Genomic DNA, 115,343 nt, shown 5'->3' with positions numbered 1-115,343 from the left:
GTCGTCCCCAAGGACCTGGAACCCACCCCGTACCACCGGATGGCGATCGAGGAGTCGGCGCTGGTGTGCTCGGGAGCTGAAGAGTTCGCCGGTCGCCGCGGCTGAGCGGTCGGCAGTTAGAGGAGGCATTCGTGGTGGACGTTGCAGAGGCCGCCGGACCGGTCGACCGGCTGCACGGCCTCTTGCTGGCCATGACCGGGCGCGTCGATGACGACGGCATCGACGGCGCCCGCGAGCTGCTGGGCATCGGGCAGCCCGACGCCGGAGCCGAATACCTCGCGGGGTGCCTGCTGGCCGGGCGGATCGAGGTGACCGCCGCCGAGCAGTACCACCTGCGCCGGGTGCTGGAGGAGACGCGCTCCCAGCCCCAGCTGGCGGACCGGCTGGCCGTGGTCGATTCGCTGCTGCCGGAGCACCACAAGTTCAACGCCCCCGACTCCGACGACTCGGACCTGGAGCTGGCGCTCAAGCAGGTCGGCGGGCGTCTGACGGGGCTGCGCGGCCTGTGGGTCACCAACCGCACGACGCCCGCGGGCACCAGCTACGGCGCGGTGCCGCAGGGCGTGCTGCTGGCCGAGGTCGGCCCGGACGGGTCCGGTCCGGCGGTCGCCTACCAGCTGATCTCGGCGTTGCGCCGGGCCGGGCTGCGCTACGCGGTGGACGTCTTCGCCACCGGCGCCGACCTGCCCGAGTACCACCGCGACGCGCTGTCGACGGCCCGGCGGGTGCGGTTGGACATCGCGCCCGCGGAGAGGACGGCTCCCCCTGTAGTGCCACGGCCGGAGCAGGTCGTGGAGCCGAGACAGGTGGCCGAGCCCCGGCAGGAGACCCGACAGGAAGCGCGGCAGGAAGCCCGGCAGGTCGCCGAGCACCGCCAGCCCGAGGAGCCCCCGTCCCCGCCGCCGGCACCGCCGGCCCCGGTGGAGGAGTCCCGGCCGGAGGGGGTGTCGCACGCTGTGGCCGAGCCGCAGCACGAGTTTCCCGGTGAATCACCCGAGGACGCACAACCCGAGACAGCGGCCGAGCAGACGGGTGTGATGATGCGCGTCCCGGCCGCGGTCGACGCGAAGCTGACCGACCGGGAGCGCAACCTGCTGCGCAAGCTGCACGAGGAGCTCGCGCACCGCGAGCAGGACGGTCCGGGCAAGCGCCAGGGAGAGGACGGCCGGACCTCGACGATGCCGGGCGGCACCGGGGGTTTCCCGCCCATAGCGGCCAACCAGCAGCAGGCCTACGCCCCGCAGCAGCAGCGCTGATCGTTTCCGGGCGGTGTTCCCCGGCCGGTCGCCGACATAGGGTGGCGGGCATGGATCGTTCGCTGCCAACGGGATTCGTGCCCGAGGACCGGCCGGAGGAGCCTGCGCGCCCGAAGGACGCGGCCACGGTGATGCTGCTGCGCGACGGTCCTGCGGGGCCAGAGGTGTTCCTGCAGCGCAGGGTGAAGGGCATGGCCTTCGCCGGGGGCATGACGGTGTTCCCGGGTGGCGGCGTCGACCCGCGGGACGCGGACGCCTCGGTCGCCTGGAGCGGCCCGGGTCCCGAGTGGTGGGCGCAGCGCTTCGGCTGCACCCCGGAGGTGGCTCGCGCGCTGGTGTGCGCGGCGGTCCGGGAGACCTTCGAGGAGTCCGGCGTGCTGCTGGCCGGGCCCGATGCGGCGACGGTCGTGGCGGACACCGGCGGCTACTCGCAGGCCCGGCACGCCTTGGTGACCAGGGACGTCTCGCTCGCGGGCTTCCTCGCGGAGGAGGGCCTGGTGCTGCGCGCCGACCTGCTGCGCCCGTGGGCGAACTGGCTGACCCCGGAGCAGGAGCCGCGCCGCTACGACACCCGCTTCTTCCTGGCCGCGATGCCGGCCGGGCAGCGCGCCGACGCGGTCACGACGGAGGCCGCCGAGGCCTACTGGGCGACGCCCGAGCAGGCGCTGACCGATTTCCGCGAGGGCCGCTGCCACCTGCTGCCGCCGACCGAGGTGACGCTGACCGAGCTCGGCGGTTTCGACGCGCTGGACGCGGCGCTGACGGCGGAGCGGACGCTCACCAAGATCATGCCGAAGTTGATCGAGCGCGACGGCCGCTGGCACGCGGTGCTGCCGGGCGAGCCGGGATTCGAGGAGGCCTGATGCAGCACCCCGCCTACGGCGAGCTCCGCCCGGTCACCTCGTACGCGTCGGTGCTGCTGGCCCGCAACCCGAACCCGATGACGCTCGACGGCACCAACACGTGGGTGCTGCGCGAGCCGGGTTCCCGCGAGTGCGTGGTCGTCGACCCGGGTCCGGACGACGTCGAGCACCTCGGTCTGGTCGCCGAGCACGGCCCGGTCGGGCTGGTGCTGCTCACCCACCACCACGAGGACCACACGGCGGGCGTGGCGGAGTTCGTGCAGCGCACCGGGGCCCCGGTGCGCGCGCTGGACCCGAAGCTGTGCCGCGACGCGGAACCGCTCGCCGACGGCGAACCGATCACCGCGGCGGGCGTGGAGCTGCGGGTGATGACCACGGCGGGCCACACGGCCGACTCGGTCTGCTTCGTCGCCGAGCACGACGAACCGGCGGTGTTCACCGGCGACAGCATCCTGGGCCGGGGCACGACGGTCGTCGCCCACCCGGACGGCCACCTGGGCTCCTACCTGGACTCGCTGCGCAAGATCGCCGCCCTGCCCCCGGGAGTCCGGGCTCTGCCCGGCCACGGCCCGGAACTCGACGACGCCCGCGCCGTCGCCGAGCACTACCTCGACCACCGGCAGCAACGCCTCGCCCAAGTCCGCCAAGCCCTCACGGATCTGGGCCCCAATCCCACTCCCCGCCAGGTCGTAGAACTCGTCTACGCGGACGTCGACCCCGCGGTCTGGCCGGCAGCGGACCTCACGGTCCAAGCCCAACTCACCTACCTCGAAGAACAGCGCACGCTGTGAGCGTTCCTCGCGCGGGGACGGTTTTCGCCAGAATTGCCCGGGGTTGGTGTCCCTTTTGCCCGGACAGTTTGGGCTAAAACTGTCCCCTGCTGCGCTCCGCGGTCGGAACTCGGAGGCCTCAGGTTCCGGCGAGGGAGAGGTTCGTGCGGTGGGGGAGGAGGGTGTTCCGGCGGAGGTAGAGGAGGGCGGCGAGGGCGGCGCCGGTGGCGCCGGCGACGAGGAAGGCCGTGGGCGGGCCCGCCAGTTCGACGAGCTGGCCGCTGGTGGACTGGCCGATCGCCGAGCCCAGGGTCACCGAGGTGACCACCCAGCCGAACGCCTCCGCTGCGGTGCCGGGCGGGGCGGCGAACTCGACCGCGACCGAGTGGGCCGTGGACTGCGGGGTGATCAGGCAGCCCGCCAGCAGCAGCATCAGAGCCAGGCCCAGCAGCGTCGTCGGCAGCGCGAGCAGGGCGACCAGGCCCGCGAAGCCGAGCAGCAGGGCCGGTAGCCGCAGGTACATCGGGCGCGGCCACGGGTGCACGCCGTAGACCACGCCGACCGCGACCGAGCTGACCGAGGCCAGGCTCATCAGCAGGCCGCCCATCGTCGGCTGCCCCGCCTCCACCGCGGCCGCCGGGACCGCGACCTCGATGAAGCCGATCACCACGCCGAAGCCCAGCGCCGCCAGCGCCACCGTGCGCATGCCCGGGGCCGCGATCGCACCCAGCAGCGCTCCCGCGTGCTCCGACGGCTCCGGGCGCTGCGTGCGGGCGGCGCGCGTCGCGGCGAAGCCGACGCTGCCCAGCACCATGCAGACCGCGCCGACCACGACACCGGTTCCCGCCCACGGAGTCGCCACCAGCAGGCCCGCCAGTCCCGGCCCGAGGATGAAGAAGACCTCCAGGCTGATCGCCTCGTAGGAGAACGCCGCCTCGCGCACCCGTCCCGGCGGCAGCAGGTGTCCCCACAGCGCGCGCGAGGCCGAACCGATGTTCGGCTGCAGCAGTCCCATCGCGAACGCGCCGAGCACCACCAGCGGCGTCGGGGCGCCCAGCTCGATCGCCAGCAGCGTCGCCACCACCGAGCCCGTGAACAGGGCGGACGTGATGTACAGCGGCTTCGACGGGCCGGTGCGGTCCACGATCCTGCCCTGCACGACCGACCCCATCGCCACGCCGATCAGCTCGGCGGCCGACACCGTGCCCGCGATCGCGAACGACGAGCTCTCCCGCTGCACGTACAGCAGCAGCGCCATGCCGATCATCGCGATGGGCAGCCTGCCCAGCAGCGAGGTGACGACGGGGGCGCGGGCGCCGGGAGTGGTCAGAGCCGTGCGGTAGTCGTTCAGCGACATGGATTGGGACACGCGTTCCAGTATGCCGAAAATGGTACGGCGGTACCAACGAGTTTCCGGTTCGAGCGGAACGACCGGAGTGAGGTTGCTTACTCAGAACGGGTGATGTGTGCAACCGAGCCCTCGGCGCGCACGTCTTGGTTGGTGAAAGGGGGTTGCTGGAGAGCAGGCACTTCCAGCATCTTCGTGGAGAGGCAACTGCACACAGCGAGGCGAGTGCACGCAGCCGCCTCCGGTGCCGAGGAATTCGGGGCCGAAGCACCGGAGGGCCGGGGGAGCGTGGTTAGTCGTCGGGGACGAACCACGCGAAAGTGAAGGGACTGGAGCGCCACGTCGGGGGTGGCGCCCAGTCCCTTCGCAATTCCGCTGTCGCCCGGCGACCGCGCTGATCAGCAGCCCCCGCCGCCTCCGCCGTCGCCGCCCCCGCAGCCGCCGCCGTCGCTCCCGCCGAAGCCGCCGTCGCTGAAACCGCCGCCATCGCTGAAACCGCTGTCGCTGCTGCCCGCCGTACCCACGAAGGCGCCGCTCGACGCCCTCCGCCGACGGCCGTCGATGCGGTTCGAGCTCGCCATCGCCGTGCGCACCGTCGTCACGAACAGCAGTACCAGGGCGATCGCCACCACGGCGATCACGATGTTGGAATCCATCCGGAGACCCCTTTCGTCTGCGTCTCGTGATGTGACGCGGACGACTCGGCCTCGGTTGCGTGTTCGAACCGGAAGAGTTTTCCCGGAATCCGCAGAGGTGGCGCAGACGCGAAGAGACGCGCGTCGGCTGAAGAACCCGGGAAGGAGCCCCGGACTCTTCGGCCGACGCGCGTCACGTTCGCGTTGTGTGCGCTGCGTCGTCGCTCAGCGAGCGCGGCGGGCCAAGCGCTCCGGATCCAGGATCAGGACGCTCTTGCCCTCGAGACGCAGCCAGCCGCGGTGCGCGAAGTCCGCGAGCGCCTTGTTCACGGTCTCCCGCGAGGCGCCGACGTACTGCGCGATCTCTTCCTGCGTGAGGTCGTGGGTGACCCGCAGCAGGCCCGCTTCCTGGCTGCCGAAGCGCTGCGCGAGCTGCAGCAACGCCTTGGCGACGCGCCCCGGAACGTCGGTGAAGATCAGGTCCGCGAGCATGCCGTTGGTGCGGCGCAGGCGGCGGGCCACCACGCGCAGCAGCTGTTCGGCGATCTCCGGACGCGTGGCGATCCACTGCCGCAGAGCGCCTCGGTCCATGCTCAGCGCGCGCACCTCGGTGACCGTCGTCGCGGTCGAGGTCCGCGGTCCCGGGTCGAAGATGGACAGCTCGCCGAACATGTCCGACGGCCCCATGATCGCCAGCAGGTTCTCCCTGCCGTCCGGGGATTTGCGTCCGAGCTTCACCTTGCCGGACTGAATGATGTAGAGCCGGTCACCCGGCTCGCCCTCGGCGAAGATCACGTGTCCGCGCGGGAACTCGATCGGTTCCAGCGATTGGGCCAGTGCCTCCGCCGCAGCCGGCTCAACGCCTTGGAAGATGCCGGCCCGGGCCAGGGTCTCGTCCACCTCGTCCCTCCATGTTGAGACGCGGCGGCTGTCTGTGGTGCCGGACCCGCGTCAGCGCGTCTGGCGGTGTGCCGCCGATCACTACCAGCGATTCTAAGACTGGTCGCGCGAACGGCGGGTACGTAGCCTACCGGCGCGTCCCACCCTGCGTAGCTGGAACAGCTCCAGCGCACGTCCAATACCTTGCCGGAACAGCGCCCGCACCTCGTCCGGGCGAGCGTTCTCCAGCAACTCCTCCACCTCGTTCTCCTGCACCGCCACATGCCGCAGGCGGGCCTCCACGCGCTCCATGAAGAGCGTGAAGAACATGATCACGAGCGGTACTACGATGACGAACCAGGCAGCCATCATGGTGTGAATCCTCGCTCATACCTTCGACGCCGGTTCAACCGGGGGTCGGTTCTCAGGGCTCGGTGACGGTGCCGCCACCGTCCGTGTCAGGGCTCCTCCGTAGTCTGGTGGGGTGTCGGAGCCTGCTCGAAACACCCGCGCCAAGTCCGCTGGAACCCCTCCTGACCAGGGGAAGACCCGATCTCGGAAGGGCGAGGAGACCCGACTGGGACTCGTCCGGCGAGCGAGGCGGATGCTGCGCGCCTTGAACGAAGCCTATCCGGACGCGCACTGCGAGCTGGACTTCACCACGCCCCTGGAGCTCGCGGTCGCGACGATCTTGTCCGCGCAGTGCACCGACAAGCGGGTCAACGAGGTCACGCCCGCGCTGTTCCGCCGCTACCCGACCGCCGCGGACTACGCGGGAGCCGACCGGACCGAGCTGGAGGAGATGATCCGGTCCACCGGTTTCTACCGGAACAAGGCCTCCTCGCTGATGGGGTTGGGCGCCGCGCTCGTCGACAGGCACGGCGGCGACGTGCCCGCGAAGCTCGATGAGCTGGTGAAGCTCCCCGGCATCGGGCGCAAGACGGCCAACGTGATCCTCGGCAACGCCTTCGACGTCCCGGGCATCACCGTGGACACCCACTTCGGACGGTTGGTCCGCCGGTGGGGCTGGACCGAGCTGGAGGACCCGGTGAAGGTCGAGCACGCCATCGGGGAGCTGATTCCCCGGAAGGAGTGGACGATGCTCTCCCACCGGGTGATCTTCCACGGACGGCGCGTCTGCCACTCCCGCAAACCGGCCTGCGGCGCCTGCCTGCTGGCCAAGGACTGCCCGGCCTACGGCGCCGGGCCCACCGACCACGTCGAGGCCGCGAAGCTGGTCAGGGGGCCGGAGACGCCCCGGCTGCTGGAGCTCGCGGGCATCGTCGACGAGGTGCCGGACAAGACGGTGGAGAAGCAGGCGGCCAAGGAGCCGGTGGCGTGAACCTGCGTGCCTACCGGTCCGAGATCCAGTGGACCGTCGTCGTCGTGGTGCTCGCCGTCCTGGCCGCCGTCGCGCTCTGGCCGCGCGACCACGAGCAGCAGCAGGGCGGACCGGCCGCCGCCCCGCCACCCGCGGAGCGGATCGATCCGCAGCAGCGCGCGGCCGCCGCGCTGCAGCCCTGCCCGACCGGAACGGGCGGTCCCGCCGGGCTCGCGGGGGTCAGCGCGCAGTGCCTGGCCGACGGCAAGCCCGTTGACCTGGCCGGAGCCGTCTCCGGCGAGCCCACGTTGATCAACCTCTGGGCCACCTGGTGCGTGCCGTGCCGGACCGAGCTGCCCGCGCTGCAGGCCTACAGCACCGAACCCGGTGCGATCCGGGTGCTGGGCGTGCAGGTCGACAGCGGTGCGGGCGAAGGTCTTGACCTACTGCGCGAGCTGGGCGTTCACTTCCCCACCGTGCATGACGGCGACAACCGGGCCCGGGCCGCGCTGCGGGCCCCCAACGTGCTGCCGGTCAGCTTCGTGGTGACCGGCTCCGGCGAGGTCCGGCGCATCGACCCGCCGGTCGCGTTCGAATCTCCCGCCGAGGTTCGGGCCGCCGTCGAACGGACCCTGGGGGGCCAGTGAGCGAGAACGGACCGCTGGTCGATCCCGACGACCTGCCCGAGTGGATGCGGACGCTGGTCAAGCGCACCGCTGACCTCGACCCCGGGCACTTCGGCTGGCCGAACCACCCGCCACCCGCCTCCGCCCGCCCGGCAGCCGTGCTGATCCTGCTCGGCGAGGGCGAGCACGGCCCGGAGGTGCTGCTGCTGCGCCGCGCCGACGGCCTCAACTCGCACCCCGGTCAGGTCGCCTTCCCCGGCGGCGCGCTCGACGATGTCGATCGCGGTCCGGTGGACGCCGCGCTGCGCGAGGCCGTCGAGGAGGTGGGGGTGCGCACGGACGGCATCCGCCCGGTCGCCACCCTGCCGGAACTGCACGTTCCGCACAGCGGCTTCCGGGTCACCCCGGTGCTGGCGCACTGGACGGAGCCCTCGCACGTCGCTCCGGTGGACCCGGGCGAGACCGCCGCGGTGGCGAGCGTGCCGATCTCCTGGCTCACCGACCCGGAGAACCGGGTGCGGGTGCGGCTGAGCAGCGGCGTGGCCGGGCCGGCTTTCCTCGTTCCGGGGATGCTCGTGTGGGGCTTCACCGGCGGGCTGCTGGCCGGACTGCTGGAGCTGGCGGGCTGGTCGCGCAGCTGGAACCGCGCTGACGTGCGAGAACTCGACGAGGCGTGGCGAGCTGCGGAGGAAGCCGACGACCTCGGCTTCGGACGTTCCTGAGGGCGTTCCGGGAGGTGGCGAACGCCTCCCCGGCGGACCGGCGTAGCCGTTCCGTTGTCCGACCATGAGACGGTGGTGCGACTGATCGTCCAGTGCGAGGGGTGAGTGGGTGAACTGGGTCGACCTGCTGGTGGTGCTGCTGGCACTGCTCGCCGCGGTCTCCGGGGCTCGGAGCGGTCTGGTCACCGCACTGCTGTCCTTCGTGGGCGTGTTCGTCGGAGCGGTGGTGGGCCTCAAGGTCGCACCGCTGCTGCTGGACACCCTGGACAGCCCGGTCGCCCGGCTGGCCTTCGGCGTGGGCATCGTGGTCCTGCTGGTCGCCTTCGGCGAGACCTTCGGGATGTGGGCGGGCCGCGAGCTGCGGGACCGGATCACCTCACCGCGCCTCGCCGGGGTCGACAACGCGCTCGGCTCGGTGCTGCAGTTCCTCGCGGTGCTGGTGGTGGCCTGGCTGGTGGCGCTGCCGTTCACCTCGGCCACGGCGCTGCCCGGGCTGGCGGCGGCGCTGAGCCGGTCGCAGGTGCTCAGCACGGTCAACTCGGTGATGCCCCCGCAGGCCAGGGCGCTGCCCGACGACCTGCGCCGGATGCTCGGCATGTCCGGTTTCCCCGAGGCGCTGGAGCCGTTCTCGGAGACCCCGGTCGCCGAGATCGCACCGCCCGACCCGGCGCTGGCCGGGAGCGAGGTGGTGCGCAACGCGCAGACCAGCGTGGTCAAGATCCGCGGCCGCGCGACCTCGTGCGCCCGCGCGCTGGAGGGCACCGGCTTCGTGATCGCCCCGCACCGGGTCATGACCAACGCGCACGTGGTGGCGGGTACTGACCGGGTGGCCATCGAGATCGGCCGCGGTGACTTCGATGCCGAGGTCGTGATGTACAAGCCGGACGTGGACCTGGCGATCCTGTCGGTCCCGGACCTGGACGCCGAGGCGATGACGTTCGCGTCGAGCTCGGCGCACCCGGGGGACGACGCGATCGCGCTCGGCTACCCGCTGGACGGCCCGTACACGGCCTCCGCCGGGCGGGTCCGGGAGCGCATCCGGCTGCGCGGGCCGGACATCTACGACGCGGCGACCGTGGTGCGCGACGTCTACACGGTGCGCGGCCGGGTGCAGAGCGGGAACTCGGGCGGTCCGCTGATCAGCCCGGACGGGAAGGTCGTGGGCGTGGTCTTCGGCGCCGCGGTCGACGATCCGGAGACGGGTTTCGCGCTCACCGCGGACGAGGTCGCCGACGAGGTGGAGGAAGCCCCGCACCTCACCACCCCGGTCCCCACGGGCAACTGCACGAACTGACGAACCGGACCGCTTCCGGGAGGCCGCGAAGCTGCGAGGCCGGGTGCGGCCTGGGTGCGCGGTCCGGGAGCGGGACAGTTTTAGCCAGAATCACCCATGATCGATGTCCGTTTTGTCGGGACAATTATGGCTAAAACTGTCCACTGGTGACGTTCCCGCCGAACAGGACCCCGCACCGAGATGCGAGAACCGCGGCGGACTTGGTCCGCCGCGGTTCTCGCTGGGTGTGAGCGCCCCTGGCCGAGTGGCCGGTGGGTCAGGTGGCCGGGGTTTCCTCCGGCTTGTGGCGCTTGGTGATGTTCTTGGTCTCCTTGAGGGTCGCCATCGTGCGCTTCGGGGCGCGGATCTTGCGGACCTTCAGGTAGCCGAGCAGCGCGAACAGGCCGGCGACCAGCAGCATCGCCAGGAAGACGATGCCGAAGGCGGCCCAGCGCCACAGGCCGAGCGCGTGCAGCCCCTCGGCGGCGGTGAAGAACAGGAAGAACAGGCTGAAGCCCAGCACGCACAGCGCCAGGATGAAGTAGACGCTGCCGCGCAGCCCCTTCTTGACCTCACCGGCGATCTCGGACTTGGCGAGCTCCACTTCGGAGCGGACCAGGGTGGACAGGTGCGTGGTGGCGTCTTTGACCAACGCGCCGATGGACTGCCCGTCGGGAGCAGTGCCCTCCTCGGACAACGGGATGGAGTTCACCGCACTCCACTCCGCACCTTCACGGCTGCCGTTGGTGCTCTTCTGGGCGCTGTTCACGGCCACCATCGTGCCACGGGAGATCAGCCACGCGCCCATCGACTCGCGATGCGTTACCCGCGAGTGACATTCCCGCCCTGCTCACCAGGCCCGTTGTCACCGGCCCCGTCGGTCCCGTCGGCCTTGTTGGCTCCGTCGGCCTCGTTGGTGCCGTCGACCTCGTTGGTCCCGTCGCCGTTGTCGGCCCCGTTGCCGTTGAACTTGCGGCCGCGCCGCACGAGCGCCGCCGCGGCGAGCAGCGAGGCGACGGCGGAGGCGATGAGGACCGCGGCCTTGGCGCGTTCGGCCGCCGCGCCCTCCAGGGCGAGTTCGGTGATGAGCAGGCTGACGGTGAAGCCGACGCCGCCGAGCATCGCCAGCGCCCCCATGTCCAGCCAGGACACCGAGGACGGCTTGTTGCCGATGCGCAGCTTCACCGCGATGAACGAGGTCGCGAAGATGCCGACGAACTTGCCGACCACCAGGCCGACGATCACGCCGATCGCCACCCGGTCCTCGAACATCGAGGTCAGGGCCTCGCCGTCGACCGGCACACCGGCGGCGAAGAACGCGAACACCGGCACGACTAGACCGGCCGACCAGGGTTGCAGCCGGTGCTCCAGCCGCATCGCCGGCGAGGTCTCCTCGTCGGCGTCGGTGCGGACGCGGGTGAGCAGACCCAGCGCGACACCGGCGATGGTGGCGTGGATGCCGCAGCTGTGCACCGCGATCCAGGTGGCGACCGCCAACGGCACGTAGATCCACGGCGAGCGGATGCGCTTGTGCTGCAGGAACCAGTACAGCGCGCAGAGCGCGACGGCGGCCAGCAGCCACAGCAGGTCGAGGCCGGAGGTGAACACGACGGCGATCACGATGATGCCGCCGAGGTCGTCGACGACGGCGAGGCTGAGCAGGAACACCCGGGCCGCGGTCGGCATCCACGAGCCGGTCAGCGCGAGCACGCCGAGCGCGAACGCGATGTCGGTGGCCACCGGGATCGCCCACGCGGTCTCGTGCCCGGGGGCGCCGACGCTGATCCCGAAGGCCAGCGCCGCGGGCACGATCATCCCGCCGGCGGCGGCGATGACCGGCAGCAGCGCGCTGCGGATGTTGGACAGCTCGCCGATCACGAGCTCGCGCTTGAGCTCCAGGCCGGCGACGAAGAAGAAGATCGCGAGCAGGCCGTCCTTGGCCCACTCGCCGATGCTGAGGTCGAGGTGCAGCAGGTGCGGACCGACCTGGAAGTCGCGGACGGCGGTGTAGAAGGCGCTCGCGGGGGAGTTGGCGAGCAGCAGCGCGACGGCGGCCGCGGCGAGCAGCACCATGCCGCCTACGGTCTCGGTGCGCAGGTAGGCGCCGAAGTCGAACGTGCGGGCGCGGTTGCGGTCGAACAAGGTGGCTCCGTTCGTGGGCAGCACGATTCGTTCGCCGACCAGACTTCCCGGCACACCTGTAGTCGAGCCTAACATCCGTCTGGCGGATCAGTTGCCGCTTCAAACACCTCTCAGGGGGTGTTTGACCAGTTCAGAAGGGTTGTGCGAAAAAAATGGGAGGGCGCCCTCGAACCGAGGGCGCCCTCCCGAGAACAGCTGGGACGATCAGTCGTCGCCGGACTTCAGCCCCTTGGAGATGAGGTCCATGACCGAGGAGTCGGCCAGCGTGGTGACGTCGCCGACTTCGCGGTTCTCGGCGACGTCGCGGAGCAGGCGGCGCATGATCTTGCCGGAGCGGGTCTTGGGCAGCTCGGGGACGACCATGATCTGGCGCGGTTTGGCGATCGGACCGATCTCCTTGGACACGTGGTCGCGGAGCTCGGCCAGCGCGGCCTCACCGCTGGCGCCGTCGGCGGCCCCGCCGCGCAGGATCACGAACGCCACGATGCCCTGACCGGTGGTCGGGTCGCTGGCGCCGACCACCGCGGCCTCGGCCACGTTGGGGTGCGAGACCAGGGCGGACTCGACCTCGGTGGTGGAGATGCGGTGTCCGGAGACGTTCATGACGTCGTCGACGCGGCCCAGCAGCCAGAGGTCGCCGTCCTCGTCGTACTTCGCGCCGTCACCGGCGAAGTAGAAGCCGAGGTCGGCGAACTTCGACCAGTAGGTGTCCTTGTAGCGCTCGTCGTCGCCCCAGATGCCGCGCAGCATGGAAGGCCAGGGCTTGTCCAGCACGAGCAGGCCGCCGCCACCGGGGCCGACGTCGGTGCCGGACTCGTCGACGACCTTGGCGGAGATGCCGGGCAGCGGTGTCTGCGCCGAACCCGGCTTGGTGGCGGTGACGCCGGGCAGGGGGGAGATCATGATCGCCCCGGTCTCGGTCTGCCACCAGGTGTCGACGATGGGCGTCCGGTCGGAGCCGATGTGCTTGCGGTACCAGATCCAGGCTTCGGGGTTGATGGGTTCACCGACCGAGCCGAGCACTCGCAGGGAGGACAGGTCGTACTGGGCGGGGATGTCGGCGCCCCACTTCATGAAGGTGCGGATCGTGGTGGGGGCGGTGTAGTAGATCGTGACGCCGTACTTCTGCACGATCTCCCAGTGCCGGCCTTCGTGGGGGGCGTTGGGGGTGCCTTCGTAGATGACCTGGGTGGCGCCGTTGGCCAGGGGGCCGTAGACGATGTAGGTGTGGCCGGTGACCCAGCCGATGTCGGCGGTGCACCAGTAGACGTCGGTGTCGGGTTTGAGATCGAAGACGTGGTGGTGGGTGTAGGCGGCTTGGGTGAGGTAGCCGCCGGAGGTGTGCAGGATGCCCTTGGGTTTTCCGGTGGTGCCGGAGGTGTAGAGGATGAACAGCGGGTGTTCGCTGTCGAAGGCCTCCGGCGTGTGGGTGTCGGGCTGGCGGTCGACGACGTCGTGCCACCACTTGTCGTGGCGGTCGTTCCAGGCGACGTCGGTGCCGGTGCGCTGCACGACCAGGACGTGCTCGATGCTGGGGGCCTCGGCGACGGCCTCGTCGACGTTGGCCTTGAGCGGCATGGCCTTGCCGCGGCGGTATTGGCCGTCGGCGGTGATGACGACCTTGGCTTGGGCGTCGTTGATGCGGGAGCGCAGGGCTTCGGCGGAGAAGCCGCCGAAGACCACCGAGTGCAGGGCGCCGAGGCGGGCGCAGGCCAGCATGGAGAACACGGCCTCGGGCAGCATCGGCAGGTAGATCGCGACCCGGTCGCCCTTGCCGACACCCAACTCGGCCAGGGCGTTGGCGGTGCGGGAGACCTCGCGTTGGAGTTCGGCGTAGGTGATGGTGCGGGAGTCGCCGGGTTCGCCTTCCCAGTGGATCGCGACGCGGTCGCCGTGGCCTGCTTCGACGTGGCGGTCGGCGCAGTTGTAGGCGACGTTGAGGGTGCCGCCGACGAACCACTTGGCGAAGGGCGCGTCGGACCAGTCCAGGACCTGGTTCCAGCGGGTGTCCCAGGCCAGGCGGTCGGCCTGGTCGGCCCAGAACGCCTCGCGGTCGGCATCAGCGGCCTGGTACAGCGCCGACGTGGCGTTGGCCTGCGCCGCGAACTCCTCAGACGGCGGGAATGTCCTGCTTTCCGTCAGCAGGTTGTCGAGCGTGTTGCTCTGCCCGTCGGGCTGGCTCATTGCCCAGAACCTCCCTGGAGATGTGAATGCACTGATAGACGCACCGTAGTGCGATCTCGCTCACCGCAACAGAGGTTTCGCTTTATTGGTTCAGACCAATCGGTCGCATCGGACCGAACACGCGCCGTCACCGTCCGATCCGGACCTGGTTCCGCTGCGTTGCCCAGCGGTAACGCAGCGTCCACGAGGTGCAACGCGCTCGCAACTGTGGCACAACTCGCACGCGGGCCGCGCGCCGGGGTTTCGGGTACCGGCCGGTAGCGTCTGGACCCGTGAACGACAAGCCATCGCTGGCACCGCTGCTCGAACTCGACGGGGTCACCGACGCGGTCGCCTCCGCCCGCGCCGCGATCGACGAGGTGCACCGGCACCCGGCCAACCGGCGCGGCTGGCCCGCCACCGCCGCCGAGGCCTCGGTGCGCGCGGCCCGCGCCTCGGCCGCCGTCGCAGGCGGTGCCACCGAGATCCCGGATTCCGGCGAGGTCAGCGATCCGCTGCTCGCCGGGTCGCTGCGCGTCGCCGAGGCGATGGGCACGCTGCTGCCCACCTGGCAGCGCGCTCCCCGGCAGGCCCTGGCGCGGATGCACCTGCTCGCCGCCAGCGACCTCGTCGACGACCCCGAGCAGCTCGGCCGACCGCAGGCCGACCCGGTGATCTCCGAACGGCTGGACCTGCTAAGCGAGATCATCACCGACCCCGAGGCGCACGGGGCCGGACCGGTGCTGGCCGCCGTCGTGCACGGTGAGCTGCTCGCGCTGTCCCCGTTCGGCCACGCCGACGGCGTCATAGCCCGCGCCGCCGCCCGGCTCGCGGTCATCGGCAGCGGACTGGACCCCAAGGGCCTGGTCGTGCCGGAGGTCGCCTACTTCCGCAGGCAGGAGGACTACGCCGAGCGCGCGCTGGGCTTCGCCACCGGCGACCCGGACGCGGTCGCGGCGTGGATCGTGCACTGCTGCACCGCGCTGGAGTCCGGTGCTCGCGAGGCGGCGTCGATCGCCGACGCGGTCCAGGAGGGATGACGGTGAAGAAGGTCCTGATCGACTGCGACCCGGGCATCGACGACGCACTGGCCATCGCGCTCGCGCACGGCGACCCGACGCTGGACGTCGTGGGCATCACCGCGGTCGGCGGCAACGTGCCGCTGGAGTTCACCACCGAGAACTCGCTGCGGCTGCGCGACTACTACGGCATGACCGCGCCGGTGGCGCGCGGCGCCGGGCGGCCGCTGGTGCGCGAGGGCATCAACGCGGGCAACGTCCACGGCGTGATGGGCCTCGGCGAGGTCGTGCTGCCGGAGACCGCGAGCGAGCTGGACCCGCGGCACGCGGTGGACCTGATCATCGAGACGCTGGCCGCCGCTCCCGGCGAGATCAGCCTGGTCGCGACGGGTCCGCTGACCAACATCGCGCTGGCGGTGCGCAAGGAGCCGCGGATCGTCGAGTGGGCGGCCGAGTTCGTGATCATGGGCGGCGCCTACACGCGCGGCAACCGGACCCCGGCCGCCGAGTTCAACATCATGGCCGACCCGGAGGCCGCCGCCGTCGTCTTCGAGGCGGGCTGGACGACCGTGATGATCGGCCTCGACCTCACCCACCAGGCCCGCGCGAACGCCCAGGTCCGCGCGCGCTTCGAGGGCCTCGGCAGGCTGGAGTCCGAGCTGCTCACGCCGTGCCTGGACTTCTACGGCCGGTTCCCCGACTACCAGGAGCTCGGCCCGGCGATCCACGACGCGTGCGCGATCGCCTACCTGATCGACCCGACGCTGATGGACGCCGTGCCCGCCCGCGTCGACGTCGAGACCCAGGGGCGGTTCACCTCGGGCATGACGGTCACCGACTTCAAGGCCGAGACCCGCAACGCCCTGGTCCCGACGGTGCTGGACCAGGCGCGATTCTGGGACCTGATGACAGAGGCGTTCCAGGTGGTCGCCAAGGCGATGGGCTGACCCGCTCTCAGCCCCGCAGGCTGCGGAGGGCGTCTCGGACGTGGCCGTCGGCGACGGCCAGTGCTGCTGCGGAGCGTTCGACGTCGGCGCCGGAGAGCAGGTGGACCAGGGCCGTCTTGAGGTCCTCGCCCGCTGCGGTCAGCGCATCCGAGCACTCGTCCTCCGAGGCGCCGGTGGCCTCCTGGAGGATGGTGATCGTGCGGCCGCGCAGCTTCGCGTTGGTCGCGAGCATGCTGACCATGAAGTTCGAGTAGACCCGCCCCAGCTTGATCATCACCGCCGTGGAGAACGAGGTGAGCACCAGCTTCTGCGCGGTCCCGGCCTTCATCCGGGTCGAGCCGCTGATCGGCTCCGGGCCGGTGTCGGCGGCGATGACCACGTCGGCGGGCACCGGGCCGGGGTTCGGGTTCGAGGTCAGCAGCGCGGTGCTGGCGCCGATCTCCTTGGCCGCCGTCAGCGCCGAGATCACGTACGGGGTGCGGCCGGACGCGGCCAGCCCGAGCACGAAGTCCTTGTCCGAGCCCTGCGCGCGGATCTCGCGGGCGCCCGCGTCCTCGTCGTCCTCGGCGTTCTCCACCGCCCGCTGGTAGGCGTCCGGCCCGCCCGCCTGGTGCGCGACGAACCAGTCCGGCGGGGCGTTGAACGTCGGGATCAGCTCGGCGGCGTCGAGCACGGCCAGCCTGCCCGAGGTCCCCGCACCCACGTAGTGCACCCGGCCGCCGGAGCGCAGCGCCGCGACGGCGAGGTCGACGGCCTCGGCCAGCTCGGGCAGCACGCGCCCGACGGCCTCCGGGACGGTGCGGTCCTCGCGGTTGAACAGCTGCAGGACGTCCAGCGTCGGCAGCAGGTCGATGTCGCGGGTGTGCGGGTTGGTCTGCTCGGTCGGCGAAGCGACGCGAATCGCGTGATCCCGGCTCAAATTCATGCCTCCTGATTCGGTTGTGCGAGGCCGCTCGCGATGAGCCGTCAGGCCTCTCGGTGCCGGCGCTTGTCGGGACGACTGTCGAGGCGATGTCCGGACACCGCATCGCGAGTCGCTTCCAGCGCCGTTCTGGTCTGCTCCAGGTGCCGCTGAGCGACGCCGATGAACAGGCAGTCGATCACCGTCAGCTGCCCGATCCGACTGGCCATGGCGCCGGACCGGTAGGTCGTTTCGCGCACGGCCGTGGTCAGCACGTGGTCGGCGATCTCGGTGATCGGGGAGCGCGCGAAGTTGGTGATCGCGCTGGTGGTGGCGCCGTGCCGCTTGGCCTCGCGCAGCGCCTCGACGGTCTCGGTGGTGGCTCCGGTGTGCGAGATGCCGATCGCGACGTCGCCGGGTTCGAGCACGGCGGCCGAGGTCAGCGCGTTGTGGGTGTCCGACCAGGCGAAGCTGACCAGGCCGATGCGGTGCAGCTTCTGCTGCAGGTCGAGGGCGACGAAGGCGCTGGCGCCGACGCCGTAGACGTCGACGCGGCGCGCCGTGGCCACGGCGTCGACCAGCGCGTTCAGCGACGTGGCGTCGAGCTGGCCCGCGGTCTCCTCGACGGCCTTGGCGTCGGCGTAGCCGACCTTGGAGATGATCTGCCCGATGCCGTCGTCGGGTCCGATGTCGCCGCCCAGCTCGCGGTCGCGCGTCGAGGTGCGCGCGGTGTCGGCGGCCAGGGCGATGCGCAGGTCCGGGTACCCGCCGACGCCGATCGCCTTGCAGAACCGGGTGACGGTTGTTTCGCTGGTGCCCGCGGCCTCGGCGACCTCGGTGATGCTGCGGCGCGAGATCGAGGCCGGGTCGGCGAGCACGATGTTGGCCACGCGCTGCTCGGCCCGAGCGAGTCCGGGCAGCAGCGAGCGAATCTTGACGAGGGGGCTGCCCTCGCTCGATTCGGTGGAGATCTCTGAAGTGGCCATGTGGGAAACTTACTAACCGATTCTCGTGCAGGTCAATGCATCTCGTCAGGGTATCCGTGGGGTAGACGGGCCCCGCCTGGGTTCAGGTTGCACCACGGGACCGGAGTTCGGGCGGGCCCAACGGCCCGACTCCGCGGTCGACATCTACACCTCCTCCGCCCGCGCGCGTCGCGGCGTTCTTGTCATCTGACAGAAACGCGAGCCGTCGGCTCCGGAAACATCCGGCGCGGACACTTCCGGCCGCACGCGCGTTCGACCGGAGGAGGGACTGGATGGTCGTCGAATCACCGCGCAAGGACCCGTCGCAGGACCAGGCGGTGCGGGAAACGCTGGAGGACTACACGCTCCGCTTCGCCCCGCGCAGCTATCGGCGCTGGAAGCCCGGGGTGGTGGCCACGACGGCGCTGGGCGGCATCGCCTACCTCGCCGACTTCTCGATCGGCGCCGGGATCGGCCTGAGCTACGGCACCCTCAACGCGCTGGTGGCGATCCTGGTCGCCGCGCTGATCATCTTCGTGACCGGTGTGCCGCTGGCCTACTACGGCGCCCGCTACAACATCGACCTCGACCTGATCACCCGCGGCTCCGGGTTCGGCTACTACGGATCCGTGCTGACCAGCGTGATCTTCGGCAGCTTCACCTTCATCTTCTTCGCCACCGAGGGCGCGATCATGGCCCAGGGCCTGCACGCCGGGCTCGGGGTGCCGCTGTGGCTGGGGTACCTGATCACCACGCTGGTCGTGGTGCCGCTGGTCGTCTACGGCATGAAGGCGCTCAGCACCCTGCAGGTGTGGACGACGCCGCTGTGGCTGCTGCTCATGGTCGGCCCGATCGGCTACCTGGTGATCGTCGACCCGGACTCGGTGAGCCGCTGGCTCGCCTTCGCCGGCGAGTCCGGCGGCGGGCTCAGCGCCGCTTCGGTGATGCTCGGCGCGGGCGTGGCGCTGTCGCTGATGGCGCAGATCGGCGAGCAGATCGACTACCTGCGCTTCATGCCGCCGCGCACCGAGGCGAACAAGCGGTCCTGGTGGCTGTCGACGCTGGTCGCGGGGCCGGGCTGGGTGGTGTTCGGCGCGGTCAAGCAGGCCACGGGCGCGTTCCTGGCGTTCTTCATCATGGGCGCCGCCGGGGCCGCGGCGACCGAGCCGGTGCAGCAGTTCATGGGCATCTACGAGCTGTTCATGCCGGTCTGGCTGGCGATCCCGCTGGCGGTGGTGCTGGTGGTGCTCAGCCAGGTCAAGATCAACGTCACCAACGCCTACTCCGGCTCGCTGACCTGGACGAACTCCTTCACCCGGGTCACCAAGCACTACCCGGGCCGGATCGTGTTCGTGCTGGCCAACCTCGCGGTCGCGCTGATCCTGATGGAGGCGAACATGTTCGCCTTCCTCAACTCGGTGCTGAGCTTCTACGCCAACTGCGCGATCGCGTGGGTGTGCACGGTGGCCGCCGACATCATGATCAACAAGTTCGTGCTGAAGCTGTCCCCGAAGGAACCGGAGTTCCGGCGCGGGATGCTGCACGCGGTCAACCCGGTCGGCGTCACGGCCTTCCTGGCCTCGGCGATCATCTCGATCGCGATGTACTTCGGGGCCTTCGGCGACGCGATCCAGCCCTACTCGCCGATCGCCGCCGTGGTCATCGCCGTGGTCCTCACCCCGGTGATGGCGATCGTCACCCGCGGCCGCTTCTACCTGCGCCGCACCGACGACGGCATCGACGAGCCCCGCTTCGACGCGAGCGGCACCCCGGTCGCGACCGCCTACACCTGCGACTACTGCGCGCAGGAGTTCGAGCGGCCGGACGTGCTCGCCAGCGCCGAGCCCGGCAAGATCGTCTGCTCGTTGTGCGTGACCACCGACAAGACCGGGAAGCTGGTCCTCCCAGCTTCCTGACCAGTGGAAATATCGGGAAAAGCCGTCAGCGCGAGGTGGCGGTCCAGCCGTCGAGGTGCAGCTCGGTGGAATCCCGCTCGGAGTCCAGCAGGGTGCGGCGTTCGTCGGTGGCCTTGAGGCCGTCGACGTTCACGCCCCGGCCCTCGTACTGCTCGTCGAGGCCGTAGCGCCAGCGCAGCTGCACCTTCTCGCCCGGCGCCGCCGGGACCTCGCCGTCGACCTGCCACCAGGCCCGGTGCCCGGACCCCGACAGCCCCTGCTGCGGGCCGGCCGGCGCGCCGGGCCCGGACGCGGTCAGCGGCACCGGCCGCCAGGTCACCCCGTCGGCGCTGGACTCGACGGTGAGCGCGTCGGTGCCGTCGGAGTCGCGCTGGGTGTCGACGAACGCGTCGAAGGACACCTTCAGCGGCCCGTTCACCGGCCCCAGCGGAGCGCTCGTCAGCGTCCCCGCACCCGGCGCGTAGAACGACTCGCGGCCCTCGCGCGGGAACACCGCCAGCGCCCGGGCCATGCCCTGCGCCAGCGCCTGGCGGGCGCGGTTGTTCGAGCCCCACTCCCGCGACGGGTGCACCCGGTTGGTCAGCAGCACCGCCACCGACCGCGACGCCGGGTCGATGACCAGCGACGTCCCGGTGTAGCCGGTGTGCCCGGCGGTGCGCGGGGCGCTCAGCCCGGCCATGTACCAGCGCTGGTCGAGCTCGAAGCCCAATCCGTGCGCGTTGCCGGGGAACTCGCCGTTGAAGTCGGTGAGCATCTTCTCGACGGTGCTCTGCGACAGGATCCGGGTGCCGTCGTAGGAACCGCCGTTGAGCAGCGCCTGGCCGAGCTTGGCGAGGTCGTCGGCGGTGGAGAACACCCCGGCCTGCCCGGCGACACCGCCCAGCGACCAGGCGTTTTCGTCGTGCACCTGGCCGCGCACCATGCCGCGCGGCGGGTCGGCCTGGAACTCGGTGGCCGCGATCCGGTGCAGCTTCGAGGCCGGCGGGTTGTAGCCGGTGTCGGCCATCCCCAGCGGCTTGGTGATCCACTCCTGGACCACCTGGTCCAGCGGGTGCCCGGTGACCCGCTCGACCAGCACGCCGAGCGTGATCATGTTCGGGTCGGAGTACTCGTAGTGCGTGCCCGGCGGGTGCTCCGGCGTCAGCGCCAGGACCGACGGGATGCGCTGCTCCGGCGGCAGCTTCCACAGCTGCACCTCGGCCTGCAGCCCGGAGGTGTGGGTGAGCAGCTGCTCGACGGTGATGTCCTGCTTGCCGTTGACCGCGAACTCCGGCAGGTGCTCGGCGACCCGGTCGTGCAGCGCGATCTTCCCGTCGTCGACCAGCTGCAGCGCGGTGATCGAGGTGAACAGCTTGCTGATCGAGGCGACGTCGAAGATCGTGTCCGGCCGCATCGGCTCCTGGTCCTGCGCGGGCAGCTCGGTGCCGTTGCCGTCGGCGTAGCGCAGCTCCTTGCCCGCCGCCGTGCGGCTGACCACCACGCCGTCGTGCGCGAGCAGCCCCACCGCGCCCGCGTACATCGGGTGCTCGGCGTCCGGGGTCTTCTCGGTCCACGCCGCGAGCTGCGCCCAGGCGTCGTCGATCGGTGCCGGGTCCAGGCCGATGCCCGAGGGCGTGCCGTCCTGCAGCAGCGTCGTCGCGGGCGCGAAGCCGTCCTGCGGCCGGTCGAAGTGCCCGGCCGCCCGTCCCTGCCCGGCCACCGCCGAGCCGCCCAGCGCGGTCAACGACAGCAGCGCCACGGCCGCCAGCGCGGTCTTGCCCAAGTCAGCCCCCTCAGCGGTAGAGCAGGTAGGGATCGCGTTGCCTGCGGAAGTTCACGACGTCCTGCCGCCAGGAATCGGTGATCTCGTCGACGTCGGCCCCCGCGTCCACCATGCCGCGCAACCGGTCGGAACCGGACAACTTGTCGACCATCCCATCCTCGCGCCAGCCGAAGAGCTGCGGATAGAGCCGTCGGGCTGTGACCAACATCGCAACCGCGACCCGGATCGGGTCGAGCTCGCCCGTGCGGTGCAGCTGCACGCCGCCGCAGGTCTGCTCGGCGTGCTTGGAGAACGTCGGGACGAAGTAGGTCTCGCGGAACCGCACGCCCTCCAGCGACATCCCGTTGAGCTCCTCGGCCCACCGCCAGTCGACGCCGGGAGCGCCGAGGATCTCGAACGGGCGCGTCGTGCCGCGCCCCTCCGACCACGTCGTGCCCTCGAACAACCCGGTCCCCGGGTACACCGCGGCGGTCTCCCGGGTCGGCATGTTCGGGCTCGGCGGCACCCACGGCAGGCCGGTGTCGGCGGTGCGCCCCGACCAGCCCTCGACCCGGACGACGTTGAGCTCCGGAAGCGGGGCGGGCAGGTGCACCCGGTCGAAGAGGCGGGCCAGCTCGCCGACGGTCATGCCGTGCTGCTGCACGATCGGCAGCTCGCCGACTCCGGAGGCGAAGCGCGGGTCCAGGGTCGGGCCCGCGACCAGCGGGCCGATCGGGTTCGGCCGGTCCAGCACCACGAACCCCAGGCCGAGCTGCTGCGCGGCCTGCATCGCCGTGTACATCGTCCAGATGTAGGTGTAGAAGCGGGCGCCGACGTCGGCGATGTCGAAGACGACCTGCTCCACGCCGGCCTTGCGGAACAGCTCCGCGAGCTTGGTGGCGTCGACGCCGTAGGCGTCGTAGACCGGCAGCCCGGTGCGCGGGTCGCGGACGTCGCCCTCCGACCCGCCGGCCTGCGAGGTGCCGCGGAAGCCGTGCTCCGGGCCGAACACCGCCGCGATGTCGAGCTCGCCGCCGGCGTGCATCACGTCCACCAGGTGATCGAGCGTCGACAGCACGCCCGTCGGGTTGGTGACGATGCCCAGCCTGCGCCCGGTCAGGTCCGAGAAGCCCCGCCCTGCCAGCACGTCCGCGCCGGTGCGCACCTGCCCGGGCTCGATCTGCGCGGGCTTGGCCGCGCACGCCGAGCTGGACGCCACGCCGACCGCCGGGACCGCCAGCGCCGAGGCGGTGAGGAAGCGCCGCCTGCCGATGCCGCTCACGCCGCTCACCAGCCCAGGCCGAAGCCGAACGGATACCGGTCGGTGCCCGGCTTGCCGGGCTCGGGGACCGGCACCGGGAGCTTGCCCCTCGGGGCGGTCTCGCCGAAGAGGACCTTGGCCACCGATTCCATCGCCACCGGCTTGTCCGAGTAGCTCGCGATCCACGCGGGAACGTCGGCGTAGGCCGCGTCGTAGGGGTCGCGGGTGGCCACGGCGATCACCGGCTTGCCGGTCTGCTGCAGCGCCCGCACCAGGTCGAGCTGGCTCGCGTTGTCCGGGTTCCAGGCGGCGTTGGTGAGCACCACCGCGACGTCGCTGGCCTTGGCCCGCTCGACGGCCTGGCCGATCTGCTCCGGCGTCGGCTGCAGGTCGGTGGCCAGCGCGGAGCTGCGCGGCCCGCGCGCCCGCACCGAGTCCGACAGCGCCCGGGTGCCCTTCTCGCTCGCGCCGGTGACGAACACCGAGCCCGGCGACTTCAGCGGCAGCGCGGCGTCGTTGCGCAGCAGCGTCGTGGTCGGATCGGTGATCCGCTGGGCCTCGTCGAGGTGCTCGCGGCTGCCGACCACCGAGTCGACCTGGCCGGTGTCGACGAACGGGTCGGCCAGCACGCCCCGCTGCTCCTTGAGCTTGAGCACCCGCGAAACGCTCTCGTCGATGCGCTGCTCGGTCAGCCGCCCGTCGCGGACCGCGGCGATCACGCCGTCGATGGCGACCTGCAGGTTCTGCGGCATCAGCATCACGTCGGCACCGGCCTGCAGCGCCAGCACCGGGATCTCGGCGTCCGGGTGCTGCTCGCGGACGCCCTCCATCTGCAGCGAGTCGGTGAACACCACGCCCTGATAGCCGAGCTCCTGGCGCAGCATCCCGGTGAGCACGTTCGGTGCCAGCGTCGCCGGCCGGCCGGAGTCGTCGAGCTTGGGGACCACGATGTGCGCGCTCATCACCGAGTCGGTGCCGGCCGCGATGGCCTCCTTGAACGGCGGCGCGTCCAGCTGCTCCCACTGCTGCCGGTCGTGCTCGATGACCGGCAGCGCCGTGTGGCTGTCGGTGTTGGTGTCGCCGTGGCCGGGGAAGTGCTTGACCGAGGCCGACACGCCCTCGCCCGCGGGCTGGGCGTCCTCGTAGCCGCGCACCTGCGCGGCGGTGAACTGCGCCGCCAGCGCCGGGTCGGAGGAGAAGGAGCGCACGCCGATCACCGGGTTCGCCGGGTTGACGTTGACGTCCCCGCTCGGCGCGAAGTTCATGTTCAGGCCCATCGCCCGCAGCTCCTGGCCGGTGATCGCCGCGGACCGCTCGGCGGCCACCGGGTCCCGGCCCGCGCCCAGCGCCATGTTGCCGGGCAGCTGGGTGGCGGGTTCGGTGATCCGCGTGACCTGGCCCTGCTCCTGGTCGGTGGAGATCAGCAGCGGCACCCGCGCGCCCGAGCTGGTCGCCGCGGTCTGCAGCCCGTTGGACAGCTCCGCGATCTGCTTCGGGTCGTAGAGGCTGTTGGACCACGTGAAGTGGATGATGCCGCCGAGGTGGTACTTCTCCACGACCTGCGCGGGGGTGTCGACGCCGAACTCCTCGCGGTTGACCGGGTCCGGCGTGTCGGCCGTGCGGCCGTAGGCGTAGGTGACGAAGAGCTGACCGACCTTCTGCTCCAGCGTCATCTGCTGCAGCAGTTCGTCAGCGGTCCGCGCTCTCGGGGCTTCGGGGGACAGGGCACTCCCGGTCGTGGTCAGTGCGGCGGCGCCGACGGCCAGCGCGCTCAACGCGATCACGGCACGTCGGGTCGGGGATCGCCACGCCACATCGGCCTCCAAGACGAGAACTGTTCACCACAAGTCCAGTGGAAGTAGGAAATTACTCACCATGAATGTGGAGGTCAACGTTCTGGATCGGTCCGAGCGGGGCGAGATTCCGCTGCCCGGCCGCCGCTGCGCGCAAAAAGAGCGGCGCCCGGTCTCGGGCGCCGCCCCCTCGCGCGAGGTCCTGGGTTACCAAGCGTGCTCTCTCGTCGTAACTTTCGGGCTAGGCGTCCGGCGTCCCGGTGACGCAACCCTGTGCACGACAGCCTTATCTGCGGCGACGCGTGGGTGCTCCAAGTCTCGCGCGCGGAGCCTGAGAGGGGTGGACGTTACTTCTCCTCCGTAACGTCCCTGGCCAAACAGGGTCCGCACCTCCCTTTGTAGACGGTGATGCCCGTCACTGCAAGGGTTCTTCGGGGCGAACCGCGAGGGTGACCACCAGGGTCTTTGGTCACGCTCGGCGGTCACCGGCGACGTCGCCAGGCGCGCACGCCCCACCAGGTGGCGCCGGCGGCCGCGACGGCGCCGAGTCCGACGCCCGCGGCGGTCACCGCGGCGCGGGACGGGGTCGGGATGCGGGCGCGCAGCGAGACCGGGTGCTCGAAGGCCAGCGAGGGCCAGCTGCGCTGGACGGCCTCCTTGCGCAGGCCGCGATCGGGGTTGACCACCGTGGGGTTGCCGACGGCCTCCAGCAGCGGCATGTCGGTGATCGAGTCGGAGTAGGCGTAGGACTCGTCGAGGTCGTAGCCGTGCTCCTCGGCGAGCTCGCGGGCGGCCACGGCCTTGTTCTCCGCCGAGCAGTAGAAGTCGACCTCGCCGGTGTAGCGGCCCTCGGAGACGACCATGCGGGTGCCGAACCAGTGATCGGCGCCGAGCAGCTTCGCGATCGGGGCGACCACCTCCTGGCCGGACGCCGAGAGCACGACGATCTCGTGGCCCTGCTCCTGGTGGTCGGCGATGAGCTGGGTGGCCTCCTTGTAGACCAGCGGGTCGACGATGTCGTGGAGGGTCTCCTCGACGATGGCGTTGACCTGGTCGACGTCCCAGCCCGCGCACAGCGAGGTGATGTGGGCGCGCATCCGGTCCATCTGGTCGGCGTCGGCGCCGGCGAGCATGAACACGAACTGCGCGTAGGCGCTCTTGAGCACCGCTCGGCGGTTGATGAGCCCTTCCTGGAAGAACGGGCGGCTGAAGGCGAGCGTGCTCGACTTGGCGATGATCGTCTTGTCCAGGTCGAAGAACGCGGCCACCCGGTGTCCGGGAGCGGCGGCGGGGTTCGCGGGCTCGGTCACGCGGACAGCATACGAGCCGGGCGCGGGGAGTTGAGCCGGGCGCGGGCGGCATTTCGACGCTCGTTCCGCCGGACCCCGGACAGGTTGTGCGGGGTCTCCGTTCAGAAGAGCGATTCTTCACACACCGTGCGGTGTGCGGAAGGTTGCTCGTCGCCGTGATGGATTTTCTTGCCACGAATGAATGGTTTTGGCCAAGTCATCGGGCACTGAGAGCAAAGACGTTCCCTCAAATGGACGGGAGGCATTACTGGGGATCAGCGGGATACAGTGTGGGGAGTCCGGCGTGACCGGACCAGTTCAGCTCGACCCCCCGGAGCTGAACTAGGACGACCCCCGCCCCTCCCCCTGGCGGGGGTCGTCTCGTACGCGGATGCTCCCACCTGCGCGAAGTCCGTGCTCGCGCAACAGTTTCCGGGCGAGCAAAATGTGAATTCCCTTCGTTTATTGTGCGGACGTCGTGCAACTCTTTCGGGTTGCGCGAGTTATCCACAGCGAGGGGGTTACTCCACAGATTTCAGAAATCGCTTGGCAGTCCGACCGGCCACGGTCACTTTGGATAACGAGCGGCCATTCGCGGCACCACGCTCCCTCTTCCGGCCGATCCGGAAGTGGTTTTCCTCCGAATGATCCCGATCCTGGGAGTCCGCCATGGCCGCACGATCACCCGAGCCCGAAACGGCGCACCCGCTGCTGGTGGTGCACGACGCCGACTTGGCCGAGGAGATCACCCGGCTCGCCGCCGCTTCCGGCGGCGAGATCGAACGCGCGCCACGACTGCTGCCGACCTCCTGGCGCACCGCGCCGCTGGTGCTGCTCGACGAGAGCACCGCGACCGCGTGCGCCGCCCGAGGACTGCCGCGCAGACGCGGCGTCGCCCTGCTGTGCCGCCGGACCGACGAACGGGTGTGGCGCACCGCCTTCGACGTCGGGGCGGAACGGGTGCTGACCCTGCCCGCCGACGAGCGCCGGCTGATCGAGCTGCTGGCCGACGCCGCCGACGCCCCGGACGGCGAGGGCCGGGTGCTGGCCGTGCTCGGCGGCTGCGGCGGTGCGGGCGCTTCCGCGCTCGCCACCGCGGCCTCCGCCGTCGCCGCCCGCGGCGGCGGCCGGTCGCTGCTGGTCGACTGCGACCCGCTCGGCGGCGGCCTCGACCTCGTCGCCGGGCTGGAGCGGGAGGAGGGGCTGCGCTGGTCCGGCCTGTCGGTCGGCGCCGGACGGCTGGGTGCGGGCGCCCTGCGCCAGGCCCTGCCGTGCAAGCGCGTCGGAGCTGGGGAGATGGCCGTGCTCGCCTGCGATCGCGATCGCGCGGCCAGCGGGCTCACGCCCGAGGGCGTGCGCGCGGTGCTCGGCGCCGGGCGCCGGTCGGGCGCGACCGTGGTGTGCGACCTGCCGCGCTGCCCGGTGCCCGGCGATCCCGACGAGCCGGTGCTCGGCGACGCCGAACTCGCCGTCGTCGTGGTCCCCGCCGAGGTGCGGGCCTGCGCCGCGGCCGCCCGCGTCGTCGCCACCGTGACCGAGCGCGCCGGATGTCCCGTGCGGCTGGTGGTGCGCGGCCCGTCGCCGGGCGGGCTCAGACCGCGCGACGTGGCGCGCGCGGCGGGCGCCCCGGTGCTCACGACGATGCGACCGCAGCCGCGGCTGGCCGCCGCCGTCGACCGCGGAGACCTCGTCGCCGCGCTGCGCCGCGGCCCGCTGACCACCGCCGCCGGGGCGGTGCTCGCCGAACTCGCGGCCGCGGAGCCACCAGTCCCGCGCTGACGTCCCTGCTCTGAAACCCGTTGTCCTGAAGCCGATCTCGACCGATCGGCCATGCCGTCCCGCCGTTCTCGCGGCAGGGGAGGGGAAGGATCGCCATGTCCGTGGACCGCGAACTGCTGGCGCGCGTGCGCACCCGACTGGTGAGCAGCGGTGCCGCGCTCAGCCCCGCCGCCGTGGCGGAGGCCGTCCGGGCCGAGTCCGACGGCCTGGTCGCCGACGCCGACGTGCTCGCCGCGCTGCGCCTCGTGCAGCAGGAGTTCTCCGGCGCGGGAGCGCTCGAACCGCTGCTGGACGACCCCGAGATCTGCGACGTGCTGGTCACCGCGCCGGAGAAGGTGTGGGCCGATCGCGGCGACGGGCTGCGACCCGCGCGGGTGCGCTTCCCCGACGAGGACTCGGTGCGCAGGCTCGCCCAGCGGCTGGCGATGTCCAGCGGGCGACGGCTCGACGACGCCCAGCCGTGGGTCGACGCCTGGCTGCCGCAGCGCGACACCGGCGCCGTCCGGATGCACGCCGTGCTGCCCCCGATCGCCGGCGACGGCACGTGCCTCTCGCTGCGGGTGCTGCGGCCCGCCGACCACGACCTCGCCGCGCTGCAGCGGGCCGGGACCTTCGACGAGCGGATCGGCGCGGTGCTGCGCGAGATCGTGGCCCGGCGCCTGGCGTTCCTGATCACCGGCGGTACCGGCAGCGGCAAGACCACGCTGCTGGCGGCGATGCTCGGCGTGGTCGGGGAGCACGAGCGGATCGTCTGCGTCGAGGAGGCCGCCGAGCTGCGCCCCCGCCACCCGCACGTGGTGCGGCTGCTGACCCGGCCGCCCAACGTCGAGGGCGCGGGCGAGATCGGCGTGCGCGACCTGGTGCGCCAGGCCTTGCGGATGCGCCCGGACCGCCTCGTCGTCGGCGAGGTGCGCGGTGCCGAGGTGCGTGAACTCCTTGCCGCGCTCAACACCGGGCACGACGGGGGCGGCGGCACGCTGCACGCCAACTCGCCGCGCGAGGTCCCGGCGCGGATGGAGGCGCTGGGCGCGCTCGGCGGGCTGTCCCGGGACGCCCTGCACAGCCAGCTCGCCGCGGCCGTCCAGGTCGTGCTGCAGGTCCGGAACCGGCGCCTCGCGGCCATCGGGGTGCTGCACCGCGTTGGTGATCAGGTGAGCGTCCGGCCCGCCTGGGAACGCGAAACCGGTTGGGGCGTGGGCCGTCACGACCTCGCCGACCTGCTGGAATCCCGGGGAGGTGCGTTGCCGTGCTGATCTCGAGCGCCCTGCTCGCGGCGGCGGGGCTGCTGTGCTGGCCGACGCCCTCCAGCCGCCACCGGCTGCCCGGGCTCCCGCGCGCGCCGCTGCGACTGCCGCGCCCGACCCGGCTGCTGCCCTGGGCTGCCGGGCTCGCCGGAGCGGTGTTCGCGGGTCCGGCGGGGATGTGCGCGGCGTTCGCGCTGACCCTGCTCGCGGCCCGGTACCTGCGGGAGCAGCGCGAGGAACGGCGGGATCTGGCGCTGCACGACGAGTTCGCCGAGGGGCTGCGGCTGCTGGTGAGCCAGGTGCGCGCGGGAGCGCACCCGGCGAGCGCGGCGGAAGGCGCGGCGGCCGAGGCGGGACCGGCCGTCGCGGGCCTCTTCCGCGACCTGGCCGCGACCGCCAGGTTGGGCGGCGACGTCACCGCCCTGTCCGGCACTCCTCTGTCCGGACGACCACGCGAGCCGGTGCGGCGGCTGACCCGCGCCTGGGAGCTGGCCGAACGGAACGGCGTCGCGCTCGCCGAACTGCTGGACTCGCTGCGCCGCGACGTCGAGCGGCGCACCGCGTTCCGGCGCGAGGTCGCGGCGAAGATGGCCGGTCCGCGCGCCACCGCGGGCGTGCTCACCGGGCTGCCGGTGCTGGGGCTGGTGTTCGGGCACGCCGCCGGGGCCTCGCCGCTGGCGGTGTTCGGCAGCGGCCCGGGCGGCCAGCTGCTCCTGCTGATCGGCGCGGCGCTGCTGATCGCCGGGGTGCTGTGGAGCTCGCGGCTGACCCGAGCGGTGGTGCGGCCGTGAGCGCGGTGCTCGTGCTGCTCGCCGCGGCGGTGCTGCTCGTGCCGCTCCCCTCGACCCGGCACCGGTTGCGGCTGCCCCGGCAGCGCGCCCCGGCGAAACCCCGTGCGCGGCGGGCGGATCGCGCCGATCCGCTGGTGCTCGCCGCCGGGTGGGACCTGCTGGCGGCGGGGATGCGGGCCGGGCTGCCGGTGCCGGTGATCGTGCGGGCGGTGGCCGTCGAGGTCGGCGGCACCGCGCGCCGAGCGCTGGACGAGGTCGCCGATCACCTGGCGCTGGGCAGCGACGCCGCCACCGCGTGGGAACCGGCGCTGCGCGACCCCGGCACCGCCGAGCTCGCCCGCGCGGCCCGGCGCACCGCGCGCACCGGCAGCGCGCTCGCCGACGTGGCGGCCGAGCTCGCCGAGCGCGCCCGCTCGCGCGGATCGGAGCTGGCGGAGGTGCGGGCCCAACGCGGTGCCGTGTGGATCTCGGCGCCGCTCGGGCTGTGCTTCCTGCCCGCGTTCCTGTGCCTGGGCGTGCTGCCGGTCGTGCTCGGCATGTTCGAAGAACTCCCGATCGATCCACTGCACACACGATGAGGAGACGACGATGCGGAACCTGATCCGGCGGCTGCGGGCCGCGCTGACCGGCGATGCCGGGATGTCCACGGCGGAGTACGCGGTCGGCACGCTCGCCGCCGTGGCCTTCGCGACCACCCTGTACGCGGTGGTGACCAGCGGATCGGTCGAGGAGGCGCTCACCGGCATCATCCAGCGCGGCCTGCAGGGCGCGGGCACGTGAACGACCGGGGCTCGGTGACCGTCGAGGCGGCGCTGGGGATCTGCTCGCTGGTCGCGGTTTTCGGGTTGCTGCTGCTCGGGTGCGCGGCGGTGCTGGGGCAGCTGCGCTGCCAGGACGCCGCCGTCGAGGCCGCCCGCCTGCTCGCCCGGGGTGACGCGCCCCGGGCCGAGCGGGCGGTGCGCGCCCTCGCGCCCGCCGACGCGCGGTACGAGCACGCGATCACCGGCGATCAGGTCCAGGTGCGGATCAGCGCGCGCTGGGCGCGGGCCGAGGCCGTCGCGGTGCTGGAACCGGGGGAGGGGTGATGGACGATCGGGGTTCGGCGACGCCGGTCGCCGCGGTGCTGTCGTTGGTCGTGCTGCTCCTGCTGTGGTGGCTGGTGCAGCTCGGCGCGGCCACCGCCGCCCGGCATAGGGCCGAGGGCGCCGCGGACCTGGCGGCGCTGGCGGCCGCCGCCCACGCGATCGGTGGACCCGAATCCGCCTGCGCCCAGGCCGAACGGGTGACCAGGGGGATGCGGACCAGGTTGATCACCTGCACCCTGACCGGTCGAGAGGCCCGCGTCGAGGTCGCGGGAGAGCTGCCAGGTCCGCTCGCCGGGAAGGCACCGCCCAGCGCACGCGCTCGCGCCGGACCCGCAACCCGCTGATCTGGGCGTATCACGGCGGGTGTACGACGAGCGGTCGATGAGCGGTCCCGCGGGCAGGGGAGCGGTCGCCGACGCTTCACCGGCGGAGTTCGGTGGGACTCCCGATCTTTCAGCGCGCGTGTTCCGCGTCTCACGTTCGTCGCCGCTGAACGACCGGTCGTCGCAAGGGGTCTGTACGGCCCGGGGCCGGATGACGTTTCTTTGATGTGTGAGCGGCGAGCCCGGGTTCGCCACGAACCGAGGTCCACCTGACAAGGAGGTCAGGGGATCGGCCGGAACCCCGAAATCCGGCCGGTCGATCTCAGGGAGCACCACGCCGCTCACCGCTGAACAAGGAGGCGGAGCACATGCAATGGTCTGCGGAGAGGTGGCAGAGCGCCTTCCGCGGCGTCCCGGCCCACCCGGCCGGGCTGACCAGCAGCCGGATCGACCTGCGCGTGCAGGCAATCGACTTCGCGTCGCGCGGGTGGTCGGTGTTGCCCGGAACGTTCCCGAAGGACGGCGAGTGGTTCGGCCGCCGCGGCATGCAGCTGCACGGCCCGACCCCGGTCCACTCCGACTGGCAGGACCGACTGGGGGCGGACCTCGCCGAGGTCATGTCCTGGTGGGACGACCACCCGTACAACCTCCTGCTGGCGACCGGTTTCCAGGTCGACGCGATCGAGGTCGACACCGCGACCGGACGGCAGGCGGCCAAGGTGCTGCGGGCCGGCGGGTTCCCGGTGCCGATCGTGGCGACCCCGACCGGTAGCTGGTTCTTCCTGACAACCCCTGGGGGTCAGCTCAACGGCGAGCTGGCCGAGGAGAGCGGAATCCGCTTGCACGGCAAGGGGAGTTGGGTTCCGCTGCCACCGTCGGCCTATCCCGGCGGAGCGGTGCACTGGCGGGTCAAGCCCGACGTGTGCGCCTGGCAGCTGCCCAGCCCGGAGTTCGTCCACGACGCGCTCCGGACCGCGCTGGAGATCGATCACCAACCGGAGAACGTGGCGGAACTTCTCGCAGCGACCAGGTAGGTCCTGCCGCCGTGACGCGCTGAGCGGTCCGGACACCGCGCCCAGGGCTTCCCCGGCCCGACCCGGCACGAGCTTCCCCGCGAGCACGCACCAGCCTGCGCGCTCATCGTGCCTGGTCGGGCAGCCCACCCGGACCACCGGCGCTGCCCCGAAGCACGGCGGACACCGCGTCGAGAACAGCCACCGCCCCTGCCTTGTCCAGCGGTTCGTTGCCATTCCCGCACTTGGGCGACTGAACGCAGGACGGGCATCCGGCCGGGCAGTCGCAGGAAGCGATCGCTTCCCGCGTCGCGACCAGCCAGGGGACCAATGCGGCGAAACCGCGATCGGCGAATCCGGCCCCTCCCGGATGGCCGTCATGCACGAACACCGTTGCCTCCCCGGTGTCGGCATGCAGCGCGGTGGAGACCCCGCCGATGTCCCAACGATCGCAGGTCGCGAACAGCGGTAGCAGGCCGATCGCCGCGTGCTCGGCGGCATGCAGCGCGCCGGGGATGCGCGCCGGTTCCAGCCCGGCGCCCCCCGGCGCGCTGCTCATCAACAGCTCCTGGCTCACCGTGTACCAGACGGCGCGGGTGCGCAGCGTCTGCGCGGGCAGGTCCAGCGGGACCTGGTCCAGCACCTCGCCGGTGGGTCGTTTCCGCAGGTAGCCGACTACCTGCGAGGTCACCTCGACCTCGCCGAGGTGGGTCGTGACACCGGCCCCGGTGTCGTTGCTCTCGACGGTGCGGAGCACCGAGATGTCCACGTCGTCGCGCGGCGAGGTCGTCCAGTCCGGGCTCTCCTCGTGGACCAGCGCGATCGCCGACTCCAGGTCGAGCTCGTCGACCACGAACGACTCGCCCCGGTGCAGGTACACCGCGCCCGGGTGCACGGTGGAGCACGCCGAGTCCGGGTCCACCGTGCCGAGCATCCGCCCTGATTCGCCTTCGACCACGGCGATCGGCGGTCCGCCGGAGCCGCGCAGCTCGACGGTGCGGTGCGGGCGTTCCCGCTCGGTCCAGAACCAGCCGTGCGGGCGGCGGCGCAGCACGCCGTCGGCGGCCAGCGCCTCCACGGCCTGCCGCGCGGCGTCGCCGCCGAAGATCTCGAAGGATTCCTCGGTGAGCGGCAGCTCGGCCGCCGCGCAGGCCAGGTGCGGTTCGAGCACGTAGGGGTTGGTGGGGTCGAGCACGGTGGCCTCGACCGGCCGGGACAGCACGGCCGGCGGGTGGTGCACGAGGTAGGTGTCCAGCGGGTCGTCGCGCGCGACGAACACCACGAGAGCGCCGTCCCCGTCGCGGCCGGCCCGCCCGGCCTGCTGCCAGAACGACGCCAGGGTGCCCGGGTACCCGGCGACGACGACGGCGTCGAGCCCGGAGATGTCGACGCCGAGCTCCAGCGCGTTGGTGGTGGCCACCGCGCGCAGTTCTCCGGTCAGCAGCGAGCGTTCCAGCTCGCGGCGGTCCTCGGGGAGGTACCCGCCGCGGTAGGCGGCGACCTTCCCCGGCAGCGAGGAGTCCACTTCGGACAGAGCGCGCTGCGCGGCCAGGGACGCGAGCTCGACGCCGCGCCGGGAGCGGATGAACGCCAGGGTGCGCGCGTCCTCGACGACGAGCTCGGTGAGGATCCGCGCCGCCTCGGAACCGGCGTTGCGGCGCACCGGGGCTCCGTTCTCGCCGACGAGGTCGTCGAGCAGCGGCGGTTCCCAGAGCGCGACGGTGCGCGCGCCGCGCGGTGATCCGTCCTCGGTGATCGCCCGGCAGCGCGCCCCGGTCAGCCGCTCGGCGAGCTCGGCGGGGTCGGAGACGGTGGCCGAGGCCAGCACGAACACCGGGTCGGCGCCGTAGCGCTGAGCGATCCGGCGGAGCCTGCGCAGCAGCAGCGCGACGTGCGAGCCGAACACGCCGCGGTAGGTGTGGCACTCGTCGATGACGACGTGGGTGAGCCGCCGGAAGAACTGCGCCCAGCGCCCGTGGGAGGGCAGCACGCCGAAGTGCAGCATGTCCGGGTTGGTGAACACCCACCTGCCGTGCTGGCGGACCCAGTCCCGCTCGGCCTGCGGGGTGTCGCCGTCGTACTTGACCGCGCGGATCTCGTTCAGCTCCAGCTCGGAGATGCTGCGCAGCTGGTCGGCGGCCAGCGCTTTGGTGGGGGAGAGGTAGAGCGCGGTGGCCTTGGGGTCGTCGAGCAGCCGGGAGATCACCGGCAGCTGGTAGACGAGCGACTTGCCGGACGCGGTGCCGGTGGCGACGACGACGTTCTCGCCGTCGTGCACGGCCTCGGCGCCCTCGACCTGGTGGATCCACGGTTCGTCCGCGCCGCGCGCCCGGAACGCCTCTACGAGCCGGGGCGGTGCCCACTTGGGCCAGTCGGCGGTTCGGGCGGTGCGGGCCGGCCGGTGCTCGACGTGCGTCACGGGCGACTCGTCGGCCGGGATCCCGGCGAGGACGCGGCCGAGCAGCCGCTGTCCCTTGTCCTCCTCGCGCACGTCGCCAGCCTTGCACAAACCTGATCCGGACCCGCACAGGTGTTCCCCTCCGCGAGTCGGGCGCGTCCCCTTTCGGGGGGATTTCGGTGCGTGTTCCGCGAGCTGGACGAGTTCTCGCCGTTCAGGGAGCGACACGCCATACCTCATGTCACCCGTTCGTACCAAATCAAAATATGTCCGAACAGGGGATCAAGTAGGGCTCTGAATCGATCATTCGGTAACGAAAACGCACGTCGAGACGAGTTGCGTATCACACCGTGAGGTAAGCCACTCGTGGTCTGAATAGACTCCCGACCCACGACGTCGCCACGGACGGCCAGCGGACGAACACGGGCCGTACCGGGCGGGGCCGCCTACCGCGCATCGGGGCCCGGTGAGAGCGTGCTGCAAGAGCGTGCGGGCCGCCGGTGTGAGAACCGAGCACAACCCAGGAGGACGGATGTCCCTGCTCACCCCGGTCCAGCACGGCTGGGCCCAGGGCGCTGCACCACCGAGCTCGCAAACCCGGATGGACCTCGCCCAACAAGCCTCCGGAGCCACCGGAATCGAGCTCGCAGGCATCGACTACGCGGTCGTCGGTGTCGTCATGGTCATCGCTCTGGCCGCACTGGCCTTCGGCTACGTCCTGATCAGGGAGGTGCTCGCCGCCGGGCAGGGCACCGCGAAGATGCAGGACATCGCCAAGGGCGTGCAGGAAGGAGCGTCGGCGTACCTGAACCGGCAGTTCCGCACCCTGGCGATCTTCGCCGTGGTGGTGTTCCTCGTACTGTTCGCGCTGCCAGCGGAGACCATCGGGGAGCGCATCGGACGGTCGGTGTTCTTCCTGTTCGGCGCCGCGTTCTCGGCAGTCATCGGCTACCTCGGCATGTGGCTGTCCACCCGCGCGAACGTGCGCGTGGCCGCGGCCGCCCGCGAGTCGGAGGAGGGCCGCGAGAAGGCGATGCGCGTGGCGTTCCGCACCGGCGGCGTGGTCGGCATGATGACCGTCGGCCTCGGCCTGTTCGGCGCCGCGCTGGTCGTGATGGTCTACGCGGGCGGAGCCCCGCGCGTGCTGGAGGGCTTCGGCTTCGGCGCCGCGCTGCTGGCGATGTTCATGCGAGTCGGCGGCGGCATCTTCACCAAGGCCGCCGACGTGGGCGCCGACCTGGTCGGCAAGGTCGAGCAGAACATCCCCGAGGACGACCCGCGCAACGCGGCGACGATCGCCGACAACGTCGGCGACAACGTGGGTGACTGCGCGGGCATGGCGGCGGACCTGTTCGAGTCCTACGCGGTGACCCTGGTCGCCTCGCTGATCCTGGGCACCGCCGCCTTCGGCGCCCACGGGCTGCTGTTCCCGCTGATCGTGCCGGCCATCGGCGTGCTCACCGCGGTCATCGGCGTCTACATCACCAAGGCCCGCTCCGGCGAGAGCGCGCTGACCGCGATCAACCGGTCGTTCTACATCTCGGCCGGGATCTCGGCAGTGCTGTGCGCGATCGCCGCGATGCTGTACCTGCCGAGCACGTTCGCCGAGCTCTCCGGCGTGTCGGAGGAGGTGCGCGCCACCCCGGGCAGCCCGGCGCTGGTCGCGCTGATGGCCGTGGTCATCGGCATCCTGCTCGCCGTGGTCATCCTGAAGCTGACCGGCTACTTCACCGCCACCGAGCACCGCCCGGTGCAGGACGTCGGCAAGTCGTCGCTGACCGGTGCGGCCACGGTGATCCTGACCGGCCTGTCGGTCGGCTTCGAGTCCGCCGTCTACACCGCGGCGGTCATCGGCGCGGCCGTGTTCGGCGCGTTCCTGCTGTCCGGTTCGCTGCCGGTGGCGCTGTTCGCGATCGCGCTCGCCGGGTGCGGTCTGCTGACCACCGTCGGCGTCATCGTCGCGATGGACACGTTCGGCCCGGTCAGCGACAACGCGCAGGGCATCGCCGAGATGTCCGGCGACGTCGAGGGCGAGGGCGCGAAGATCCTCACCGAGCTCGACGCGGTCGGCAACACCACCAAGGCGATCACCAAGGGCATCGCGATCGCCACGGCGGTGCTGGCGGCGACGGCGCTGTTCGGCTCCTACACCGACGCCATCGGCGCCGCGCTGGCCGACGTCGCCGGGCAGCTGTCCGTCTCGGAGTTCTTCGTCTACGCGCCGAACGTCCTGGTGGGCGTGGTCATCGGTGCCGCGGTGGTGTTCCTGTTCTCCGGTCTGGCGATCAACGCCGTGTCCCGCGCGGCCGGTGCCGTGGTCTACGAGGTGCGGCGCCAGTTCAAGGAGAAGCCGGGGATCATGGACGGCTCGGAGCGCCCCGAGTACGGCAGGGTGGTCGACATCTGCACCCGCGACTCGCTGCGCGAGCTGGCCACGCCGGGTCTGCTGGCGGTGCTGGCCCCGATCGCGGTCGGGTTCGGGCTGGGCGTCGGTCCGCTGGCCGGGTACCTGGCCGGTGCCATCGCCACCGGCACCCTGATGGCCATCTTCCTGGCCAACTCGGGTGGTGCCTGGGACAACTCCAAGAAGCTGGTGGAGGACGGCTACCACGGTGGCAAGGGGTCCGAGGCGCACTCGGCCACGGTCATCGGTGACACCGTCGGCGACCCGTTCAAGGACACCGCCGGTCCGGCGATCAACCCGCTGCTGAAGGTGATGAACCTGGTGTCGGTGCTGATCGCGCCTGCCGTGGTCTACTTCGCCGTCGGCGACGCCGCCAACCCGGCGGTGCGGATCGGCATCGCGGTCGTCGCGCTCGCGGTGATCGTGGCCGCCGTGGTGATCTCCAAGCGGCGTTCGACCGCCATCGCGGACGAGCCCGCGGACGACAAGACGATCAACGGCGCTCCCGCCTAGATCGGTCCCTCGCGATGGGCGTCACCCGGTTCGGGTGGCGCCCATCGCTGTGCGCAGGGGATTCGCCGCGGCCGGTGACCCCGGGTTCACCGGGAGGAATGGCGGTACGAGAGAGTCCGAGCGCACAGCGAGAGCTACTCCGATCGATGTGAGGAGTGCGCAATGAGGTTCCGTGCGACGTCCCTCGCGGCGCTCGCGGCCATCCCGCTGGCCCTGAGCGCCTGCGGAACGGCACCGGCGCCCAAGCCCGTGCCGGCGCCCCAGGCGGCGGGCCCGGAGGGGATCGAGTGGGCAGGCCGGTTGTGCGGGCTGGTCAACGACTTCTCCGCGTCCCAGAAGAACCTGCCGCCGGTGGACAAGACCAACACGGCGGCGATGAAGAACTCGGTGGTGTCCCGGCTCGACACCGCGACCAAGACCGCCGACGACACGGTCCGCGGGCTGCACGAGCTGCCGCCGTCGCCGATCCAGGGCGGGGACCAGGTCAACCAGGGCATCCAGGACGGCTTCAGCCAGATCCGGGAGATCCTGGCGGGCGCCCGGGCCAAGGCCGACCAGGTCGACCCGAACGACAAGCAGAAGTTCAGCGAGGGCATGACCGCGCTGCAGGGCGAGCTGCAGAAGACCTCCCAGGTCGACCTGAACAGCAAGTTCGGCGCGCTGGAGAGTAACAAGCCCCTCGCCGAGGCCGCCAAGCAGGCCCCGGGCTGCAAGCCGTTCTTCAACCCGGCCCCAGCCCAACCGGCCCCAGCGCAGCAGGCTCCCGCCCAACCGGCCCCCAACCAACCCGGCTAACAGCCCCTCACCTGGCTGAACGTCACGATTTCAATGGAAATCGGGAACCTGATTTCCATTGAAATCGTGTCCGGCAGGCGTCGGGACTCATTCGATCGGGTTACAGTGGTGGATAATCTCGAACTCCTGTTCTAGCATCCCGAGCGTGGACCAGCTGTCCTTCTACTCGGCAGAGGCTCGGCGGGCGGACGTCGCCGACCTCGCGGGCATGCTGTGCGGTCCCGGGCAGGCCGTCGGGTTCGGCCGCGGGACCGCCGCGAGGCTGTCAGTGGTCGTCGACGCCGAGTGGCGCGCCCGCTGCCTGCTCGCCGCCTGCGCCGAGCGGGGAGTGCAGGCCGAGCTCGGCCGCTCCGACGAAGGCCGCCCGCTGGTCCGCACCGCGTTCCGCTCCGACCTCACCGGCATCGCCGCGCACTGGCTGCGCGGCGCCGTGAAGTCGGTGCCCTCCGGTTTCGTGCCGGACGGCTGGGCCCTGCGGATGTGGGCGCTCACCTCCGGCAGCGCCGACGCGCACGGCTACCGACTCGGCCTCGACCCGCACGCGCCCGACACGCACGAGGCGCTCGCCGAGGCGCTCCGCGGCTGCGGTCTGCCCGCCAAGACCATCGGTGCCAGGGCGGGCGGACCGGCCCTGCGCGTGACCGGCCGCAGGCGCCTGGCCAGGCTCGCGGAGCTGGTCGGACCGCTGCCCGATGGTGCGATCGAGGGAATGATCCCGCTCGTCTCCTGAGCGGGTTGACGCACATCACGCCAGGTCACGAAACGGAACACCTGGGTAACCCGATACGTTCGTACAACAAGACGTCGACGAATATCGGCGTGTTATATGCAACCCTGTGCCTTCCCGGTGCAGCACGACGAACCGTGCGGCGCGCACACTCCAGGGACGAAATGGATGGGCGCCGGGTGCAAGGGATGCTTCCGGAAGAAGAGAGCAGGTAAGCGTTGGCTGGGTCGACACGGACGAAGAAGGCCGGCGGCGGGGCCGGTCGGGCTTCGGGGTCTCCCAACGGGAACGGCTCCGCTACCCGGCGCTTGGTGATCGTCGAGTCACCGGCGAAGGCCAAGAAGATCGCCTCCTACCTCGGCTCTAACTTCATCGTGGAGTCCTCGCGTGGGCACATCCGCGATCTGCCGCGCAACGCCAAGGACGTGCCCGAGAAGTACAAGGGCCAGGCGTGGGCGCGACTGGGTGTCGACGTCGAGAACGACTTCGAGCCGCTGTACCTGGTGAGCGCCGACAAGAAGTCGACGGTCACCGAACTCAAGGACGCCCTCAAGCAGGTCGACGAGCTCTACCTCGCGACGGATGGTGACCGCGAGGGCGAGGCCATCGCGTGGCACCTGCTGGAGACCCTCAAGCCCAAGGTCCCGGTCCGCCGGATGGTCTTCCACGAGATCACCGAGTCGGCCATCCAGGCCGCCGCCGCCAACCCGCGCGACCTCGACCAGGACCTCGTCGACGCCCAGGAGACCCGCCGCATCCTGGACCGCCTCTACGGCTACGAGGTCAGCCCGGTGCTGTGGAAGAAGGTCATGCCGAAGCTCTCGGCGGGCCGCGTGCAGTCCGTGGCGACCCGCGTCGTCGTCGAACGCGAGCGCGAGCGCATCCGCTTCGTCTCCGCCGAGTACTGGGACATCGCCGCGACCATGGACGCCGGCCCGGACGCCTCGCCGCGTCGCTTCGGGGCCCGCCTGGTCACGGTCGACGGCGCCAAGCTCGCCTCCGGCCGCGACTTCGGCCCGGACGGCCGGCTGAAGAACGCCGACACCAAGGTGCTCGACGAGACCGAGGCCCGGCGGCTCGCCGCGGCGCTGACCGACGCGCAGCTGCACGTCTCCAGCGTCGAGGAGAAGCCCTACACCCGGAAGCCCTACGCGCCGTTCATGACCTCCACGCTGCAGCAGGAGGCCAGCCGCAAGCTGCGCTTCTCGGCGGACCGCACGATGCGCACCGCGCAGCGGCTCTACGAGAACGGCTACATCACCTACATGCGAACCGACTCCACGACGCTGTCCGAGACGGCGATTGCGGCGTCGCGCAACCAGGCCCGCGACCTCTACGGCGAGCAGTACCTGTCGCCGCAGCCGCGGCAGTACAACCGCAAGGTCAAGAACGCGCAGGAGGCGCACGAGGCGATCCGCCCGGCGGGCGAGAGCTTCCGCACCCCCGGCGAGGTGGCCAACGAGCTGTCCAACGACGTCGACGGCTTCAAGCTCTACGAGCTGATCTGGCAGCGCACCATCGCCTCCCAGATGGCCGACGCGAAGGGCACCACGCTGTCGGTGCGCATCACCGGCACCGCCACCAGCGGCGAGGAGTGCACCTTCGCCGCGTCCGGCCGCACCATCACCTTCCCCGGGTTCCTCAAGGCCTACGTCGAGGCCGTGGACTCCGAGGCCGGCGGTGTCGCCGACGACGCCGAGTCGCGGCTGCCGCAGCTCGCCCAGGACCAGCCGATCACCGCGCCGGAGCTGGAGCCCGACGGGCACACCACGAACCCGCCGCCGCGCTTCACCGAAGCGAGCCTGGTCAAGACGCTGGAAGAGCTGGGCATCGGTCGCCCGTCGACGTACGCGTCGATCATCAGCACCGTGCAGGAGCGCGGCTACGTCTGGAAGAAGGGTTCGGCCCTGGTCCCGTCGTGGATCGCGTTCGCCGTGGTCGGGCTGATGGAGCAGCACTTCGGCAGGCTGGTCGACTACGACTTCACCGCCGCGCTGGAGGACGAGCTGGACGGCATCGCGGAGGGGCGCGAGGAGCGCACCCGCTGGCTGTCGGGCTTCTACTTCGGCGGCGAGGTGGGGCCGGAGGACTCGATCGGTCGCGCCGGTGGGCTCAAGAAGCTGGTCGGCTCGTCGGTCGAGGAGATCGACCCGCGCGCGATCAACTCGATCCCGATGTTCGACGACGAGGACGGGCGCACCATCTACGTCCGCGTCGGCCGCTACGGGCCCTACCTGGAGCGGACGCTGGAGGACGAGACGGCGCAGCGGGCGAACCTGCCCGACGACCTGCCGCCGGACGAGCTGACGGTGCAGATCGCGGAGAAGCTCTTCGCCACCCCGATGGAGGGCCGCAGCCTCGGCACCGATCCGGAGTCGGGCCACGAGGTCGTCGCCAAGGAGGGCCGCTTCGGCCCGTACGTGACCGAGGTGCTGCCGGAGGGCGACAAGTCCAAGCCGCGCACCGGCAGCCTGCTCAAGTCGATGTCGCTGGACACCGTGAGCCTCGACGACGCGCTGAAGCTGCTGTCGCTGCCGCGCGTGGTGGGCACCGACCCGGAGTCGGGCAACGAGATCACCGCGCAGAACGGCCGCTACGGCCCGTACCTGAAGAAGGGCACGGACTCGCGGTCGCTGGAGACCGAGGAGCAGATCTTCTCGATCACCCTCGACGAGGCGCTCAAGATCTACGCGCAGCCGAAGCAGCGGGGCCGCCGGGCCGCCACACCGCCGCTGCGCGAGCTCGGTGAGGCTCCCGACACCGGTAAGGCCCTGGTGATCAAGGACGGCCGTTTCGGCCCGTACGTCACCGACGGCGAGACCAACGCGTCGCTGCGCAAGGGCGACGCGGTGGAGGAGCTGTCGATGGACCGCGCGGTGGAGCTGCTGGCGGAGCGGCGGGCGAAGGCCCCCGCGAAGAAGAAGGCACCGGCGAAGAAGTCGACGACCTCGAAGAGCACGACCTCGAAGACCACGGCGTCGAAGAGCACCGGGTCGAAGACCACGGCGGCGAAGAAGACCACCGCGTCCAAGTCGACCACCGCCAAGAAGACCACGGCATCGAAGTCGACGGGCACCAAGACCGCCGCGAAGAAGACCACCGCGTCCAAGTCCACGGCGTCGCGGTCGAGCACCTCGAAGTCCTGACGGCCGCGTCGGTGCGGCATCGTAGAGTCGTGACCCGATAGCTCGGCACGAGGGAGTTGACGCGATGCGCACCGGCGCTCCGGAGGTACCCGCGACCGGGGTGTGGGCGGAGGTCGTCGGCCAACCGGACGCGGTCGGCACGCTGCACGCGGCGGCCGACGCGGCCCGCAGGCAGGTCCGGGGCGAGCAGGTGCCGCCCGGTGCGATGACGCACGCGTGGCTGTTCACCGGGCCGCCCGGTTCCGGCCGGTCGATCGCGGCCAGGGCCCTGGCCGCCGCGCTGGAGTGCGAGGACCCGGACGAGCTGGGCTGCGGTCGCTGCACCGCCTGCCGCACGGTCCTGCAGGGCACGCACGCGGACGTGAAGCTCGTGGTGCCGGAGGGCCTGTCGATCTCGGTGGCGGAGATGCGCGCGCTGGTGCAGGCCGCCGCGCGCCGCCCGAGCACCGGGCAGTGGCGGGTGGTGCTCATCGAGGACTCCGACCGGCTCACCGAGGGCGCGGCGAACGCGCTGCTCAAGGCGGTCGAGGAGCCGCCGCCGCGGACCGTGTTCCTGCTGTGCGCGCCGTCTGACCACCCCGAGGACGTCTCGGTGACGATCCGCTCGCGGTGCCGCGTGGTGCAGCTGCGCACGCCGCTGGCGGGCGCGATCGCCGAGGTGCTGCGCGAGCGCGACGGCATCGAACCGCAGCTCGCGGAGTGGGCGGCCGAGGTCTGCGGCGGTCACATCGGACGCGCCCGGCGGTTGGCCACCGACGAGCAGGTCCGCGAGCGCCGCGAGTCGGTGCTGCGGATCCCGCTCGGGCTGCAGCGCTTCTCGGACGTGTTCACCGCGGCATCGGGCCTGGTCAAGCTGGCCGAGTCGGAGGCGGTCACGGCCAACGAGGAGCGCAACGAGGCCGAGCGCGAGGAGCTCAAGACGGCGATGGGCGCCGGTGGCACGGGCAAGGGCACGGCCTCGGCGACCCGAGGAGCCAACGCCGCGCTCAAGGAGCTGGAGAAGCGCCAGAAGTCCCGGGCCACCCGGTCTCAGCGGGACGCCCTGGACCTGGCGCTGGTCGACCTGGCGGGCTTCTACCGGGACGTCCTGGTCACCCGCACCGGCTCGGGCTCGGCCCTCAACCACCCCGATTTCGCCCGCTCCTCGCAGAAGGCGGCGACCGAGTGGACCTCGGAGTCCACCCTCCGCCGCCTCGAAGCGGTCCTCGAATGCCGCACGGCCCTGAACCAGAACGTCAAACCCCTCATCGCGGTCGAAGCGATGCTCGCCACCCTCTTCACGGGCTGAATCCCCGGGTGCACCCAACTCCGTGGTGACGCACAGTTTTCATGAAAACGTCCCGACCCTCTGAGTGGCGAAGTTTTCATGAAAACTGCGCGCACCCACGAACGGTGACCTGGGACGACGCCCTCTCACCCCGTGCACGGGGTCGACGAAGTTTTCATGAAAACTTCCCCGTCACCAGGACGTCGTCGGTTGATGAGGTCGTCTCACGTCGTGTGGGTTGGGGACGAAGTTTTCATGAAAACTTCGTCCCTCCACGAACGGTCAGTGCTGGGCGTTGCGTCGGCGGGGGAAGGCGGCGACGAGGATCGAGCCGAGCAGGAGGAATCCGGCTCCGGTCCAGAAGATCGGGACGGCGAAGTAGCTGCCGCTGGTGAGGGCGAGGGGTTCGGTGCGTCCCTGGTGGTAGTCGGCGGGAACGGCTCCCGCGCCGCTGTCGTCGCCGGTGGCTCCGGCGGCCGGGGGTTCGCAGTTGACGCCGCCCGCGGGCGCGATGGCGCGCGCGACCTGCTCGCCGAAGGAGATCTGGGCCAGCGAGGCGGGCAGTCCGAGCTTGGCGCCGTCGAGGATCTTCAGGTCGAACAGCCGCGCGGTGCCGCGGATCTCGGTGCCCTGCGCCTCCTGCTTGAGCTCGCCGACGCTGAGCCGCAGCACCCCGAGGTCCAGCACGCCCCGGTCGAGGCCGGGGATCGCCGGGATCGGCACGTCCTGGGTCGGGTTGGCGGCGTCGAGCACGGCGAGTTCCTTGCCGCCCTGGCTGATCCGCAGCACCGGCGCGGTGTAGTCGACGCGCGAGGTGGCGGGGTCACCGGTCGCGGTGGCGGTGAGCGTGGGTTTGCCGACGACCTGGATCGACACCTCCTGCGGTGTGCCGCCGAACAGCTTCACCTCCGAGATCTGCAGTTCCGAGGTGGAGACCACGGCCTTGCCGGTCTGTCCGGGGACGTCGGTGAGCTGCACGTTCGAGTGCGCTTCGGCCATCGAGGGCACGTCGACGAGCGGGCCGGTGAGCCCGGGGACCGAGCCGCTGCCCATCGTGTATCGGGCGTCGGACAGCGGTGCGACGCCGCACGGCCCGGTCTGCTCGTTCCACCGCGCGTGCACGCTGCCGTTGAGGGCGTTGAGCTTGACGGGCACCTCGCCGGGGGCGGGCGGGGTGAGGGAGTTGGTGATCGGCCCCTCGCGGTCGGGCAGCGCGGCTTGGGCGATCCCGCCGGGGACCTGCGGGACGTCGCCCATGATCGCGACGCCGAACGGGGACGCTTCGGCGAGGGAGTGCTCGTGCGCGAGGTAGGCCTCGGAGTTGACCTGGGCGATGGCCCGGCCCATGCCGGCTTCCAGGACGGACTGCTTGGGCAGCTTGCTCTCGAACTCGGGCTCGTCGAAGAAGGAGTCGCCGGGTGCGGTGGCGGGCAGCAGTCGCACGATGCCGAGCATCGTCCCGGCGTCGCCGACGACGGGACGCGGCGTGGTGTCGGGAATGCGCCCGGGCGGCTGGTTGGGGTCGACGGGCTGCGGCGTCGGCGTCGTGGGGTACGAGCCTTGGGCCATCGCCGCGGGCATCGAGATCCCGGTCAGCGCCAGGGTCACCGCGGTGCAGGCGCAGAGCCGACGAAACGCGCGCATCCGACTTCCTCCGTGATAGGCGTCACTGCCTCAGCGGTGTATCAACGATCACATCGGCCGCAGGTGACGGTCGGATCGCCGCGCGTGTTCGCCAGCCCCGGGGCTGTGCCGGACCCCCGGCGAGCGCCGCGAGGGCGCCAGCTACACTTGTCCACGCACTGCCGCCTTAGCTCAGTCGGCCAGAGCGACGCACTCGTAATGCGTAGGTCGGGGGTTCGATTCCCCCAGGCGGCTCGCAGTGACCGGCCCCTTCCCGAACGTGGGAAGGGGCCGGTTCCGCTTTCTGGCCGGGTTGTTGCAGAACCGGCGAAAGACCGCAGGACACCCCCAGTGACCTGCGGTCTTTCACTGTCCGAGTTCCGTCACCGCTGTGAACCGGGGCTGCGTGACGGTCTTCGTTCGGAAGACGCGGCGGGATGGGTGGAGGTTGTTCCCGGGCCCGGAGATTTCTAGGTCCACTCGGCGTCGATGACGAGATCCGTGCGGCTGCGCATCCCGCGGGCGGTGTTGTCGAGGTAGGAGGCGAGGCGCTCGTAGTCCTCGGCGGAGTACCAGCCGTCGACGACGTCCGGCAGCGCGATCTCGAAGGAGCGGATGACGCCGCGCATCCGCATGGCGATGTCGCGATCGGTCAGCACTCGCAGGCCCCCGAAGGATCCGGTGCCGAAGGCATCGGCACGGCCGCGAGCTCGTGGGCCCGCGCGTTGCACGGCCCGCAGGTCGCGAAGAACCAGGCGATCTCGCTGAGATCGGCGTCCGCCACCACCCCGCACAGCGCGGTGAAAGTCTGCCCGTCCCCAGGACGTTCGGTCGTCGCATGTCGCTCCCCACCAGCAGGCCGCCAGCAGAACGGGTGGGGCGAGTAGAGGCGCGTGTTGTTCATGGGGGCACTCTTGCGCCGTTGACCACGGATTTTTTGCCACGGAGGCAACCGCTCGATCGAGTTACACGTGCAGTCCCGAGCGGTACGCCATGCCGCGGAGTTCGCGTCCGATCGCGTCGCGCTTGGCTTTGGTGAGCAGTTCGGCGAGCACCGACCGCATGAACGGGTGCCGGTGGATGCGGGCCGGTGAGATCTGCTCGGCTCGCCGCAGCATGAGAACCGCTTCGTCGCGCTGCTTCGGCAGCCGAGCCAGAGCGCGCCCGTACTCCCGGTAGTAGGCGCTCCGCCGGGTCGGTGACGGCAAGGCGTCGACGTCCACCGTCTCCGCGATCTTCGCGGCTTCCGCGTGCTCACCGGCTTCCAGAGCGACGGACATGCGCCAGACGCCGACGTTGCTCGGGCCGAAACCGAAGTCGAAGGCGTTGCCCTCGCCGGTGTGCCGGGCGAGATCGGTGGCGGCGTCGAGCGCGGCACGTCGTCCCGCCTCGTCTCGTTGAGCTGCGAGGACGAGCGACGAGGTGAGCGTGAGCATCCCGGAGACCTGCGTCGACTCGTCGGTCGCGGTCCCGGGGTCGGCGGCTGCGAGCGCACGTGCCGCGAGATCGAACCCTCCCGCTCCGAGCAGTCCGAACGCCGTGCCGAAGGCGCACACGGCCGTGTAGGGCGGTTCGTCGAGCCGTTCCGCTGCGCGTTGCGCGAGAGTCACCGCCTGCCAGGAGAGATCCAGCGGAGCGCCGATGTCGCCGAGCCAGGCCTGGGTGACCTGCACGTGCGTGAGGACCAGCATGCGCAGGAGTTCTCGCCCGTCGCGCCCTGCGTTCAACGTCTGGTGCAGGTCTCGGACGAGATCCGGGAGTTGCGCGCCCACGGCCGCGTAGTCGCATTGCCGTTGCGCGGTCAGGATTTCGTCGACGCGTGCCTGGAGCTGGTCGACCGGTTGGATCCGGCCGCGCGGTTCTCCCATGCTCACCGCGAGCAAGGTCGGCCGGAGTTCGCTCAGGGCGCGATCTTCGCTGGCCTGCTGGGGTGCGGTCAGGGAGGCGCCCGTGATCTCGCTCGGCGCGACATCGAGCGCGTCGGCCAGGGCCGCGATCAGCGATCGGCGATCGAGCGCTCGATCACCCGATTCGAGCCGGGAGAGGTAGGAGGGGGAGATCCCGGCCAGCCCGGAGATCACCGCGAGCGATTTGCCGCGTGCCTTGCGGATCTCGCGAAGCCTCGTCCCTACAGCGTCGGTCACGACGGATCACCACTCTCCGCAGCGGGTCCTCCCGAGCGTATCGACAACTCGGCTCCGCGAGGAGGGGCCGCCTGCGAAGGCCACGGCTTCGAGGGTGGCGCTTGTTCGGTGGGGTCCCGGGTGGTGGTGTGGGGCTGCGGACAGTTTTTCCTCGAATTACCCATGATCAATGTCCGTTTTGTCTGGACAGTTTTCACTAAAACTGTCACCTGCCCGGGAGGGCTCTCACCGTGACGTGCGAAGGGGTCGGGATGGTCGAGTTCGAGGACGTGGTTGCTGCTGGGGAGCGGTTGGTGGGGGTGGCTCATCGGACTCCCGTGCTGCGGTCTCGGTTGGTGGACGAGGTCGTGGGGGCCGAGGTGCTCTTCAAGGCTGAGAACTTCCAGCGGATGGGGGCTTTCAAGTTCCGGGGAGCGTTCAACGCCGTCGCGTCGCTGCCCGAGGAGCAGCGGCGGCGGGGCGTGGTGACGTTCTCCTCGGGGAACCACGCGCAGGCGATCGCGTTGTCCTGCCAGTTGCTCGGGGTGCCGGCGACGATCGTGATGCCGCACGACGCACCGGCCTCCAAGGTGGCCGCGACCAGCGGTTACGGCGGGAAGATCGTGCGCTACGACCGCTACGCCGAGGACCGCGAGGCGATCGGGACGGCGCTCGCCGACGAGCAGGGCCTCGCGCTGATCCCGCCCTACGACCACCCGGACGTGATCGCCGGGCAGGGCACCGCCGCGAAGGAGCTCTTCGAGGAGGTCGGTGAGCTCGACGCGCTGTTCGTGCCGCTCGGCGGCGGTGGCCTGCTGTCCGGAACGGCCCTGGCCGCCAGGGCCCTGTCGCCGGGGTGCCGGGTGTTCGGGGTCGAGCCGGAGGCCGGTGACGACGGTCGCCGGTCGCTGCGCAGCGGCGAGATCGTGCACATCGACACGCCCCGGACGATCGCCGACGGGGCGCAGACCCAGCACCTGGGCGAGCACACCTTCGCGGTCATCCGGAACGCCGTGGACGACATCCGGACCGCGACCGACGCCCAGCTCGTCGAGGCGATGCGGCTGTTCGCGACCTACCTCAAGATCGTCGTCGAGCCCACCGGCTGCCTCGGGCTCGCCGCCGCCCGCAACGCCGCCGCCGAGATCGAGGGCGAGCGGGTGGGTGTCATCATCAGCGGAGGCAACGTCGACCTGGAGCGATATGCGACTCTGCTGGGTAGCACAGAATCAGTCACCTGACTTAAGCTGGGCGTCATGAATGCGACCTCCCGGGCCAGTGCCACGAAGGAGCGCATCCTCGACGTCGCCGAGCGGCTCTTCGCCGAGCAGGGCGTCTTCGCCGTGTCCAACAGGCAGATCAGCGAAGCCGCAGGTCAGGGCAACAACGCCGCCGTCGGATACCACTTCGGGACCAAGGCCGACCTGCTGCGCGCCATCGTGCGCAGGCACGCCGAGCCGATCGAGGCGCGCCGGGAGCAGCTGGTCGCCGAGTGCGGTGACTCCCGCGACGTCCGCGACTGGCTGGTCTGCCTGGTCCGGCCCTCGGTCGAGCACCACGCCTCGCTGAGCGGCTCCACGATGGCGCGCTTCAGCGCCCAGCTGATGAGCGACCCGTCGCTGCGCGAGCTCGTCGTCGCCGAGACCATGTCCGGCCCGACGCTGATGCGGGTCATGGACGGCCTCAACAACTGCCTTCCCGACCTGCCGCTGCGCGCCAAGATCGTGCGCAACGACATGACCCGCCACGTGCTGGTGCACATGATGGCCGAGCAGGAACGCGCCCTCGCCGACGGAACAGCCCGTCTGACCTGGGAAGAAACCGCGCAGAACGTGATCGACGCGCTCACCGGCCTGTGGCTGGCGCCCGTCACCGAGTGAACAGGGGAACGACGACGTGAGCGCAGTGCTGGTCGTGGGAGCCGCGGCAGCCGGGTTGACCACGGCGGACGCCTTGCGGCGCAAGGGTTTCGACGGCGCGGTGACGGTGCTTGGCGCCGAGCCGCACCTGCCCTACGACAGGCCGCCGCTGTCCAAGCAGGTGCTGGCCGGGCAGTGGGAGGTCGAGCGGACCGGCCTCCGCAGCGCCGAGGCGCTGGAGAAGCTGGACGCGGAGTTCCTGCTCGGCGACCCGGCCGTCGCGCTCGACGCCGCCGAGCGCACCGTGCGCACGGCTTCCGGCCGGGAGCTGCGAGCCGAGTCGATCGTGGTGGCCACCGGTGTCCGGCCGCGCCGGTTGCCCGGTCACGACGGGCTCGCCGGGGTGCACGTGCTGCGCACCCTCGACGACAGCGTCGCGCTGCGCGCCGACCTGCTCAACGCCGGGCGGCTCGTCGTGGTCGGGGAGGGCGTGCTCGGCAGCGAGATCGCCGCGACCGCGCGCGGCATGGGGCTCGACGTGACGCTGACCGGCCCGCTCGCCTCCCCGATGGCGGCCCAGCTCGGACCGGGAGCCGGTGCGGCGCTGGGAGAACTGCACGCCGACCAGGGCGTTCGGCTCCGGCTGGGCGCTGCGGTGGACGGTCTGGTCGCCGACGGCGACCGCGTCGGCGGGGTCCGGCTCGCCTCCGGCGAGGTGCTGCCCGCCGACGTCGTGGTGGTCGCGATCGGCGCCGACCCGGCGACGGACTGGCTGGAGGGCAGCGGTCTGAAGGTCGAGCGCGGCCTGGTCTGCGACTCCCGCTGCCGCGCCGCCGAGGGCATCTACGCGGTCGGCGACGTGGCGCGCTGGGAGCACCCGGAGTTCGGCGTGATCCGGCTGGAGAACCGGACCAACGCGAGCGAGCAGGCGATGACCGTCGCGGACAACGTCCTCGGCGGCGACCGCGCCTACAGCCCGATCCCGTACTTCTGGGCCGACCAGTTCGACGCGAAGATCCACGTCCACGGCGTGCTCTCGCCCGACGACGAGGTCACCGTGGTCGAAGGCGACCGCGCCGAGCGGCGTTTCGTCGAGCTGCACCACCGCGACGGCCGGCCGGTCGGCGTGCTGGGCTGGAACATGCCCAAGCAGACCCGCCGGCACCGCAAGGCCCTGGTGGAGGCCCTCACCTCGTGATCGGGTGAGGGTGATCAGCGGGCCGCGACCAGCTCGGCCTCCTCGTCCTCCTGCTCCATCTCGACCCGGACCGCGGCGATCTGACGGCGGCCCCAGCGCTCCGAGAAGCCGTAGCGGTGGCCGAGCTGGGCACCGGTGATCGGCTCGCCGATCTCCAGCGAGAGCCGGTAGTCGCGGCGGGCGAAGGTCCGCTTGTCCTCGTCGCTCAGCGGGTCCGCCGGGACCGGCGGCAGCGTGAGCGTCTGCTCGGACGGGCTCGGCCGGTGCTCGTCGACGTCCTGGGATTCGGCCGCGAACTCCGCGTGCTCCGGCGGGTTCTCGGCGACCGGGGTTTCGGGATCGCTCGTTTCCGTTGCAGGAGAAGGGGTTTCGTCCAGATTCGTCGGCAGTTCCTGGGTGGGCCGGTGCGGCGGGGTCTCCGGCGCGGGCTCGCGCTTCGGTGCCGCCGCGACCACCGGCTCGGGCGCGGGCTCGGGTTTCGGGTCGGGCGCCGGCTCGGGCGCGGGCTCGGGTTTCGGGTCGGGCGCGGGCGTGATCGCGGCGCGGTGTTCGTCCTGCACGCTGAGCCCGGCGATCTCCGAGACCGGGATGTCGGTGACCTGGCGGCGGAAGGCGCCCGAGGTGCCTTCGCGGTCGACGATCCAGCGGAGCACGAGCAGTCCCGGCCGCAGCCGCAGGCGGCGCTTGCCGTGGCGCTCCTCGAAGTCCGCGCGCAGCTCGGCGAGCACCACGTCGAAGACGGCGACGGCCGCGACCGGCAGACCGGCGGCGACGATGCGGGCTTCCGGGGTGAGCTGGTGGATCCAGTTGATCCACGACGAGATCGCGGTGAAGATCCACATCAGCAGCCGTCCGCGCATGGCGCTGCGGCCGTAGATCGAGGCTCGGTAGGTGATGAGCGTGGCGCCGAAGGCGGCGCCGTCGAAGGTCGCCGGGATCAGCCACGCGGTCCAGTAGCTGAAACCGACCATCTGGTCCTGGCCGTAGGCGTGCAGGCCGACGAAGCTGGCGCCCCAGCCCATGAGGGCGGCGAGGGCGACGAAGCCCAGCGCGGCGCGGGACAGCCAGAGCCCGTGGCCGGATCTCGTACTCGGTTGCTCGCTCAACGTCGGTCCAATGCAGCCGGGTCATCGCGGGACCCGCTGATCCTAGACAAACACCACCCGATCAGGTGACAGCCAGAGCGGGGTGGACTTGCCTTGATCTTGTCGACTTCTCGCCAATCGCGCGAAGCGCCCAGCTCAGAGCGACCTCGGCCGGCACGTCGGTACAGGAGTGATCCTCAACGCTCCGCCAGGTGGAACGGAACCGTGAGCCAAGGGCTCTCGCTCTCCGCGAGCAGCGCCCGGTGGGCTTCGAGGACGTCGGTGTAGGTGGGGCCGAACGCCTCGTCGTCGAAGTGCAGGCAGCGGCCCAGGACGTAGCCGACCGAGAACTCCTCCCACGACGAGTAGCGCGACCGCGTCTCCCGGCCGACCAGGTCCAGCGCCTCGTACATCTCGGCCTGCGTCGCGTAGCGCGCGCCGCGGCCCCAGCGGGCCATCGTCGAGGCCCGCCCCAGGTCCCAGGCCGCGACCGTGCGCACGTGACCGTCCGGCGGCAGCAGCTCGTCGGCGCGGAACCGGGCCTCGTACCGGACGATCTTGCCGACCAGCCCGCACAGGAACTCGGCGTAGGAATCGACTTCCGGACTGCCTCCCCGCTCGGCGGAAGCGCCGGGGACGTTCGCCGCGATGTTGTTGCGGATCGTGGTGTCCACGCACTCCCGCCAGCGCTGCGGGTCGACCTGCGGGCCCTCGGTGGAGATCAGGAAGGTGCGCGCGCCCAGCACGAAATCCCAGTCGGAGGTGCTGACGTCGCAGTTGATCAGCCGGTTCTGCAGGGTGATCCAGTCCTGCCGGACCTTCACGCCCCAGCCCTCGGCCAGCCGCTCCACCTCGCCGCTGTAGCCCAGGCCGTGCCAGTCGAGGTTGTTCCACGCGTCGCCGTTGAGGTAGCAGAGGTGGGCGCCGCAGGCCAGGCCGTGCAGCAGCTCCGTCGGCTCCGCGCCCCGGCTCATCCGGGTGACCAGCCGGTTGCCGCTCAAACCCGGTGCGCCGTAGCGCTCGTGGGCCTCCTGCCAGCGCGCCCGCTCGTCGTCGGTGACCTCCAGGTACAGCTCGCACGGGGTGTTCGCGTTGACCGCCAGCACCTCGACCTCGTCCGGCACGATCTCCGCCAGCGTGCGCACCGAGGAGAACTCGTAGACCAGGTACGGATGCGGCCGCGGCAGCATGTCCTGGGTGTAGACGAACGTCGCGACCCTTCCGTCGCCCAGCGTCGAGGTCACCATCTGCCGCTTCGCGGGGTTGCGGTGCGCGTGCACCAGCGCCACCGGGTGGTAGGCGCCGACCGCGGCCAGCACGCACAGGTACGACCACGGGTCCTCGTCGACGACGGCGGCGCGGAGCTCCCTCTCGACGGCGGTCGGCGGAACGAACGGTTGATCCCTGGGGATGAACGGGACGACCTCGTCGTGGTCGTCGACCTCACCCACGGTGTAGTACGGGCCAGAAGCCCCGCCGAGCGGAGGAGTCACACCGAGGAACCTACCGAGGACGCAGCGGACGAAGCCGTCGTCTGCGACAACTTGCCACCGGCCGTCGTCAGATCACATCCGGGTGGTCACAGGGTCGCGAGGGCCTGGTCGAAGTCGGCGATGAGGTCCTCCGGGCTCTCCACGCCGACGCTGATGCGGACCAGGTCGTCGGTGACGCCGAGCGCGAGCCGGTCCTGCTCGCTCATGCCCGCGTGCGAGGTCGCGGCCGGGCGGGTGATCAGCGACTCGACCCCGCCGAGGCTCGGCGCGTCGAACGGCAGCCGCAGCGCGTCGATGAGCTTCTGCGCGGCGGCGACCCCGCCGACCGGGCGGATGCTGAGCATCCCGCCGAAGCCGTCGAGCAGCGCCGCCGCCCGCTCATGGTCCGGGTGCGAGGTCAGGCCGGGGTGGTTGACCTGGGCGATCTCGGGCCGTCCGGCCAGGAACTCGGCCAGCCGCAGCGCGTTCTCGTTCTGCGCGCGCACCCGCAGCGCCAGCGTCTTCAGGCCCCGGGCCAGCAGGAACCCGGCGTGCGGGTCGAGGCTGCCGCCGAAGTGGTTGGAGGTCGTCCGCGCCCGCTCGACGTGCTCGGCCCGGCCGACGATCGCCCCGGCCACGATGTCCGAGTGCCCGTTGAGGTACTTCGTCGCGCTGTGCAGCACCAGGTCGAAACCCGCCGCCACCGGCCGGAAGTTCACCGGTGTGGCGAAGGTGTTGTCGATCAGGCTGACCAGCCCGTTGGCACGCGCGAACTCGGCGACCTCGGGCAGCATTCCCACCCTGACCAGCGGGTTCGTGATGGTCTCGATGAGCACCGCCTTGGTCCGCGGGGTGCGCGCGGCCTCCCAGGTGTCCGGGCGGTGCGGGTCGATGAAGGTGACGTCCCAGCCGAAGTCGGCGGCGTGGTGGGTGAGGAAGTCGTGCGTGCCGCCGTAGAGGCAGTCGCCGACCAGCAGGTGGTCGCCGCTGCGCAGGACGCTGTGCAGCGCGGTCGAGATCGCCGCCATCCCGGAGGCGGTGGCCAGCCCGGCCTCGGCGCCCTCCAGCGCCGCGAGCTTGTCGTGCAGGTAGGACTGCGACGGTGTCGAGTTGAGCCGGATGTAGCGGAGGTCGTGGTAGTCGGTCCCGCTCGGCACCGAGTACACCGTGCCCTGGTAGATCGGGTACACCACCGATCCCTCGGGTCCCGGTCGGCGCTCGCCGCCGTGCACCGCGCGGGTCTCGATCCGGTCGTAGTCCATTTTCGGGCCCTCCCTGCGCTCGACCTGCTCGTCAGCCTAGGAACGCGGCGACGCGCCGGGAAGACGATCGGTTTTGACCTGATCGGGTGACTCTCGGTCGGGTGGTAAGGCGTTCCGGGCCGCTAACCGGAAACTCCTTCATTCCCATGCACCCTCCGTGCCGCTTCCCCGGACCGTGCGGGACCGGCCCCGGATCGTGCACCGGGAATCACGACCACAGTGGACGCTCGGTGTCCGGTGTGATTCCTGTGGTGGATTGGCGGACCGATCCAGTTGACGGCGAAGAGCACAAGTCGGGAAACGGATCGGCGAATGCGGAAATGCACGCCGCGACGAACTCGGCTCCAATCTTGTGCGGGCAGCCCCGACGCCGGAAACGAATAGACCGGCGTATGCCACCGGAATTCACCGAGCCGCGGCGTGAAAAGCGCCGGGGCGCCAGGAGTGAAGCACAATGGCATTGCGAGAAAGACCCGTCATCAATGAGGTCGTCGGAATCCTGCTCAGCGCCGGACTCTGCGCCGGAGGAATCGCCGCCGCTGCGGTGGCTGTGCAGGATGCCCACCCCGAGCGGAATATCCCAGCAGTACGACCGGTCGCGCACCCCGCCGCGATCCCCCCGATCGACTCCGGACCACCAGCCCCCCGGCCCGCGCCGTGGGTCGCGCCGACGCGCGGCGTGATCAGCAGCGGTTTCGAGATGCGGTGGGGCGAGATGCACAAGGGCGTCGACATCGCCAACGACGTCGGCACACCCATCCGCGCGGCCTCGGCCGGCACCGTCATCGATTCCGGTCCGGCCAGCGGGTACGGGTTGTGGGTCCGAATCGCGCACCCGAACGACACGGTTTCCACCTACGGCCACATCGATTCGGCCTACGTGGAAGTCGGCCGAAAGGTGCACTCGGGTGATCTCATCGCCGCGATGGGCAATCGCGGTGAATCCACCGGACCGCACCTGCACTTCCAGATCGAGGTCAAGGGGCAGGCGGTCGATCCCGTTTCCTTCTACGGCGATTCGCGGATGCTGACCGACTGGCCCGACCACTAGGAGGAGCGCGCGCTCTCTCGCGCCGCTCGCGAAAGATCCAGCGCACCGGCGCCGCCGGAACGCCGTTCTGCCCACCCGGTGGAGCGGAGTTCCGGCGGCGCTGCCACAGTGTCGGAACCCGGAACCCGGAACCGCGCAGCGCTCCCCGGCATCGCGCCACTCACTGTTATCACTGCCGGGTATTGCGGGGTTCGCGGCGTTCGAGCCCAGCGATGATCACTCGGCGCAGCCGGTAGTGGACCTTTAGGCCTAGTCGAGAGTCACCCTCCTGGCCGATTGTCGTGGAACTCCGGGAGACACTTCGATCGCACTAACGCGCTGGAAGGACATGTGATGGAGCGAGTGAATACGGCCGGGATCGTCGGCGGTGGGGTGCTCGCCGAGGATCACCGGCAGGGGGACGGCCTCCAGCAGGGGGACTGGGAGCGCCGCATCGCGCAGCGCTCCGAGGAGCTCTACCGGGAGCGCATCGTGCAGCGGCTGCTGCTCGCGTGGGCCGTCCCGGGGAACCTGCTGCTGGCGGCGGTGGGGGTGACGCTGCTGGCGTTATCGGCCTCGGTGGTGCCCGCGGCGGTGACGTTCTTCGTCGCCGCGACCTCGGCGGGCGTGGCGGCGGTGTACGTGTACCGCCAGCACTTTAGGGTTCGCGCGGTGGACACCGACCTGCGCGCACTCGAAGGTGCGCACCGCGAACAACTGCTGGACGAACTGGGGACCGGCGACCTGCTCGACGCGCACAAGCGCTACCGGGCGCAGCTGCCGGAGCTCATCGAGCGCTACCGCCACGAGGCGCGCGGCGACCGCTGGAAGGACAGCGCGCTGCAGACCGTGGTGATCGGCGGCTCGATCATCGCCGCCACCGCGACGGCGACCGCGGCATCCGTCCCGGACATCCGCTGGGTCGCCATCGTGCTGAGCCTGCTGGTGGCCGTGGCCGCGGCGTACGCGGGCTACGCCAAGCACCGCGACCGCAGCGCCTCCTGGCAGGAGACGGCCGACGCCCTGGAGCGCGAGTACGAGGCCGTGGAACTGCGCGTCGGCCGCTACCGCCGCTTCGGTTCCGAGCGCGAGGCCTACGCCGAATTCGCCGAAGCGGTCGAGGCGTTGCGCGCCGAACGCGCCCGCCGGTTGCCGTCGGCAGTCAATGACGGGCTCATGCAGTAATCAAGTCCGGTGGGCCTTCCCTCGATAGTGAAGAAAGTCCCGCGGGTTTTGATCACGCGTTGTTGATATTTCCTTCTTAAGTGATCGCTGAATAGTGGCAGGTGTTTCTTCCGTAACCTCCGCCGGGCGCACAGGACTCGGCCTGTGCAGAGAGGAGCATTGCGATGAAGCGCACCTTTACCGCGGCGGCCGCCGTACTGGTCGGTGGCGCCGGCGCCGTCAGCTTCGCGGCCACGGCCACAGCTGCCGAGAGCCCGCAGCTGCCGGCATCGCTGCCCACCGACAACGGCGTGGCCAACACCGCGTTCCACGCCGCCGGAACCCTCGCATCGGCCCAGAAGACCGTCGGTGACGTGGTTCCGCTCGACCAGCAGCTCACCGGCCGCTCCGGTGACCCGGTCAGCCAGGTCGTCAGCGGCACCCCCGCCGGCACCCTGCTCAAGCCGGTCGTCGACGCGGTCCAGGACGCCAGCACCGGCCACACCCACAGCCTCGACCCGGCGTCCGCGCTCGACGAGGTCCCGCTGCCGACCGGTTCCACCCTGCCCGCGGGCAAGAGCGGCCTGCCCGGGCTCGACGCCCTCGGCCCGGTCACCGACGTCACGGGTGGTCTGCCGGTCGCCGACTCGCTGCCCGTCGGCAAGAGCGGTCTGCCGGGCGGTGACGTCCTCAAGCCGGTCACCGACCTGGTCGGCGGCGGCCTGCCGGTCGGCAAGAGCGGCCTGCCGGGCGCCGACATCCTCAAGCCGGTCACCGACCTCATCGGCGGCGGCCTGCCCGTGGCCGGTGCGCTGCCCGTCGGCAAGAGCGGTGCGACGGACGCGCTGCCCACCGGTGCCCTGCCCACCACCCTCACCGGCACCCTGGACCAGGTGACCCAGAGCGCCCCGCAGACCAAGCCCGGTCAGCAGGCCACCCCGGTTCCCACCAACGTCGTGGGCGACACCGTGAGCAACGTGCTGGAGAACAACACCGAGGTCGGCGGCAGCGCGCTGCCCACCGGCAAGGCCGGCGACCCGGTCAGCGGTCTCGCGGGCGGACTTCCCGTCGTCAGCGACGTCCAGGGCATCACCGGCAAGGCCGGTTCGCCGCTGGACAAGGTCAACGACGTCGTCTCGCACGGCCCGCTCGGCAGCGCCACCCAGCTCGGCAACTGACATCCCCGAACCCGCCAACCCGTTCTCGGTCCCGGCGCATCCCCTTCCCCGCCGGACGATTCGGGTGATCGGCCCCCGTCACGACGACATCCAGACCTCGCCCAGCCCCTCCCGGCGAGTCTGAGACCGCTGAGGGCGGTGCGCGTTTCCCGTCGCGCACCGCCCTTTTCGCGTCCCCACCCCTCACCCCACGTCAAAAACCGCAACATTCGTCGCGCGAAAACCGCGGTTTTCGCGCGACGAAAACCGGGGTTTTCGAACGGGTCAGAGGTCGACGGTGCCGGTGGAGCCGTGGAGGGTGATGGTGCGGCCGTCGGGGATGGCGGTGGTGGCGTGCGGAACGCCCACGACGGCGGGGATCCCGTTCTCGCGGGCGACCGTGGCGCCGTGGGAGTTGGGGCCGCCCATCTCCATCACCAGGCCGGAGGCGGTGAGGAACAGCGGGGTCCAGCCCGGGTCGGTGGAGGGGGCGACGAGGATCTCGCCCGGTTGGAGGCGGGCGTGGGCCGGGTCGTGGATCACCCGGGCCGTGCCGGTGACGGTGCCCGGTGAGGCCGACGTGCCGCGCAGGGTGTTCTCCGAGTTCTGCTGGGGGAGAAGGGTTTCCGGTTCCGTTCCGTCGGAGAGCAGGAGCCTCGGCAGGTGCTTGCGGCGGAGTTCGCGGACATGGGTCTCGCGGCGGGTCGCGATGAGGTCGTGGTGGTCCGCTCCGTCGATGACGTCCGAGAGCTCCTCGTAGTTCAGGAAGAACACGTCGTCCGGGTCGGAAATCCAGCCGGATTCGGCCAGTTCCACTCCGATACCTCGGATGTGCTTGCGGGCGTGGGCGATTCCGAGGACCGCGCAGTACTTCGGCAGCTCGCGCATCCCGATGAGGTTCCGGACCCGGTTCAGCAGCCAGGCCGTGAAGCGGGCGCGCGGGCGGTTCTGCTGCCGGGCGACGATCTCGGCGGCCATCACCTCCGCCTCGTCGGCCGCCGCGCGGAAGCGCTGCACCGCGTCGTGCCCGGCCGAGCCGGTGCGGGCGTAGTTCTCCACCAGCGCCAGGACCTTCTCGGGGTGCTCGGACCAGCGCGCGACGCCCGCGTCGATCTCGGCGGCGGTGCGATGCCCGTGCCGCGCCAGGAACTCGTCGAGCCCGCGCTGGACCTCGGACGGCAGGTCCCGATCCCGGTAGCGGGCGGCGAGGTCGTCGACGTCCGGGCCGAGGCGTTGCGCGATCGCCCACAGCTCCAGGTCCATCTCGGTGGTCACGTTGTGCGGGACGCCGGACAGCACCACCTGGATCTCCGCCTCGCTCGCCCCGGTGAGCTTCGGCAGCAGGCGGCTCAGCAGCAGGATCGGCATCATCCTCGGCGCCACCCACGCCATGACCGGCGCGGTGGTCCGCCGCAGCGCGTGCCGGGCGGCGTCGAGCCGCTCCCGGGCGGTGACCGGTCGCGCGGCGGCGAGATCGGCGCGCAGCTCGTCGACCCGGCGGAACGCCTCCTCGCGGGCGCGCGGCGGGATCGCGCAGCACACCGGCCACCAGCAGCGGGATCCGGTTGCGCGCCAGGACCCCGGCGAGCCCGCGCAGCACGCGCCACGGCACGCCGGGGCGCAGCGGCAGCCGGGGATCGTCCATCATGGACTCGTAGACCCGTCCGGTGCGCGCCTCGGCCGCCGCCAGCAGACGCGGCAGCACCGCCCGGCCGACGCGGTTGCCGGTCGTGCCGGTGATGTCCAGGAACACCCACCCGTCGACCTCCCGCAGCGGCGCCGGTCGCGAGTCGGGCGACGGGATCCCGAGCTCCCGCAGCACCCCGGCGGCCAGCAGGCCGAGCGTCGCCGCGCCCATCGGCGTCAGCGGCCGGTACACGCCCTGCGCGACGTTGACCGACAGGTACATCCGCAGCCCGCGCTCGCTCTCGGCGGGCAGCGGGAACAGCGTCGTGACCGGCCGCGACTGGGTCAGCCACAGGCCGTCGGCGCCGATCGCCCACTCCACGTCCTGCGGCGTCCCGAAGTGCCGCGCCACCCGCCGGCCGACCTCGGCGAGCTCGCGGGCCTGCGCCTCGCCGATCGAGGCGGTCTCCGAGTCCTGCGCGATGGTCTCCACCCCGCCGCCCGGGACGGCCCGGACGCTGGTCGGCTTGTCGCCGGGCTGCGCGCTCACCCGGTCCCCGCGCACCACGAAGTGGTCCGGGGTGACGGCGCCGGAGACCACCGACTCGCCGAGCCCGGTGCTGGCGTCGATGACGCACTCCGCCCGATCCCCGGTGACCGGGTTCGCGGTGAACAGGACTCCGGCGGCGTGCGCGTCGACCATCCGCTGGACCACGACCGCGATCCGCACGGCGGCGTGCTCGACGCCGTTGGCCTCCCGGTAGGCGACCGCGCGGTCGGACCACAGCGACGCCCAGCAGCGGCGGACCGCGTCGAGCAGCGCATCGGTGCCGACGACGTTGAGGTAGGTGTCCTGCTGACCGGCGAAGCTCGCGTGCGGCAGGTCCTCGGCCGTCGCCGACGAGCGCACCGCCACCGGGCCCGGCCCGAGCTCGTCGCGGGCGCCGGTGATCGCGCCGACCAGCTCCGGCGGCAGCTCGGCGCTCGTGATCCGGTCGCGGATCCGGGAGGCCGAGCCCGGCAGGTCGCCGATCAGGTCGTCGACCGGGCAGACCGCCGCGCAGGTCTCGGTGGTGAGCACGAAGCCCGGCGGCACCCGGAACCCGGCGCCGATCAGCTCACCGAGGTTGGCGGCCTTCCCGCCGACCAGCTCGCCCATCCCCGCGTCGACCTTCTCCAGCCCCAGAACCGGGCCGATCGGCAGAACCGGGTCGCTCCGCAGCGCCGACACGACGACCACCTCCTCGTGCGTCGCCTCGACGGTAACTCCGCACCGGCCTCGGCTCAACATGTGTTGAATTTGGGGCCATCAGGGTGATCTCCGGACACCAGGTCGTCATGATCTTCGGCTCGGGGCATCCCTACATCGCGGAGGAAGGAGAGCGATGGCGTGGTTGATGCTGGCCGCGGCGGCGGGAGTCGTGGTCGTGGGGATGGCGCGGTGGCTCCGGCGGCACCTGGTGCGGCGGAGATCGGTGGCGCGGGCGAAGGTCGAGCTGGGCTGGTTCTACCAACCCCGCGAGCAGCGCCCCTACGTCCGAGGCTGTGGAAAACACGCGTCCGAGGAGCCGATGGTGGTGCTCCGCCGGGCCGACGGCTCACCCCTGGGGAGAGTGCCGCGACCTGGGAAGATGCGGTACCGGTGAGCGTTCGTCCACAAGGTTGTCCCCAGTTGTCCACAGGGCTGGGGAAATCCATCCACAACTGTGGAGAACTCGGCTGTGCAGAACTTCAGGGCGATCCCTCGGGGCACGAAAAGACCCTCCGCGCGTCTGCGAGGAGGGTCTTCCGATGTGGCCCGGAGGGAGCGTCAGTGGCCCGCTTCCTTGGCGCGCTCGTACGACTTCTTGATCTCGGCCTGCGCCTCGGCACGGCCGACCCACGTGGCGCCCTCCACGCTCTTGCCCGGCTCCAGGTCCTTGTACACCTCGAAGAAGTGCTGGATCTCCAGCCTGTAGAACTCGGAGAGGTGGTGGATGTCCTGCAGGTGCTCCTGGCGGGGGTCGTCCGAAGGAACGCAGATGACCTTGTCGTCGCCGCCCTTCTCGTCGCGCATGCGGAACATGCCGATGGCGCGCGACTTGATCAGGCAACCCGGGAAGGTCGGCTCCTGGACCAGCACCAGCGCGTCCAACGGGTCGCCGTCCTCACCCAGGGTGTCGTCGACGAACCCGTAGTCGGCCGGGTACTGCGTGGCGGTGAACAACGTCCGGTCGAGACGGATACGACCCGTCTCGTGGTCCACCTCGTACTTGTTCCGGTTCCCCTTGGGGATCTCGATCGTGACGTCGAAGTCCACGCGGTTCCTCACTCGTCTTGCGTCGGATGCAACCGCACGCTCGCGCGCGCGACCACGTCTAGTGTGGACCACGCTCGGGCCCCGGGCCCCACCGCAGTGCGAGAGCTCGCAATCTGGCAGTCTGACCTCCAGTCGAGGAGGAGCACGTGCCCGAACCCCAGAACACCCGGGGTGAGGTGTCCGAAACCGACGTCCGAGCGGCCTCACCGGACCAGGGGAACCGGTCGCGCACCGCTGCGCCGTCCCCGGATCGAGCTGCTGAGACGTCGGAGAACACCCCGCCCGCAAGCGACCCGGCGAAGCCTTCGGTGAACCCCGCGGAACCCCCGGCGAGCTCTGCCGCCGACGAGACCGGTGACGCCGGACCGGAATCGGGTCAGACCGCTCCGAGCGCCTCGGATTCTGGGACCAAGACCACATCCGCCGAGACCCCCACGGCGACCGTTCGCGTCGCCGGGAGCCTGTTCGACGGGGCTTCCGGGAACGACGGGGCTTCCGGGAACGACGGGGCTTCCGGGAACGACGGGGCTTCCGGGAACGACGGGGCTTCCGGCAGCGATGGCGCCTCGGGCAGCGATGGCGAGTCCGGTGATGGGGTGTCGAGCACGGTGAAGCTCGCCAAGTCCGCGGTGCGGAGTGCCACGGCCCAGACGCAGAAGCTCACCAAGCCCTCCTCGGACGACACCTCCTCGGACGACGCTTCCTCTGACGACGCTGCCGAGGACACCGCCGAGGCGAAGCCGGAGGAAGAGCCGAAAGCGGAAACCGCAGATCAGGAAGGCCCTGAGCAGGAATCCGATGCCCAGGGGGCCACGGCTGAGGAACCTGCGGAGGACGAGAACCCCGCGAAGGACCCGGCTTCTGACGAAGCCGCCTCCGACGAATCCGCCTCCGAGGAAGCCGAGTCCGAGGACCCCGCCTCCGACGAAGCCGAATCCGAGGAAGCCGAGTCCGAGGAAGCCGAGTCCACCGAGGACGACGCGACCGGCGAAACCTCCGAGGACGACACCGCAGCGGACGAGGCCACCGAGCCCGAGCAACCTGCCGAGGATTCCTCCACCGACGAATCCGGCACGGCGAAGTCTGACCACGAGACCGCCGCCGAGGAGTCCGACGACGAGGACTCCGAGGCAGCCGACAAGTCCGACGGCGAGAGCTCGGACGTCGATGAGAGCGGCGAGAAGTCCGACGCCGAGGCACCTGCTGACGCCGAGCCGGAGACTCCGGCGGGGGACGAACCCGATCAGGAGGAGCCTGCTCAGGAGGCCTTCCCCGAGAAGGACGAAGACGCACCCACCTCCGGGGCCCAGGACGACGAGCCCCAGGAGGAGACCGAGGCCGAGCAGGACTCGACCGAGGGGCAGGAGGCCGCGGAGGCATCGTCGGAGAGCGAAGCTCCCGCGGGAGCTTCCCCGGCCCCCGTCGAAGCTGAGGGCGAGACCGCCGACGACGAGGGAAAACCCGCCGAGGAGGACTCCGCTGGTGGGGGAGAGGCCCCCGCGGAAACCTCCACGGACTCCGACGAGGACGACGACGAGGACGAGACGCCCGCCGCCGGGACCGCGGTGGAGCCGGAGTGGCCTGCCGAGCAGACGCAGGTGATGCGACCGGTCGTCCTGGACGAGCCGGGGACTCCGAGCGAGACCGACGAGGCCCAGGCCGAATCCGAGACCGGGTCCGGTGCGGGGGAGCCCGAGGAGGAGGCCGCTGAGCGGACCCAGCGGATCTCGCGGGCGGATCTCGACGCCGCGCTGGCGAAGCCGGACGGGAAGAAGGAGGAGCCGCCGGAGTCGGCTGCCGAGCAGACGACCCGGATCGACCTCAAGCAGCTGCGCGCGTCCGCGCCCTCGGAGGCGCCCGCCGAGCGCACCCAGTGGATCGACCGGATCGACTTCGACGAGCCGCGCACCGCCTCGGCGTCCGACTTCGCCGGGTTGTCGGTGCCGCAGGCCGACCCGACGGTCGGTCTCGCGCCGCCGAACCCGCAGGCACCGCTCGCGCAGGGGCACCAGGCCCCGCAGGCCTACGCGAGTCCGGAGGACTTCGCGGGGCTGTCCGCGCCGCACCGGCCGGAGGACACGACCGACCCGGTCGCCTCGCGTGCCGTGCCGCAGCACATCCCGTTCCAGCCGGAGAGGGCGAAGACCGGACGCAAGGGCCGCGGGCCGCTGATCGGCATCGCGATCGGCCTGGTCGTGCTGCTGGGCGCGGCCGCGGCGTTCGGTCCGTCGTTGCTGAGCAAGACCCAGATCGCCGACCCGCCCGCGCCGGTCCGCCTCGACCCGAAGATCACCCCGCTGGGCCAGAACGCGCCGACGCCCGCGCAGTCGGGGATCAGCGCCGCGCTGGCCGGTCCGGCCGCGAACCCGGCGCTGGGCACGCTCGGCGGCATCGTCATGGACGCCCGAACAGGCAACGTGCTCTGGCAGCAGAACCCGGGCCAGCCGCTGATGCCGGCCTCGACGGGCAAGCTGCTGGCGATGAGCGCCGCGCTGCTCACCCTCGACCACGACGCGCGGCTGACGACGAAGGTGGTGCGCGGCAGTCAGCCGGGCACGGTGGTGCTGGTCGGCGGCGGTGACCCGACGCTGTCGGCGCTGTCCGGCGATCGGGAGTCGGTGTACCGGGGCGCGGCGAAGCTCGACGACCTGGTCGCGCAGGTCAAGGCCGCCTCCGGCGGTTCGGTGAGCACCGTCCTGGTCGACACCAGCCGCTACCGGGGTCCGGCGGCGGCGCCGGGCTGGTTGCCGGAGGACGTGGCGGCCGGGTTCTACGCGCCGATGGAACCGGTGATGCTCGACGGCGGCCGGGCCGACCCGACGGTGGACTACAGCCCGCGCACCCAGACGCCCGCGCTGCAGGCCGGTCAGGAGCTCGCGAAGCGGCTCGGCGCCGCGAGCGCAGCGCCGGGCAACGCCCCGGCGAACGCGCAGGTCCTGGGCCAGGTGCAGTCGGCCCCGGTGTCGGAGCTGGTGGAGAACGTGCTGCAGCACTCCGACAACGTGCTGGCCGAGGCGCTGACCCGCGAGGTCGCCATCGCCACCGGGAAGGAGCCGTCGTTCGCGGGCGGCACCCAGGCGGTCCGCGAGGTGCTGCAGCGCAACGGCCTCGACGTCAGCGGCACCACGATGGCCGACGGCAGCGGGTTGTCGCTGGACGACCGGATCACGCCGCAGCTGCTCGGGCAGCTGCTGCACAAGGCGACCGCCCCTGCGGGTCCGGACGGCGTGCTGCCGGAGTCCTCGGCGAAGCTGCGGGACCTCCTGCCCGGCATGCCCGTCGCGGGCGGTAGCGGCAGCCTCGCCGACCGGTACCAGGACAGCCCCGGCCAGGGCTGGGTGCGCGCCAAGACGGGCACGCTCGACGGCGCCAACAGCCTCGCCGGTTCGGTCGTCACCCAGGACGGCAGGCTGCTGGTGTTCGCGATGATGTCGAACGGCACCAGCTCCTCGCAGGCGCGCCCGGCACTGGACCAGCTCGCCGACGCCCTCCGCGGCTGCGGATGCCGTTAGGGGGCGTGCGGCGGAGCGGCGTTCTCCCCCACCCGAGCGAGCTGCTCCGCCACCCGCACCGCCGCGCATGGTGAGTCCCGTAGGTTCCTAACACCTGGTCACGGCACGAAAGCCTGATGTCCGGGGCGCGTTCCGGCGGGTACGGTCGGTGAGGTGAACGCCACTTCCGCCGTCGAGGCGCCCCGGACGCTGGACTGGAACGTCGCCGTGGGCACCGCGGTGCGGTTGATGAAGCCCGGACCCGAGGTGCCCAAGGCCGAGGCCGCGCGGGCCGTGCGCTCGCTGCGCCGGTTCAGCGCCGAGGCCGAGTCGCACGTGCGCGAGCGGACCGGTCTGGGCCTGGACCTGCCGATCGCCGAGGGCGACGTGGTGGACCGGCCCGACTGGGTGCGCGGCGCCGCCTTCGGCCTGTCCGAGATGACCAGCGCCGCCCTGGCCACCGTGGATTCGCAGGCGCTGCGCGGCGGTGACCTGCTGGGGGAGGTCAGCGCGCGCAGCGCCGGGGTGCAGGCCGGTGTCGTGCTGGCCTACCTGGGCGGCAAGGTGCTGGGCCAGTTCGACCCCTACGGCGAGTCCGGCGTGGAGGGCCAGCGCGGGCGGTTGCTGCTGGTCGCGCCGAACATCGTGGCCGCGCAGCAGTCGCTGGGCGTGCCTGCCGACGACTTCCTGATGTGGGTGTGCCTGCACGAGTCGACGCACCGGTTGCAGTTCAACGCCGTGCCGTGGCTGCGGGAGCACTTCGCCGCCGGGCTCGGGGAGCTGCTGACGCAGATGGAGGGCGGCACCGGAGAGCTGCTGACCCGGTTGCCGAACGTGATCCGCGAGGCCCGCACGGCGCGCCGCGCCGACTCCAGCCCGGGCGTGGTCGGGCTCCTGGAACTGCTGCAGTCGCCGGAGCAGCGGGCCGCGCTGGACCGGATCATCGCCATCTCCACGCTGCTGGAGGGCCACGCCGATCACGTGATGGACGCGGTCGGCCCGCAGGTCGTGCCCAGCGTCGGCACGATCCGCCGCCGCTTCACCGAGCGCCGCGCGGGCGGCGGCGTTCTCGACCGCATCCTGCGCAGCCTGCTGGGGGTGGACGCCAAGATCCGCCAGTACGCGCAGGGCGCGGCCTTCACCGACCACGTCGTGGACCGGGTCGGCATGACCGGCTTCAACGCCGTCTGGGCGCATCCGGACAACCTCCCGACCAGGTCGGAGATCACCGACCCGGACGCCTGGATCCGCCGGGTGCACGGCTGACCGCAGCGGCCGGGACGAGCGGGTTCCCGGCGGGCGGGGACAATCGGGGGATGCCTCCCGAGCCCGCCGTGAGCGAGACCCGAACCGCCGTGCGGCGGCTGCTGGAGTCCCCCGAGGCGGCGCCGTTCCGGGGATCACCGCTGGTCGTGGCCTGTTCCGGCGGCGCGGACTCGCTGGCGCTCGCGGCCGCCGCCGCGCACGTCGCCCGGCACCTCGGTGTCCCCGCCCAGGCGATCGTGGTCGATCACGGCCTGCAGGTGGGCTCCGGCGCGATCGCGGAAGGCGCCGTCGAGCAGCTGGCCCGGATCGGGATGTCCGCGCAGGTCGTGGAGGTCGCCGTCGACGGGATGGGCGGTCTGGAGGCCGCCGCCCGCAAGGCCCGCTACACGGCGCTGCGGGCCGAGCGCCCGAGCGGCGCCCCGGTGCTGCTCGGCCACACCCTCGACGACCAGGCGGAGACGGTGCTGCTGGGGCTGGGCCGGGGCTCGGGCTCGCGCTCGATCGCCGGGATGCGCCCGCTGGACCCGCCGTGGGCCCGCCCGTTCCTGGGCGTCCGGCGCGCCACCACCGAGGCCGCCTGCCGCGCCCAGGGCCTCGAACCCTGGCAGGACCCGCACAACGCCGACCCCCGGTTCACGCGTGTGCGGTTGCGCACAGAGGTGCTGCCGCTGCTGGAGGAGGTGCTGCAGGGCGGCGTCGCCGAAGCGCTGGCCCGCACCGCTCGCCAGCTGCGGGAGGACTCCGACGCGCTGGAGGAGGCCGCGGCCGCCGAGCTGTCCCGCGTCCGCGCCGATCACGGCCTCGACTGCGCCGAGCTCCGGCTGCTGCCGGCGGCCGTGCGGCGGCGGGTGCTGCGGGAGTGGCTCACCGCCGAAGGCGTGCCCGAAATGACCGATGCCCACCTGCGCTCGGCCGATGCGCTCATCGGCGACTGGCGTGGGCAGGGCGGCCCTGCGCTGCCGGGCGACTTTGTGCTGCGCCGAGCGCATGGCAGGCTGCGGGTGGAGACGGCGGACCGCAAGCCGCCGAATGGCTGACGGTGCACCGGCACGAACGTCGGGGCGGGTCTCCGGCTTGGGGAATTGTTGATCCGACAAGAGGGGAAGCCGAGCCGTGTACGACGGCGATATCGCTTCTGTGCTCATCACCGAGCAGCAGATCAAGGACAAGGTCGCGGAGCTGGCCAAGCAGGTCGACGAGGACTACCGGCAGGGCGGTGATCTGCTGCTGGTCGGAGTGCTCAAGGGCGCGGTCATGTTCATGACCGACTTCGCCAGGGCGCTCCCGCAGCCCGCGCAGCTGGAGTTCATGGCGGTCAGCTCGTACGGCTCGTCGACCTCGTCGTCCGGTGTGGTGCGGATCCTCAAGGACCTCGACCGCGACATCGCGGGCAAGCACGTGGTGATCGTCGAGGACATCATCGACTCGGGCCTGACGCTGTCGTGGCTGCTCAAGAACCTCAACGCGCGCAACCCCGCGTCGCTGGAGGTCTGCACGCTGCTGCGCAAGCCGGACGCGGTGCAGGTGGACGTGCCGGTGCGCTACGTCGGATTCGACATCCCGAACGAGTTCGTCGTCGGCTACGGTCTCGACTACGCAGAGCGCTATCGTGATCTGCCCTACATCGGCACTCTCGATCCGAAGGTGTACACCTCGGGCGTGTGATGCTCGGTGCAGGATCGTCCCGCCCACGTGAGGCGGGGCGGTCCTAGTAATCTGGGCGCCCTGTGCTGGGCGCGGCATGGTCGTGCGCGCGCATCGGCCGGTACGCTGGTCTGAAGGGGTTGACGGCGGGTGTCCGCATCAGGGGTCGTCACCCGAAGTAACAGTCAGGGAGGGTCGAGGCCGCCCGTCGGCCGCAAGTGAATGGACCGAAAGCGCCTGCTCCGCAACCCGCTGCTGTGGATCCTGACAGCGTTCCTGTTGGTCTACGCCTTCAGCGTGCTCTTCGACGAGACTCGCGCCTACCGCGAAGTCTCCACCTCGCAAGCCCTGGAACAGATCGCCCAGGGCAAGGTCAAGGAAGCGACCATCGAGGACAAGGAGCAGCGGGTCCGGCTGACCCTCAACGACGGCCAGAACTTCCAGGGCAGCAATCAGCTGATCGCGAACTACCCGGCCGGCTCCACCGAGCAGGTCGTCGGCGAGATCCGCAACGCTCACGTGCCGACCTGGAACACCAAGGTCACCCAGGACTCGTTCTGGGTGCAGATGCTGTTCTACCTCGTGCCCATCGGCCTGCTCGTGCTGCTGCTGATGTGGATGATGAACAACGTCCAGGGCGGCGGGAACCGCGTCCTGAACTTCGGCAAGTCCAAGGCCAAGCAGCTCACCAAGGACATGCCCAAGACGCTGTTCGGCGACGTCGCCGGCGCCGATGAGGCCGTCGAGGAGCTGCACGAGATCAAGGACTTCCTGCAGAACCCGGGCCGCTACCAGGCCCTGGGCGCGAAGATCCCCAAGGGCGTGCTGCTCTACGGCCCGCCCGGTACCGGTAAGACGCTGCTGGCCCGCGCGGTCGCCGGCGAGGCCGGGGTGCCGTTCTACTCGATCTCCGGTTCGGACTTCGTCGAGATGTTCGTCGGTGTCGGTGCCTCCCGCGTCCGCGACCTGTTCGAGCAGGCCAAGCAGAACGCGCCCTGCATCATCTTCGTCGACGAGATCGACGCGGTCGGCCGCCAGCGCGGCGCCGGTCTCGGCGGTGGTCACGACGAGCGCGAGCAGACGCTGAACCAGCTGCTCGTCGAGATGGACGGCTTCGACTCGCGCGGCGGCATCATCCTGATCGCCGCCACCAACCGCCCGGACATCCTGGACCCGGCGCTGCTGCGCCCGGGCCGCTTCGACCGCCAGATCCCGGTCTCGGCACCGGACCTGCGAGGCCGCAAGGCGATCCTGGGCGTGCACTCCAAGGGCAAGCCGCTCGCGCAGGACGTCGACATGGACGGCCTGGCCAAGCGCACGGTCGGCTTCTCCGGCGCGGACCTGGAGAACGTGGTCAACGAGGCCGCGCTGCTCACCGCCCGCGAGAACGGCCAGCTGATCAACGCCTCCGCGATGGAGGAGGCGGTGGACCGCGTCGTCGGCGGCCCGCGCCGCAAGAGCAAGATCATCTCGGAGCGGGACAAGAAGATCACCGCCTACCACGAGGGCGGACACGCCCTGGCCGCGTGGGCGATGCCCGACCTGGAGCCGGTCTACAAGCTCACGATCCTGCCGCGCGGCCGCACCGGTGGTCACGCGCTCGTCGTCCCCGAGGACGACAAGGACATGATGACCCGCTCGGAGATGATCGGTCGCCTGGTGTTCGCGCTGGGTGGCCGCTCCGCCGAGGAGCTCGTGTTCCACGAGCCGACCACCGGCGCCTCCAGCGACATCGAGCAGGCCACCAAGATCGCTCGCGCGATGGTCACCGAGTACGGCATGACCGCTCGCCTCGGCGCCGTCAAGTACGGCAAGGAGGAGGGCGACCCGTTCCTGGGCCGCACCGCCGGTCAGCAGCCGAACTACTCGCTGGAGGTCGCGCACGAGATCGACGAGGAGGTGCGCCGGCTCATCGAGGCCGCGCACACCGAGGCGTGGGAGGTGCTCAACACCTACCGCGACGTGCTCGACGACCTCGTGCTGGAGCTCATCGAGAAGGAGACGCTCAACCGCAAGGACCTGGAGCGGATCTTCTCGCGGGTCGAGAAGCGGCCGCGGATCACCGCGTTCAACGACTTCGGCGGGCGCACCCCGTCGGAGAAGCCGCCGATCAAGACCCCGGGTGAGCTGGCCAAGGAGCGCGGCGAGCCGTGGCCCCCGGTCGTGGAGGAGCCGACCCCGGCCCCTCTCCGCCCCGGCCACCGGTGCCGAGCAGAACGGCACCCCTGTCCAGGAGCAGACCCCGGCCCAGGAGCAGACCCCGGCGGGCGCCGGGGCGAACCAGGGCACGGTGCAGATCCAGCAGCCGCAGTCCGGTCAGCAGGTTCCCTCCGCGGTGCCGCCGAACTACGGTGCACCTCCTGGATGGACCCCGGCGACCAACCCGTCCGGTTCGAACTACAACTGGACGCCTTCCTGGGAGCGCGGTCAGCAGTCCTCGGAGCAGGGCGAACCGCAATCCGACCGGCCTGAGGGCCAGGATTCGGCCAGGGAGAACGGCAGCGGCAACAACGGCCGCTGATACTGGCGGGCGCAGCGCCCGCCGGGCGCTGCGAAGCCAGTGGAGGACAGCAACTGTGACCAATGCGGTCGACGAGCCGATCGGGGCGGGCAACTCCCGCCCCGACGGCTCTTTCCACATGCCCCAGTTCGACCAGGCCCGCGCCGAGGCCGCGATCCGGGAACTGCTCATCGCAGCCGGTGAGGACCCCGACCGCGACGGTCTGCGGGAAACCCCGCAGCGCGTCGCCCGCGCCTACCGCGAGCTGTTCGCGGGGCTCTACACCAACCCGGACGAGGTCTTGGACAAGACCTTCGACGAGGCGCACGAAGAACTCGTCCTCGTCCGGGACATCCCGGTGTATTCACAGTGTGAACACCACTTGCTCCCCTTCCACGGCACCGCGCACATCGGGTACATCCCGAACGAGCAGGGGCGGGTGACCGGGTTGTCGAAGCTGGCTCGGCTGGTCGATCTCTACGCCAAGCGCCCGCAGGTGCAGGAGCGGCTGACGTCGCAGGTCGCCGACGCGCTGGTGCGCAGGCTGGAGCCGCGCGGCGTGATCGTGGTGATCGACGCCGAGCACCTGTGCATGGGCATGCGCGGTGTGCGCAAGGCAGGATCGACCACCACGACGTCGGCGGTGCGCGGCATCTTCCGCAGCTCGGCGTCCTCGCGTTCCGAGGCGCTGGCCCTGATCAGGGGGCGTTGATGCACGCCAAGCTGCCCTGCCCGGCGCGCTGCGCCGTGATGGGCATCCTCAACGTCACGCCGGACTCGTTCTCCGACGGCGGGCGCTACCTGGACCGCGCGGCGGCGGTCGCGCACGGCGTGGAGATGCACCGGATGGGCGCCGACATCGTCGACGTCGGCGGCGAGTCCACCCGGCCCGGCTCGGAGCGGGTGGACGCCGCGACCGAGATCGAGCGGGTGCTGCCGGTGGTGCGGGAGCTGGTCGCGGCGGGCGTGCCGGTCAGCGTGGACACCACGCGGGCCGAGGTGGCCGCGGCGACCGCGGGCGCGGGCGCCTCGGTGATCAACGACGTGTCGGGCGGGCTCGCCGACCCGGAGATGGCGCACGTCGCCGCCGACACCGGCCTGCCGTGGGTGCTGATGCACTGGCGGGGTCACAGCAAGAACATGAACGCGCTCGCCCAGTACGACGACGTGGTCACCGACGTCCGCGACGAGCTCCTGCGGCAGGTCGAGGCGGCGGTGCGCGCGGGCGTGGCCGAGGAGGCGATCGTGCTCGACCCTGGTCTGGGCTTCGCCAAGACCGGCAGGCAGGACTGGCAGCTGCTGCAGAACCTCGACAGCCTCGTCGACCAGGGGTTTCCCGTTCTGGTGGGGGCTTCCCGCAAGCGGTTCCTGGGCGCGCTGCTGGCCGACGACGACGGTGCGCCGCGCCCGCCGGACGGCAGGGAGACGGCGACCGCCGTGGTCTCCGCGCTGTCCGCGGACCGGGGCGCGTGGGGCGTGCGGGTGCACGACGTGCAGCGTTCCCTGGACGCGGTCGCGACCACGGCCGCCTGGCGCAGCGGGGGAGAGTGCCTTGGCTGATCGGATCACGCTGACCGGGCTCGCGGTCCGCGGCAACCACGGCGTCTTCGACCACGAGAAGCGGGACGGCCAGGACTTCCTGGTCGACATCACCGTCTGGCTCGACCTGGCCGACGCGGCCGCGACCGACGACCTCACCAAGACGCTGCACTACGGCGAGCTCGCCGAGATGGCGGCCGGGATCGTCGGCGGCCCCTCGCGGGACCTCATCGAGACGGTCGCCGCCGAGATCGCCGACCGGGTGATGGAGGACGAGCGGGCCTACGCCACCGAGGTCACGCTGCACAAGCCGCACGCGCCGATCCCGCTGGCCTTCGCCGACGTCGCGGTCACCATCCGCCGCTCCCGCCGGGGCGGGCGGGGGAACGTGGTGCCGGCGTGAGCAGGGCGGTGCTGTCGCTGGGGTCGAACCTCGGCGACCGGTTGAGCTACTTGCGGCTCGCGGTCGAGGGCCTCGCCGACGTGCTGGTCGCGGTCTCCCCGGTCTACGAGACGGCCCCGTGGGGTGTCACCGACCAGCCGGACTTCCTCAACGCGATCGTCATCGCCGACTCCCCGGACCTCGACGAGTGGGACTGGCTGCGCCGCGCCCAAGCCCTCGAACAGCAGGCGGAACGGGTCCGCGAGCAGCGCTGGGGTCCCCGCACCCTCGACGTCGACGTCGTCGCGGTCGACGACGTCCGCAGCACCCACCCCGATCTCCTCCTCCCGCACCCGGGCACCCCGTCGAGAGCCACGGTCCTCATCCCCTGGCTGGCGATCGACCCGGACGCCACCCTCCCCGGCCACGGCCGGGTCGCGGACCTCCTCACGGCCCTCCCGGAGTCGGACATCAACGACGTCCACCAGCGGGACGACCTCACCCTCCGCTGACGAACCCCACCAGCTCGCCGAACCCACCAGCTCGCCGAACCCACCAGCTCGCGGCCCGGCCAGGTCCCGTACGGAGAACGCCGGTATTCCGCACACGGATCACGGCAGCAATCCGTCACCCCCGGAACCACTCACCTCGGGGAGGCGGATTGCTCCCGTTCTCCGTCACCGGATTACGGGAGCAATCCGCGGTTGGGGACCGGAACGCGGGGCTGGGGACCGGAACGCGGAGTTGGGTCAGGTGGGATGCTGGGGGTGTGTCGCCTCGACGTACTGAGCAGATGTCGTTCACCAAGCCCGGGCAGTTGGTGGCCTCGGGGTTGGTGGCGGCCGTGGTGGTGTTCCTGGCCTGCCAGCTGAGCTACGGGGATCTGCCCCCGTTGCCGCTGCTGGCGGGGGCGACCTTGCTGTTGATCGCCGTCGTGGACGTCGTGCTGGCCCTGGTGCTGCGGCCTCGGGTCCAGCGGAAGCCCGGGGTGGAGCCCGTGGAGGCGTTGACGGCGGCTCGGGCGGTGGCGTTGGCGAAGGCGTCGTCGCTGGCCGGGGCGATCATGGCCGGGGTGTGGATCGGCCTGCTCGGGTACCTGCTGCCGATCATGAACACGGTGCAGGCGGCGCGGTCGGACACGCTCGCGGCGGTCGTCGGCTTGATCAGCGCGGCCGCGCTGATCGGTGCGGGACTGTGGCTGGAGCACTGCCTCCGGAACCCGGACGACCCGGACGAGCTCGACGAGGACGAGTGAAACCGCCCACGCACTGCGCTGTTCGGAGCAGTCACCGCTCAGCTGACCTGCGCAACGTGCGAACGGTTTGGCGCACCTTCAGGTCTCGAACTGATAACCGCCTTGTACGGTGGGCGCCATGTCCGAGCGCGGCACCACCGAGACCGACCCCGACAGCGGGCGCTCCCACGTCCTGTGGGGCGGCGCGCTCGTGCTCGCCGCAGCCGCCACGTCGGTGCTCATCCTCAGCGAGGACGCGCGGCTGCTGCGCCTCGGCCTGATCGCCGCGCTGTGGGCCGCGCTGCTGGGCGCGTTCGCCGTGGCGCGGCTGCGCCACCGGGTCGTCGAGAGCGAGCAGGCGGTCGCCGACCGGCAGCGGATCTACGAACTGGAGCTGGAGCGCGAGATCGCCGCGCGCCGCGAGTTCGAGCTGGAGGCCGAGGCGGAGGCCCAGCGCCGCGCTTCGGAGAACTCCGACACGCAGATCCGCGCGCTGCAGGCCGAGCTGACCAAGCTGCGCACCACTCTGGAGCAGGTGATCGGCGGTGACGTGCTCTTCGAGCGGGTCGCGCTGCGCGCCGAGTCCACCCGGGTCCGCTCGCTGCCGGAGCGCTCGCAGGGCGAGACGAAGTTCCTGCGTCCCCAGCAGGCCAAACCGGTCCAGCAGGCCAAACCGGTCCAGCAGCAGAAGACGGCCATCCAGCAGCCGGTGCGGCCGAAGAAGCAGCCGGAGCCGGTCCCGGCCGCCGCGAAGACCGACGTGATGGCCAAGCTCTCCGGTGAGGTCCCGCTGACCGAGACTCCGGCCGCCAAGCCGCAGACCGTCCCGCAGGATTCGAAACCGCAAGCCGCGCAACCGGTTCCGAGCCCGCCGAGGCGGCCGGACCGCTCGGCCTACGAGAAGCCGGCCGAGCCGGACCCGTCGGGCGCGCACACCGGCTCGGGCACGTCGGTCAACGACCTCATCGCCGCCTACGGCGGTGCGCCGGACGTGCAGCGGCGCCGCCGTCGCCGTGCCTGAAGGTTGCGAGAAGGCGACCATTCGGTCAGCCGCGAAGCGAGCCCAATAGGGTCTGGGGCGTGTCGAGTCCTGATCACGCGGAGCCGGTCGCTGACGTCTCCCGCGCGCGCCGGTTGCAGAGCCGCAAGCACCACGCCGTCGGCTGGCCCATCGCCGGTCTGATCCTGCTCGGGATGATCGGGCTGGTCATGCTGGGGATCACGACGTCCCGGGTCGGTGCGATGCCCGCCGTGTTCGGCGCGGTCGCCGCGCTGCTGCCGGTCGGGATCGTGGTGGCCGCGACGGTGTGGATCGATCGCTGGGAGCCCGAGCCGCCGATGCTGATGATCGGCGCGTTCCTGTGGGGCGCGGGCGGTGCGACGGCCTGCTCGCTGCTGCTCAACAGCACCTCGGAGTCGGTGGCGAACCTGTTCCTGGGCCAGGCCGATCACCGCTTCTTCCTGACCGCGGTGATGGGCCCGGTGGTGGAGGAGGCCGCCAAGGCCGTGTTCGTGGTCGGCCTGTGGATGCGCCGCCGCGCGGAGTTCAACGGCCTGGTCGACGGCATCGTCTACGCCTCGCTGACCGCCGCCGGTTTCGCCTTCACCGAGAACATCCTGTACTTCGGCAAGGCCTTCGCCGACGGTGGTGTGACCGGGGGAGCGGTCGTGGCGCTGTTCGTGCTGCGCGGTGTCCTGGCCCCGTTCTCGCACCCGCTGTTCACGTCGATGTTCGGCATCGCGGTCGGTTTCGCGTGGGGTGCGCGGACGCGGTTGCAGCAGTTCGGCTGGCTGCTCGGCGGTTACCTGGTGGCGGTGCTGCTGCACGCGGTGTGGAACTCGGCGACGTTCCTGGGCGGCACCGGGTTCATCAACGTCTACTTCCTGATCATGGTCCCGGTGTTCCTCGGCACGTTCGCGCTGATCATGTGGCAGCGCAAGCGGGAGCAGCGGATCGTCATCGAGCAGCTGCCGAAGCTGGAGCGGGCCGGGTTGATCGCGCGCAGCGAGATGGAGCTGCTGGCGAGCTTGACCGGCAGGCAGGGCTGGCAGAGCAAGGTCAGGAAGCGCGCGGGCGCGCAGGCCGCGAAGTCGGTGCGCGACTACCAGATCGCGGTGACCGAGCTGGCGTTCCTGCAGCACCGCTCGGAGGCCGGGCGCACCACCAGCGCCGCGCGCCGGGCTCGCCGCGAGAAGCTGATCGCCGACCTCAAGCAGGCGCGCCGCTCGGCGGCGGGCCGCCAGGAGGCCATCCACACCGCCAAGATCAACATCGACGAGCTGACCCGACGCGTGCCCAAACCCCGCGAGTGAGCGGGCACGTTCGCGTGGTTCTCGCCACCTTTAGCCGTCTTGGGGTGGCCCCTGACCGGGGTGTTGGGGCTACTCTCGCGGCGCTGTCTGGTACCCGGTATCGGGACTGGAACGGTTTTGGAGGAACACGTGGCGATGTCTGCTGAACCCACGGGCCCTCGACTGCGGGTGGGGATCGTCTCCGCCGGTCGGGTGGGTGCCGTGCTGGGCGCCGCGCTGCAGCGGATCGGGCACGAGGTCGTCGCGGTCTCCGCGGTCTCGGACGCCTCGCTGCGCCGCGCGGAGGAACTGCTGCCCGGTGTGCCGATCGAGCCGCCGGACGCGGTCGCCAAGAACGCCGAACTGCTGGTCCTGGCCATCCCGGACGACGCGATCCCCGGCATGGTGCAGGGCCTGGTCTCCGCCGACGCGCTGCACGCGTCGCAGCTGGTCGTGCATACCTCGGGCTCGCAGGGCGTGACCGCGCTGGAGCCGGCCGCCGCGATCGGCGCGCTGACGATGGCGCTGCACCCGGCGATGACCTTCACCGGTCGCCCGGAGGACGTCGACCGGCTCTCCGACGCCTGCATGGTGATCACCGCGACCGAGCTCACCGGCTGGAGCGTCGCCGAGAGCATCGCGATCGAGCTGGGCATGGAGCCGGTGCGCATCGACGAGGAGTCCCGCCCGCTCTACCACGCGGCCCTCACCCACGGGGCGAACCACCTGATCACGCTGGTCAACGAGTGCCAGCAGCTGCTGCGCGACGCGGGGGTGGAGGTGCCCGGGCGGGTGATGGCGCCGCTGCTGTCGGCGTCGCTGGACAACGCGCTGCGCCTGGGCGACCGCGCCTACACCGGCCCGGTGGTGCGCGGCGATTCCGGGACCGTGCGCGGGCACCTGCGCGCGCTGTCCGACGCCGACCCGGACGTCGTGCCGGGGTATCGGGAGCTGGCCCGGCGCACGGCGCTGCGGGCCGAGCGGAGCGGCCTGCTGCGCGGCGACGTCGCCGCGCGCGTGCGCGAGGCCCTCGACGAGGAACAGGCCTGACCGCGCACGTCGCGGCGAAGACATGGAGTCGACGATGACGAACAACCCCGGCTACCAGGCCGGAGAGCTCACCGTGCACACCGATCCGGCGGAGCTCGCGCGGGTCACCCGCGCGCTGCGGGCGACCGGCCGCAGGGTGCACCTGGTGCCCACGATGGGCGCGCTGCACCGCGGCCACCTGGAGCTGATCAAGCGGGCGAAGGACGCCAACGTCGTCGTGGTGGTGTCGATCTTCGTCAACCCGCTGCAGTTCGGCCCGAACGAGGACTTCGACCGCTACCCGCGCACCTTCGAGGCCGACGTCGAGGCCTGCCGCGAGGCCGGGGTGGGCCTGGTGTTCGCGCCGACCGTCGACGCGATGTACGCGGACGGCCGCGAGCTGGCGGTGCAGGCCGGGCCGCTGGGCGATGAGCTGGAGGGCGCGACCCGCCGGGGGCACTTCGACGGGATGCTCACCGTCGTGCTCAAGCTGCTCAACATCGTGCGCCCGGACCTGGCGTTCTTCGGCGAGAAGGACTACCAGCAGCTGGTGCTGATCCGGAAGATGGCGCGGCAGTTCAACCTGGACTCGCAGATCCAGGGCATCCCCACCGTCCGCGAGTCCGACGGCCTGGCCCTGTCCAGCCGCAACGTCTACCTCGACGAGGAGCAGCGCCGCGCGGCCCTGGCGATCTCGGCGTCGTTGACCGCCGGCGCGCACGCCGCGGTCGGCGGCCCGGAGGCGGTGCTCAAGGCGGCCCGCGAGGTGCTGGCCACCGAACCCCTGGTGCAGCCGGACTACCTGGAGCTGCGCGACCCGGAGCTGGGGCCGACCCCGGAGTCCGGCGAGGCGCGGCTGCTGGTGGCGGCGAAGGTCGGTTCCACCAGGCTGCTCGACAACGCGATGGTCCTGCTCGGCGAGTGAAGTCCGGCCCCTAGGAGGTCAGCGATGTTCCGCACGATGTTGAAGTCCAAGATCCACCGGGCCACCGTCACCCAGGCCGACCTGCACTACGTCGGCTCGGTGACCGTCGACAAGGACCTGATGGAGGCCGCCGACCTGCTGGAGGGCGAGCAGGTCGCGATCGTCGACGTCACCAACGGCGCTCGGCTGGAGACGTACGTGATCACCGGCGAGCGGGGGTCCGGTGTCATCGGGATCAACGGGGCGGCCGCGCACCTGATCGAGCCCGGGGACATCGTCATCCTCATCGCCTACGGCGTGATGGACGAGCTCGAAGCCCGGTCCTTCCAGCCCAAGGTGATCTTCGTCGACGCTGATAACAAGCCGGTTGAGCTGGGGACGAACCCTGGTCATGCGCCGGAGGGATCGGGTCTCTTGTCCTCTCAAGCCGACGCGGAGACCGACGACGCCGCCAAGCTCGATGCTCTGCTCCAGCAGCCGGAGAACTGATCAAGAACTCTGTGGTCCTGCTGCTCGGCGGTGCGGGTAGCGGAACCTCAGACGCCTTCTGGCTCCGGGATCCGAGACTTATGTATGCCAATTACACGGCGTGTCGGCTGTCCTCACCAGAAGACGTCTGAGAACCCGCGGCGGTGCGAGCGCCTTAGGTGGGGCACTGAGAAAGCACCTGCGGTGCTTGCCTGACGTGCGTTTTTTGTGAAGGGAACGTTCCTTGCTGCTGGCCATTGACGTCGGAAACACCAACATCGTTCTCGGTCTGTACGACGACGTCGATGACCCGCCGGATCTCGCCGCGACGTTGGTGCGCGACTGGCGGATGCGGACCGAGCCCCGCATGACCGCCGACGAGATGGCGCTGACGATGCGGGGCCTGATCGGCGACTACGCCGAGAAGGTCACCGGCATCGCGGCGCTGTCGACCGTCCCGGCGCTGCTCCGCGAGCTGCGGGTGATGCTGGAGCGGTACTGGACCGACGTCCCCCGGGTGGTCGTCGAGCCGGGTGTGCGCACGGGTGTCCCGCTGCTGGTGGACAACCCGAAGGAGGTCGGCGCGGACCGCGTGATCAACACCTTGGCCGCGCACCACCTCCACTCCACGAACTGCGTGGTGGTCGACTTCGGGACCTCGACCAACGTCGACGTGATCTCGGCGAAGGGGGAGTTCCTGGGCGGGGCCTTCGCGCCCGGTGTGGAGATCTCGCTGGACGCGCTGGCGTCGCGCGCGGCTCAGCTGCGCAAGGTGGAATTGGTGCGTCCGCGGTCGGTCATCGGAAAGAACACCGTGGAATGCCTCCAATCCGGAATTCTTTTCGGATTCGCGGGTCAGGTCGACGGACTCGTCCGGCGCATCGTCGACGAGCTCGAAGCCACCCACGGAGGACCCACGACGGTGTTGGCGACCGGAGGATTGGCGCCGCTGGTCTTCTCCGAATCGACCACGATCACCCACCACGTCCCGGACCTCACGCTCCTCGGGCTGCGCCTGGTCTACGACCGCAACTTCCGCTAAGCAGGCCGGTCAACCCCGCGATCAACACACTCCGTACCCTGTTTCGCGTGACTGACCAGGACACTTCCAATCCCCCGGCAACCAGCGCTGACGGCGTCGAAGACCTGCCGGAACAGATGCGGATCCGGCGGGAGAAGCGGGAGCGCCTGCTCGACGCCGGAGTCGACCCGTACCCGGTGACGCTGCCCATCACGCACGGGCTCGCCGAGATCCGCTCCGCCCACGACGGGCTGGAGCCCGACACCGCGACCGGCGAGCAGGTCGGCGTGGCCGGCCGCGTGATGTTCCTGCGCAACACCGGCAAGCTCTGCTTCGCCACGCTGCGCGCGGGCGACGGGACCGAACTGCAGGCGATGCTCAGCCTCAAGCAGGTCGGCGAGGAATCGCTGACCCGCTGGAAGGCCGAGGTCGACCTCGGAGACCACGTGTTCGTGCACGGCGAGGTCATCACCTCGCGGCGCGGTGAGCTCTCGGTGATGGCCGATGAATGGCGGATGGCGGCGAAGTCGTTGCGCCCGCTGCCGGTCATGCACAAGGAACTCGGCGAGGAAATGCGCGTCCGGCAGCGCTACGTGGACCTCATCGTGCGCAAGCAGGCGGCCGACACGGTCCGCACTCGCGCCGCGGTGCAGCGCTCGCTGCGCGATTCCTTCGAAGGCCGCGGATACGTCGAGGTGGAAACCCCGATGCTGCAGACGTTGCAGGGCGGTGCGGCCGCTCGTCCGTTCACCACGCATTCCAACGCCTTCGACATCGACCTGTTCCTGCGCATCGCGCCGGAGTTGTATCTGAAGCGTTGCGTTGTCGGTGGGATCGAGAAGGTTTTCGAGATCAACCGAAACTTCCGCAACGAGGGCAGTGATTCTTCCCACTCGCCCGAGTTCGCGATGCTGGAGTTCTACCAGGCCTATGCCGATTACAACGACATGGCCGATCTGACCAGGTCGCTCATCCAGGAAGCGGCGGAACGCGTCTCCGGTTCGCAGGTCGTGACGTGGTTCGACGGAACCGAGTACGACCTCTCCGGCGAGTGGGCGACGCTGACGATGTACGAGTCGTTGTCCGAAGCCCTGGAATCCGAGGTCACTCCGGAAACTCCTGCGGAGACGCTGCGCAAGCACGCCGATGCGCTCGGATTGCAGGTGGATCCGAAGATGGGTCACGGCAAGCTCGTGGAAGAGCTGTGGGAGCACACCGTCGGCGACCATTTGACGGCTCCCACGTTCGTCCGCGACTTCCCGGTGGAGACCTCGCCGCTGACCCGGCAGCACCGGGAGAAGGACGGCGTCGCGGAAAAGTGGGATCTCTACGTTCGCGGCTTCGAGCTCGCGACCGGTTACTCGGAACTCGTGGATCCCGTGGTGGAACGGCAGCGCCTGGAGGAGCAGGCGAGGCTCGCGGCCGCCGGGGACGACGAGGCCATGCCGGTCGACGAGGACTTTCTGCGCGCTCTGGAGTACGGAATGCCTCCCAGCGGCGGCGTCGGAATGGGTATCGACCGGTTGTTGATGGCGCTGACCGGTCTCGGTATCCGGGAGACGATCCTGTTCCCCTTGGTCCGCCCGGAATGACCCGATCAGGGTGGCTCAACAGAATTTTGTGGACAGGATGAGTGCATTATCGGAGTTGCTGCGCTAACCTGACCTCAGAATGTGTCGGCGACGGCTTTTGACGTACTTGTCCTTGTGTCGGCCGCACTCGTACAAGTGCGGCCGAGGTGCTCGCCAAGTGCGGCTGGCGTTCTGGCGAGGGGGTTTCCGCTCCCGGCAGATGTTGCTGTCCCGCTAATGCACAATTTTGCTCGGGGAGGACTTCGAAGATGGCGCAGAAGGTCACTGTCACCCTTGTCGACGATCTGGACGGTGGGCAGGCCGACGAAACCGTTGAGTTCGGATTGGACGGCGTGTCGTACCAGATCGACCTTTCCGCCGACAATGCCGGAGACCTGCGGGAGGCGCTGGCGAACTACGTCTCCAACGCGCGGCGCGCGGGAGGCCGGAAGAAGCCGGGCCCGCGTCCGGGTTCCGCGCAGCGTTCCTCGGCCGGTGGCGGTTCCACCAGCGCGGACCGCGAGCAGAACCAGGCCATTCGGGAATGGGCGCGGAAGCGGGGCCTGAAGGTCTCCGACCGCGGTCGCATCCCGGCCGACATCGTCGAGCAGTACCACCAGGCGAACTGAATCGCGGACAAGAGGCGTTTGCCGGGTCGTCGGGGCCCGGTGAACGCCTCTTGTTGCGTTCGGATAACTCATTTCCACGGTGAAACCGGTATTGATCAACTTTCCCGGAAATCGGTGCCCCGACGACCCGGGCGCCGGCTCCGCAACGGTTGTTCATCTTTTCTGACCTGGAGCGGAACAACTCCGGGTGTCCGACTGTGACGGCGGACATTCGAACCCGCCCTGTCGGTGTGGCTTAGGTTGTCCTAACCTGGGCGACGTCCGGGTGAACACCGAAGGGGAGTGGGACGTGGCTCGAACGGAGGCTCTCGCCGAGCCGCCCACGTCGGAAACCGCGTCCGCCGCACCGGGCGAGCGCCTCCAGCGCAGGCGCTCCCGGCGCCTCACCGGCATCGGGATCCTGGTGCTCGTGCTGGCCGTCAGCGCCGTGCTGAGCGTCGCGGTCGGCGCCAAGACCATCCCGCTCGCGGAGGTCTGGAGCGGCCTGGTCGCGCCGGGCGGCAGCGAGAACGACCTGATCATCCAGGAGCTGCGGATCCCGCGGACGCTGGCCGGCGTGCTCGCCGGCGTCGCGCTCGGCCTCGCCGGGGCGCTGATGCAGGGGCACACCCGCAACCCGCTCGCCGACCCCGGCATCCTCGGCATCACCCAGGGCGCGGGCCTCGGCGTCGTGCTCGCCGTCTACACCTTCGGCATCTCCACCCTGTTCGGCTTCATCTGGTTCGGCTTCGCCGGATCGCTCCTCGGCGCCGTCGCGGTGTTCGCGATCGGCTCGATGGGTCGCGGCGGTCCCACACCGGTGACGCTGGCCCTGGCCGGCACGGCGATCAGCTCGCTGCTGCACGCCATCACCTCCGCGCTGGTGCTCACCGACCAGCAGACGATGGACACCTACCGGTTCTGGAAGGTCGGCTCGATCGCCATCACCGACGCCTCGGTGCTGCCGCAGGTCGCGCCGTTCCTGGTGATCGGCCTGGTGCTGGGGCTGGCCAACGCCAGCAGCCTCAACGCGCTGTCGCTGGGCGACGACGTGGCGAGCTCGCTGGGCCACCGGGTGGCCTGGGCGCGGCGCGCCGGTATCGCCGCGGTCAGCGTCCTGGTGGGCGCCGCGGTCGCGATCTGCGGGCCGATCGGCTTCGTCGGCCTGGTCGTGCCGCACGTGGCCCGCTACTTCACCGGTGCCGACTACCGCTGGCTGCTGCCCTTCGCCGCGCTGCTCGGCGCCTCGCTGGTGCTGCTGACCGACGTGCTCGGCCGCGTCGTCGCACGGCCCGCCGAGGTGCAGGTGGGCGTGATGCTGGCAATGGTCGGCGCCCCGTTCTTCATCGCGCTCGTGCGACGCCGGAAGTTGGTGCGGCTATGACGGCGACCGTTCAGGACCGGCCGGTCGAGCAGGTCGCCGGGCGGCGACCGCTGCGGCTCGGCCCGTTCTCCGGCGTGATCCGGATGCGGCCGATGCTGGCCCTCGTCGGTGGGCTGGCGGTGCTGCTGGCGGTGTTCGTCCTCGACGTCGGCATCGGCGAGTACCAGATCAGCCCGCCCGAGGTGCTCAGCACGCTGTTCGGCGGCGGCGACCGGGCGCAGTCGATCATCATCTGGGAACTGCGGATGCCGCGCGGGCTCACCGCCCTGTTCGTCGGTGCCGCCCTCGGCCTGGCGGGCGCGATCATGCAGGCGCTCGCCCGCAACCCGCTGGCCAGCCCGGACATGCTCGGCATCACCTGGGGCGCCGGGTGCGCGGCGGTCGCGATCATCGTGTTCGCCGGGACCGCGGGCAGCCTCGCCGGGGCGCTGTCGGACTACGGGCTGCCGGTGGTGGCGCTGGCCGGCGGCCTGATCACCGGCATCGCCGTCTACCTGCTGGCCTACCGGCGCGGCGTGGACTCCTACCGGTTGGTGCTGGTCGGCGTGGGCGTCAGCGCGCTGGCGGGCAACGCCGTGTACTGGCTGCTGACCGTCGGCGACGTCAACGACGCGGGCCGGGCGATGGTGTGGCTGACCGGCAGCCTCAACGCACGCGGCTGGGAGCACGTGGTGCCCACCGGCATCGCGCTGGCCGTGCTGATCCCGCTCACGCTCGTCGGCGCCCACGTGCTGGGCGCGCTGCAGTTCGACGACGACACGGTGCGCGGTCTGGGCGTGCGGATGGACCTGGCGCGCGGCTTCCTGCTGTTCGCCTCGGTCGTGCTGGCCTCGATCGCCACCGCGGCGGCCGGGCCGATCCAGTTCGTCGCGCTGGCCACCCCGCAGATCGCGCTGCGGGTGGCGCGCACCTCGCGCCCGCCGCTGCTGACGTCGGCCGTGCTCGGCGCGGCGCTGGTGGTCGGTTCGGACGTCATCGCCCGGACCGCCTTCGGCACCCTGGAGCTCCCGGTCGGCATCGTGACCGCGATCCTGGGCGCCCCGTACCTGATCTACCTGCTCGTCCGTCGGTACCGGGAGGTCCGAGCATGACCGCGTCCACCTCTGCCCAGACCGAGCAGACCCAGACCACGGACCGCCTCCGGGCCCGCGACCTCAAGCTGGGCTACGGCGACCGGGTGGTCGTCGACGGCCTCGACTTCGAGGTCCTGGGCGGCACGATCACCGCCGTGATCGGACCGAACGGCTGCGGCAAGTCGACCCTGCTGCGCGCCCTGGGCCGGCTGCTGCAGCCGCAGCGCGGCGAGGTGCTGCTGGACGGCAAGCAGATCCACAAGATGTCGACCAAGGAGGTCGCCCGGATCCTCGGCGTCCTCCCGCAGTCGCCGCAGGCCCCGGAGGGCCTGACGGTGGCCGACCTGGTCGCGCGCGGGCGGCACCCGCACCAGTCCTGGTACCGGCAGTGGTCCAGCGACGACGAGTCGGCGGTGGCCGAGGCGCTGGCCATGACCGGCATCGGCGACCTCGCCGAGCGCACCCTCGACGAGCTCTCCGGCGGGCAGCGGCAGCGCGCCTGGCTGTCGATGGCGCTGGCGCAGGGCACCGACCTGCTGCTGCTCGACGAGCCGACGACCTACCTCGACCTCTCGCACCAGGTGGACGTGCTGGAGCTGGTCGGCCGGTTGCACGACGAGAGCGGGCGCACCGTGGTGATGGTGCTGCACGACCTCAACCTGGCCGCCCGCTACGCCGACCGGCTGGTCGCGATGAAGGACGGCGCCGTCGTCGCGTCCGGCGAGCCCGGCGATGTGCTCACCGAGGAGCTCCTGGCCGACGTTTTCGATCTTCGCGCCCGCGTGATTCCCGATCCGGTTGCGGGTACCCCGATGGTGGTCCCGATCGGGGGACGGCGGGCCGGAGAAGGAGTCGGGACCGAGGTGTGAACACGGTGCGTGACGTTCCGACGCGCGCTGTTCGCGCTCAGCGGAACGGGGCCGAGATCAGGAATCCTGCAGGCCAACGCGCCGTTGGGCAGTGTGCCGCGCAAGAATGTGGCGCAGCGGGCACGGACCGCGACCGGGGTTGGCTACTACAGTGGTCCCCAAGAGTGCTGAACCCGTCGTGGATCGCGGCGTAGCGCTAAAGCCGTGTCCCGGAACTAGACCGCCGGCGCAGCAGTCAGGGAGTGCGAATGTTCGAGAGGTTCACCGACCGCGCGAGGCGGGTGGTTGTCCTGGCCCAGGAAGAGGCCCGGATGCTCAACCACAACTACATCGGCACCGAGCACATTCTCCTGGGCTTGATCCACGAGGGTGAGGGTGTCGCCGCCAAGGCGCTGGAGTCGCTGGGTATCGCGCTGGAGGGCGTGCGCCAGCAGGTCGAGGAGATCATCGGCCAGGGGCAGCAGGCCCCCAGCGGACACATCCCGTTCACCCCACGGGCCAAGAAGGTGCTGGAGCTGTCGCTTCGGGAGGCGCTGCAGCTCGGCCACAACTACATCGGCACCGAGCACATCCTGCTCGGGCTGATCCGCGAGGGCGAGGGCGTCGCCGCCCAGGTGCTCGTCAAGCTCGGTGCGGACCTCAACCGCGTGCGCCAGCAGGTCCTGCAGCTGCTGTCCGGCTACCAGGGCAAGGAGCCCGCGGAGGCCGGCGGCCGCGGCGAGGGCACCCCGTCGTCGTCGCTGGTGCTGGACCAGTTCGGGCGCAACCTCACCCAGGCGGCGCGCGAGGGCAAGCTCGACCCGGTCATCGGCCGGGACAAGGAGATCGAGCGGATCATGCAGGTCCTCTCGCGGCGCACCAAGAACAACCCGGTGCTCATCGGTGAAGCCGGTGTCGGCAAGACCGCCGTCGTGGAGGGCCTCGCCTCGCAGGTCGTCAAGGGCGAGGTGCCCGAGACCCTCAAGGACAAGCAGCTCTACACCCTCGACCTGGGTTCGCTGGTCGCCGGTTCCCGCTACCGCGGTGACTTCGAGGAGCGCCTGAAGAAGGTGCTCAAGGAGATCAAGACCCGCGGCGACATCATCCTGTTCATCGACGAGATCCACACCCTGGTCGGTGCGGGTGCCGCCGAGGGCGCGATCGACGCCGCCAGCATCCTCAAGCCGATGCTGGCCCGCGGCGAGCTGCAGACCATCGGTGCCACCACGCTGGAGGAGTACCGCAAGTACGTCGAGAAGGACCCGGCCCTGGAACGCCGCTTCCAGCCGATCCAGGTCGGCGAGCCGTCGCTGGAGCACACGGTCGAGATCCTCAAGGGCCTGCGGGACCGCTACGAGGCGCACCACCGCGTGTCGATCACCGACGGCGCGCTGGTGTCGGCGGCCAGCCTGGCCGACCGCTACATCAACGACCGGTACCTGCCGGACAAGGCGATCGACCTGATCGACGAGGCCGGTGCCCGGATGCGCATCCGCCGGATGACCGCTCCGCCGGACCTGCGCGAGTTCGACGAGAAGATCGCCGAGGTCCGCCGCGAGAAGGAGTCCGCGATCGACGCGCAGGACTTCGAGCGGGCCGCCCGCCTGCGGGACGAGGAGAAGCAGCTCCTCGGCCAGAAGGAGGAGCGCGAGAAGCAGTGGAAGGCCGGTGACCTGGACGTCGTCGCCGAGGTCGACGACGAGCAGATCGCCGAGGTGCTGGCCAACTGGACCGGCATCCCCGTCTTCAAGCTCACCGAGGAGGAGACCACCCGTCTGCTCCGCATGGAGGACGAGCTGCACAAGCGGATCATCGGCCAGGACGACGCGGTCAAGGCCGTGTCGCAGGCGATCCGCCGCACCCGCGCCGGCCTGAAGGACCCGAAGCGCCCGTCCGGTTCGTTCATCTTCGCCGGTCCGTCCGGTGTCGGTAAGACCGAGCTGTCCAAGGCGCTGGCGGAGTTCCTCTTCGGCGACGACGACGCGCTCGTGCAGATCGACATGGGTGAGTTCCACGACCGCTACACCGCCTCGCGGCTGTTCGGCGCCCCGCCCGGGTACGTCGGCTACGAGGAGGGCGGCCAGCTCACCGAGAAGGTCCGCCGCAAGCCGTTCTCCGTGGTCCTGTTCGACGAGATCGAGAAGGCCCACCAGGAGATCTACAACACGCTGCTGCAGGTGCTGGAGGACGGTCGCCTGACCGACGGTCAGGGCCGCACGGTGGACTTCAAGAACACGGTGCTGATCTTCACCTCGAACCTCGGCACGCAGGACATCTCCAAGGCCGTCGGCCTGGGCTTCTCCAGTGGTCAGGGCGCTGAGTCCAACTACGAGCGGATGAAGTCCAAGGTCCACGAGGAGATGAAGAAGCACTTCCGGCCGGAGTTCCTCAACCGGATCGACGACGTGATCGTCTTCCACCAGCTCACCGAGAACGAGATCATCCAGATGGTCGATCTCCTCTCCGGGCGTGTGGAGAAGGCGCTCAAGGGCAAGGACATGGCCCTGGAGCTCACCGAGAACGCGAAGAAGCTGCTGGCCAAGCGCGGGTTCGACCCGGTGCTGGGTGCGCGGCCGCTGCGCCGGACGATCCAGCGGGAGATCGAGGACAAGCTGTCCGAGAAGATCCTGTTCGGCGAGGTCGAGCCGGGGCAGATCGTCATCGTGGACGTCGAGGGCTGGGAAGGCGAAGGCCCGGACGACAAGGCCGTGTTCACCTTCCGCGGTGAGCCGAAGCCGTCCGCGGTCCCGGACACCCCGCCGGTCGGCGTCTCCGCCCAGGGCGAGGACCAGCAGAACAACGGCAACGCGGAGTCCTGACCCAGGACCCCACGACGACGGCCCCCGCACCACCTCGGTGCGGGGGCCGTTCGCGTTCCGGGGCGCGGCTCGCGAGCCCTGGGCAGTGGGACGGTTTTAGCCATAATTGTCCCGACATTTCGGACATTGATCATGGGCAATTATGGCTAAAACTGTCCGCCGCCCGGGAGGGCTCCAGCCGGATCAGCGGAGGCGGCGGATCTCCTCCGTGGGCTGGTCCGCCGGGACGCGGGCGAACTGGACGGTGGGGGCCTCAGCGCTCGCCTGCTCGCGGCGGTTGTTGCGGATGCGGATCGCCACGAACGCCACGACGGTGAGCGCCGCGGTGATCACCACCGCCCGCGAGAGCAGGCCCGCGTACTCCTCGACGAGGTACCAGTGCTGGCCGAGCAGGTAGCCGGCGATCACGAAAACGCTGTTCCAGATCAGGCTGCCCAACGTCGTGAACAGCGCGAACGTGCTCAGCCGCATCCGCTCGACCCCGGCGGGCAGCGAGATGAAGCTGCGGAACAGCGGGATCATCCGGCCGAAGAACACGGCCTTCACCCCGTGCTTGGCGAACCACGCCTCGGTCTTGTCCACGTCGGAGAGCTTCACCAGCGGCAGCTTCGCGGCGATCGCCCGCGTGCGCTCGCGGCCCAGCGAGGCGCCGAGCCCGTAGAGCGCCAGGGCGCCGACGAGCGAGCCGATCGTGGTCCACAGGATCGCGCCGAGCAGCGACATGTCGCCCTGGCTCGCGGTGAACCCGGCCAGCGGCAGGATCAGCTCCGACGGGATCGGCGGGAAGAGGTTCTCCAGCGCGATGATCATGCCCGCGCCGGGGGCTCCGAGGGTTTCCATCACCCCGATCACCCAGGCCGTGAAGCCTGTGGGCTGGGCGGACGTGGCGGCTGTCGTCGTCAGATCCATGCGGGGTTGAACTCCGAGGTCGAGTGTCCGTTTCTTCCATGATTCCAGCGGATTCGGGCGTTTCGCCTTGATCGGGTGTGAGCTGCGGCACTCTCCGGCGTGTCCGTTGACCTCTGGAAGTCTGGTGGCACAACCATGCGTGGACGTCGGACGTCCACATGGCGGAGTTCGGGGCCCGGGAAGACGGAGGCGGCGATGACGCGGGTGGCGCACGAGGTGCCCGACGAGGTGGAGGACGACGTCGCCCGCCGACCCGGCGGAGGATGCGCGACGGCCCTGCTGTCGCTGCTCACGCTGGCCTTCGCGGCCTGGGCGGCGCTACCGGTCGTCGAGCTCGACGTCGAGCGCTACACGGTCGCGCTGACCGCCCTGGCGCAGTACGCGGTGATCGTCGGCGTCGTCCTGGTGCTGCTGGGGATGGTGCTGCGGCGCTGGCTGAACGTGCTCATCGCGCTGCTCGCCACGGCCGCGCTCGTCTACACGGTCGCGCCGAGGGCGGTCCCGGACGGGATCGCCGCAGAGGGCGAGCCGCTGCGCGTGCTGTCGGTCAACACCTACTTCGGCCGCGCCGACGCGGCCGCGATCGTCGACGAGGTCCGGACCCGGCGGGTCGACGTGCTCAGCCTCCAGGAGCTCACCCCGGAGATGGTCGCCGAGCTGGACGCCGCGGGCCTGTTCGCCGCGCTGCCGAACCGGGTGCTGCACGCCGGGCCGCAGGCCGACGGCACCGGCATCGTCTCCCGCCACCCGCTGCGCGAGCTCGCGCTGGTCCCACCGACGACGCTGGCGCAGCCGTCGGCGCTGGTGGACGTGCCGGTGGGGCGGGACGTGGAGTTCGTCGCGGTGCACCCGCTCTACCCGATGGGGGAGGGCACGGCGGAGGTCTGGGCGCGCGACCTGGCCGCGCTGCCCGAGCCGTCGCTGACCGGGCAGCCGCGGGTGATGGCGGGCGACTTCAACGCCACGCTCGACCACACCCGGCTCAAGGACCTCATCGGGCGCGGCTACGTCGACGCCGCCGGAGCGCTGGGGCAGGGCCTGACGCCGACCTGGCCGTCGGGTTGGACGGCGCCGCCGGTCACCATCGACCACGTGCTCGCCTCCGGCGGGGTGCGGCCGGAGGACTACGAGGTCGTCGACGTGCCCGGCAGCGACCACAGGGCCGTGTTCACGACCCTGCGCGTCGCCGGGTGACTCATTTCTCCGGGTAGGAGCTCAGGACGACCTCGAACTCCAGCAGGTTGGAGCCGGACGCCACCGGGTTCTTGCGCTCGCCCGCGTGGGCCTCCTTGGCCGGGCCGTTGGCCCAGTTCTGGAAGTCCTCCTCGGTCTCCCACTTCGTGTAGACGAAGTAGCGGTTGTCGCCCTGGACGGGGCGCAGCAGCTCGAACCCGAGGAAGCCGGGCGCGTCGTCGACCGAGCCGTGGCGGGAGGCGAAGCGCTTCTCCAGCTCCGGGCCGGAACCTTCGGGGACCTCGATCGCATTGATCTTCACAACAGCCATGGACCCACCCTACGAGCGAACGCCCCGGCGCACCCTGTCTCCTCGATCTCACCGACGGTGGAAGTCCTCCCGACCCTCGTGGAGGGGACAGTTTTCATGAAAACCGTCCACCCTCGGAGACCGGGAGGTTTTCATGAAAACTTCCACTCTCGTGGGGACGGGAGACCTCGAGGGGGTGTCTCGTGGTCGTCGGTGGGGGAAGTTTTCATGAAAACCTCCCCGACCCTCAGATCTCGATCTGGGGGTGGAGGCGGGCGAGGGTCCAGGTGCGCTGGCGTTGGACCACGAGGGTCGTGAGGAGCAGGACCACCGCCAGGACGCCGCCGAGGACGATCAGGTCACGGTAGAGGTGCGAGGCCAGGCCGCCGGAGATCGTCACCCGCAGGCCGTCGACGAGGTACGTCATCGGCAGGAACGGGTGGACGGCCTGGAACGGCATCGGCGCCGTCTCCATCGGGTACAGGCCGCCGCACGCGGTGAGCTGCACGATCAGCAGCACCAGCGACAGCAGGTCGCCGACCGCGCCGAACGCGGTGCGCAGCAGGTGGTCGATCGCCACGAACGTCACCGCCGCCAGCGACAACCCGATCGTCCAGCCGATGCTCACCGGCGCGAGACCCAGGCCGAGGTCGACCACCAGGTACAGCACCATCCCGCCGATCACCCCCAGCGCGGCGGCGGGCAGCAGCCCGGCCAGCGCGATGGTGAACGGGTTGACCTTGTCCGCCAGCGCCCGCAGGTTCACCGGCTTGAGCAGCAGGTACGCGAACAGCCCGAACACCCACAGCGCGATCGCGAAGAAGAACGGCGCCAGGCCGCGCCCGTAGACGTGGGCCGGGTTGAGGTTGTCGGTGCGGATCTCGGTCGGCGAGCCCAGCACGTCGGCTGCGCGGGAGACCTCCGTGGGGTTCGTCGGCGGGATCTTGTTCAGCGTGTCGTTGATCATCGTCCGCAGCTCGCGCGACCCGTCGTTGAGCTGACCCGCCCCGTTCTGCAGCACGGTGCTGCCCGCCACCAGCGAGTTCAGCCCGCCTGCGATGCCCTGCGAGCCCGACGTGACCTGCGTGGTGCCGGAGTGCAGCGTGTCCACCGGCGCGGTGATCGACCGGACCCGCTCCTGCAGCGGGCCCATGCTGCTCTGCACCGCCCGGGCCCGGCGGTTGGCCTCCTCCGCCGTGCGCAGCGCCTCGCGCGCCCGCGAGTCGGTTTCCGACGCGCCGGCGGCGAGTCGGCGCGAGGTGTCCAGCGCCTGCTCGTAGGCCGGATCACCGCGCAGGTCCGGGTGCGCCGAGCCCAGCCCCTGCACGGCCGAGTACCCGTCGGCGGCCTGCTGCTCCATCATCGCCGTGGCCGTCGAGATCGACGTCAGGCTGCTCACGGCCACACCGCTGGCGTTGACCAGCGAGTTCACCGCGCCCGGCAGCTGATCGGCGGCGAAGTCGGCGATGCTGCCCAGCTGCCGGTCCAACTGGCCCGTCGCCTGCGAGATGTCCTCCACCCCGCGCGAGACCAGGCTCGTTCCGTCCCGCACCCCGCCGAGCCCGCGGGTGAGCGCGGCAGTGCCCTGCTGGCTCAGCGCCGTGCCGTCCACCAGCTGCTTCGACGCCTCCGAGGCGACCTGCAGCTTCTCCCGCATCTGCCCGAGCTCGCCGTAGAGGGCGCGGGCGTAGCTGGCGTGCGCGGCGGCGTTGATCTGGTTCTGCAGCTCGGTCTTGACGGTGTCGGCCATGATCCCGGCGATGTAGCCGTTCGCGTCGTTCTTCGTCAGCCGCACCGCCGCCCGCTGCGGGTTCCCGTCGGCCGCGGCGGCGAGCTTCGCGCTGAAGTCCGTCGGGACCTCGATGATGAAGTAGTAGCGCCCCTCGGCGAGTCCGCGCCGCGCGTCGGTGCCGCGCACGAACCGCCAGTCGAAGACGTCGTTGACCTTGAGCTGCTTGACGAACTGCACGCCCGCGTCGAGGTGCTCGCCCCGCGCGTCCACCGCCCGGTCGTTGTTGACCACCGCCACCGGAACCCGGTCGAGCTTGCCGTAGGGGTCCCAGTTCGACCACAGGTACAGCGCCCCGTACAGCAGCGGCACCAGGATCAGCACGAGCGGGACCAGCCGGAGCAGCGAGCCGCGAAAGCGCCGCAGTTCCAGCCAGGCGAGCCTGACGGCCTTCACCGGCCGGCCTTGCCCGGGAGCTCGATCTCCGCGGTCGGCTCGGGGACCCGCCCCGCGGGCAGTCGCACCACGTTGAGGTCGCCCGCCGGGGGGTCGGTGGTGCTGGCGATCACCGTCATGCCGATCCCGGTGACCTCGCGCAACGCCGCCCACACCCGCGCCCGGCCGGATTGGGTGAGCCCGGCGTCGACGTCGTCCACGACGATCCCGGCGGGCGCTGGAGCCGCGGCGAGCCCGATGGCGAGCAGCAGCTGCTCCTCCGGCGGCAGCTCGCCGATCAGCAGCGACCGGTCCACGTCCAGACCGACGAGCTCCAGGCCGAGTTCGATGGAGGCCTTGTTGGTGCCGCTGATCAGCCTGCGCTCGGTGATCGCCTCCCGGACCCGGTGCCGGTCCTCCAGCTCGCAGCCGGGCCGCAGCCGGGCCGGGCGGATCAGCTTGCGCGCCCGAGCGGCCTTGCGCGGCAGCGGGAATCCGTCCACGTCCAGCTCACCGGTGATGATCCGCAGCCGCCCGCACAGCACCAGCAGCAGCGACGTGCGCCCGGAACCGCTGGGCCCGGTCACCACGGTCAGCGAACCGGGCTCGACGCGGAGATCCAGGTTGGCGAACACCACGCCTTCCGGGCCCTTCGCGGCGATCCCGTGCGCGAGGATTCCCGCGCCGAGGACGTACATGAACCCTCCTCCGGTCTCGTGGAGGCAGTGCACGTCCAAAGTGGCCGCTGCAGGGCTGATCGGCAACTCGTATTGATCTGCCCGACCTGGGGGCGGTCAATGGATGTGGCGGAGCCGCGTTCTCCTCCACCACCTGAGGCGCTGGTTCCGCTACCCGCACCGCTGAGCGACGCAGGTCCTCGACATTTCCTAGCGCGTCAGGAGGGTTTCCGCGTCTCCGGTCCTGGTGTCGACGACGCTGATCTCCCGAACCGCCGCGCGGACCGGTTCGGGCGGCAGGAGCGCGGTGAACGCGCGGGCGAGCTGGTCGGTGTCGAGACCGCGCGCCAGCGCGCAGTAGGGGATCCAGGCGCCGGGGAAGTAGTAGGCCGACGGGTTCTTCACCTTGCCCGCCAGCGCGTCGTGCACGGCCGAGTGCACCGCCAGCAGTTCGGTGTCGACGACCGCGCCCAGCAGCAGCATCCGCTCGTCGCCGGGCAGCGTGCCGAGGGCGTGCAGCCACAGGTCCGGGATCGACAGCAGCTCCAGCTCGCCGCGCAGCGCCTTGCGGGCGGCGGCGGGAATGCTCCCGGCCCGGGCCATCGTCACGCTCGGGCGCTCGTCCGGGACGTCGATCCCCGCCTCGCCGAGCCGTTCCCGCAGCGCGCGCAGGCTCGACTCGGTCTCGTCGTCGAAGCGGCAGACCAGCGCGTCGGCCATCAGCGCTCCCCGGGCAGGGCGAAGCGGCCGTCGTCGGTCTGCTCGACCAGGCCGTCCACCAGCAGCGAGTCCAGGCACCGGTCGCGCTGACCGGCCTCGTCCCACGCCGCGTCGAGCTGCTCGCGGGTCACCGGGCCGGTCGAGCCGCGCAGCACGTCCAGCAGCCTGCCGCGCACCTGGCGGTCGGTGCCCGCGAACTTCTGCACCTTCTTCGGCGGTCCCGCGTAGGCCGGGCGCCCGTTGTGCTGCCACGCGCAGTCCGCGGCGATCGGGCACGCCTCGCAGCTCGGCGAGCGGACCGTGCACACGACCTGCCCGAGCTCCATCAGCGCCGCAGACAGCAGCGCGGCCGGCTCGTCCTCGTCGGGCAGCAGGGCGTCCACGTCGGCCAGGTCGCGCTTGGTCGACGGCGGGCCCGCGTCACCGGCGCCGTGCACCGCGCGCGCCACCACCCGGCGAACGTTGGTGTCGACGACCGGAGTGCGCCTGCCGTAGGCGAAGGCCGCGACGGCGCGGGCCGTGTAGGCCCCGATGCCGGGCAGCGCGAGCAGGGTGTCCACATCGGACGGAACGACGTCGTCGTGCTCGGCGGCGATGGTCGCGGCGGCCTCGTGCAGCCGCAGCGCGCGGCGCGGGTAGCCGAGCTTGCCCCAGGCGCGCAGGACCTCGCCCTGCGGCTCGGCGGCCAGGTCGGAGGGGTGCGGCCATCGGCGCATCCACTCCTCCCAGATCGGCTGCACGCGGTTGACCGGGGTCTGCTGCAGCATCGTCTCGCTGACCAGCACGCCCCAGCCGGTCACGCCGGCGGCGCGCCAGGGCAGCGGGCGGGCGGTGGCGGTGAACCAGTCGGACAGCGCGTCGAGGTCGAGACGGGTGTCGGCTGCGGTGGTGGGACTGTTCATGGCGTCTGCAGATCCTGCCAGGCGCTCGGTGATCACCCGGAAGAAGCCCGGCGATCACTGAGCGCGGCAACGGATGCGCCCCATCGGGCGATCATTGAGGGGTCCATTCAGAGTATCCGACACGTTACTGTCGGTTCGTGTTTGATCCGAACGGTCCGTTGCCACCTGCGGTGTACTGGCGTCGCCGCGCCGTGGCGGTCTCGGCGGCCCTGTTAGCGGTCGGACTCGTCGGGTGGGGCGTGATCGCCCTGATCGCCGGGCCCGGCCAGCCCGAACCGGTCCCGCAGGCGGCGGGCGCGCCTCTGGCGGTCGCCGCCGACACCGCGCCGCAGGCGTGCCCCGACGAGGTGGTGCGCGTCGCGGCCGAGGTCGGGCAGCCCGCCTTCCGGGCCGGTGAGCGGATCGGACTGGCCGCCACCGTCACCAACACCGGCCCGCAGCGCTGCGCGCGCGACCTCAACCGGATGCTCCGCGAGATCGAGGTGACCACGCCAGCCGGACGGCACGTGTGGTCCAGCAACGACTGCTACGCGGAGTCGACCAACGAGCAGCCCGTCCTCGAACCCGGCAAGCCCGTCCGCAACGACGTGCTGTGGTCCGGCCTGACCTCGGTTCCCGGCTGCGCCGTCGAAGGTCAGAAGCCCGTCCCGCCGGGCGACTACCAGGTCGTCGCGCGCCTCACCTCGATCACCAGCGCACCCGTGCCGTTCAAGGTCGTGCCCTGAGGCCGTTGAGGGATGCGGCGGAGCCGCATTCTCTTCCCCACCGCACCGCCACGCGGGGCGAGAGATCAACCGCTCCTAGTCCTCCTGCTTGCGGCGGCGGACCAGTTTCAAGGCGTCCTTGATCGTGGCGACTTCGGTGACCTTGATGCCCTTGGGCAGCGGGCCCGGGTCCGGCGGGACCAGGGCGCGGTCGAAGCCGAGCCGGGCGGCCTCGGCGAGACGTCGTCCGACGCCGTTGACGCGGCGGATCTCGCCCGCCAACCCGACCTCGCCGATCACCACCAGGTTCGGCGGCAGCGGGCGGCCGGTCTGCGAGGACGCGACCGCCATCGCGATCGCCAGGTCCGCGGCCGGTTCGCCGATCTTGGTGCCGCCCACGGTCGCGGCGAACACGTCGTGCGAGCCGGTCGGGATGTGCCCGTGCTTGCCCAGCACCGCCAGCATCATCGACACCCGGGCCGAGTCCAGGCCGCTCACCGAGCGGCGCGGCATCGCCATCTCGGTCTTCATCAGCAGCGCCTGGATCTCCACCAGCAGCGGCCGCTTGCCCTCGACCATGACCGTCACCGCCGTGCCGTCCACGGCGGCCTCCTGCCGGTTGATGAACAGGCCCGACGGGTCCGGGACCTCGGCGATGCCGTCATCGCGCTGCTCGAAGCAGCCGACCTCGTCGGACGGGCCGAAGCGGTTCTTCACGCCGCGCAGCATCCGCAGCGAGGAGTGCCGGTCGCCCTCGAACTGCAGCACCACGTCCACCAGGTGCTCCAGCACGCGCGGCCCGGCGACCGCGCCGTCCTTGGTGACGTGCCCGACCAGCACGACCGGCAGCCCGCGCTCCTTGGCCAGCGCCACCAGCGCCGTGGTCACCGCGCGGACCTGCGTCACCCCGCCCGGGCTGCCGTCGGCGTCGGGGGACTGGACGGTCTGCACCGAGTCGACGATGAGCAGGCCGGGCTTGACCGCGTCGACGTGCCCCAGCACCGCGGACAGGTCGCTCTCGGCGCCGAGGAAGAGCTCCGGGTGCACCGAGTCGGTCCGCTCCGCACGAAGGCGCACCTGACCTGCGGATTCCTCACCGGTGACGTACAGCGAAGCGCCGGGGGAGGCGCCGGAGGCCCAGCGGTGCGCGACCTCCAGCAGAAGTGTGCTCTTCCCCACACCGGGCTCGCCGGCCAGCAGCACGACGGCCCCGGGCACGATCCCGCCGCCCAGCACCCGGTCCAGCTCGCCGATCCCGGTCGACACGGATCGGGCCGAGTCGAGGTCCACCTCGGCGATCGGTCGCGCCGGAGTGCTCGGCGCCCCGGCGGAGACCTTCGCCAGCGCGGGCCGGGCGGCAGCGGCCTCCTCGATCGTCCCCCACGCCTGGCACCCGGGACACCGCCCCACCCACTTGGCGACCTCGTGGCCGCAGTCGGCGCACCGGAACGCAGGACGGGAACGAGAGGTCTTGGGAGGCACGCCGCGAGGCTATCCACCCACCCCGACGATCACCCGCACCGACTCACCCGCACCCCTCCGGAGGTCGAGAACCGCAACATCCGGGGTCTTCGACGTGAGGGGGCGGGGACGACGAAGGCCCCCGGAGCCGGGCTCCGGGGGCCTTCGCGCTGAGAAGGTCTGGGTCAGTGACCGCCGCCGGCGTGCTGGCCTTCGGCGGGGCTGCCGTGCTCGGGACGCGGGTTGTGGTCCGCGCCGATCGGGACCTGGACGGTGACCGGGCCGGCCTTCTCGAACACGAAGGTCACCGGGACCGTCACGCCGGGCGTGATGTCCTGCTTGAGGCCGTTCAGCACGATCTGCACGGTGCGCTGGTCGTTGCCCGCGGGCTTGGTCGTCGGGCCCGACGCGTGCAGCGAGGTGTTGGTCGGCAGGTCGGTCGTGCCGCCGACCTGGCCGGACGCCGCGAACGGGCTCGTGACCTGCACGAGCTTGTCGTTCGGGCCGGTGTTGCTCAGGACCAGCTCGAGCGGGGCCGACGAGCCGGCGCGGTAGAACGCGCCCTCGGTCGGGAACGCGAGCGTGGCGTTGCGGACGGCGACCTGCTGCGCATCGCCGCTACCGCCGTTGACGGCGGCAACCTGCGTGTCGGTCTCGGTGACCTGACCGGCACTGCAGCCGGCGAGGGCGACGACGGCGCCGAGTCCGAGTGCGGCCGGGATCAACCGCAGGCGGACGGCCTTGAGGTGCTGAGGGCGGCTCACGGTTGCAGCGTCCCTTCCTGATTGCCGGACAACCACGTGGAGCTTAGTCCCCGTCCGCCGGGGGTCGCGCAGGGGCTTGCCGAACTACGTATCGGCGGGCCGCGACAGGCCCGCAGAACCACCCGTACGGACGGTCCATTATGGACGGTTTCACAGGGCCGAAAGGGGCTGCCTTGCACGTCGGAGCGCTTCTTGTCAAGTACCGCCCACGCTCTGACCTGCGATTACGGATGGTGAGGTGGTCGAAGCCCGGTTGCCCTACGTGTTAAAGTAGGGGTAGCGAAAGGGGCAGAGGACACATGGTTTTCAAGGTCGGAGAGACCGTCGTCTACCCGCACCACGGTGCCGCGCTCATCGAAGCAATCGAGACCCGTGTGATCAAGGGCGAGGAGAAGCAGTACCTCGTCCTCAAGGTTGCGCAGGGTGACCTGACGGTGCGCGTTCCCGCGGACAACGCCGAGATCGTCGGTGTTCGGGACGTAGTCGGTCAAGAGGGTCTGGATCGAGTTTTCGACGTGCTGCGGGCCCCGCACACCGAGGAGCCCACGAACTGGTCTCGTCGGTACAAGGCCAACCTGGAGAAACTCGCCTCGGGCGATGTGAACAAGGTGGCCGAAGTGGTGCGCGACCTCTGGCGACGCGAGAAGGATCGTGGCCTGTCCGCAGGCGAGAAGCGAATGCTGGCGAAGGCTCGTCAGATCCTGGTCAGCGAGCTGGCGCTGGCCGAGGGCACTGACGAGGGCAAAGCGGAAACGCTGCTGGACGAAGTCCTCGCCGCTGCGGTGTGAGTGATCGGAACGGCTAGAGCGTGAGCGTTGTCGCGCTGGTCCCCGCCGCTGGTCGTGGGGTGCGCCTGGGGTTGAACGTGCCCAAGGCGCTGGTTCCGGTCAAAGGTGAATCTCTGCTGCTGCGCGCGGTCCGGGGCCTGCTGGGCTCGGACCGCGTGCAGCACGTCGTGGTGGCCTCGCCGCCCGACCAGGTCGAGGTCGTGGCGGCCGAGCTCGCCACGCTGCCGAACGCGCACGTGGTGCCGGGTGGTGCCGAGCGAACGGACTCGGTGCGCCTGGCGCTCGGCGCCGTCGCCGACGTGGCCCCGGACGCGCACGTCGTGCTGGTGCACGACGCCGCGAGGTGCTTCACGCCGTCGAGCGTCATCCGCGATGTCGTGTCCGCGGTGGAGGCAGGTGCGCCCGCCGTGATCCCGGTGCTGCCGGTGACCGACACGATCAAGCGGGTCGACGAGTCGGGCGCGGTCGTGGAGACCGTCGACCGCGCACCGCTGCGAGCGGTGCAGACCCCTCAGGGCTTCAACATCGACGTGCTGCGGCAGGCCTACGCCGCTGCGGGCGACATCGCCACCGACGACGCCGGGCTGGTCGAGCGCGTCGGCGGCAAGGTGCACACCGTCGACGGCCACCCGGACGCCCTGAAGATCACCACCGCCTTCGACCTGGCGGTCGCCGAGGCCGTCCTGGCCGCCGAGGAGAGTTCCCCGAAGTGACTGATCGTCTGCCGTTCGTCGGGCAGGGCGTCGACGTGCACCCCGTGCAGGCCGGACGCGAGTGCTGGATGGCCGGGTTGCGGTGGCCGGACGCCGACGGCTGCGCAGGTCACTCCGACGGCGACGTCGCCTCGCACGCGCTGTGCGACGCGCTGCTGTCGGCCGCGGGCCTGGGGGATCTGGGCGCGGTCTTCGGCACCGGCGCCGATCGCTGGGCCGGCGCGCACGGTGCGGAGCTGCTGGAGGAGGTTCGCTCGCGGATCGCCGCCGAGGGCTTCGCGATCGGCAACGCGACGGTGCAGGTGATCGGCAACGCGCCGCGCATCGGCAAGCGCCGCGAGGAGGCGCAGGAGGTGCTGTCGAAGGCGGTCGGGGCGCCGGTGTCGGTGTCCGGCACGACCTCCGACGGGCTCGGTCTGACCGGGCGCGGCGAGGGCATCGCGGCGGTGGCGACCGCGCTGGTTTTCCGCTGAGTAACGGTCGGCTACCCGGGTGTGACGGGTAGTTGGAGTCGGGGAAAACTCAGGGCTCGCACCCTTCTGATCGGGGGCGCACGCGCGCGATCCTCGAAGCATGGTGATCGAGCGGAACCGGTGGGTGCGTCGGCTGCTCGTGGTGCAGCCGCTGGTGTTGTGGCCGGTGTCGGTCGTGCTGTGGTCGCTGGGCGACGAGCTCGACCTGGCGCTGGCGGTCGTGCTGCTGTGGCTCAGCGCCGCGGCGAGCGTCGCGGCCATCGTCCTCCCGATGAAGAACGACGACTCCGACCGAGATCGTTTCCGCAGTGCGGAATCATCACTCCAGTGCGGGCAGTTTTAGCCAGAACTGCCCATGATCGAAGCCCCTTTTGTCCGGACAGTTCTGGCTAAAACTGTCCTCTCGCCGGGGACGATTCCCGGGAGGGCCGTTCCCCGGCGTCCCGGGAGCCCGGCGAACGGGGGAAATCTCCGCCCCTGGTCGTGAGCTAGGCCGCATGTTCATGTCGGGTTCGCCCGGCGCGCATACCGTGGCCGTGTGACTCTGCGAGCGGTGATCTTCGACTTCTCCGGCACCCTGTTCCGACTGGAGGAGAACCCGTCCTGGTACTCCGACCTCACCGACTCCGACGGAACCCCCTTCGACCTCTCCGCCCAGGCCGAGATCATGCGGCGGATGACCGCACCGACCGGCCGGATCGTCGAGCTCGGCGATGAGTTCCTGGACGCGTGGGAGAAGCGCGACCTCGACCCCGAGCTGCACCGCAAGGTCTACGTCGAGGTCCTGCGCAGCTCCGGCGTCCCGGACCGGCAGGCGCACGCCCTCTACGCCCGGCTGATCGACCCCGACCAGTGGACCCCGTACCCGGACGCCGCCGAGGTGCTGCGCCGGTTGTCCGAGCAGGGCGTGAAGGTGGGCGTGATCAGCAACATCGCCTTCGACATCCGCCCGGCCTTCGACCGCCTCGGCGTCAGCCGGCACGTCGACGAGTTCCTGCTGTCGTACCTCGAAGAGGTGATCAAGCCGGATCCGAAGATCTTCCTGCGGGCTTGCGAGCGCCTCGGCGTCGCCCCGGAGGAGGCGCTCATGGTCGGCGACAGCGAGGAGGCCGACGGCGGCGCGGCCGGTGTCGGGTGCGAGGTCGCGATCGTCGATCCCGCTCCGACCAGCGAACGCCCGACCGGCCTGATCGACGCGGTCGCCCACGTCCTGCGCTGATCGACCCGCACCGCCGAGCAGAGCGACCGCTGCGCGCCAGGTCCTGCCCTTGACGACTATCGGCCTGTCGTGATTGCCCTGAAGCCCTTCCCCGTACCATCGGGGTCGTGAGCCTGCACCTACATGACACAGCGACCCGCACGACGCGCGAGTTCCACCCGCGCTGCGACGGAGTGGCGTCGATCTATGTCTGTGGTGCCACCGTGCAGGGGGTTCCGCACGTCGGTCACGTCCGCAGCGGGCTGAACTTCGACGTGCTGCGCCGCTGGCTGCAGCGCTCGGGCTACGACGTGCGCCTGGTGCGCAACGTCACCGACATCGACGACAAGATCCTCACCAAGGCCGCCGAAGCGGGCCGGCCGTGGTGGGAGTGGGCTGCCACGCACGAGCGCGCCTTCGAGTCGGCCTACGACCGGCTGGGCTGCCTGCCGCCGTCGGTGCTGCCGCGCGCCACCGGGCACGTCACGCAGATGATCGACCTGATCCAGCGCCTCATCGACAAGGGCCACGCCTACCCGTCCGGCGGGGACGTCTACTTCGACGTCGCCTCCTACGGCGACCAGTACGGCAAGCTCTCCGGGCAGCGCCTCGACGAGGTGCAGCAGGGCGAGTCGCTGGCCTCCGGCAAGCGCGACCCGCGCGACTTCACGCTCTGGAAGGGCGCGAAGCCGGGCGAGCCGAGCTGGCCGACGCCGTGGGGCCACGGGCGCCCCGGCTGGCACCTGGAGTGCTCGGCGATGGCGACCTTCTACCTGGGCGGCGAGTTCGACATCCACGGCGGCGGCCTGGACCTGGTGTTCCCGCACCACGAGAACGAGCTGGCGCAGTCGCACGCCGCGGGCGACGGGTTCGCCCAGTACTGGATGCACAACGCGTGGGTCACCATGAGCGGCGAGAAGATGTCGAAGTCGCTCGGCAACGTGCTGTCCATCCCGGTGGTGCTGGAGCGCGCGCGGGCCGTGGAGCTGCGGTACTACCTGGTCACCCCGCACTACCGGTCCACCATCGAGTTCTCCGAAGCGGGCCTGCAGGAGGCGGCTTCGGCGTACGGGCGGATCGAGAACTTCGTCCGCAAGGTCGTCTCCCGCGCCGGTTCGGTCGAGCCGGGCGAGGTCGCCGCGGAGTTCGCCGAAGCCCTCGACGACGACCTGGGCACGCCGCAGGCGACCGCCGCCATCCACGCGGCGGTCCGCGAGGGCAACGCCGCGCTGGACCGCGGTGACGACGAGGCGGCCCGCGCGGCCGCGTCGTCGGTGCGCGCGATGACCGGGGTGCTCGGCCTGGACCCGCTGTCGCCGCAGTGGGCCGAGGAGGGCGGCGACGCCGCCCGCGACGCCCTCGGCGAGGCCGTGCGCCTGGTGCTGGAGCAGCGCCAGAAGGCGCGCGCGGAGAAGGACTTCGCCACCGCCGACCTGCTGCGAGACCGGCTGCAGGAGGGCGGGATCGCCGTCGAGGACACCCCCGACGGTCCGACGTGGACATTGAAAGACGGGTAACTCGTGGCCGGCAACGACAAGCGCCGCGGTGGCGTGCGCAAGACCAACAAGAAGGGCATGGTCGTCGGTTCCGGCGGGCAGCGGCGGCGCGGTCTCAAGGGCAAGGGCCCGACCCCGAAGGCGGAGGACCGCGTCACGCACCCGGCCAAGAAGCGCGCCGACCAGCGCGCCAAGGCCGACCAGCAGCGCGCCAAGCGCCAGGCCGCGGCGGAGAACGCGCCCGAGCTCGTCGCCGGGCGCAACCCGGTGGTGGAGTGCGTCCGCGCAGGCGTCCCGGCCAGCGGCATGTACGTCGCGCAGGGCATCGACGTCGACGACCGGGTCACCGAAGCGGTGCGCGAGGCCAAGAACCGGGGCATCCCGGTGCTCGACGTGCCGCGCGTCGAGCTGGACCGGCTCACCCACAACGCGATGCACCAGGGCCTGGCCCTGCAGGTGCCGCCGTTCGACTACGCCCACCCCGACGAGGTGCTCGCGGCCGCGCAGGACACCGGCCTGCCGCCGCTGATCGTGGCGCTCGACGGCGTCACCGACCCGCGCAACCTGGGCGCGGTGATCCGCTCGGCGGCCGCGTTCGGCGCGCACGGCGTGGTCGTGCCGCAGCGGCGCAGCGCCGGGATCACGGCGGTGGCGTGGCGGACGAGCGCGGGCACGGCGGCGAAGCTGCCGGTCGCCAAGGCCGTCAACCTCACGCGCACGCTCAAGGACTACAAGGAGGCCGGGCTGATGGTCGTCGGCCTCGACGCGGACTCCGACATCACCTCCGACGAGCTGGAGCTGGCCACCGGCCCGCTGGTGGTCGTCGTCGGCTCGGAGGGGCGGGGGCTGTCGCGCCTGGTGCGCGAGACCTGCGACCAGACGGTGTCGATCCCGATGGCCGGCGACGTCGAGTCGCTCAACGCCTCGGTCGCCGCGGGTGTCGTGCTCTCCGAGGTCGCCCGGCGGCGCCGGGTCCGCTGAGGGGCGAGAGCCCGGTCCATTCCGGACCTGCGACGCGCTGACCTCGGTTAGGCTGCTCCGGCAACCGATCCGAGGAGGCGTGGGCCTCCCGCAACCGAGGCCCTTCGATGTCCTTCGCTTCGCCGCTGTTCCTGTGGTACTTCCTGCCGGCCGTGCTCGCGGTCGTGCTGGTGGCACCCCGCAGCGGGCGCAACGTCGTCGTCGCGCTGGCCAGCCTGCTGTTCTACGCGAGCGGGGCGGGCGGCACGACGGTGCTGCTGCTGGCGTGCATCGCGGTGAACTTCCTGGCCGGTCGCCGCCTGGAGCCGGGCGACGACTGGCCGGGGCAGCGGGAACGCCGCCGGTGGCTGCTGATCGGCGTGGTCGCGTTCAACCTGACGATCCTGCTGATCTGGAAGTACGCGGGGTTCGCGACCGAGCAGCTGGCGGTGCTGGCGCGCTGGTTCGGCGGCGACTACCCGGTGCTGCACCTGGCGTTGCCGATCGGCATCTCGTTCTACACGTTCCACCACATCTCCTACGTGGTGGACATCTACCGGGGCGAGCGCCCGGCGCTGCGGGACCCGGTCTCGTTCGTCACCTACATCGCGATGTTCCCGCAGCTGGTGGCGGGTCCGATCGTGCGCTACCGGGAGATCGCCGACCAGCTGCCGCAGCGCCGCACGCACCGGCTCGACGACATCGCGGCCGGGTTCCCGCGCTTCGCCTGGGGTTTGACGAAGAAGGTCGTCGTCGCCGACACGCTGGCGCCGATGGTCGACGCGTGCTTCGCGACTCCCGCGCAGGACATGACGTTCGCGATCGCCTGGCTGGGCGCGATCGGCTACACGATGCAGCTGTACTTCGACTTCTCCGGCTACTCGGACATGGCGATCGGGCTGGGGCGGATGCTGGGGTTCCGGCTGCCGGAGAACTTCGCGCGGCCCTACTCGTCGGTGACGATCACCGAGTTCTGGCGGCGCTGGCACATGTCGCTGTCGCGCTGGTTCCGCGACTACGTCTACATCCCGCTCGGCGGCAACCGCCGCGGCACGGCGACGACGTACCGGAACCTGACGATCATCTTCGTGCTGACCGGTTTCTGGCACGGCGCCGCGTGGACCTACCTGGTGTGGGGGCTGTTCCACGGCGGTCTGCTGGTGCTGGAGCGCCGCTTCGGCTGGTCGGCCGCACCCGCGGACCTGCGGTCACGACTGGCGCGGCGGGCGTTGACGCTGCTGCTGGTGGTGGTCGGCTGGGTGTTCTTCCGCGCACCCGACCTGGGCAGCGCGCTGGGGATGCTCGGGCACATGCTGGTCCCGGACCTGGCGGGGCTGACCGACATCGTCGCGGCGTCGGTGACCCACCAGCGGTTGTTCTTCCTGCTGATCGCACTGATCGTGGTGCTGCTGCCAGCGGGTTCGGGCACCGGCCCGTTCCTGGAGGCGGTCCGCACCCGCGAGGCCTACGCCGTGCGCGCGGTGGTGCTCACGGCGGGCCTCGGCTACGCGGGCCTGCTCGTCGCCACCGGCACGTTCAGCCCGTTCCTGTACTACCAGTTCTAGGAGGGGACAGGTGAGGACTCCGGAGCTGCCTCCGGTGCACGAGGCGTGGTTGCCGCGGGATCACCCGCTGCACCGGCCTCGGCACGGCCGACGTCAGCTGGTGGCGTTGATCTGCGCGCTGGCGTTCTTCAGCGCGCCGTTGAGCAGCTGGTTGTTCGGGGCGCGGCCGGAACAGCTGGAGAACCGGCCGCTGGCCGAGTTCCCCAGCGTCACCGAGGGTTTCGGGTTCTTCACCGGGTTGAACGGGTGGGCCACCGATCACCTGCCGTTCCGCAAGGCGGCGGTGCAGGCGGTCAGCGGCATCAGCAGGGGCGTGTTCGGCGAGCCCGCGCCGCTGGCGGGCGGGTCGCACAGCTCGCCGGTCGGCGCGGGGCAGGTGGACGCCAAACCGCCGATCGACGAGAGCGTGTTCCCGCCGGTCATCGAGGGCCGCGACGGCTGGCTGTACCTGGGGCACGACGTGTCGTACCGCTGCGTGCCGAGCCGCACGACGGACGAGATCATCGCCGGGCTCCGCGCGTGGCGGAAGGCCGTGGAGTCGTCGGGCCGGACGTTCCAGCTGGTCATCGCCCCGGACAAGTCGACCGCGTACCCCGAGCACCTGCCGGAGAACTACGCGGGGAAGGACTGCTCGGAGGCGGCCCGGGAGGAGTTCTGGCGGCGGGTCCCGAAGGCGACCGGCGCGATCGACCTGCGCGCGCCGCTGCGCCGAGCGGCCGAGCGCAACGGGCACCCGATCTACCACGACATCGACACGCACTGGACCCACGAGGGCGGCGCGACGATGGTCTACCAGCTGGCGGAACGGCTTTCGCCGGGCATCACCGGCACCTGGAAGATGACGCCGTCGCGGCGGTACCCGCACAGCGCCGACATCCCCGACCTGCTGGGCCAGGACCGCGCGGTGGACATCCAGGCCTACGCGCTGGCACCGGACGGGGGAGAGGACAACACGCAGTTCAAGCCCAGCGACTTCCACGAGCCGCTGCACCTGAGGTCGACCCCGAAACCGGGCATGATCACGGTCCCGGTCCGGGTGGTCGGCGACTCCTTCACCCAGTTCGCCAGCCCCTACCTCGCGGCCACCTACGCCGACGTCACCATCACCCACCCGGACAACGTCGCCACCCAGCCCCGAGCCACGGCCGAACTCCTCGCCCAGGGCGAGGTCATCACCTTCGAACTCTCAGAACGCTTCGTGGCCGGCGGCAGGTACCCCCTCCTCAACCCCGAAGTCGCCACAGAGATCGGCCAAGTCCTCGCCGCCCACCCCGTGAGGTGAGGGCAGCGGACAGTTTTAGCCATAATCACCCGTGATCGATGTCCTTTTTGTCCGGATAATTATGGCTAAAACTGTCCACTGGCAACGGACGTTGTCACCGTGACCTCGCCTCGGGACGGGCGTGCCGGAGGGTGGAGCGGGGTGCCTTGTGGTCAGGCGCCCCGCTCCGAGCCCAGCCGTCGGTGTCAGCGTTGCAGGGGGGTGAAGTCCCTGGAGGCGATGTGGTTCGGGCGTGGGGCGGTGGCCGCGTAGGGATCCACCAGCGAGTTCTCCGCGCTGTTGAACACGATGAAGATGTTCGAGCGCGGATAGGGCGTGATGTTGTTGCCCGAACCGTGCATGCAGTTGGAGTCGAACCACAGGGCCGAGCCCGCCGGGCCGGTGAACTGCTCGATCCCGTGCTCGTAGGCGAGCTTGGTGATGGCCTCCTCGGACGGGACGCCCACCCGCTGCTGCTTGAGCGAGGTCTTGTGGTTCTGCTCCGGGGTCTCACCCGCGCACGAGACGAACGTGCGGTGAGCACCCGGCATGATCATCAGACCGCCGTTGAACGGGAAGTTGTCGGTCAGCGCGATCGAGATGCTCACCGCGCGCGGGCCCGGCATCCCGTCCTCGGCGTGCCAGGTCTCGAAGTCGGAGTGCCAGTAGAAGCCGGTGCCGCGGAAACCGGGCATGTAGTTGATCCGGCTCTGGTGCACGTACACGTCCGACCCCAGGATCTGCCTGGCCCGGTCGAGCACCCGCGGATCGCGGGTCAGCTCCCCGATCAGCGGACTGATCCGGTGCACCTCGAAGATGGACCGGACCTCGTCGGACGAGCGCTCGATGATCGTGCGCTCGTCGGCGCGGACCTCCTCGTCGCGGGTCAGCCGCTCCAGCTCCTGCCAGTAGGTCTGCACCTCCGCGGGGGACAGCAGCCCCTCCTGGACGTGGAAGCCCTTGGTGTCGTGGGCGGCCAGCTCGTCGCGCGTGGCCGGTCCGGTGGGCCCACCGGACCAGACGGTCGGATCGGTCCGTTCGAGCAACGCCGAATCGGAGCCCCGCGTCGGGTAGCGGTCCGTGGTGCTCAGATCAGCGACGGTCATGGGTTGCGCCTCCTTCGCGAATTCCCGCCGGAGCGGATCGATGTCTGGATGACACCGCCCGCCGTTCTCGGTTCCTCGTTGAGAAGCGGCACACGTCGAGTGCCCGCGTTCCCCCACGTCGCACGCGTGGGGAAAACCCTGGTGGTGAATGACAGCGCGGCGGGTCCCCGGTCTCCGGGTACCCGCCGCGCGTGGAGCTGAATCAGCCCGCGATGATCAGTCCTCGACGATCAGCGGGTAGACGCCGTTCTCGTCGTGCACCTCGCGACCGGTGACCGGCGGGTTGAACACGCACACGGTCTTCATGGTCGTCTTGGGGCGCACCTGGTGCTTGTCGGCGTCGTTGAGCACGTAGATCGAACCCGGCTTCAGCTGGTGGACCTCACCGGTCGCCTTGTTCTCGACCTCGCCCTCGCCCTCGGTGATGAACACGGCTTCGATGTGGTTGGCGTACCAGAAGTCGTTCACCGTGCCGGCGTACAGCGTGGTCTCGTGCACCGAGAAGCCCAGCTTGTCCTTGGCGAGGAGAATGCGCTTGCTGCGCCAGTTCTCGGTCTTGATGTCGGCGTCGGTGTCCTCGATCTCCGAGAGGTGCCGGACGATCACGTTTCCTCCTGTGAATCTTGGTTGGTGCACTGCGCGGGAACGCGCCACACGCAGCTTGCCGCACGACGTGCTCGGGTCGGGAGAGGTGAAAGCCGTTCGAATGGCTTTTTCACCCTCCCGACCCGCGGAAGCAACGTCGAATCAGGCCAAAACGGCACGAACCGAGTCGCGCACGATCTCCAGGCCCTTCTCCAGCTCGTCGTCGGAGACGGTCAGCGGCGGCATGATCTTGAGGACCTCGCTGGAGGGACCGGAGGTCTCCATCAGCAGCTTGCGGTCGAACGCGGCCTTGGAGACCTTGCCCGCCACGTTGGTGTCCTCGAAGCCCAGGCCGCGAGCCAGCCCGCGGCCCTTGGCGATGGCGCCACCGTGCTCGGCGGCGATCTCCTCCAGCACCTGGCCGACCCGCTCGCCCTTGGCGATGGTCGACTTCTCCAGCTCGTCGTTCGACCAGTACAGCCGGAAGGCCTCGGCGGCGGTGACGAACGCGGGGTTGTTGCCGCGGAACGTGCCGTTGTGCTCGCCCGGCTCCCACACGTCGTGCTCGGGCTTGATCAGCGTCAGCGCCAGCGGCATGCCGTAGCCGCCGATGGACTTCGACAGGCAGACGATGTCGGGCTGGATGCCGGCCTCCTCGAAGGAGAAGAACGGACCGGTCCGGCCGCAGCCCATCTGCACGTCGTCGACGATCATCAGCATCCCGTGCTTCTGGCACAGGTCGTAGAGGCCGCGCAGCCACTCCGGCCGCGAGGAGTTGATGCCGCCCTCGCCCTGCAGCGTCTCGACGATGACCGCCGCCGGCTCGTTGAGGCCCGAGCCGCTGTCCTCGAGCATCCGCTCGAAGTACAGGAAGTCGGGCACCTGGCCGTCGAAGTAGTCGTCGTAGGGCATCGGGGTGGCGTGCACCAGCGGGATGCCCGCGCCGCCGCGCTTCATCGAGTTACCGGTGACCGACAGCGAGCCCAGCGTCATGCCGTGGAAGGCGTTGGTGAAGCTGATGATCGACTCGCGGCCGGTGATCTTGCGGGCCAGCTTCAGCGCCGACTCCACCGAGTTGGTGCCCGTCGGGCCGGGGAACTGGACCTTGTAGTTCAGCCCGCGCCGCTGCAGCACGTTGGTGTTGAACGACTCCAGGAACTCGGCCTTGGCCTTGGTGGCCTGGTCGAGACCGTGGGTCACGCCGTCGCGGGCGATGTAGTCGAGCAGCTTCTGCTTGAGCGCGGGGTTGTTGTGCCCGTAGTTGAGCGCACCCGCGCCGGCGAAGAAGTCGAGGTAGCCGGTGCCGTCCTCGTCGTAGAGGTAGCTCCCGACCGCGCGGTCGAACGTGGTCGGCCACGTTCTGCTGTAGCTGCGGACTTCAGATTCGAGGGTGGCGAAGATGTCGTTCACGGATCCTCCGTTCGGCCGACGGCGCGCGGGCGCCCGGCGCTTGAAGACGGGAAAGAGTGGAGTGGCTTTGCCTCAGGCGGCGTCGAACGGCCCGATGCGGTACAGGTCCTCTCCCAGGTGCGAGTCCGGGAACAGGTCAGCGGTGAACAACTCGCTGCTGGTGATCTGCGTCGCTCGGTCGCGCGCCAGCGCGCTGAAAAGCTTGATCGATGCGGTGTTGTCCGGGGTGATCGTGGTCTCCAGGAATCGCACGTCGCGCCCCCGCACTCGATCGACCAGGTGGTTCAGCAGCTTGCCGGCCACGCCACCACCGCGCTGGGAGGCATCGACGGCGATCTGCCACACCACGAGGGTGTCCGGAGCGTCGGGCCGGATGAACCCGGTCACGAAGCCCACGACCGCACCGTCGACACGCGCCACCGCGGAGGTCTGCGAGAAGTCCCGGCACCACAACAAATATGCGTAGGACGAGTTCACATCGAGCACTGCCGAATCGCGAGTGATCCGGTAGAGCTCAGGGCCGTCCGCGACGACCGGAGCGTCGATCTCCAACCGTCCGGCTGAACCGCTTCCGCCATTCCGATCTTCGTGTTTATGGCTCGGTTTATCGCCGGTCATGTTGTGCCAACTTAACAGAACATCCGTCGTGAGTCAGGTTCTCACGCCTTTCTTCCGGCATCTACCAGGCGATTCTCGATTTTACACGTGAGAAGCACTACAGAAACGTTGATTCGCCGTCTGAGCCGGTGCTAGCCGGTCTCTCCGGGGATTTGCAGGACAATTTCCGGCAACCTCTGACCAGCGGAAACGCTGATTCCGGGAGCGGCTGATCCGCGTAGGGCAGGAAATCTTCCGGTCTTGTGAATACTGCTCGGATCAGGTGAGAAATGGAAGCGGGCGCACCCGCCGGGGCCGGCACGCCCCGGGCGAATGCGCCCGCTGGAGTGGGGACCCGTGCCTGCGTCGGGGGCCCCGGTGGGAGGTCGATCAGACGCCGGCCAGGCCCGAGATCCAGTCGCGGTACTCGGTGATGTTGACGTAGGCCGTCGAGGTCGCGCGGTCGCTGGTGGAGGCCACGCCGACCTGCTTGTCACCGGCGAACATGGGGCCGCCGGAGTCGCCGCCCGCCGGGATGCCGTCCCCGCGCGAGGCGCAGATGGCCTGGCCGCCTCGGTAGTCGGTGCAGTCGCCGTTCACGCCGGTCACGTTGACGTCGGCGACCTTGAGGATCGGCGCCTGGCACTCGATCTCCGGCTTGTCGGTGCAGGTCGCTCCCCAGCCGTAGGTCTGCACGGTGTCGCCGTTGGCGACGGTGCCCGGGTCGCCCAGCGGCGCGTAGTCGGTCTGCACCGCCTTGTCGATCTTGACCAGGGCGATGTCGGCGGTGTCGTGGATGTGCACCTCGCCGGGGATGGCGTTGACGTGCTCGCCCTTGGTCTGGTCGACGTCGCCGACGTTGAAGCTCAGGCCATTGCCGTCGGCCGCGTCGGCGACGCAGTGCTGAGCGGTGAGGATCCACTCGGGGGCGATGATCGAGGCGGTGCAGGTCTCCTGGTCGTCGACGAACAGCCGGGCCGCCCACGGCGCGCTGTCCACCTCGCGGCCATCGATGATGTACGGCTGGACGTCCTGCGGGGTGGGGGCTGCCTGCGCGGGCACCGCCAGCAGGCCGCCGGCGATCACGGCACCGGCGAGTCCGGCGAGATTGCGGACGAGCGACACGTTGGTCTCCTTCGGTTCGCGGTTGGGCGAGAGCCGAAATCGACCTTCACTCGATCGAGTGGTGCTGTCCATTGCTTGAGCACAACTCGCCAATCACCGGGAAATGCGGCACCCGGCAATTCCCAGTATTTCCCAACGCAATTCAACCCCGGGAGATCGGATTACCCTCCGGCTCAGGCGGAGTCCCGACGGATCTCGCGATACTCCTTGATCACCAGCACGATGATCGCGATGTCCAGCGCGGTGAGCGCGGGCAGCACCAGCGAGTGCGTCTGCACGCCCCGGGCCAGTTCGAAGAGCACGAACAGGCCCAGCGCGGTGATGGCCACCGGGTACCAGCGGACCGCCTTGCGCAGCAGCGCGATCACCAGGACGAGCTTGATCAGGCCGTGCACCAGCAGGTAGCCGATCACGAAGGCGCGGGTGCCGCCCGCGAAGTGCTGCACCGCCTCCTCGAAGTGCCCGGCGAGCGCGCCGGTCGGCGGGCCGAGCAGATCGCGCGTCACCACGCCGTGCGCGATCCGGGTCAGCTCGCGCGGCGAGAAGAAGATCAGCAGCACGCCGCCGAGCAGCTGGGTCACGGCGTCCAGGCCCTTGAGCCACACCGCCACCCGGAACAGCCTGTCCGTCAGCGTCGGTCCACCAGCCACACCCCCATGATGCGCCGCCGTCGCCGACCGCGGCGCCGACGTCGGTGTCCGGGTCAGAGCGTTCTGGTCATGAAGACGCTGTTGGGGTCTTTGCGGTATTCGGCGAAGGGTTCGCAGTAGTCGAAGCCGTGCTTGAGGTAGAGCTTGCGGGCGGGTTCGAAGAAATCGGCCGAACCGGTTTCCAAGCTCAGGCGCGTGTAGCCCATGAGTTTCGATTCGCCGATGATGTGCGTCAGCAGTTGCGACGCGATTCCGCGATTCTTGTGCGACGGGTCCGTGCGCATTGATTTGATCTCGGCGTGTTCAAGATCGATTTCTTTGATCGCCCCGCAGCCCAGCACCGCGTCGCCCTCGCGGGCGGACCAGAACGTAACCCCAGGTCGTCGCAGGGAGCTGAGCTCCAGCGCGTGCGTGCTCCCGGGCGGCGAGACCGCGCGCATCTCGCTGATGTGCCCCTGCAGGAAAGACTCGATCTCCGGGTCTGTCAGATCGTCAACGGCAATGCGCACCAGTAACCCCACCAGAATTCACGATCGACGACCGCAGGGACGGTATAGGTCGGAGTAGTCCGGTGTCCAGCCGCCGCGTCCGAAGTGATCTTCAACTCCGGAAATGGGCTCGTGATCGCAGGTTCTGAGCGATTCGACGCATTCTTGCTGGTCCCGGGACCAGAATTCTCCGGAGCGGACTGTGGCGGAGCGGACACAGGCGTACCCGCTCAGTCAAAAGACCTGGTCAGGTACGCTCGGAGCCGCTGAGGGGACTCGAACCCCTGACCATCCGCTTACAAGGCGGGCGCTCTACCAACTGAGCTACAGCGGCGCGCGACAACGAGGTGTGCGCGAACATCGTAAGCGCCGCTGCGCTCGGCTCGGGAGGCGGCCGCGCGTGCGCCCACGACCAGTGATGGAAGCCACAGATGCCGACTGCAACGGTCCGCTCATGACAGGCGATGCCCGAGGGGAAGATCAGCCACGGCGGCGCTCCGCTCGCGGGGCGCGGCAGGAAGGAAAGACCGCGGTGGGAATCACGCAGCGCGCGCGTGGTGTGCTGCGGCGGCGCGACCCCGAGCAGACCATCGTCCCGGGCTCTCGCAACGTCGTCTACGGGCCCTCGCTGCCCGACGAATCAACCGTCCACCTGGTCCTCGACCTCGGCCTGCGCATCGGTGAGGTGCAGATGGCCAGCGGCGCGGGTGCCTCCGACGTCACCGCGACGATCATCGGCGTGGTCAGCGCCTACGGTCTGCCGCACTGCGAGGTCGACGTGATCTACACGTCGATCACCGTCTCCTGCTACAGAGGCACCGAGCAGCCGCCGATCACGTCGCTGCGCGTGGTCCGCAACCGCTCCATCGACTACACCCGCCTCGCCGACGTCGAGAAGCTGCTTCGGCGCATCACCGCGGGCGAGATCAGCGCCAGCGACGCCTACGCCGACCTGGACCGGATCACCACCGCCTCGCACCCGTTCCCGCGCTGGGTCGCCACCCTGGCCTGGGCTGGCATGGCCGCCTCGCTGGCGGTGCTGCTCGGCGGCGGCAACGACCCGTTCCTGCCGATGGTCGCCGCCGGCACCACCGCGCTGGTCGACCGCGTCGGGCGGCTGCTGAACAAGCGCGCCCTGCCGTTCTTCTTCCAGCAAGCCGTCGGCGGCGCCGTGGCGACCACCATCGCGCTCGGCGCCTACGCGCTGGGCCTGCTGAGCAGCGCGCCGCTGGCGATCGCCGCGAGCATCATCGTGCTGCTGTCCGGGATGACCGTCGTCGGTTCCATGCAGGCGCCATCACCGGCTACAACGTCACCGCGGCGGGCCGGATGGCGGAACTGGCGATGATGACCGCCGGGCTCATCGCGGGCGTGGTGCTCGCGCTCTACATCGGCCTGCGCATCGGCGGCGACCAGGTCGCCGGGCTCGACGCCCAATCGCTCGGGAGAGCGCAGGTGACCGCGCCCGGGCTGGTGCTGTCGGTGCAGGTGCTCGCCGGTGCCTCCACCTCGGCCTGCTTCGCGCTGGCCAGCTACGCGCCGCCGCGACCGCTGCTCATCGCCGGCATCGGCGGCGGCGTGGCCGCCGGGGTGTACGCGACGCTGACCATGGACGACGGCGTGGCGCTCAACCCCGTGCTGGCCGGTGCGGTGGCCACCACCGTCGTCGGTTTCGTCGGCGGCATCGTCGCCCGGCGGTTGCAGATCCCGGCGCTGGTCATCGCGGTCTCCGCGGTGTCGCCGCTGCTGCCCGGTCTGGCGACCTACCGGGGTCTGTTCGAGCTGTCGGTGCTGGGCAGCCCGACCGGTGTCGCCACGCTCATGCTGGCGGTGGCCACGGGTCTGGCGCTGGGCGCGGGCGTGGTGCTCGGCGAGTACCTGGCGCAGCCGGTGCGCAGCAGGCTCGGCAACCTGGAGCGGCGGATCTCCGGGCCCAGGCTGTCCGGACCGCTGCGCCCCAGCAGGCGGCGGCTGGACTGAGAAGGACTTGCCGCGCAACGCAACCGCGACGAAGTTAAGGCCCCATCCGGACCGAAACACGCGAGGGTGTTTGGGCCACACGAAGCACGCGATGAAGAGGCCGTTTGAGTAGCCTCACAACTCCAGGTGGACACATGGCGGGAGGGTTTCCGGTGAGCGAGGGCGACGAGCCCAAGAGGAGTTCCGGCCGGGCGGACTTCGTCGTGGTCGCCAACCGGCTACCCGTCGACCTGGAGAAGCTGGAGGACGGCACCGAGCGCTGGAAGCACAGCCCCGGCGGGCTGGTCACCGCGCTCGAACCGTTCCTGCGGGCCCGGCGAGGCGCCTGGGTCGGCTGGCCGGGCGTCGCCGACGTCGAGGTCCAGCCGTTCGACGACGGCGATATGCAGCTGTACCCGGTGCGGCTGTCGGCGTCGGAGTTCGCCGAGTACTACGAGGGCTTCTCCAACGCCACGCTGTGGCCGCTGTACCACGACGTGGTCGTGCCGCCGGTGTTCGACCGCTCCTGGTGGAACGCCTACCAGCGGGTCAACCGCCGCTTCGCCGAGGCCGCCGCCGAGGTCAGCGCCGAGGGCGCCACCGTGTGGGTGCAGGACTACCAGCTGCAGCTGGTGCCCGCGATGCTCCGCGAGCTCCGGCCCGACCTGCGGATCGGCTTCTTCCTGCACATCCCGTTCCCGCCGGTCGAGCTGTTCATGCAGCTGCCGTGGCGGACCGAGATCGTGCGCGGCCTGCTCGGCGCCGACCTGGTCGGCTTCCACCGGCCCGGCGGCGCGCAGAACTTCCTGTGGCTGGCGCGCAGGCTCGCCGGCTTCGAACCCAGCCGCGGTCAGGTCGGCGTGCGCAACCGGCCCGGCGTCGTGCAGGTCGGCGACCGGACGGTGCGGGTCGGCGCGTTCCCGATCTCCATCGCCTCCACCGAGCTCGACCGGCTCGCGCGCAGCAAGGACGTCCAGCAGCGGGTCAAGAAGCTGCGCGCGGACCTGGGCAACCCGCGCAAGATCATGCTCGGGGTGGACCGGCTGGACTACACCAAGGGCATCGACGTGCGCCTGCACGCCATGCACGAGCTGCTCGCCGAGGGCCAGATCAAGGCCGAGGACGTGACGATGATCCAGGTCGCCACGCCCAGCCGGGAACGCGTCGAGCACTACAAGCAGATGCGCGACGGCATCGAGCGCGAGGTCGGCCGGATCAACGGCCTGTTCGGGCGTGTCGGTCACCCGGCCGTGCACTACCTGCACACCTCGGTCGACAAGAAGGACCTGGTCGCGCTGTACGCCGCGGCCGACGTCATGGTCGTGACCCCCGTGCGCGACGGGATGAACCTGGTCTGCAAGGAGTACGTCGCGTGCCGGTACGACCTGGGCGGGGCGCTCGTGCTCAGCGAGTTCGCCGGGGCGGCCGCCGAGCTCACCAGTGCGTTCCTGGTGAATCCCCATAACCTGGACGGGGTGAAGGACGCGTTGCTCGCCGCCCTGGAGATCGACGAGGCGGAGGGCCGCCGTAGGATGCGCGCTCTGCGTAGGCAAGTGCTCACGCACGACGTCGACCGCTGGGCGCGGTCGTTCCTCGAAGCGTTGGGCGCGCCCCTCGTGGAGTAGCTGACGGTAACCGGTCCGCAACAGCGGATCCCACCGCGTCGGCGATACTGAGCAGAACCGGTCGCCAGCTGATGGTTATCGCCTCAGGCGTTCCGGATCGATCCATCCAGACTTGACCTGCCCCAAGGAGTATGGCGTTGACCGCCGAAGCCCTGCCTGCGGAGCTGCGACGCGTGATCGTGCAGCTCGCGCGGACGCCTCGACTTCTGGTCGCCTGCGACTACGACGGCACGCTCGCGCCGATCGTGGCCGA

The 115,343-nt window shown here is 70.8% G+C and carries 105 protein-coding genes, 2 tRNA genes and 2 pseudogenes (2 of these 109 running past the window's edge); 69 read left to right on the top strand and 40 right to left on the bottom strand.

Annotated elements, in window-relative coordinates:
* The 4 genes in view from REH65_RS16245 to REH65_RS16230 are tightly spaced (at most 50 nt apart) and all read left to right on the top strand, a layout consistent with a single transcriptional unit that may run on beyond the window.
* Positions 1–105, top strand: partial view of a hypothetical protein gene (locus REH65_RS16245; protein WP_281458690.1) — the 3' end only. It extends 510 nt beyond the left edge of the window; only the last 105 of its 615 coding nucleotides appear in the window; the start codon falls outside the window, past its left edge; it ends in the stop codon at positions 103–105.
* A gap of 26 nt (positions 106–131) precedes the next feature.
* On the top strand, positions 132–1,256 hold the full coding sequence (locus tag REH65_RS16240; protein WP_406693043.1) for a hypothetical protein: 1,125 nt from the start codon (positions 132–134) through the stop codon (positions 1,254–1,256).
* Between the two features lie 50 nt (positions 1,257–1,306).
* Positions 1,307–2,119, top strand: coding sequence for an NUDIX hydrolase (locus tag REH65_RS16235; protein ID WP_406693042.1), 813 nt, complete (start codon positions 1,307–1,309; stop codon positions 2,117–2,119).
* Positions 2,119–2,910, top strand: a complete 792-nt coding sequence (locus REH65_RS16230) for an MBL fold metallo-hydrolase (protein WP_406693041.1) — start codon at positions 2,119–2,121, stop codon at positions 2,908–2,910. The genes REH65_RS16235 and REH65_RS16230 overlap by 1 nt, the downstream gene beginning before the upstream one ends.
* Positions 2,911–3,028: 118 nt before the next feature.
* On the opposite strand, the gene REH65_RS16225 is transcribed toward REH65_RS16230, so the two are convergent.
* The 4 genes from REH65_RS16225 to REH65_RS16210 all read right to left on the bottom strand — a co-directional run bounded on the left by REH65_RS16225 (position 3,029) and on the right by REH65_RS16210 (position 6,120).
* A complete protein-coding gene (locus REH65_RS16225; RefSeq protein ID WP_406693180.1) occupies positions 3,029–4,246 on the bottom strand; it encodes an MFS transporter in 1,218 nt (405 codons plus the stop codon).
* A 389-nt stretch (positions 4,247–4,635) separates the two neighbouring features.
* Positions 4,636–4,893, bottom strand: coding sequence for a hypothetical protein (locus REH65_RS16220; RefSeq protein ID WP_406693040.1), 258 nt, complete (start codon positions 4,891–4,893; stop codon positions 4,636–4,638).
* A gap of 204 nt (positions 4,894–5,097) precedes the next feature.
* A complete protein-coding gene (locus REH65_RS16215; RefSeq protein ID WP_093422841.1) occupies positions 5,098–5,772 on the bottom strand; it encodes a Crp/Fnr family transcriptional regulator in 675 nt (224 codons plus the stop codon).
* 93 nt (positions 5,773–5,865) lie between these two features.
* On the bottom strand, positions 5,866–6,120 hold the full coding sequence (locus tag REH65_RS16210; protein WP_029535541.1) for a hypothetical protein: 255 nt from the start codon (positions 6,118–6,120) through the stop codon (positions 5,866–5,868).
* 235 nt (positions 6,121–6,355) lie between these two features.
* Between REH65_RS16210 and nth the strand changes: the two genes are divergently transcribed.
* The 4 genes from nth to REH65_RS16190 all read left to right on the top strand — a co-directional run bounded on the left by nth (position 6,356) and on the right by REH65_RS16190 (position 9,714).
* Positions 6,356–7,093, top strand: coding sequence for an endonuclease III (gene nth, locus REH65_RS16205; RefSeq protein ID WP_281458698.1), 738 nt, complete (start codon positions 6,356–6,358; stop codon positions 7,091–7,093).
* Positions 7,090–7,719 carry a TlpA family protein disulfide reductase gene (locus tag REH65_RS16200; protein ID WP_406693039.1) on the top strand — a complete coding sequence of 210 codons (630 nt, stop codon included), beginning with the start codon at positions 7,090–7,092 and terminating at the stop codon, positions 7,717–7,719. The genes nth and REH65_RS16200 overlap by 4 nt, the downstream gene beginning before the upstream one ends.
* 44 nt (positions 7,720–7,763) lie before the next feature.
* Positions 7,764–8,420, top strand: a complete 657-nt coding sequence (locus tag REH65_RS16195; protein WP_406693179.1) for an NUDIX hydrolase — start codon at positions 7,764–7,766, stop codon at positions 8,418–8,420.
* A gap of 109 nt (positions 8,421–8,529) precedes the next feature.
* On the top strand, positions 8,530–9,714 hold the full coding sequence (locus tag REH65_RS16190) for a MarP family serine protease (protein ID WP_281458701.1): 1,185 nt from the start codon (positions 8,530–8,532) through the stop codon (positions 9,712–9,714).
* 256 nt (positions 9,715–9,970) lie between these two features.
* On the opposite strand, the gene REH65_RS16185 is transcribed toward REH65_RS16190, so the two are convergent.
* The 3 genes and pseudogenes from REH65_RS16185 to acs form a co-directional block, all read right to left on the bottom strand.
* The gene (locus REH65_RS16185) at positions 9,971–10,471 is read right to left on the bottom strand and encodes a phage holin family protein (protein WP_281458703.1); all 501 of its coding nucleotides are present in this window, start codon (positions 10,469–10,471) and stop codon (positions 9,971–9,973) included.
* Positions 10,472–10,644: 173 nt separating this feature from the next.
* Positions 10,645–11,835, bottom strand: a pseudogene (gene nhaA / locus REH65_RS16180) (Na+/H+ antiporter NhaA); the annotation flags it as partial.
* A gap of 204 nt (positions 11,836–12,039) precedes the next feature.
* Complete coding sequence (acs, locus tag REH65_RS16175; RefSeq protein WP_406693038.1) at positions 12,040–14,019, bottom strand: acetate--CoA ligase; 1,980 nt, start codon at positions 14,017–14,019, stop codon at positions 12,040–12,042.
* A 272-nt stretch (positions 14,020–14,291) separates the two neighbouring features.
* Between acs and REH65_RS16170 the strand changes: the two genes are divergently transcribed.
* Positions 14,292–15,038, top strand: a complete 747-nt coding sequence (locus REH65_RS16170) for an oxidoreductase (RefSeq protein ID WP_281459036.1) — start codon at positions 14,292–14,294, stop codon at positions 15,036–15,038.
* A 2-nt stretch (positions 15,039–15,040) separates the two neighbouring features.
* Positions 15,041–15,964 (top strand): nucleoside hydrolase, encoded by a 924-nt coding sequence (locus REH65_RS16165; RefSeq protein WP_406693037.1) that lies wholly within the window; start codon positions 15,041–15,043, stop codon positions 15,962–15,964.
* A gap of 7 nt (positions 15,965–15,971) precedes the next feature.
* On the opposite strand, the gene murQ is transcribed toward REH65_RS16165, so the two are convergent.
* Positions 15,972–16,889 (bottom strand): N-acetylmuramic acid 6-phosphate etherase, encoded by a 918-nt coding sequence (murQ, locus tag REH65_RS16160; protein WP_406693036.1) that lies wholly within the window; start codon positions 16,887–16,889, stop codon positions 15,972–15,974.
* A 41-nt stretch (positions 16,890–16,930) separates the two neighbouring features.
* Positions 16,931–17,851 carry a MurR/RpiR family transcriptional regulator gene (locus REH65_RS16155; protein ID WP_281459039.1) on the bottom strand — a complete coding sequence of 307 codons (921 nt, stop codon included), beginning with the start codon at positions 17,849–17,851 and terminating at the stop codon, positions 16,931–16,933.
* 272 nt (positions 17,852–18,123) lie between these two features.
* Here REH65_RS16155 and REH65_RS16150 point away from each other — a divergent pair, with 272 nt between their 5' ends.
* Positions 18,124–19,746: a purine-cytosine permease family protein gene (locus tag REH65_RS16150; protein WP_406693035.1), complete on the top strand. Its 1,623-nt coding sequence runs from the start codon at positions 18,124–18,126 to the stop codon at positions 19,744–19,746.
* Between the two features lie 25 nt (positions 19,747–19,771).
* Here REH65_RS16150 and REH65_RS16145 read toward each other — a convergent pair whose 3' ends face one another.
* From REH65_RS16145 to REH65_RS16130, 4 genes are all read right to left on the bottom strand, one after another.
* Positions 19,772–21,508 (bottom strand): serine hydrolase domain-containing protein, encoded by a 1,737-nt coding sequence (locus tag REH65_RS16145; protein ID WP_406693034.1) that lies wholly within the window; start codon positions 21,506–21,508, stop codon positions 19,772–19,774.
* A 10-nt stretch (positions 21,509–21,518) separates the two neighbouring features.
* The gene (locus REH65_RS16140) at positions 21,519–22,769 is read right to left on the bottom strand and encodes an exo-beta-N-acetylmuramidase NamZ domain-containing protein (protein WP_406693178.1); all 1,251 of its coding nucleotides are present in this window, start codon (positions 22,767–22,769) and stop codon (positions 21,519–21,521) included.
* Between the two features lie 5 nt (positions 22,770–22,774).
* A complete protein-coding gene (locus REH65_RS16135) occupies positions 22,775–24,532 on the bottom strand; it encodes a glycoside hydrolase family 3 protein (RefSeq protein ID WP_406693033.1) in 1,758 nt (585 codons plus the stop codon).
* Between the two features lie 491 nt (positions 24,533–25,023).
* Positions 25,024–25,851 carry an HAD-IB family hydrolase gene (locus tag REH65_RS16130; RefSeq protein ID WP_281459043.1) on the bottom strand — a complete coding sequence of 276 codons (828 nt, stop codon included), beginning with the start codon at positions 25,849–25,851 and terminating at the stop codon, positions 25,024–25,026.
* Between the two features lie 648 nt (positions 25,852–26,499).
* On the opposite strand from REH65_RS16130, the gene ssd reads away from it, so the two are divergent.
* The 8 genes from ssd (at position 26,500) to REH65_RS16090 (ending at position 32,086) form a co-directional block, all read left to right on the top strand.
* A complete protein-coding gene (gene ssd, locus REH65_RS16125; protein ID WP_406693032.1) occupies positions 26,500–27,609 on the top strand; it encodes a septum site-determining protein Ssd in 1,110 nt (369 codons plus the stop codon).
* A 95-nt stretch (positions 27,610–27,704) separates the two neighbouring features.
* Positions 27,705–28,862, top strand: coding sequence for a TadA family conjugal transfer-associated ATPase (locus REH65_RS16120; protein ID WP_406693031.1), 1,158 nt, complete (start codon positions 27,705–27,707; stop codon positions 28,860–28,862).
* Complete coding sequence (locus REH65_RS16115) at positions 28,856–29,644, top strand: type II secretion system F family protein (protein ID WP_406693030.1); 789 nt, start codon at positions 28,856–28,858, stop codon at positions 29,642–29,644. Before REH65_RS16120 ends, REH65_RS16115 begins: the two co-directional genes overlap by 7 nt.
* Positions 29,641–30,222 (top strand): type II secretion system F family protein, encoded by a 582-nt coding sequence (locus REH65_RS16110; protein ID WP_406693029.1) that lies wholly within the window; start codon positions 29,641–29,643, stop codon positions 30,220–30,222. Before REH65_RS16115 ends, REH65_RS16110 begins: the two co-directional genes overlap by 4 nt.
* Before the next feature lie 10 nt (positions 30,223–30,232).
* On the top strand, positions 30,233–30,424 hold the full coding sequence (locus REH65_RS16105) for a DUF4244 domain-containing protein (RefSeq protein ID WP_093415620.1): 192 nt from the start codon (positions 30,233–30,235) through the stop codon (positions 30,422–30,424).
* Positions 30,421–30,729: a TadE family type IV pilus minor pilin gene (locus tag REH65_RS16100; protein ID WP_281459048.1), complete on the top strand. Its 309-nt coding sequence runs from the start codon at positions 30,421–30,423 to the stop codon at positions 30,727–30,729. The genes REH65_RS16105 and REH65_RS16100 overlap by 4 nt, the downstream gene beginning before the upstream one ends.
* Positions 30,729–31,073, top strand: a complete 345-nt coding sequence (locus REH65_RS16095; protein WP_281459049.1) for an Rv3654c family TadE-like protein — start codon at positions 30,729–30,731, stop codon at positions 31,071–31,073. Before REH65_RS16100 ends, REH65_RS16095 begins: the two co-directional genes overlap by 1 nt.
* Before the next feature lie 347 nt (positions 31,074–31,420).
* Positions 31,421–32,086, top strand: a complete 666-nt coding sequence (locus REH65_RS16090; RefSeq protein ID WP_281459050.1) for a bifunctional DNA primase/polymerase — start codon at positions 31,421–31,423, stop codon at positions 32,084–32,086.
* Between the two features lie 103 nt (positions 32,087–32,189).
* On the opposite strand, the gene REH65_RS16085 is transcribed toward REH65_RS16090, so the two are convergent.
* Complete coding sequence (locus tag REH65_RS16085) at positions 32,190–34,556, bottom strand: DEAD/DEAH box helicase (RefSeq protein WP_406693028.1); 2,367 nt, start codon at positions 34,554–34,556, stop codon at positions 32,190–32,192.
* Positions 34,557–35,064: 508 nt separating this feature from the next.
* Between REH65_RS16085 and REH65_RS16080 the strand changes: the two genes are divergently transcribed.
* The 5 genes from REH65_RS16080 (at position 35,065) to REH65_RS16060 (ending at position 43,336) form a co-directional block, all read left to right on the top strand.
* On the top strand, positions 35,065–37,380 hold the full coding sequence (locus REH65_RS16080) for a sodium-translocating pyrophosphatase (protein ID WP_281459062.1): 2,316 nt from the start codon (positions 35,065–35,067) through the stop codon (positions 37,378–37,380).
* A gap of 162 nt (positions 37,381–37,542) precedes the next feature.
* The gene (locus REH65_RS16075; protein ID WP_406693027.1) at positions 37,543–38,175 is read left to right on the top strand and encodes a hypothetical protein; all 633 of its coding nucleotides are present in this window, start codon (positions 37,543–37,545) and stop codon (positions 38,173–38,175) included.
* A 145-nt stretch (positions 38,176–38,320) separates the two neighbouring features.
* On the top strand, positions 38,321–38,905 hold the full coding sequence (locus REH65_RS16070) for a hypothetical protein (RefSeq protein WP_406693026.1): 585 nt from the start codon (positions 38,321–38,323) through the stop codon (positions 38,903–38,905).
* A 305-nt stretch (positions 38,906–39,210) separates the two neighbouring features.
* Entirely contained in the window at positions 39,211–42,048 is a 2,838-nt protein-coding gene (gene topA, locus REH65_RS16065) for a type I DNA topoisomerase (RefSeq protein ID WP_406693025.1), read from the top strand.
* 64 nt (positions 42,049–42,112) lie between these two features.
* Positions 42,113–43,336 carry a DNA polymerase III subunit delta' gene (locus tag REH65_RS16060; RefSeq protein ID WP_406693024.1) on the top strand — a complete coding sequence of 408 codons (1,224 nt, stop codon included), beginning with the start codon at positions 42,113–42,115 and terminating at the stop codon, positions 43,334–43,336.
* A 261-nt stretch (positions 43,337–43,597) separates the two neighbouring features.
* Here the strand turns inward: REH65_RS16060 and REH65_RS16055 are convergent, their stop codons facing one another.
* Positions 43,598–44,959, bottom strand: a complete 1,362-nt coding sequence (locus tag REH65_RS16055) for a hypothetical protein (protein WP_406693023.1) — start codon at positions 44,957–44,959, stop codon at positions 43,598–43,600.
* 160 nt (positions 44,960–45,119) lie between these two features.
* On the opposite strand from REH65_RS16055, the gene REH65_RS16050 reads away from it, so the two are divergent.
* Positions 45,120–45,193: transfer RNA gene (locus REH65_RS16050), tRNA-Thr, on the top strand.
* A 215-nt stretch (positions 45,194–45,408) separates the two neighbouring features.
* Here REH65_RS16050 and REH65_RS16045 read toward each other — a convergent pair.
* From REH65_RS16045 to REH65_RS16035, 3 genes are all read right to left on the bottom strand, one after another.
* Positions 45,409–45,597: a hypothetical protein gene (locus REH65_RS16045; RefSeq protein WP_406693022.1), complete on the bottom strand. Its 189-nt coding sequence runs from the start codon at positions 45,595–45,597 to the stop codon at positions 45,409–45,411.
* Positions 45,591–45,842 (bottom strand): zinc finger protein, encoded by a 252-nt coding sequence (locus REH65_RS16040; protein WP_406693021.1) that lies wholly within the window; start codon positions 45,840–45,842, stop codon positions 45,591–45,593. The genes REH65_RS16045 and REH65_RS16040 overlap by 7 nt, the downstream gene beginning before the upstream one ends.
* 61 nt (positions 45,843–45,903) lie before the next feature.
* A complete protein-coding gene (locus REH65_RS16035) occupies positions 45,904–47,082 on the bottom strand; it encodes a helix-turn-helix domain-containing protein (protein ID WP_406693020.1) in 1,179 nt (392 codons plus the stop codon).
* Positions 47,083–47,333: 251 nt separating this feature from the next.
* On the opposite strand from REH65_RS16035, the gene REH65_RS16030 reads away from it, so the two are divergent.
* From REH65_RS16030 to REH65_RS16020, 3 genes are read left to right on the top strand one after another with little or no spacing between them, the layout of a single operon-like run.
* On the top strand, positions 47,334–48,302 hold the full coding sequence (locus tag REH65_RS16030) for a threo-3-hydroxy-L-aspartate ammonia-lyase (protein ID WP_406693019.1): 969 nt from the start codon (positions 47,334–47,336) through the stop codon (positions 48,300–48,302).
* A gap of 15 nt (positions 48,303–48,317) precedes the next feature.
* Entirely contained in the window at positions 48,318–48,941 is a 624-nt protein-coding gene (locus REH65_RS16025) for a TetR/AcrR family transcriptional regulator (protein ID WP_406693018.1), read from the top strand.
* A gap of 16 nt (positions 48,942–48,957) precedes the next feature.
* Positions 48,958–50,118 (top strand): NAD(P)/FAD-dependent oxidoreductase, encoded by a 1,161-nt coding sequence (locus REH65_RS16020; RefSeq protein ID WP_406693017.1) that lies wholly within the window; start codon positions 48,958–48,960, stop codon positions 50,116–50,118.
* Positions 50,119–50,132: 14 nt separating this feature from the next.
* On the opposite strand, the gene REH65_RS16015 is transcribed toward REH65_RS16020, so the two are convergent.
* The 3 genes from REH65_RS16015 to REH65_RS16005 form a co-directional block, all read right to left on the bottom strand.
* Positions 50,133–51,224, bottom strand: a complete 1,092-nt coding sequence (locus REH65_RS16015) for a DUF2637 domain-containing protein (protein ID WP_406693016.1) — start codon at positions 51,222–51,224, stop codon at positions 50,133–50,135.
* A gap of 176 nt (positions 51,225–51,400) precedes the next feature.
* Positions 51,401–52,696, bottom strand: coding sequence for a DUF1266 domain-containing protein (locus REH65_RS16010; protein ID WP_406693015.1), 1,296 nt, complete (start codon positions 52,694–52,696; stop codon positions 51,401–51,403).
* Between the two features lie 86 nt (positions 52,697–52,782).
* Complete coding sequence (locus REH65_RS16005; protein WP_406693014.1) at positions 52,783–53,937, bottom strand: trans-sulfuration enzyme family protein; 1,155 nt, start codon at positions 53,935–53,937, stop codon at positions 52,783–52,785.
* Positions 53,938–54,391: 454 nt separating this feature from the next.
* Between REH65_RS16005 and REH65_RS16000 the strand changes: the two genes are divergently transcribed.
* From REH65_RS16000 to REH65_RS15990, 3 genes are all read left to right on the top strand, one after another.
* The gene (locus REH65_RS16000) at positions 54,392–54,988 is read left to right on the top strand and encodes a M23 family metallopeptidase (RefSeq protein WP_406693013.1); all 597 of its coding nucleotides are present in this window, start codon (positions 54,392–54,394) and stop codon (positions 54,986–54,988) included.
* Between the two features lie 333 nt (positions 54,989–55,321).
* A complete protein-coding gene (locus REH65_RS15995; protein WP_406693012.1) occupies positions 55,322–56,152 on the top strand; it encodes a DUF4231 domain-containing protein in 831 nt (276 codons plus the stop codon).
* Positions 56,153–56,316: 164 nt separating this feature from the next.
* Entirely contained in the window at positions 56,317–57,309 is a 993-nt protein-coding gene (locus REH65_RS15990; protein ID WP_406693011.1) for a hypothetical protein, read from the top strand.
* A gap of 264 nt (positions 57,310–57,573) precedes the next feature.
* Here the strand turns inward: REH65_RS15990 and REH65_RS15985 are convergent, their stop codons facing one another.
* Both REH65_RS15985 and REH65_RS15980 read right to left on the bottom strand, forming a co-directional pair.
* Positions 57,574–58,830 (bottom strand): PEP-utilizing enzyme, encoded by a 1,257-nt coding sequence (locus REH65_RS15985; RefSeq protein ID WP_406693010.1) that lies wholly within the window; start codon positions 58,828–58,830, stop codon positions 57,574–57,576.
* Between the two features lie 466 nt (positions 58,831–59,296).
* Positions 59,297–60,073 (bottom strand): annotated as a pseudogene (locus REH65_RS15980) (PEP/pyruvate-binding domain-containing protein); the annotation flags it as partial.
* A gap of 226 nt (positions 60,074–60,299) precedes the next feature.
* Here REH65_RS15980 and REH65_RS15975 point away from each other — a divergent pair.
* The gene (locus REH65_RS15975; RefSeq protein ID WP_406693009.1) at positions 60,300–60,560 is read left to right on the top strand and encodes a hypothetical protein; all 261 of its coding nucleotides are present in this window, start codon (positions 60,300–60,302) and stop codon (positions 60,558–60,560) included.
* A gap of 164 nt (positions 60,561–60,724) precedes the next feature.
* Here REH65_RS15975 and REH65_RS15970 read toward each other — a convergent pair whose 3' ends face one another.
* A complete protein-coding gene (locus REH65_RS15970; RefSeq protein WP_132674525.1) occupies positions 60,725–61,213 on the bottom strand; it encodes an inorganic diphosphatase in 489 nt (162 codons plus the stop codon).
* 146 nt (positions 61,214–61,359) lie between these two features.
* Here REH65_RS15970 and dacB point away from each other — a divergent pair, with 146 nt between their 5' ends.
* The 22 genes from dacB (at position 61,360) to REH65_RS15860 (ending at position 87,307) form a co-directional block, all read left to right on the top strand.
* A complete protein-coding gene (dacB, locus tag REH65_RS15965; RefSeq protein ID WP_406693008.1) occupies positions 61,360–64,725 on the top strand; it encodes a D-alanyl-D-alanine carboxypeptidase/D-alanyl-D-alanine-endopeptidase in 3,366 nt (1,121 codons plus the stop codon).
* A gap of 153 nt (positions 64,726–64,878) precedes the next feature.
* Complete coding sequence (locus REH65_RS15960; protein ID WP_406693007.1) at positions 64,879–65,970, top strand: zinc-dependent metalloprotease; 1,092 nt, start codon at positions 64,879–64,881, stop codon at positions 65,968–65,970.
* A 50-nt stretch (positions 65,971–66,020) separates the two neighbouring features.
* The gene (gene tilS / locus REH65_RS15955) at positions 66,021–67,007 is read left to right on the top strand and encodes a tRNA lysidine(34) synthetase TilS (protein WP_406693006.1); all 987 of its coding nucleotides are present in this window, start codon (positions 66,021–66,023) and stop codon (positions 67,005–67,007) included.
* A 76-nt stretch (positions 67,008–67,083) separates the two neighbouring features.
* On the top strand, positions 67,084–67,635 hold the full coding sequence (gene hpt, locus REH65_RS15950) for a hypoxanthine phosphoribosyltransferase (protein ID WP_281457061.1): 552 nt from the start codon (positions 67,084–67,086) through the stop codon (positions 67,633–67,635).
* Positions 67,636–67,836: 201 nt separating this feature from the next.
* Positions 67,837–70,086 (top strand): ATP-dependent zinc metalloprotease FtsH, encoded by a 2,250-nt coding sequence (gene ftsH / locus REH65_RS15945; protein ID WP_406693005.1) that lies wholly within the window; start codon positions 67,837–67,839, stop codon positions 70,084–70,086.
* Between the two features lie 167 nt (positions 70,087–70,253).
* A complete protein-coding gene (folE, locus tag REH65_RS15940; RefSeq protein WP_406693177.1) occupies positions 70,254–70,826 on the top strand; it encodes a GTP cyclohydrolase I FolE in 573 nt (190 codons plus the stop codon).
* The gene (gene folP, locus REH65_RS15935; protein WP_281457059.1) at positions 70,826–71,674 is read left to right on the top strand and encodes a dihydropteroate synthase; all 849 of its coding nucleotides are present in this window, start codon (positions 70,826–70,828) and stop codon (positions 71,672–71,674) included. Before folE ends, folP begins: the two co-directional genes overlap by 1 nt.
* The gene (folB, locus tag REH65_RS15930; RefSeq protein ID WP_406693004.1) at positions 71,667–72,056 is read left to right on the top strand and encodes a dihydroneopterin aldolase; all 390 of its coding nucleotides are present in this window, start codon (positions 71,667–71,669) and stop codon (positions 72,054–72,056) included. The genes folP and folB overlap by 8 nt, the downstream gene beginning before the upstream one ends.
* Positions 72,053–72,547, top strand: a complete 495-nt coding sequence (gene folK / locus REH65_RS15925; protein ID WP_406693003.1) for a 2-amino-4-hydroxy-6-hydroxymethyldihydropteridine diphosphokinase — start codon at positions 72,053–72,055, stop codon at positions 72,545–72,547. The genes folB and folK overlap by 4 nt, the downstream gene beginning before the upstream one ends.
* 281 nt (positions 72,548–72,828) lie before the next feature.
* The gene (locus tag REH65_RS15920) at positions 72,829–73,290 is read left to right on the top strand and encodes a DUF3180 domain-containing protein (RefSeq protein ID WP_406693002.1); all 462 of its coding nucleotides are present in this window, start codon (positions 72,829–72,831) and stop codon (positions 73,288–73,290) included.
* 118 nt (positions 73,291–73,408) lie between these two features.
* Positions 73,409–74,290 (top strand): DUF6779 domain-containing protein, encoded by an 882-nt coding sequence (locus tag REH65_RS15915; RefSeq protein ID WP_406693001.1) that lies wholly within the window; start codon positions 73,409–73,411, stop codon positions 74,288–74,290.
* Between the two features lie 59 nt (positions 74,291–74,349).
* Positions 74,350–75,582, top strand: coding sequence for a PrsW family intramembrane metalloprotease (locus REH65_RS15910; RefSeq protein ID WP_406693000.1), 1,233 nt, complete (start codon positions 74,350–74,352; stop codon positions 75,580–75,582).
* Between the two features lie 135 nt (positions 75,583–75,717).
* A complete protein-coding gene (locus REH65_RS15905) occupies positions 75,718–76,611 on the top strand; it encodes a Rossmann-like and DUF2520 domain-containing protein (protein ID WP_281457053.1) in 894 nt (297 codons plus the stop codon).
* A gap of 34 nt (positions 76,612–76,645) precedes the next feature.
* The gene (gene panC / locus REH65_RS15900) at positions 76,646–77,515 is read left to right on the top strand and encodes a pantoate--beta-alanine ligase (protein ID WP_281457052.1); all 870 of its coding nucleotides are present in this window, start codon (positions 76,646–76,648) and stop codon (positions 77,513–77,515) included.
* A 24-nt stretch (positions 77,516–77,539) separates the two neighbouring features.
* Positions 77,540–78,004, top strand: a complete 465-nt coding sequence (gene panD / locus REH65_RS15895) for an aspartate 1-decarboxylase (protein WP_406692999.1) — start codon at positions 77,540–77,542, stop codon at positions 78,002–78,004.
* Positions 78,005–78,227: 223 nt separating this feature from the next.
* The gene (locus REH65_RS15890; RefSeq protein WP_093415572.1) at positions 78,228–79,025 is read left to right on the top strand and encodes a type III pantothenate kinase; all 798 of its coding nucleotides are present in this window, start codon (positions 78,228–78,230) and stop codon (positions 79,023–79,025) included.
* A 116-nt stretch (positions 79,026–79,141) separates the two neighbouring features.
* Complete coding sequence (gene lysS, locus REH65_RS15885; protein ID WP_281457081.1) at positions 79,142–80,596, top strand: lysine--tRNA ligase; 1,455 nt, start codon at positions 79,142–79,144, stop codon at positions 80,594–80,596.
* 248 nt (positions 80,597–80,844) lie between these two features.
* Entirely contained in the window at positions 80,845–81,204 is a 360-nt protein-coding gene (locus REH65_RS15880; RefSeq protein WP_281457050.1) for an Lsr2 family protein, read from the top strand.
* Between the two features lie 289 nt (positions 81,205–81,493).
* Positions 81,494–82,567 carry a FecCD family ABC transporter permease gene (locus REH65_RS15875; RefSeq protein ID WP_406692998.1) on the top strand — a complete coding sequence of 358 codons (1,074 nt, stop codon included), beginning with the start codon at positions 81,494–81,496 and terminating at the stop codon, positions 82,565–82,567.
* Positions 82,564–83,658, top strand: a complete 1,095-nt coding sequence (locus tag REH65_RS15870; RefSeq protein WP_281457048.1) for an iron chelate uptake ABC transporter family permease subunit — start codon at positions 82,564–82,566, stop codon at positions 83,656–83,658. Before REH65_RS15875 ends, REH65_RS15870 begins: the two co-directional genes overlap by 4 nt.
* Entirely contained in the window at positions 83,655–84,509 is an 855-nt protein-coding gene (locus REH65_RS15865; protein ID WP_406692997.1) for an ABC transporter ATP-binding protein, read from the top strand. The genes REH65_RS15870 and REH65_RS15865 overlap by 4 nt, the downstream gene beginning before the upstream one ends.
* 248 nt (positions 84,510–84,757) lie before the next feature.
* Positions 84,758–87,307: an ATP-dependent Clp protease ATP-binding subunit gene (locus tag REH65_RS15860; protein WP_281457046.1), complete on the top strand. Its 2,550-nt coding sequence runs from the start codon at positions 84,758–84,760 to the stop codon at positions 87,305–87,307.
* 183 nt (positions 87,308–87,490) lie between these two features.
* Here REH65_RS15860 and REH65_RS15855 read toward each other — a convergent pair whose 3' ends face one another.
* Positions 87,491–88,216, bottom strand: a complete 726-nt coding sequence (locus tag REH65_RS15855) for a DedA family protein (RefSeq protein WP_406692996.1) — start codon at positions 88,214–88,216, stop codon at positions 87,491–87,493.
* Between the two features lie 195 nt (positions 88,217–88,411).
* Between REH65_RS15855 and REH65_RS15850 the strand changes: the two genes are divergently transcribed.
* Positions 88,412–89,410, top strand: a complete 999-nt coding sequence (locus REH65_RS15850; protein WP_281457044.1) for an endonuclease/exonuclease/phosphatase family protein — start codon at positions 88,412–88,414, stop codon at positions 89,408–89,410.
* Between the two features lies 1 nt (position 89,411).
* Here the strand turns inward: REH65_RS15850 and REH65_RS15845 are convergent, their stop codons facing one another.
* The 5 genes from REH65_RS15845 to REH65_RS15825 all read right to left on the bottom strand — a co-directional run bounded on the left by REH65_RS15845 (position 89,412) and on the right by REH65_RS15825 (position 94,162).
* Positions 89,412–89,720, bottom strand: coding sequence for an antibiotic biosynthesis monooxygenase family protein (locus REH65_RS15845; RefSeq protein ID WP_406692995.1), 309 nt, complete (start codon positions 89,718–89,720; stop codon positions 89,412–89,414).
* Between the two features lie 226 nt (positions 89,721–89,946).
* Complete coding sequence (locus REH65_RS15840; RefSeq protein WP_406692994.1) at positions 89,947–91,884, bottom strand: YhgE/Pip family protein; 1,938 nt, start codon at positions 91,882–91,884, stop codon at positions 89,947–89,949.
* The gene (locus REH65_RS15835; protein WP_406692993.1) at positions 91,881–92,561 is read right to left on the bottom strand and encodes an ATP-binding cassette domain-containing protein; all 681 of its coding nucleotides are present in this window, start codon (positions 92,559–92,561) and stop codon (positions 91,881–91,883) included. Before REH65_RS15835 ends, REH65_RS15840 begins: the two co-directional genes overlap by 4 nt.
* A 189-nt stretch (positions 92,562–92,750) precedes the next feature.
* Complete coding sequence (locus tag REH65_RS15830; protein ID WP_406692992.1) at positions 92,751–93,260, bottom strand: 2'-5' RNA ligase family protein; 510 nt, start codon at positions 93,258–93,260, stop codon at positions 92,751–92,753.
* On the bottom strand, positions 93,260–94,162 hold the full coding sequence (locus REH65_RS15825) for an A/G-specific adenine glycosylase (RefSeq protein WP_406692991.1): 903 nt from the start codon (positions 94,160–94,162) through the stop codon (positions 93,260–93,262). Before REH65_RS15825 ends, REH65_RS15830 begins: the two co-directional genes overlap by 1 nt.
* Positions 94,163–94,299: 137 nt before the next feature.
* Between REH65_RS15825 and REH65_RS15820 the strand changes: the two genes are divergently transcribed.
* Positions 94,300–94,887, top strand: a complete 588-nt coding sequence (locus tag REH65_RS15820; RefSeq protein ID WP_406692990.1) for a hypothetical protein — start codon at positions 94,300–94,302, stop codon at positions 94,885–94,887.
* 75 nt (positions 94,888–94,962) lie between these two features.
* Here the strand turns inward: REH65_RS15820 and radA are convergent, their stop codons facing one another.
* On the bottom strand, positions 94,963–96,348 hold the full coding sequence (gene radA / locus REH65_RS15815; protein ID WP_281457037.1) for a DNA repair protein RadA: 1,386 nt from the start codon (positions 96,346–96,348) through the stop codon (positions 94,963–94,965).
* A gap of 164 nt (positions 96,349–96,512) precedes the next feature.
* Complete coding sequence (locus tag REH65_RS15810; protein WP_406692989.1) at positions 96,513–97,091, bottom strand: hypothetical protein; 579 nt, start codon at positions 97,089–97,091, stop codon at positions 96,513–96,515.
* 299 nt (positions 97,092–97,390) lie between these two features.
* Between REH65_RS15810 and REH65_RS15805 the strand changes: the two genes are divergently transcribed.
* From REH65_RS15805 to REH65_RS15765, 9 genes are all read left to right on the top strand, one after another.
* Positions 97,391–97,879, top strand: a complete 489-nt coding sequence (locus tag REH65_RS15805; RefSeq protein ID WP_132623361.1) for a CarD family transcriptional regulator — start codon at positions 97,391–97,393, stop codon at positions 97,877–97,879.
* 20 nt (positions 97,880–97,899) lie between these two features.
* Positions 97,900–98,592 carry a 2-C-methyl-D-erythritol 4-phosphate cytidylyltransferase gene (gene ispD, locus REH65_RS15800; protein ID WP_406692988.1) on the top strand — a complete coding sequence of 231 codons (693 nt, stop codon included), beginning with the start codon at positions 97,900–97,902 and terminating at the stop codon, positions 98,590–98,592.
* Positions 98,589–99,065, top strand: coding sequence for a 2-C-methyl-D-erythritol 2,4-cyclodiphosphate synthase (gene ispF / locus REH65_RS15795; RefSeq protein ID WP_406692987.1), 477 nt, complete (start codon positions 98,589–98,591; stop codon positions 99,063–99,065). Before ispD ends, ispF begins: the two co-directional genes overlap by 4 nt.
* Positions 99,066–99,165: 100 nt before the next feature.
* Positions 99,166–99,408, top strand: coding sequence for a hypothetical protein (locus REH65_RS15790; protein ID WP_281457033.1), 243 nt, complete (start codon positions 99,166–99,168; stop codon positions 99,406–99,408).
* 195 nt (positions 99,409–99,603) lie between these two features.
* Positions 99,604–100,284 carry an HAD family hydrolase gene (locus REH65_RS15785; protein WP_406692986.1) on the top strand — a complete coding sequence of 227 codons (681 nt, stop codon included), beginning with the start codon at positions 99,604–99,606 and terminating at the stop codon, positions 100,282–100,284.
* A 107-nt stretch (positions 100,285–100,391) separates the two neighbouring features.
* On the top strand, positions 100,392–101,780 hold the full coding sequence (gene cysS, locus REH65_RS15780; RefSeq protein WP_406692985.1) for a cysteine--tRNA ligase: 1,389 nt from the start codon (positions 100,392–100,394) through the stop codon (positions 101,778–101,780).
* A gap of 3 nt (positions 101,781–101,783) precedes the next feature.
* Positions 101,784–102,740 carry a 23S rRNA (guanosine(2251)-2'-O)-methyltransferase RlmB gene (gene rlmB, locus REH65_RS15775; RefSeq protein WP_281457030.1) on the top strand — a complete coding sequence of 319 codons (957 nt, stop codon included), beginning with the start codon at positions 101,784–101,786 and terminating at the stop codon, positions 102,738–102,740.
* Between the two features lie 107 nt (positions 102,741–102,847).
* Positions 102,848–104,284, top strand: coding sequence for an MBOAT family O-acyltransferase (locus REH65_RS15770; RefSeq protein WP_406692984.1), 1,437 nt, complete (start codon positions 102,848–102,850; stop codon positions 104,282–104,284).
* Between the two features lie 10 nt (positions 104,285–104,294).
* Complete coding sequence (locus REH65_RS15765; protein WP_406692983.1) at positions 104,295–105,566, top strand: alginate O-acetyltransferase AlgX-related protein; 1,272 nt, start codon at positions 104,295–104,297, stop codon at positions 105,564–105,566.
* A 185-nt stretch (positions 105,567–105,751) separates the two neighbouring features.
* Here the strand turns inward: REH65_RS15765 and thpD are convergent, their stop codons facing one another.
* From thpD to REH65_RS15725, 8 genes are all read right to left on the bottom strand, one after another.
* Positions 105,752–106,651, bottom strand: coding sequence for an ectoine hydroxylase (gene thpD, locus REH65_RS15760; protein WP_406692982.1), 900 nt, complete (start codon positions 106,649–106,651; stop codon positions 105,752–105,754).
* Between the two features lie 216 nt (positions 106,652–106,867).
* Positions 106,868–107,257: an ectoine synthase gene (locus tag REH65_RS15755; RefSeq protein WP_093415539.1), complete on the bottom strand. Its 390-nt coding sequence runs from the start codon at positions 107,255–107,257 to the stop codon at positions 106,868–106,870.
* 141 nt (positions 107,258–107,398) lie between these two features.
* A complete protein-coding gene (gene ectB, locus REH65_RS15750; RefSeq protein ID WP_281457026.1) occupies positions 107,399–108,646 on the bottom strand; it encodes a diaminobutyrate--2-oxoglutarate transaminase in 1,248 nt (415 codons plus the stop codon).
* A 72-nt stretch (positions 108,647–108,718) separates the two neighbouring features.
* On the bottom strand, positions 108,719–109,198 hold the full coding sequence (gene ectA / locus REH65_RS15745) for a diaminobutyrate acetyltransferase (protein ID WP_281457025.1): 480 nt from the start codon (positions 109,196–109,198) through the stop codon (positions 108,719–108,721).
* 435 nt (positions 109,199–109,633) lie between these two features.
* A complete protein-coding gene (locus REH65_RS15740) occupies positions 109,634–110,368 on the bottom strand; it encodes a trypsin-like serine protease (protein ID WP_281457024.1) in 735 nt (244 codons plus the stop codon).
* 173 nt (positions 110,369–110,541) lie between these two features.
* Positions 110,542–111,018 (bottom strand): DUF2127 domain-containing protein, encoded by a 477-nt coding sequence (locus REH65_RS15735; protein ID WP_406692981.1) that lies wholly within the window; start codon positions 111,016–111,018, stop codon positions 110,542–110,544.
* A 53-nt stretch (positions 111,019–111,071) separates the two neighbouring features.
* Entirely contained in the window at positions 111,072–111,539 is a 468-nt protein-coding gene (locus tag REH65_RS15730; RefSeq protein WP_281457022.1) for a GNAT family N-acetyltransferase, read from the bottom strand.
* A gap of 228 nt (positions 111,540–111,767) precedes the next feature.
* Positions 111,768–111,840, bottom strand: a tRNA-Thr gene (locus REH65_RS15725).
* 198 nt (positions 111,841–112,038) lie between these two features.
* On the opposite strand from REH65_RS15725, the gene REH65_RS15720 reads away from it, so the two are divergent.
* The 4 genes from REH65_RS15720 to otsB all read left to right on the top strand — a co-directional run.
* Positions 112,039–112,854 (top strand): threonine/serine exporter family protein, encoded by an 816-nt coding sequence (locus REH65_RS15720; protein ID WP_406692980.1) that lies wholly within the window; start codon positions 112,039–112,041, stop codon positions 112,852–112,854.
* Positions 112,836–113,486, top strand: coding sequence for a threonine/serine exporter family protein (locus REH65_RS15715; protein ID WP_406692979.1), 651 nt, complete (start codon positions 112,836–112,838; stop codon positions 113,484–113,486). Before REH65_RS15720 ends, REH65_RS15715 begins: the two co-directional genes overlap by 19 nt.
* Before the next feature lie 134 nt (positions 113,487–113,620).
* Positions 113,621–115,090: a trehalose-6-phosphate synthase gene (locus REH65_RS15710; RefSeq protein WP_406692978.1), complete on the top strand. Its 1,470-nt coding sequence runs from the start codon at positions 113,621–113,623 to the stop codon at positions 115,088–115,090.
* Positions 115,091–115,221: 131 nt separating this feature from the next.
* Positions 115,222–115,343 carry the 5' portion of a trehalose-phosphatase gene (gene otsB, locus REH65_RS15705; protein WP_406692977.1) on the top strand. It continues 2,428 nt past the right edge of the window, so only the first 122 of its 2,550 coding nucleotides appear in the window; the start codon lies at positions 115,222–115,224; its stop codon lies beyond the right edge, outside the window.

It is taken from the genome of Saccharopolyspora sp. ID03-671, from assembly GCF_045278815.1.
Lineage (GTDB): Bacteria > Actinomycetota > Actinomycetes > Mycobacteriales > Pseudonocardiaceae > Saccharopolyspora > Saccharopolyspora ipomoeae.
The sequence above is the reverse complement of the archived record's forward strand: the minus strand, read 5'-3'. Positions and strand labels throughout refer to the sequence as shown.

Coding starts and splice junctions, on each gene's coding strand:
- nth (WP_281458698.1), top strand. CDS start 6,356: ATGCTGCGCGCCTTGAACGAAGCCTATCCGGACGCGCACTGCGAGCTG.
- REH65_RS16225 (WP_406693180.1), bottom strand. CDS start 4,246: ATGTCGCTGAACGACTACCGCACGGCTCTGACCACTCCCGGCGCCCGC.
- REH65_RS15830 (WP_406692992.1), bottom strand. CDS start 93,260: ATGGCCGACGCGCTGGTCTGCCGCTTCGACGACGAGACCGAGTCGAGC.
- REH65_RS16210 (WP_029535541.1), bottom strand. CDS start 6,120: ATGGCTGCCTGGTTCGTCATCGTAGTACCGCTCGTGATCATGTTCTTC.
- REH65_RS16000 (WP_406693013.1), top strand. CDS start 54,392: ATGGCATTGCGAGAAAGACCCGTCATCAATGAGGTCGTCGGAATCCTG.
- lysS (WP_281457081.1), top strand. CDS start 79,142: ATGCGGATCCGGCGGGAGAAGCGGGAGCGCCTGCTCGACGCCGGAGTC.
- REH65_RS15915 (WP_406693001.1), top strand. CDS start 73,409: ATGTCCGAGCGCGGCACCACCGAGACCGACCCCGACAGCGGGCGCTCC.
- REH65_RS15905 (WP_281457053.1), top strand. CDS start 75,718: ATGTCTGCTGAACCCACGGGCCCTCGACTGCGGGTGGGGATCGTCTCC.
- ftsH (WP_406693005.1), top strand. CDS start 67,837: ATGGACCGAAAGCGCCTGCTCCGCAACCCGCTGCTGTGGATCCTGACA.
- REH65_RS16195 (WP_406693179.1), top strand. CDS start 7,764: ATGCGGACGCTGGTCAAGCGCACCGCTGACCTCGACCCCGGGCACTTC.
- folE (WP_406693177.1), top strand. CDS start 70,254: ATGCCCCAGTTCGACCAGGCCCGCGCCGAGGCCGCGATCCGGGAACTG.
- REH65_RS15805 (WP_132623361.1), top strand. CDS start 97,391: ATGGTTTTCAAGGTCGGAGAGACCGTCGTCTACCCGCACCACGGTGCC.
- REH65_RS16090 (WP_281459050.1), top strand. CDS start 31,421: ATGCAATGGTCTGCGGAGAGGTGGCAGAGCGCCTTCCGCGGCGTCCCG.
- acs (WP_406693038.1), bottom strand. CDS start 14,019: ATGAGCCAGCCCGACGGGCAGAGCAACACGCTCGACAACCTGCTGACG.
- murQ (WP_406693036.1), bottom strand. CDS start 16,889: ATGAATTTGAGCCGGGATCACGCGATTCGCGTCGCTTCGCCGACCGAG.
- REH65_RS16230 (WP_406693041.1), top strand. CDS start 2,119: ATGCAGCACCCCGCCTACGGCGAGCTCCGCCCGGTCACCTCGTACGCG.
- REH65_RS16040 (WP_406693021.1), bottom strand. CDS start 45,842: ATGAACAACACGCGCCTCTACTCGCCCCACCCGTTCTGCTGGCGGCCT.
- REH65_RS15715 (WP_406692979.1), top strand. CDS start 112,836: ATGGCGGAACTGGCGATGATGACCGCCGGGCTCATCGCGGGCGTGGTG.
- REH65_RS16005 (WP_406693014.1), bottom strand. CDS start 53,937: ATGGACTACGACCGGATCGAGACCCGCGCGGTGCACGGCGGCGAGCGC.
- REH65_RS16155 (WP_281459039.1), bottom strand. CDS start 17,851: ATGGCCACTTCAGAGATCTCCACCGAATCGAGCGAGGGCAGCCCCCTC.
- REH65_RS15995 (WP_406693012.1), top strand. CDS start 55,322: ATGGAGCGAGTGAATACGGCCGGGATCGTCGGCGGTGGGGTGCTCGCC.
- REH65_RS15770 (WP_406692984.1), top strand. CDS start 102,848: ATGTCCTTCGCTTCGCCGCTGTTCCTGTGGTACTTCCTGCCGGCCGTG.
- REH65_RS15835 (WP_406692993.1), bottom strand. CDS start 92,561: ATGTACGTCCTCGGCGCGGGAATCCTCGCGCACGGGATCGCCGCGAAG.
- REH65_RS16220 (WP_406693040.1), bottom strand. CDS start 4,893: ATGGATTCCAACATCGTGATCGCCGTGGTGGCGATCGCCCTGGTACTG.
- REH65_RS15710 (WP_406692978.1), top strand. CDS start 113,621: ATGGCGGGAGGGTTTCCGGTGAGCGAGGGCGACGAGCCCAAGAGGAGT.
- REH65_RS15845 (WP_406692995.1), bottom strand. CDS start 89,720: ATGGCTGTTGTGAAGATCAATGCGATCGAGGTCCCCGAAGGTTCCGGC.
- ssd (WP_406693032.1), top strand. CDS start 26,500: ATGGCCGCACGATCACCCGAGCCCGAAACGGCGCACCCGCTGCTGGTG.
- REH65_RS16095 (WP_281459049.1), top strand. CDS start 30,729: ATGGACGATCGGGGTTCGGCGACGCCGGTCGCCGCGGTGCTGTCGTTG.
- REH65_RS16185 (WP_281458703.1), bottom strand. CDS start 10,471: ATGGTGGCCGTGAACAGCGCCCAGAAGAGCACCAACGGCAGCCGTGAA.
- REH65_RS15855 (WP_406692996.1), bottom strand. CDS start 88,216: ATGGATCTGACGACGACAGCCGCCACGTCCGCCCAGCCCACAGGCTTC.
- REH65_RS16075 (WP_406693027.1), top strand. CDS start 37,543: ATGAGGTTCCGTGCGACGTCCCTCGCGGCGCTCGCGGCCATCCCGCTG.
- REH65_RS16235 (WP_406693042.1), top strand. CDS start 1,307: ATGGATCGTTCGCTGCCAACGGGATTCGTGCCCGAGGACCGGCCGGAG.
- REH65_RS15880 (WP_281457050.1), top strand. CDS start 80,845: ATGGCGCAGAAGGTCACTGTCACCCTTGTCGACGATCTGGACGGTGGG.
- REH65_RS16025 (WP_406693018.1), top strand. CDS start 48,318: ATGAATGCGACCTCCCGGGCCAGTGCCACGAAGGAGCGCATCCTCGAC.
- REH65_RS15865 (WP_406692997.1), top strand. CDS start 83,655: ATGACCGCGTCCACCTCTGCCCAGACCGAGCAGACCCAGACCACGGAC.
- tilS (WP_406693006.1), top strand. CDS start 66,021: ATGCCTCCCGAGCCCGCCGTGAGCGAGACCCGAACCGCCGTGCGGCGG.
- REH65_RS15870 (WP_281457048.1), top strand. CDS start 82,564: ATGACGGCGACCGTTCAGGACCGGCCGGTCGAGCAGGTCGCCGGGCGG.
- REH65_RS16030 (WP_406693019.1), top strand. CDS start 47,334: ATGGTCGAGTTCGAGGACGTGGTTGCTGCTGGGGAGCGGTTGGTGGGG.
- REH65_RS15790 (WP_281457033.1), top strand. CDS start 99,166: ATGGTGATCGAGCGGAACCGGTGGGTGCGTCGGCTGCTCGTGGTGCAG.
- panD (WP_406692999.1), top strand. CDS start 77,540: ATGTTCCGCACGATGTTGAAGTCCAAGATCCACCGGGCCACCGTCACC.
- panC (WP_281457052.1), top strand. CDS start 76,646: ATGACGAACAACCCCGGCTACCAGGCCGGAGAGCTCACCGTGCACACC.
- REH65_RS15860 (WP_281457046.1), top strand. CDS start 84,758: ATGTTCGAGAGGTTCACCGACCGCGCGAGGCGGGTGGTTGTCCTGGCC.
- folP (WP_281457059.1), top strand. CDS start 70,826: ATGCACGCCAAGCTGCCCTGCCCGGCGCGCTGCGCCGTGATGGGCATC.
- thpD (WP_406692982.1), bottom strand. CDS start 106,651: ATGACCGTCGCTGATCTGAGCACCACGGACCGCTACCCGACGCGGGGC.
- REH65_RS15850 (WP_281457044.1), top strand. CDS start 88,412: ATGACGCGGGTGGCGCACGAGGTGCCCGACGAGGTGGAGGACGACGTC.
- REH65_RS16120 (WP_406693031.1), top strand. CDS start 27,705: ATGTCCGTGGACCGCGAACTGCTGGCGCGCGTGCGCACCCGACTGGTG.
- REH65_RS15975 (WP_406693009.1), top strand. CDS start 60,300: ATGGCGTGGTTGATGCTGGCCGCGGCGGCGGGAGTCGTGGTCGTGGGG.
- REH65_RS16150 (WP_406693035.1), top strand. CDS start 18,124: ATGGTCGTCGAATCACCGCGCAAGGACCCGTCGCAGGACCAGGCGGTG.
- REH65_RS15825 (WP_406692991.1), bottom strand. CDS start 94,162: ATGAACAGTCCCACCACCGCAGCCGACACCCGTCTCGACCTCGACGCG.
- REH65_RS16060 (WP_406693024.1), top strand. CDS start 42,113: ATGCGCACCGGCGCTCCGGAGGTACCCGCGACCGGGGTGTGGGCGGAG.
- REH65_RS16105 (WP_093415620.1), top strand. CDS start 30,233: ATGCGGAACCTGATCCGGCGGCTGCGGGCCGCGCTGACCGGCGATGCC.
- REH65_RS15920 (WP_406693002.1), top strand. CDS start 72,829: ATGTCGTTCACCAAGCCCGGGCAGTTGGTGGCCTCGGGGTTGGTGGCG.
- REH65_RS16080 (WP_281459062.1), top strand. CDS start 35,065: ATGGACCTCGCCCAACAAGCCTCCGGAGCCACCGGAATCGAGCTCGCA.
- REH65_RS15990 (WP_406693011.1), top strand. CDS start 56,317: ATGAAGCGCACCTTTACCGCGGCGGCCGCCGTACTGGTCGGTGGCGCC.
- REH65_RS16055 (WP_406693023.1), bottom strand. CDS start 44,959: ATGCGCGCGTTTCGTCGGCTCTGCGCCTGCACCGCGGTGACCCTGGCG.